The organism is Cupriavidus sp. 2TAF22 (assembly GCF_052115045.1).
Classification (GTDB): Bacteria; Pseudomonadota; Gammaproteobacteria; order Burkholderiales; family Burkholderiaceae; genus Cupriavidus.
The window spans coordinates 1-112,993 of record NZ_JBFRFX010000024.1; the positions used below are offsets into that span (position 1 = coordinate 1).

Below are 112,993 nucleotides of genomic sequence, written 5' to 3' on the forward strand. Positions count from 1 at the left end.
ACCAGGCCACCAGCCAGCGCCTGGACGACCTGAACGACCCGTACCGCCTGTTCCGTTGCCACAGCATCATGAACTGCGTCGACGTCTGCCCGAAGGGGCTGAATCCGACCAAGGCCATCGGCAAGATCAAGGAGCTGATGGTTCGCCGCTCGGTCTGACCGCGCGGTGGTTGTAAGCGGCGCGTCAGTCCGGGCTATCAATATGCAGTCCGGACCGGCGCGCCGGAAGTAGGGACCTATGACCGAAAGTGTTTCCCCCAGTTTCTCCCACCAGGCCGATCCGCACCGGCGTGCGCGACTGCGCTGGCGCGCGCGGCGCGGCCTCCTGGAGAACGACATCATCGTCGAACGTTTTTTCAACCGTTACGAAGAAAGCCTCTCCGACCAGGACGTGGCCGCGCTCTCTGAGCTGTTCGAGCTGAGCGACAACGAGTTGATGGACCTGCTGCTTGCCCGCAAGGAGCTGGACGGTGAGCTCGACACGCCCCCGATGCAGCGCGTCATCTCCATGCTGCGTTCGGTCTGAGTATCGTCAACATTATTAGTCAAGCATTTGAAGGAACCGACATGACACCGTCCGATGTGAAAGCCACGCTATCGTTTTCCGATGGTACCCCCAGCGTTGAGCTGCCGATTTACACCGGTACCGTAGGCCCGGACGTGATCGATATTCGCAAGCTGTACGGTCAAACCGGTAAGTTCACCTACGACCCCGGTTTCATGTCGACGGCTTCTTGCAATTCGAAGATCACCTATATCGACGGCGACAAGGGCGAGCTGCTGTACCGCGGCTACCCGATCGAGCAGCTGGCCACCAAGTGCGATCACCTGGAAACCTGCTACCTGCTGCTCAAGGGCGAACTGCCCAACGCCAAGCAGAAGGAAGAATTCGTCGGCGCCGTGATGAACCACACCATGGTTCACGAGCAGATGCAGTTCTTCCTGCGCGGCTTCCGCCGCGACGCGCACCCGATGGCCGTGCTGACCGGGCTGGTGGGCGCCATGAGCGCGTTCTACCACGACGCCATGGACATCGACGATCCGCACCAGCGCGAAATCTCGGCGATCCGCCTGATCGCCAAGATGCCGACCCTGGTCGCCATGGCCTACAAGTACAACATCGGCCAGCCGTACGTCTATCCGCAGAACGACCTGTCCTACTCGGGCAACTTCATGCGCATGATGTTCAGCACCCCGTGCGCACCGTACACCGTGAACCCGGTGCTCGAGCGCGCCCTGGACCGCATCTTCATCCTGCACGCGGACCACGAGCAGAACGCTTCGACCTCGACCGTGCGCCTGGCCGGCTCGTCGGGCACCAACCCGTTCGCCGCCATCGCCGCCGGCGTGGCCTGCCTGTGGGGCCCGGCTCACGGCGGYGCCAACGAGGCRGCGCTSAAGATGCTCGAGGAAATCGGCGGCGTCGAGAACATCACCGAGTTCATCAAGCAGGTCAAGGACAAGAACTCGGGCGTGCGCCTGATGGGCTTTGGCCACCGCGTGTACAAGAACTACGACCCGCGCGCCAAGCTGATGCGCGAAACCTGCCACGAAGTGCTGAACGAACTGGGCCTGCACAACGACCCGCTGTTCAAGCTGGCGATGGAGCTGGAAAAGATCGCGCTGGAAGACGAGTACTTCGTCAGCCGCAAGCTGTACCCGAACGTCGATTTCTACTCGGGTATCGTGCAGCGCGCGCTGGGCATCCCGACCTCGCTGTTCACCTGCATCTTCGCGCTGGCCCGCACCCCGGGCTGGATCTCGCAGTGGGAAGAGATGATCACCGATCCGGAGTACAAGATCGGCCGTCCGCGCCAGCTGTTCAACGGTGCGGCCAGCCGCGACGTGCCGGATATCGGCAAGCGCTGATCTTCGTCCCGGGCGGCCGTGCGGCCGCCTGTGGCAGCGCAGCAATACCAGACGCCCCGGCTTGCCGGGGCGTTTGTCATTCAAGGCCGAGGTCGGCTTGTGCGTTGCGGGAGGATTATTGCCGGAAAGGTGGCGAAGTCGGCAATTTCCGATGATTTGTGCTGTGGTTATGCCAATATGATCCGCATTAATTGTGCGAATTTGGCGTCAGGCAGGAGGTTTGACCCTGTAATGCGGGCTGCTTTGCCGACGGCAGCCGGGCCACCCTTCCGGACTGCGTCGCGGCGAGCGGGGCAGGCGAATCACCTGCGCAATAGAGAACGCATCAACGTTGTCTTCCGAACCAAGGCCCTCCGCCACTGCGGGGGGCTGACACATGCCGGGCCCCGCACACGCTTTCTCTTGTCTTCGTCGGCCCGTCTTCCGCGTCTCGGGCGTCTTCTCGGTAGTAGCTCGCGGGTGTTGTTCGATTGCGCAGGTCATGTCGCCTCAAGCCCATGACCAATAAATAATCGAGGAGCTCCTGATGACGCTGTCCCGTCTTACGTCCATCTCCCTGGCCACCGCACTGGTGGCCTTCGGCGCCGCCGCCAACGCGGAAACCATCAAGATCGCCATCGCCGGCCCCATGAGCGGCTCGGTTGCCCAGTACGGCGACATGGTCAAGGCTGGTGCGCTGACCGCCATCGAACAGATCAACGCGGCCGGCGGCGCCGGCGGCAACAAGTTCGAAGTGGTGCTGATGGACGACGCCTGCGAACCGAAGCAGGCCGTTGCCGTCGCCAACAAGATCGTGAGCCAGAAGATCAAGTACGTGATCGGCCACGTGTGCTCGGGCTCCACCATCCCGGCCTCGGACATCTACGAGAACGAAGGCATCGTGATGGTGACGCCGTCGGCGACCGCGCCGCAGCTCACCGAGAACAAGAAGCGCAAGTTCATCTTCCGCACCATCGGCCGCGACGATCAGCAAGGCCCGGCCGCCGCCCAGTACATCATCGGCAAGGTCAAGCCCAAGAAGGTCGCGATCCTGCACGACAAGCAGTCGTACGGCCAGGGCATCGCCTCGTCGGTGAAGAAGGACCTGGAAGCCGCCAAGATCCCGGTGGCCGTGTTCGAAGGCATCAACGCCGGCGACTCCGACTACTCCGCCGTGATCACCAAGCTGAAGTCGCAGGGCGTGGACTTCGTCTACTTCGGCGGCTACCACCCCGAAATGGGCTTGCTGCTGCGCCAGGCGCGCGAGCAGGGCGTCAAGGCGACGTTCATGGGTCCCGAAGGCGTGGGCAACAAGGACGTGACGGCCATCGCCGGCCCGTCGTCGGAAGGCATGCTGGTCACGCTGCCGGCCGATTTCTCCGCCGACCCGGCCAATGCCGCGCTGGTCAAGGCGTTCGCCGACAAGAAGCGCGACGCCAACGGCCCGTTCCAGATGCCGGCGTACGCCGCGGTCCAGATCATCGGCGACGCCATTGCCGGCGCCAAGAGCACGGACCCGACCAAGGTTGCCGCCTATATGCACAAGAACGCTTTCCAGACCCCGATCGGCAAGGTCGAGTACGACGCCCAGGGTGATCTGAAGTCGTTCAAGTTCGTCGTCTTCACCTGGCACAAGGACGCCACCAAGACTGCTGCCAACTAAGCCGCACTCCGGCTTCGCGCGCCCCGCCCGGAACACCGGCGGGGCGTTTTGGTATCGGGCTGCCGGCCCGGCCGGCCCGCGCTCCACGGCATGACCGCGGCGCGGCGGGGCATTTCCGGTTTCAAAGTTATGGGGCTTCCCGCATGAACGAGTTCCTTCCACAGTTCACCCAGCAGCTGGTCAACGGCCTGACGCTGGGTGCGATCTATGCGCTGATCGCCATCGGCTACACCATGGTCTACGGCATCATCGGCATGATCAATTTTGCCCACGGCGAGATCTACATGATCGGTGCCTATGTGGGCCTGGTGACGCTCACCGCGATCGGCGCGCAGGCGGGCTATCCGCTGCCGCTGGTGCTGGGCGCCGCCTTGCTGGTATCGGTGCTGGTCACCGGCCTGTACGGCTTCGCCGTCGAGCGGGTGGCCTACCGGCCCTTGCGTGGCGGGCCACGGCTGGTGCCGCTGATCTCCGCCATCGGCATGTCCATCTTCCTGCAGAACTACGTGCAGATCGGGCAGGGCGCGCGCGACGTCTCCGTGCCCGTGCTGATCTCCGGCGCCATCGAGTTCCAGATGGGCAGCGACTTCACCGTGACCGTGCCGTATTCGCGCCTGCTGATCGTGGGCGTGACGCTGGTGCTGATGATCGCGCTGACGCTGTTCATCGGCCACTCGCGCATGGGCCGCGCCTGCCGCGCCTGCGCCGAGGACATGCGCATGGCCAACCTGCTTGGCATCGACACCAACCGCGTGATCTCCTTCACCTTCGTGCTCGGCGCGATGCTGGCGGCGGTGGGCGGCGTGCTGATCGGCCTGAGCATTGGCAAGCTCAATCCCTTCATCGGCTTCGTGGCGGGCATCAAGGCCTTCACCGCGGCGGTGCTGGGCGGCATCGGCAGCATTCCCGGCGCCATGCTGGGCGGCGTGCTGCTGGGCCTGGCCGAGACCTTCGCCACGGGCTACATGCCGGCCGAGTACAAGGACGTCGTTGCCTTCGGCCTGCTGGTGCTGATCCTGCTGTTCCGCCCGACCGGCCTGCTAGGCAAGCCGGACGTGGAAAAAGTCTGAGGAGCGCGAGATGAGAAACGATGCATCCATGGGGCAATCCCTCAAGAACGCCATCACCGCGGCCGTCATGACCGCCATCCTCACGGTGCCGATACTCGGGCTGCAGCTCAAGCTCGAAGGCTACAAGGTGGTGTTCGAGCCGCACTGGCAGCCGGTCTGGCTGGCGGTCGGCGCGGTATTCCTGTTCCAGCTGTTCAAGCCGCTGTTCCAGCGCGCCGGCGCCGGCATCAAGCTGCCGAGTGTGCCAGCGCTGGGCGCCGGGCAGCAGCGCAAGGCGATCTGGCTGCTGCTGGCCGTCGGGCTGGTGTTTCCGTTCTTCGGCTCGCGCGGCGCGGTGGACGTGGCCACGCTGGCGCTGATCTACGTGATCCTCGGCCTCGGGCTGAATATCGTGGTGGGCTACGCCGGGCTGCTCGACCTGGGCTACGTGGGCTTCTACGCGGTGGGCGGCTACACCTATGCGCTGCTCAACCAGTATTTCGGCCTGACGTTCTGGGAGTGCCTGCCGATCGCGGCCGGCATGTCGGCGACCTTCGGTTTCCTGCTGGGCTTCCCGGTGCTGCGCCTGCGCGGCGACTACCTGGCCATCGTCACGCTGGGCTTCGGCGAGATCATCCGCCTGCTGCTCAACAACCTGACCAGCCTCACCGGCGGCCCGGACGGCGTCTCGGGCATTCCGAAGCCGAGCGTGTTCGGCATCGAGATGGCGCGCAGCGCCAGCGTGGAGGGCGTGAAGACGTTCCATGAGCTGCTCGGGTGGGAATACAGCGGCGAGCACATGGTGATCTTCCTCTACCTGCTCGCGCTGCTGCTGGTGGCGTTCACGCTGTTCGTGACGAGCCGGCTGATCCGCATGCCGATGGGGCGCGCGTGGGAAGCGCTGCGCGAGGACGAGATCGCCTGCCGCTCGCTGGGCCTGAACCCGACCCGCATCAAGCTGTCGGCGTTCACGCTGGGCGCGGCCTTCGCCGGGCTGGGCGGCGCCTTCTTCGCGGCGCGCCAGGGCCTGGTCAATCCCGAGTCGTTCACCTTCATCGAGTCCGCGCTGATCCTGGCGGTGGTGGTGCTGGGCGGCATGGGTTCGCAGCTGGGCGTGATCCTGGCCGCCATCCTGCTGACCGCGCTGCCCGAGGTGGCGCGCGGCTTCGCCGAATACCGCATGCTGATCTTCGGCCTGGTGATGGTGCTGATGATGATGTGGCGTCCGCAGGGCCTGCTGCCCGCGAGCCGCCCCCATGTGGAGTTGCCGCAATGAGCCAGGCACAGCAAGTACAACAGGCGCAACCGGAACTGCTGAAGGTCTCCGGCCTGCAGATGCGCTTCGGCGGCCTGCTCGCCGTCGACGGCATCGATTTCGACGTGCGCCGCGACGAGGTGTTCGCCATCATCGGACCGAACGGCGCCGGCAAGACCACGGTGTTCAACTGCGTGGGCGGCTTCTACAAGCCCACCGCGGGCGAGGTCACGCTGGACGGGCATTCAATCGCCCGCCTGCCGAGCCACCAGGTGGCGCGCCGCGGCCTGGTGCGCACCTTCCAGAACATCCGGCTGTTCAAGCAGCTCACGGTGGTCGAGAACCTGCTGGTGGCGCAGCACCTGCAGGTGCGCGCCGGGCTGCTGCGCGGCCTGTTCGCCACGCCGGCCTACCGCCGTGCCGAGCGCGAGGCGCTCGAGCGTGCCGCGGTGTGGCTCGAGCGCATGGGCCTGCGCCATGTCGCCAACCGCGAGGCGGGCACGCTGTCCTACGGCCACCAGCGGCGGCTCGAGATCGCGCGCTGCATGATCACCAACCCGCGCCTGCTGATGCTCGACGAGCCGGCCGCCGGCCTCAACCCGCAGGAGAAGGTCGAGCTGTCGCGGCTGATCGACCAGCTGCGCCGCGAGTTCAACATCTCGGTGCTGCTGATCGAGCACGACATGAGCCTGGTGATGGGCGTGTCCGACCGCATCCTGGTGATGGAGCACGGCCGCCCGATCGTGATCGGCAAGCCGGCGGAAGTGCGCAACGACCCGCGCGTGATCAAGGCCTACCTGGGAGAGGACTAAATGCTGAAGCTGGAACAGGTCCATACCCACTACGGCGCCATCGAGGCGCTGTCCGGCGTATCGATCGAAGTGAACAAGGGCGAGATCGTCACGCTGATCGGCAGCAACGGCGCCGGCAAGACCACCCTGATGATGACGGTGTGCGGCTCGCCGCGCGCCTCGAGCGGGCGCGTGCTGTTCGAAGGGCAGGACATCACGCGCATGCCCACCCACGAGATCATGCGGCTCGGCATGGCGATCTCGCCGGAAGGGCGGCGCGTGTTTCCCAGCCTGACCGTGCTGGAGAACCTCAAGATGGGCGGCTTCTTCGGCAAGCGCGACGAGGTCGAGGCGGGCATCGAGCATGTCTACACGCTGTTCCCGCGCCTCAAGCAGCGCTCGGGCCAGCGCGCCGGCACCATGTCCGGCGGCGAGCAGCAGATGSTSGCGATYGGCCGSGCGCTGATGASSCGGCCGCGCCTGCTGCTGCTCGACGAGCCCACGCTCGGCCTGGCGCCGCTGGTGATCGCGCAGATCTTCGACATCATCCGCACCATCCGCGCGGAGGGCGTCACGGTGTTCCTGGTCGAGCAGAACGCCAACAAGGCGCTGGGCGTGGCCGACCGCGGCTATGTGCTGGAAACGGGGCGCGTGGTGCTGGCCGATACGGGCGCCAACCTGCTGGCCAACGACCGCATCAAGAGCGCCTACCTGGGCGGCTGACCTCTGGCGCTCTTCCCCACGGCGGGGGAGGGCGCCAGCCCCTTTTCGCCATCGGCGAAATCCCCCTTTCGCCAATCACATTACATCGACAGGCCCGATCCGCCCGGGCGGGGCCCGGCCGCGCGGTATCGCTGTGGCATAATCGATTGTGATGTCAAGCATCGCTGCAAGCTGCATTTCCTGCACGCATTTGCCGCGACAAAACCTCCCCGCAAACTACCGCGCGACGCCGCCAACCGTGCAGTACCGAACGGTCCCGGCCCGCCCTCCTGCATCATGGCCAAGACGCTTTACGACAAACTTTGGGATGACCACACCGTGCACGTCGAGGACGACGGCACGACGATGCTGTATATCGATCGTCATCTGCTGCACGAAGTCACCAGCCCGCAGGCATTCGAAGGCCTGAAGATCGCGCAGCGTCCGGTCTGGCGCATCAGCGCCAACCTGGCCGTGTCGGACCACAATGTGCCGACCACCGACCGCACCCAGGGCATTGCCGACCCGGTCTCGAAGCTGCAGGTGGACACGCTGGACGCCAATTGCGATGCGTACGGCATCACCCAGTTCAAGATGAACGACCTGCGCCAGGGCATCGTGCACGTGATCGGGCCGGAGCAGGGCGCCACGCTGCCGGGCATGACGGTGGTGTGCGGCGACTCGCATACCAGCACGCATGGCGCGTTCGGCGCGCTGGCGCACGGCATCGGCACCTCCGAAGTGGAGCACGTGCTGGCCACGCAGACGCTGCTGGGCAAGAAGGCCAAGAACATGCTGGTGCGCGTGGAAGGCAAGCTGCCGCGCGGCTGCACCGCCAAGGACATCGTGCTGGCCATCATCGGCAAGATCGGCACCGCCGGCGGCACCGGCTACACCATCGAGTTCGCCGGTTCGGCCATCCGCGAGCTGACCATGGAAGGGCGCATGACGGTGTGCAACATGGCCATCGAAGCTGGTGCCCGCGCCGGCCTGGTGGCCGTGGACGACATCACGCTCGACTACGTCAAGGGCCGCCCCTTCTCGCCGCAGGGCGTGGAATGGGACCATGCAGTGGCCTACTGGCACACGCTGCATTCCGACGCAGGCGCGCATTTCGACCAGGTGGTGGAACTGCGCGCGGAAGACGTCCGCCCGCAAGTGACCTGGGGCACTTCGCCCGAGATGGTGGTCAGCATCGAAGACCGCGTGCCGGATCCCGAGAAGGAGAAGGACCCGAACAAGCGCAACGCCATGGAGCGCGCGCTCGAGTACATGGGGCTGCAGCCCAATGTGCCGGTCGACAGCATCAAGATCGACAAGGTCTTCATCGGTTCCTGCACCAACAGCCGCATCGAGGACATGCGCGCCGCGGCGTGGGTCGTGCAGAAGCTGGGCCGCCGCGTGGCCGGCAACGTCAAGCTGGCGATGGTGGTGCCGGGCTCCGGGCTGGTCAAGGAGCAGGCCGAGCGCGAAGGGCTGGACAAGGTCTTCAAGGCCGCCGGTTTCGAATGGCGCGAACCGGGCTGCTCCATGTGCCTGGCCATGAACGCCGACCGCCTCGATCCGGGCGAGCGCTGCGCATCGACCTCGAACCGCAACTTCGAAGGCCGGCAGGGCGCGGGCGGACGCACGCACCTGGTGAGCCCGGCGATGGCTGCCGCGGCCGCCATCGAGGGCCATTTCGTGGACATCCGCCAGCTCGGCTGAACCGCCGGCCCAAGGCAACAATACGCGCAGTCCCATCATGAAACACGCCCTGATCGTCCTCGCATGCTTCGGCATGCTGCAACTCGCCGGCTGCCACACCATGGCCGGCGTTGGCAAGGACACGCAGGCTGTGGGCCGTTCGCTCGAGAACGCGGCCCGCAAGTAAGGAACCGACCATGGACAAGTTCACTGTACACAGCGGGCTCACGGTGCCCCTGGACCGCGAGAACGTCGACACCGACGCCATCATCCCGAAGCAATTCCTCAAGTCGATCAAGCGCACCGGCTTCGGCCCGAACCTGTTCGACGAATGGCGCTACAAGGACGTGGGCGAGCCCGGCCAGGACAACAGCCGCCGTCCGCTCAACCCGGACTTCGTGCTGAACCAGCCGCGCTACCAGGGCGCGTCGATCCTGCTGGCGCGCCGCAACTTCGGCTGCGGCAGCTCGCGCGAGCACGCGCCGTGGGCACTCACGCAATACGGCTTCCGCGCCGTGATCGCGCCGAGCTTTGCCGACATCTTCTTCAACAACTGCTACAAGAACGGCCTGCTGCCGGTGGCGCTGACCGAGTTGCAGGTCGACCACCTGTTCAACGAGACCAACGCGTTCAACGGCTACAAGCTGACCATCGACCTGGACAAGCAGGTGGTGCTCACGCCGGGCGGCGATGCCTATGCGTTCGACATCGCGCCGTTCCGCAAGTACTGCATGCTCAACGGCTTCGACGACATCGGCCTGACGCTGCGCCATGCCGACAAGATCAAGGCATACGAGGCGGAGCGCGTGACGAAGATGCCGTGGCTGAACAACCGCGTGGTCGGCTGAGCCGCCGCAGATCGCCGAAGACAATACAAGGAAGACACAGCATGAAAATCGCAGTCCTGCCGGGTGACGGCATCGGTCCCGAGATCATCGCGGAGGCCGTCAAGGTCCTGAACGCGCTCGACGAGAAGTTCGAGCTGGAAACCGCCCCGGTGGGCGGCGCCGGCTACGAGGCCAGCGGCCATCCGCTGCCCGACGCCACGCTCAAGCTGGCCAAGGAAGCCGACGCCATCCTGTTCGGCGCCGTGGGCGACTGGAAATACGACAAGCTCGACCGCCCGCTGCGTCCCGAGCAGGCCATCCTCGGCCTGCGCAAGCACCTGCAGCTGTTCGCCAACTTCCGCCCGGCGATCTGCTATCCGGAGCTGACGGGCGCTTCGAGCCTGAAGCCCGAGCTGGTGGCCGGCCTGGACATCCTGATCGTGCGCGAGCTCAACGGCGACATCTACTTCGGTCAGCCGCGCGGCATGCGCGAAGCACCGGACGGTCCTTTCCAGGGCGCGCGCGAAGGCTTCGACACCATGCGCTACAGCGAGCCGGAAATCCGCCGCATCGCGCACGTGGCCTTCCAGGCCGCGGCCAAGCGCGGCAAGAAGCTGTGCAGCGTGGACAAGGCCAACGTGCTCGAGACCTTCCAGTTCTGGAAGGACATCGTGATCGAAGTGCACAAGGAATACCCCGAAGTCGAGCTGTCGCACATGTACGTGGACAACGCGGCCATGCAGCTGGTCAAGGCGCCCAAGAGCTTCGACGTGATCGTCACCGGCAATATGTTCGGCGACATCCTGTCGGACGAGGCAGCCATGCTGACCGGCTCGATCGGCATGCTGCCGTCGGCTTCGCTGGACGCCAACAACAAGGGCCTGTACGAGCCGTCGCACGGCTCGGCGCCGGACATCGCCGGCAAGGGCGTGGCCAACCCGCTGGCCACCATCCTGTCGGCGGCGATGATGCTGCGCTACTCGCTGGGCCGCGCCGGGCAGGCCGACCGCATCGAGAACGCGGTCAAGACGGTGCTGGCCCAGGGCTACCGCACCGGCGACATCCTGACGCCGGGCTGCAAGCAGGTCGGCACGCGCGAGATGGGCGACGCCGTCCTGGCGGCCCTGTAAGCGGCGTGCGCCAAGGATCAAGGCAGTAAGTTGAAAAGGCGTCCCATGTGGCGCCTTTTCTTCTGGTTTTCTTTAATTTGTCCCCGATTTCCCGCGTGTGGCACTGCCGCAAAATCGTGTAGACTTTGTCGATGGTCCGAATCTTCCAGTCCCCCTCGACTGCCAGCGCCCTCCTGACTGCTACCCGCAGCCCGGCCGGCCTGGGTTCGCACGGCCACCCGCTTACCGCAACGACGATTAAAACCATTACCAAAACGATCGGCTAGATCGTTCGTCGTGCCTGCTCGTCTTCCCCGCGCAGTCACGTCGGGCGAGGAAAGCGCGGGGAAGTTCAAATCACATCCGAGGTAAGTCATGATTGTAGGTCTCGTCGGTTGGCGAGGAATGGTCGGCAGCGTCCTGATGCAGCGCATGCAGGAAGAGCGTGATTTCGACCATATCGAGCCCGTATTCTTCAGCACGTCCAACGCCGGCGGCCAAGCCCCGGCCATGGCCAAGAACGAAACCACGCTGAAAGACGCCAACGATATCGATGCACTGCGCAAGTGCGATGTCGTCCTCACCGCCCAGGGCGGCGACTACACCAACGAAGTCTTCCCGCAGTTGCGGGCGGCTGGCTGGAAGGGCTACTGGATCGACGCGGCGTCTTCGCTGCGCATGAAGGACGATGCCATCATCGTGCTCGACCCGGTCAACCTCGGCGTGATCAAGGATGCGCTGTCCAAGGGCGTGAAGAACTTCGTCGGCGGCAACTGCACGGTCAGCTGCATGATGATGGGCCTGGGCGGCCTGTTCCAGCACGACCTGATCGAGTGGATGACCTCCATGACCTACCAGGCGGCCTCGGGCGGCGGCGCGCAGCACATGCGCGAACTGCTGACCCAGTTCGGCACGCTCAACGCCTCGGTCAAGCCGCTGCTGGACAATCCGGCCTCGGCGATCCTGGAGATCGACCGCACCATCCTGGCGACCCAGCATGGCCTGTCGGCAGACGAAACCAAGCAGTTCGGCGTCCCCCTGGCCGGCAACCTGATCCCCTGGATCGACAAGGACCTGGGCAACGGCGTGTCGAAGGAAGAGTGGAAGGGCGGCGCCGAGACCAACAAGATCCTGGGTCGCGGCGAAGGTTTCGTCGGTGCGACCGGCGCCTCGCCGATCGCCGTCGATGGCCTGTGCGTGCGTATCGGCGCCATGCGCTGCCACTCGCAGGCGCTGACCATCAAGCTGCGCCGCGACGTGCCGCTCGATGAGATCGAAGGCATGCTGGCCGACAACAACCAGTGGGCCAAGGTCGTGCCGAACACGCGCGAGGCCAGCGTGACCGACCTCACGCCGGCTGCCGTCACCGGCACGCTGACCATCCCGGTCGGCCGCCTGCGCAAGATGCAGATGGGTGGCGAGTACCTGTCGGCCTTCACCGTCGGCGACCAGCTGCTGTGGGGCGCCGCCGAGCCGCTGCGCCGCATGCTGCGCATCCTGATCGAAGCCTGACGGGGTTTGCCGCCCGGGCCGCCGGAGAAGCCATGTCTCGAAACATGGCGCCTTGCGGCGGACCCGGCACTCCGGGGTTTCGTTGCTGGCAGGCAACAGAAACCCCCGCTTTGAGGATAACGCCGCGCCTGTGCGCGGCGTTGTCGCGATCGGCTGCCTATTTTTCCGTGCGTTGGGCCACAATACAGCCGGCATATGTCGGGCTGTGGAGGCGGTTTGCCGCACGCCCGTACGAGTTGGCGCGGGGCTCAGTCGGGACGCTAACTTGCTGCGCTAAACCATTGATGTTAAGTTAATTTCACTACTAAAACACAACGGAGCACAAGGTGAGTGTGAGCCAACATCGCCGGAAAGATGCGCCTATCGCCCGTCAGCGCTGGTCAACGCTGGCCTTCACGGCACTGGGTCTGCTGCTCGCGCAGCCGGCTGCCTATGCCGCGGGATTCGGGCAATTACGGGTACAGTCGAATCTGGGTCAGCCGCTACAGGCGGAAATCGATATCAGTGGTGTCAGCGCCGAGGAAGCGGACGGTCTTTCCGTCAAGCTTGCCGCGCCGGACGCTTATGCCAGGGCCGGCCTGACCTACCTGCCAGCCGTCAGCAGCCTGCGCTTGCAGGTCGAGCGCCGTCCCAACGGCAGCTACGTGGCGCGGGTGCGTTCCAACCAGCCGATCAGCGAGCCCTTTGTCGATATCCTCGTCGACATGACCTGGGCGAGCGGCAAGGTCTCGCGCGCCTACACATTCCTGCTCGACCCGGCCGGCGCCAAGCCGACCAACCAGACATTCTCGCCCACCACGGTGGTGCAGGCAGGCACGCCTGACGAGTCGGGCGGTGCCAGCGTGCCGGCCCCGGCCGCCGCGCCTGTTCCCTTGACGGCGGCGCCGGCCGAGACGGCTCCGCCCGCCCGCCCGCAAGCCAGGGCACCCGCGCCGCGGCCGCGCCGCGAAGCGCCGGCGGTGGCCACGGCGGCCTCGGGTTCCTACACGGTGCAGCGTGGCGACAATCTCTCCTCGATTGCCGGCGATGCCATGCAGGGCCAGGACGGCGTCTCGCTCGACCAGATGCTGGTCGCGCTCTATCGCAACAACCCCAATGCCTTCGTCGGCGGCAATATGAATCGCCTCAAGGCGGGGGCGGTGCTCAAGGTGCCGAGCCAGCAGGAGGCGCAGTCGGTCGCGCCGCGCACGGCCCGCCGCGAGGTGGTGGCGCGCACGCAGGGCTTCGATGCCTACCGCAGCCGGCTGGCCACGGCCGCGGCCGCGCGCTCGGTGGAGGCCGGGAGCGGCCGCTCGCAATCGGGCAATGTCACCGCCCGCGTGCAGGAGCAAGCCGCGCCGGCTGCCGGCCCGCGCGACGAACTCAAGCTCAGCAAGCCGGAGCGGGGCAGCCAGGCTGCCGCCACCGCCGCGGCCGAAGCCGATATCGCCAAGGAACGCCAGCTCAAGGAAGCCGAGACACGCCTCGCGCAGCTCGAGAAGAACGTCACCGACATGCAGCGGCTGGTCGAGCTGAAGAACGCCGAGATCGCCAAGCTGGGCCAGGCCCAGGCCGCCAAGAGCGCGGACAAGGAAGCCCCGGCGCCGGCGGCCGCGCCGACGGTAGTGCCGGCCGATGCCGCCAAGGCCGACTCCGCAGCCGCTCCGGCAGCCAGCGCCGCCGCGGCGACAGCGGCAGCCGCGGCAGCGGCGGCAAGCGCGTCCGCACCGGCGACCCCGGCACCGCAAGCCACGGCCGCCGCGGCCGGTGCCAGCGGCGCCGGCGCCGAGGTGGCAGCCGCCGCCAAGCCTGCCGCCGCTTCCGCACCGGCGGCCACGCGTCCGCCCGTGGTGACGCAGCCTCAGCCGGTGGCGCAGCCGTCCTTCCTCGATGGCGTGCTGGCCAACCCGATGCTGCTGCCCGGTGGCGGCTTGCTGATCGCCTTGCTGGGCGGCTATGCGATCTATCGCCGCCGGCAGCAGCAGAAGGCCAGCGAGAACGCCGCCTTCCAGGACAGCATCCTGTCGCAGGAAAGCACCGTCATGGCCGGCGGCCACTCGCTGTTCGGCGCGGCCGGCGGGCAGAGCGTCGACACCTCGCAGCACAGTGTGTTCGGCGCGGATTTCCGCATCGGCAACAACACCGCGGAAGCCAACGAGGTCGATCCGATCGCCGAGGCGGATGTCTATATCGCCTATGGGCGCGATGTGCAGGCCGAAGAGATCCTGCGCGAAGCCCTGGAGCAAAATCCTGAGCGCCAGGCGATTCGCCTCAAGCTCTTGGAGATCTACAACAATCGTCAGGATGTGGAAGGTTTTCGCGTGATTGCAGAAGAAATGTTCGCCCAGACGGGCGGGCAGGGGGCGGAGTGGGCACAGGCGATCGAGATGGGACGCCGCCTGGACCCGGGCAATGCCTTGTACCTGAGCGTGGCGCCCGATATCGCGAGCGACACCACGACCCTGCCGGGCGATCAGTGGCGTACCCACGATCCCTCGCAGGATCCGGCCGCACCGCCGCGCGAGACGGCCATGTCTGACCTGGCCGACCTGGCCATGCCGCTGGACGGCTTTCCCGCGCCGGCGGCCGGCACGCCGATCACGGCGCCGGAGTCCGCCGCGCTGGCGTTCGGCCATGCCGAGGCGCCCTCGGCGCTGGCCACGCGCCTGGACGACGGTCTCGACCTCGACCTGCCCGCGCCGGCCGGCGCGCACAGCCTTGGCGGCAACGACGTACCGCCGCTCGACGCCCCCACGCGCAGCCGCCCGATGGACTTCGATATGTCCGGCATCTCACTGGACCTGAATGCGTCGGGCCCGGCCAGCGCCAACGCTGATCACCTGTCCGCCGCGTTCGACGAGCCTTTGCGGGATGCGGGCGTGTCGTTGCCGGCACCCACCATGCTGCGCGATGGCAAGCTGTCCGAGCCGATCGACCTGGCGCGGGTCAGTGCCGAAAGCGCGTTCGACACGGTGCACGGCATTTCGCCGAGCACCTTGTCGGCCGATCCCGCCGATGGCGGCCGCGACATGCAGATCAAGTTCGATCTGGCGCGCGCCTACATCGAGATCGGCGACAGGGAGGGCGCGCGGGAGCTGCTGCAGGAAGTGGTCGACCAGTCGCAGGAACCGCTGCAGACCGAGGCCCGTTCCCTGCTGCGCGAGGTGGCCTGACAGGCGAGCCTGTATGATGGCGGGCTGGGCGCGGATGCGCCGGCCCGCCGCGGATGCGCCGGGAGCGTGGCTTCCGGCGCATTTGTTTTTGGGGTTGCCGCGGCACGCGCCGGCCGCTTCCCGTTCGCTCCCTGTTCGCTCGCTGTTCGGTTTCCTGTTCCTCGTCCGCCACCCGCTTTTCGTTACATGACCCGCATCGCCCTAGGCCTCCACTACGACGGTGCCAGCTTCTCAGGCTGGCAGTCGCAACCGCACCGCAATACGGTGCAGGACCGGCTCGAGGATGCGATCGAGCGCTTTGCCGGCACGCGCATGCTCACCACGGTGGCCGGGCGCACCGATAGCGGCGTGCATGCGCTGGGCCAGGTCATTCATCTCGATACCGAGCTTTCGCGCGAACCGTTCTCGTGGGTACGCGGCATCAATGCCTTCCTGCCGCCATCGATCTCGCTGCAGTGGGCGCAGCCGGTCGACGAAGGCTTCCACGCCCGCTTCCTGGCCTTCGAACGCATGTACTACTACGCGCTCTACGTGGGGCCCCACCGGGTACCGCTGGTGCACGGCAGGGCGGGCTACCTGATGCTGCCGCCGGGGCAGGGGCTGAATGCGGATGCCATGCGCGAGGCCGCCGGCTGCCTGCTGGGCGAGCACGACTTCTCCGCCTTCCGCGCGGCCGAATGCCAGGCCAAGTCGCCCGTCAAGACCATGTACGACGTCAGCCTCAAGGCCGACGGCAACTGGCTCTTCGTGCGCTTTCGCGCCAGTGCCTTCCTGCACCATATGGTGCGCAACCTGATGGGATGCCTGGTGGCGGTCGGACGCGGGCGTTACCCGCCGTCATGGCTGGCGCAGATCCTGGCCGGGCGCGACCGTGCCAAGGCCGCGCCCACCTTTATGCCGGATGGCCTCTACCTGGCCGGCGTGAAGTATCCTGAGCCCTACCGCCTGCCCGCCGCCGACGCGACCGGCAGCCTGTTCCATGGAGTGTTTGCCGATGAACCCGTTGCCTGAACCGGCCGCCGCCGCGCCGCGCCGCACGCGCATCAAGATCTGCGGCCTCACGCGCGAAGAGGACGTGCGCGCCGCCGTCGATGCCGGCGCCGACGCGATCGGCCTGGTGTTCTATCCGGGCAGCCCCCGCTACGTCGAGGTGGCGCAGGCGGCCGCGCTGGCGGAGGCGGCCGGGCCGTTCGTCTCCGTGGTCGGCCTGTTCGTCAACGCGGATGCCGAGGAGATCGCGCATGTGGCTGAGCGGGTGCCGCTTACGCTACTGCAGCTCCATGGCGACGAGACGCCGGAGGACTGCGCACTGATCGCGCGGCGTTGCCAGTTGCCATTTCTGCGTGCGGCACGCGTCCAGCCGGCCCTCGATTTGGTAGAATTCGCGAATCTGCACCGCGATGCCGCTGCCTTGCTGCTCGATGCCTTCGTCGAAGGCTACGGCGGTGGCGGCCACGTCTTCGACTGGACCCTGATACCCCCCGCATGGCTTCCGCCTATCCACAACCCGCCCGCAAGCGCCGCTCCTCGGATCGTTTTGAGTGGTGGGTTGAACGCGCAAAACGTCGCTGGCGCGATTGAGCGCGTGCGGCCTTACGCTGTCGATGTAAGCAGCGGCGTGGAGGCTGCCAAGGGCGTGAAAGATCACGCCAGGATTGCCGCGTTCGTGCGCGCAGTGCGCAGCGCGGATGCCGGGTGAGGCGGGCGCTTCCCATCTGCCGCTTTCCGGTTTTCCGCATGCYCCGCGCCTGCCAGGCGCACGACCCCATTTCATCGGATTCCTGCCAGACCGGCCAGGGGTCCTGATCAGACGAGCTGACACATGTACGACCTGCCCGATTCCCGTGGCCATTTCGGCCCCTATGGTGGTTCCTTCGTTTCCGAGACGCTGGTGCATGCACTGGACGAACTGCGCGAAGCCTACGCTCACTACCAGAAGGACCCCGAGTTCGATGCGGAATACCGTCGCGAGCTCAAGCACTTCGTCGGCCGCCCCTCGCCGATCTATCATGCGCAGCGCTGGAGCGAGACGCTCGGCGGCGCGCAGATCTATTTCAAGCGCGAGGACCTGAACCACACCGGCGCCCACAAGATCAACAACGTGATCGGCCAGGCCCTGCTGGCCAAGCGCATGGGCAAGCCCCGCGTGATCGCCGAGACCGGCGCCGGACAGCACGGCGTGGCCACGGCCACCATCGCCGCGCGCTTCGGCATGGAGTGCGTGGTCTACATGGGTTCGGAAGACGTCAAGCGCCAGGCTGCCAACGTCTACCGCATGAAGCTGCTGGGCGCTACCGTGGTGCCGGTGGAAAGCGGCTCCAAGACCCTGAAGGACGCGCTCAACGAAGCCATGCGCGACTGGGTCACCAACGTCGAGAACACCTTCTACATCATCGGTACCGTGGCCGGGCCGCATCCCTACCCGATGATGGTGCGCGACTTCCAGTGCGTGATCGGCGAAGAATCCAAGGTGCAGATGCCCGAGCTGACCGGCCGCCAGCCTGATGCCGTGATCGCCTGCGTGGGCGGCGGCTCCAATGCCATGGGCATCTTCTACCCGTACATCGAGCACAAGGACGTGCGCCTGATCGGCGTCGAAGCCGCCGGCGACGGGCTCGACACCGGCCGTCACGCGGCCGCGCTGATCGGCGGCTCGCCGGGCGTGCTGCACGGCAATCGTACCTACCTGCTGCAGGACGCCAACGGCCAGATCATCGAGACCCATTCGATCTCGGCGGGCCTGGACTACCCGGGCGTCGGCCCCGAGCATGCCTGGCTCAAGGACATCGGCCGCGCCGAATACGTGCCCATCACCGACGAGGAAGCGCTCAAGGCCTTCCATGACTGTTGCCGCATCGAGGGCATCATTCCCGCGCTGGAATCGAGCCACGCCATCGCCTACGCCTGCAAGCTGGCGCCGACCTTGCCCAAGGACCAGCTGCTGCTGGTGAACCTGTCCGGGCGCGGCGACAAGGACATGCACACCGTGGCCGAGCGTTCGGGGCTGAAGCTCTGATGCGCGATCTGTTCACGCCAGGCGCCACCGAGGGTGGCACCGCAACCGCGCCGAGCGCGGCGCCGCAGCTGCTGCTGTACCAGGAAGACATGCTGGAGGGCATCAAGCGCCTTGCCGACGAGTCGATCGACCTGATCGTGGCCGATCCGCCCTACGGCCTGGGCAAGGACTACGGCAACGATTCCGACCGCCTCTCGGGGCCGGCCTACCTGGAGTGGTCGGCCGCGTGGATCGACGCCGTGGTGCCCAAGCTGGCGCCGCGCGGCTCGCTCTACCTGTTCTGCACCTGGCAGTACTCGCCCGAGCTGTTCGTGATGCTCAAGCAGCGCCTGACCATGATCAACGAGATCATCTGGGACCGGCGCGTGCCGAGCATGGGCGGCACCACGCGCAAGTTTTCCTCGGTGCACGACAACATCGGCTTTTTCGCGCGGGCGCGCGACTACTACTTCGACCTCGACCCGGTGCGCGTGCCGTACGACGCCGAGACCAAGAAGGCACGCAGCCGCCCGCGCTTCGAGGGCAAGAAGTGGCTGGAGGTGGGCTACAACCCGAAGGACCTGTGGAGCGTGCCGCGCATTCACCGCCAGGACCCGGAGCGCGCCGCCCACCCGACCCAGAAGCCGCTCGACATCGTGCAGCGCATGGTGCTGGCCAGCTGCCCGCCCGGCGGGCTGGTGCTCGATCCCTTCACCGGCAGCGGCACCACCGCGGTGGCCTGCGCGCAGCACGGACGGCGTTTCGTCGGGTTCGAGATGAATCCCGAGTACGCCAGCGTGGCGCGCGAGCGCGTCGCCAAGTGCATCATCGCGCCGCAGGCCGAGCCCGCCGCCCTGATCATCGCCGCAGCGAACGACGAGCCCATGCAGGCTGCCTCGTCCACGCCGCTGCCCAACTTTGCCAAATGACCATGTCCCGAATCCAATCGACTTTCGCGGCGCTGGCCGCGCAGAACAAGAAGGGCCTGATTCCGTTCATCACCGCCGGCGATCCCGAGCCCGGCCTGACCGTCGCGCTGATGCATGCGCTGGTGGCGGGCGGCGCCGACGTGATCGAGCTCGGCGTGCCGTTCTCCGATCCGATGGCCGACGGCCCGGTGATCCAGCGCGCCTCCGAGCGCGCGCTGGCGCAGGGCGTGTCGCTGACCCAGGTGCTGGCCTGGGTGGCCGAGTTCCGCCAGACCGACAACGCCACGCCGGTGGTGCTGATGGGCTACGCCAACCCGATCGAGCGCATGGGGGAGGAAACCTTCGCCCGCGCCGCGCGCGCGGCCGGCGTGGATGGCGTGCTGGTGGTGGACTATCCGCCCGAGGAGTGCGAGTCCTTCGCCGCGCTGATGCGCGCCAGCGACATGGATCCGATCTTCCTGCTGGCGCCGACCTCCACCGATGACCGCATCGAGGCGGTGGCCAAGGTCGCCAGCGGCTATCTTTACTATGTATCGCTCAAGGGCGTGACCGGCTCGGCTACGCTGGATCTCGACAGCGTGGCCGCGCGCATTCCGCTGATCAAGCGTCACGCCAACCTGCCGGTGGGCGTGGGCTTCGGCATCCGCGACGCGCAGACCGCCCGCGCGATCGGCAGCGTGGCCGACGCGGTGGTGATCGGCAGCCGCCTGGTGCAGTTGCTCGAAGATGCGCCGCGCGGCCAGGCAGTGGAATCGCTGCGGGCCTTTATCGCGGAGATCCGCCAGGCGCTCGACGCCTGAAGGTGATTCGGGCGGCACCGCCGCGCATGCCTTGTGCGGGCGGTGCGGCGGCGACAACATTGAATTTGGCGGTTAAGTGCCGCAACGTGCGCATTGACCCGGCGGAACGGGGACTGCGAACGGCAGGCGTGGTAAATTCGCGGCCTGACATGTTCCGCGCATGTGCCGAAAGGAGCCTTTCATGAGCTGGTTGGATAAACTCCTCCCTCCCAAGATTCAACAGACCGACCCCTCCACCCGCAAGGGCATTCCGGAAGGGCTGTGGGTCAAGTGCCCGTCGTGCGAGTCGGTTCTGTACCGCACCGACGTCGAGGCCAATCTGCACGTCTGCCCGAAGTGCGACCACCATATGCGCATCCGCGCGCGCGAGCGCCTGGACGGGCTGCTGGACGCCGAAGGCCGCTATGAGATCGGCCAGGAGATTGTCCCGGTCGACGCGCTCAAGTTCAAGGACACCAAGAAATATCCGGACCGCATCAAGGCCGCCATGGATGACACCGGCGAGACCGATGCCATGGTCGTCATCGGCGGCGCGATCCATACGATCCCGGTGGTGGTGAGCTGCTTCGAGTTCGAGTTCATGGGCGGCTCGATGGGCTCCGTGGTGGGCGAGCGCTTCGTGCGCGGGGCCCAGGCCGCGCTGGAACAGAAAGTGCCGTTCATCTGCATCACCGCCACCGGCGGCGCGCGCATGCAGGAAAGCCTGCTGTCGCTGCTGCAGATGGCCAAGACGACCTCGATGCTGAACCAGTTGTCGGCTGCCAAGCTGCCGTTCATCAGCGTGCTGACCGACCCCACCATGGGTGGCGTCTCCGCCAGCTTCGCCTTCCTCGGCGACGTGGTGATCGCCGAGCCCAAGGCGCTGATCGGTTTTGCCGGCCCGCGCGTGATCGAGCAGACCGTGCGCGAAAAACTGCCGGAAGGCTTCCAGCGAGCCGAATTCCTGCTGCAGAAGGGCGCGATCGACATGATCGTCGACCGCCGCAAGATGCGCGACGAGATCGCGCAGTTGCTGGCGCTGCTGCAGAAGCAGCCGGCGGATGCGGTAGCGTAAGGACGCCAGCCGGATCCGGTGAGAGGGAAAGCGCGGACGCTCGTTCGCGCTTTTTCGTTTGTGGGCGGCTTTCGGCAGGGGCGGCGCTCATGCCGGCCTGGTCGTTGAGTTTAGCCCAGGTGCCCCAATATCCCTTCCTCGCGCTGGCGTCCTCATTGCCGCAGCCGGCGTCTAAGCTATAGGCAGATCCAGCATCCCGGGCCGCGCTCGGCCCCCAACGCTCCACAGCAACATCCCGTACAAGACCACGCCCATCATGCCGATCTTCACTTCCCTCCCCGAATGGCTCAACCATCTCGAAACCGCCCATCCGGTCGGCATCGACATGGGCCTGGCGCGCATCACCCGCGTCAAGGAAGCCCTGGGGCTGCGCATCGATGCGGTGGTGTTCACGGTGGGCGGCACCAACGGCAAGGGCTCCACGTGCGCCATGCTGGAGCGCATCCTGCTCGAGGCGGGCTACAAGGTGGGCTGCCATACCTCGCCGCACCTGATCTCGTTCAATGAGCGCGCGCGCATCAATGGCGAGTTCGCCACCGATGCGCAGTTGCTGCCGCACTTCGAGGCGGTCGAGCGTGCGCGCACCAGCTTTGCCGATCCGGTCAGCCTGACCTATTTCGAGTTCACCACGCTGGCCATCATCCAAGCCTTCGCCGCGGCGGGGCTCGACGCCATGGTCCTGGAAGTGGGACTGGGCGGCCGGCTGGACGCGGTCAATGTGATCGACACCGATTGCGCCGTGCTGACCAGCGTGGATATCGACCACACGCACTACCTGGGCGATACGCGCGAGAAGATCGGCTACGAGAAGGCCGGCATCTTCCGCCCCGGTGTGCCCGCCATCGTGGGCGATCCGGTGCCGCCGCAGTCTGTCATCGACCATGCGCAGGCCATCGGCGCGGACCTGTGGCTGGTGGGCCGCGATTTTCGCAGCCAGGCCTCCAAGGGCCAGGAGCGCCAGCAGTGGGAGTGGAGCGGGCGCGAGCGCAAGCTCAACGGCCTGGGCTATCCGGCGCTGCGCGGTGCCAACCAGTTGCTCAACGCCTCGGCGGCACTGGCGGCGCTGCAGGCCATGCGGTCGCGCCTGCCGGTGAGCGCGCAGGAGGTGCGCAACGGGCTGGCCTTCGTGGAGCTGCCGGGCCGCTTCCAGGTCATGCCGGGGCGTCCCGCGGTGATTCTCGATGTGGCGCACAACCCGCATGCGGCGGCTACGCTGGGCCAGAATCTCGAGAATATGGGCTTCTTCCGTTACACCTATGCCGTGTTCGGCGCAATGGAAGACAAGGACATAGCGGGCGTGCTGCGTCAGTTGGCCGACAAGGTGGATCACTGGTGCCTGTGCGACCTGCCCACGCCTCGCGCGGCCAGCGCGGCGGATTTGCTCGCAAGGCTGGAAGAGGGCGGTTTCCAGCCCGGCCCGGATGCCACCGCGGCCTGTTTTCCCAGCCCCGAGGCGGCTTACCGGGATGCCCTCGGCAGGGCGACCGAGAATGATAGAATTCTGGTCTTCGGATCGTTCTACACCGTGGCGGGGGTGATGGCGTATCGCGCCACGCAGGCAAATTGAGGTGCGCGGCCGCCAGGCGTGCTTCCGGGGCTGACGCCGGAGCCAACCGCCGCGCAGACTGAGCGACATTTTCAACGGCCGGGTTTCCGGCCGGAGCACCGAACCAATCTATGGGCCTGCTTTCGCTGTTTTCTTCCCGCAAGGGCAATGCCCCGGCACCGGAGCGCGGGCGCCGCTCGCGTTCGGACCCGGGTGCGGGCATCGCCTCGTCGCGACGCCTGGCCGAGGAGTACGCGGACGACACGCTCGACCCGGAATTCCCGCAGAAGCAGCGGGCGCGCCGGCGCCTGATCGGGGCCGTGGTGCTGATGGTCGCGGCGGTCATCGTGCTGCCGATCGTCTTCGAGACCCAGCCGCGCCCGCTCGTCGAGAATATCTCCGTGCGGGTCGACGGCGGCCAGGGCGGGGCCAAGGCCAAGGCCGATACCCGCAAGGCGGATCCGCTGCCGCCGACGCCGCAATCCAAGGCGGATACCCAGGGGCTGGACGCCGGCGAGGAACTGGTGGCCGATACCGGCGACGGCAAGCCCGCCGCCGCGGCGCCTGTCGCCAGCGACAAGTCCGACAAGTCCGATAAGTCCGATAAGTCCGACAAGCCTGCCGACAAGCCCGCAGCGCGCGCCGAGGCCAAGACCGGCAGCGGCAAGTTCCTGGTGCTGGTCGGGGCCTTCTCCTCGGAAGACAAGGCCAAGGGATGGCTGGCCAAGCTCAAGGCCAGCAAGGTGCCGGCCTATATCGAGAAGAAGGTGCTGGCCGATGGCGAGCGCGTCCTGCTGCGGGCTGGCCCGTTTTCCGACCGCGAAGCGGCCGATGCGGCCGAAAAGCGGGTACGCGCCGCGGGCCTGACCGCCAAGGTGATCGAACAATGAAGCGGTGGCGGCCCCGGATCCGTCCGGCAGCCGCCTCGTGACACCGTATTTGCATGCATCCGACTTTCTTCGATTACAGCGTCGCCTTTATCCTGATTGCTTCCAGCCTGATCGGCGTGCTGCGCGGCCTGGTGCGCGAAGTGCTTGCGCTGATCGGCTGGGTGGTGGCGTTCCTGGTGGCCTATCACTTCGCCGGCACGGCGGCGCGCTGGATTCCGGAGTCGGTGCCGGGCGGCGAGCTGGCGCGTGGCGCGCTCGGGTTCGGCGTGCTGTTCATCGGCACGGTGATCGCCGCGGGGCTGGCCGGCGCCGTGCTGGGCCAGTTGCTGGAAAAAACCGGGCTCAAGCCCGCAGACCGCGGCCTGGGGCTGGTGTTCGGCCTGCTGCGCGGCGTGCTGGTGGTGATGTTCGTGGTGACCCTGGCCGGGCTCACCAAACTGCCTGAAGAGGCGTTCTGGCGCGATGCGCTGTCCCGGCCCTACGTGATGCAGGCGATGGAGTCGCTGCGGCCGTGGTTGCCGCCGGAAGTCGCCAAGTACGTCAAGACATGAGGCCGGGCAGATCCCCCGGCCGGTAGTACGCGGGCCCCGTCCTACAAGGGCAGGGCCGCGCCCCGATTCAAACGCTTTTCCTGGGAGCTTGGCATGTGCGGTATCGTCGGTGTGGTTTCCTCCACGCCCGTTAACCAATTGATTTACGACAGCCTGCTGCTGTTGCAACATCGTGGACAGGATGCGGCCGGCATCGCTACCGCGAATGGCAGCACCTTCCACATGCACAAGGCCAACGGCCTGGTGCGCGACGTGTTTCGCACGCGCAATATGCGCGGCCTGCCCGGTGCCGCCGGCATCGGCCAGGTGCGTTACCCCACCGCCGGTTCGGCTTCGAGCGAGGAAGAAGCCCAGCCGTTCTACGTCAATGCGCCCTACGGCGTGATCCTGGCCCACAACGGCAACCTGACCAACTGGAAGCAGTTGCACGAGGAGCTGTTCAGCCGCGACCGTCGCCACATCAACACGCACTCCGACACCGAAGTGCTGCTCAACGTGCTGGCCGACGAACTGCAGCGCGCCAGCAGCGGCCTCGCGCTGGACCCGGCCACCATCTTCAGGGCCGTGGCCGGCATGCACCGCCGCGTGCGCGGCTCGTACGCCATCGCCGCGCAGATCGCCGGCTACGGCATGCTGGCCGTGCGCGACCCGTTCGGCATCCGTCCGCTGTGCCTGGGCAGCGTCGAAACGCCGACCGGCAAGGAGTGGATGGTTGCTTCCGAATCGGTGGCGCTCGAAGGCATCGGCTACAAGCTCGAGCGCGACGTTGCGCCCGGCGAGGCCATCTTCATCGACCTCGACGGCAAGCTCTACACGCAGCAGTGCGCCGACAATCCGGTGCTCACGCCCTGCATCTTCGAGTACGTCTACCTGGCGCGCCCGGACTCGTGCATCGATGGCGTGCCCGTGTACGACGCGCGCCTGCGCATGGGCGACTACCTGGCCGAGAAGATCCGCAGCGAAATCTCCGCCGGCGACATCGACGTGGTGATGCCGATTCCCGATTCCAGCCGCCCCGCGGCCATGCAGGTGGCCAACAAGCTGGGCGTCGGCTATCGCGAAGGGTTCTTCAAGAACCGCTACGTGGGCCGTACCTTCATCATGCCGGGCCAGGCGGTGCGCAAGAAGTCCGTGCGCCAGAAGCTCAATGCCATGGGCGTGGAGTTCAAGGGCAAGAACGTGCTGATCGTGGACGACTCCATCGTGCGCGGCACCACCTCGTTCGAGATCGTGCAGATGGCGCGCGACGCCGGCGCCAACAAGGTCATCTTCGCTTCGGCCGCGCCGCCGGTGAAGTTCCCCAACGTCTACGGCATCGACATGCCGACCCGCAGCGAACTGGTCGCCCACGGCCGCAGCCATGAAGAGATCGCAAAGATCATCGGCGCGGACAAGCTGGTCTACCAGGATGTCGATGCGATGAAGCAGGCCGTGCGCGATATCAACCCCAAGCTGAACGACTTCGACGCCTCGTGCTTCGATGGCCGCTACGTCACCGGCGATATCGACGAGGCCTACCTCGAACGCCTGGAAACGGCGCGCAGCCAGGCCGACCGCGACGGCACCGGCGGCGATGCAGAGCGCTCGCAGCTGCACCTGCAGCGCTCGGGCAGCAACGAGTAAGTCCGGGCAGCCGCGCCGGCGCGCGCCGTGGAGTTGACGCAGACCGGGCCCGGCCGTAACATGGCCGGGCGTCGATTTGATTGTCAGCTTGCGGACGCGGGTCCTGCCGGAGCGTGATTGCCGGAACAGGAAATGACCCGTCACAGGGAAATGCCCGAAACAGCTAAAGCGGAAGGCCGGCTTCCCGGTCGTGCGCACCGAAGGCACGAAGGCAAGCCTGCATCCCGCCGCAGCGCGGAGCCTATCCTCCCAGACACAAGCAGCCCGTCGATTCGGCCAGCCAGGCCAATGGATCGCACGGGCTTTTTGTTGCCGGCCGCACCCGTACGACCCGGTGGCCGGCGCAACGTGTTCAGCGCATCCGACGTTTGCACCGCTTTTACCTATAACCGCGCGGGTATCACCGCCTGTCCATCATGAACGAACCGCTTCCCCTCGACTCCCTCGGCATCGATACGCTCGGCGTGCGCGCCGGCACCATGCGCAGCGAGTTCATGGAGCACTCGGAGGCGATGTACCTGACCTCCAGCTTCTGCTTCAACAGCGCCGCCGAAGCCGCGGAACGCTTTGCCAATTCGGAGACGGGCTTCACCTATTCGCGCTTCACCAACCCCACCGTGGCGATGTTCCAGACGCGCCTGGCCGCGCTGGAAGGCGCCGAGGCCTGCATGGCCACGGCATCGGGCATGAGCGCGATCATGTCGATCGTGATGTCATCGACGCAGGCGGGCGATCACCTGGTCAGCTCGCGGGCCATCTTCGGCTCGACCATGACGCTGTTCTCCAATATCTTCGCCAAGTTCGGCGTGGAGACCACCTTCGTCGACGGCACCGACCTCGGCGCCTGGCGCGCGGCGGTCAAGCCCAACACCAAGCTGTTCTTCCTGGAGACGCCGTCCAACCCGCTTACCGAAGTGGCCGACATCGCCGCGGTTGCGGACATCGCCCACAATGCCGGTGCGCTGCTGGTGGTGGATAACTGCTTCTGTTCGCCGGCGCTGCAGCAGCCGATGAAGTTCGGCGCCGACATCGTCGTGCACTCGGCCACCAAGCATATCGACGGCCAGGGCCGCGTGCTCGGCGGCGCCGTGGTCGGTTCGCACGACTTCATCATGGGCAAGGTATTCCCCTTCGTGCGCACGGCCGGTCCGACGCTGTCCGCCTTCAATGCGTGGGTGTTGCTCAAGGGGATGGAGACGCTGGCGATCCGCATGGAGCGCCACAGCGCGAGCGCGCTGGTGCTGGCGGAATTCCTGGAGTCGCATCCCGCGGTCGCGCGCGTCTACCACCCCGCACTGAAATCGCACCCGCAGTACGAAGTGGCCCGGCGCCAGCAGAGCGGGGGCGGCGCCATCGTGTCGTTCGAGCTCAAGGGCGATACGCCGGAGCAACAGCGTGCCAATGCCTGGCGCGTGATCGACAACACCCGCGTGTGCTCGATCACCGGCAACCTGGGCGACACACGCACCACCGTGACGCACCCGTACACCACCACGCATGCGCGTGTCAGCCCGGAAGCCAAGGCCGCGGCCGGCATCGGCGAGGGGCTGATCCGCATGGCGGTGGGCCTGGAGTCGGTGGAAGACCTGAAGGCCGACCTGCTGCGCGGACTGCAGGGCTGAGGCCGCTGGCAGTGGCCGGCAGCAGCCGCTAGTCGCTGCTGCCGGCCACTGCCTGCACGCCGGCCTTGGTGACGCCATACGTGGTTTCGACGGCGGTGGTGGTCACGCTGACGGCAGCGGAGCCCACGGTGGCCGCGGTGGACACCACGGCACTGCCCACGGCCACGGTGGCGCCGACCACGCTGCAGGCGCCCAGCAGCGTACATGTCGTGAGCGCCGCGAGCAGGGCGGCGTGGCTGGCGACGATGCTGGTGCTACGGCCGCTTCCTTGCATCTGGCGGCTCATCGCAACAGCCTGCGGCGCAGCAGCATCAGCGCCACTACCAGGGCCACCGCCGCATAGGCGCACAGCACCCCAAGATGCAGCGCCAGGTTGTCGATCGGGCGCCCCAGCATGATGGGGCGGATCAGCGCAACCGTGTGCGCCAGCGGCAGCAGCTGCGTGGCGGCCCGCGCTCCGGCGGGCAATTGCTCGAGCGGGAAGAATACGCCGGACAGCAGCAGCATCGGCGTCATCACCAGCGTCTGGTAGAACATGAAGAAGTCATAGCTCGGCGCCAGCGCCGTGACGATCATGGCCAGGCTGGCGAAGGCAATGCCGGCCAGCACGATCACCGGCAGCGCCAGCAGCGCGCCGGGCATCTGCGCATAACCCAGCGCGCCAGCCACCAGCATGATCGCCAGGCCCGACAGCACCGCCTTGCTGGCGGCCCACATGATCTCGCCCAGCACGACATCGCCCAGGGTCAGGGGCGCATGCATGATGGCCTCCCAGGTGCGCTGCACGTGCATGCGCGAGAAGGCCGAATACATCGACTCGAAGCTGGCCGACATCATCACGCTGGATGCGGTGGTGCCGGCGGCGAGGAAGGCGATATAGGACACGCCGTTGACCTGGCCGACCAGCAGGCCCAGCCCGAGGCCCAGGCCGAACAGGTAGATCATCGGATCGGCCAGGTTGCCGATCATGGAGGGGATCGCCAGCTTCTTCCACACCATGAAGTTGCGATACCAGACCATGGTCCAGTTGCGCGCGTTCAAGGGCAGCAGCGGCTGCGGGTAGTGCTGCGGCGGCGCGGGCATGCGCGGCGGCGCGGTGGCCGCTGGCGTACCGCTCGGGCGGGGGTCTTGTTCGCTCATGTTCAATCGTTCGATCCGTTTGGTCGGCCTCGCCTTGGCGAGGCGCGCTTCAGTCGCGCATCTCGCGCCCGGTCAGCTTGAGGAAGACGTCCTCCAGGTTGGCCGGCCGGTGCAGGTAGCGCACGCCGGCGCGGCCATGCAACGCCGCCAGCAGCGGGGCCGGCTCCTTCACATAGCAGAACAGCGTCTCGCCGCTCATCTCGGTGCGTATGGCCAGTGGCTGCAACTCGCCACGCAGCGGCGCCAGGTTGTCGCCGTAGACCTCCACCACATCGCAGCCGATCTGGCTGTCGATCAGTTCGTGCGGCTTGCCTTGCGCGATCTTGCTGCCACCGTCGATCACGCACAGGTAGTTGCACAGGCGCTCTGCCTCTTCCATGAAGTGCGTGGTCAGCAGGATGGTCTTGCCGCTGGCCAGCAGCGATTTCAGGCGCTCCCAGATCAGGTGGCGTGCCTGCGGGTCCAGGCCGGTGGTGGGTTCGTCCATGACCAGCAGGTCGGGGTCGTTGATCAGCGCGCGCGCGACCGTCAGGCGCCGGCGCATGCCGCCCGAAAGATCACGCACCTGCGCGCCGGCGCGGCTCTCGAGCCGGGCGAACTCCAGCAGTGCCGGTACGCGGCGCTCGATCTCGGCGCGCTCCAGGCCGAAGTAGCGGCCAAAGATGCGCAGGTTCTCGACCACCGTGAAATCCGGATCCAGGTTGTCGAACTGCGGCACCACGCCCACCCGCATGCGCGCCTGCGGCGCGCGCTGCGGGATCGGCTCGCCGCACAGTGTGAGCGTGCCGGAAGCCGGCGTGGTCAGGCCGAGCAGCAGCCGCAGCGTGGTGGTCTTGCCGGCGCCATTGGGCCCCAGCAGGCCGAAGCACTGGCCGCGCTGCACGCGCAGGCTCAGGTCGTTCACCACCATGGTGTCGCCGTATTGCTTGCTTACGTTGCGTAGTTCGAGAATGGCAGTCAAGGCAGGACCGGGAAAGAATGCGCGCCGCTGGCGCAATATCCACCATTATGCAGGCAGTGGGAGGGATGTTTTGTGGCGCGCCGCAGCAAGGAATGCCGGAAGCAGTTATCTTGCTGGCTGGCAGCCTGTGCCCTGCAGCCGGGCGCCGGACAGAATATTCAGGCCACAAGGACGAAAAGGAGACCGACCAATGAGTGCAGAGGACGTACTGGCCCAGTGGCAGGAGGATGAACGCCGGGCACGTGCAAGGCTGGGCGAGCCCGGCGTGGCGACGATGGCGCAGCTGGCCGAACGGACCGGCCTGCAGTTCTTCGAGGACATGATGGCGGGCAATGTGCCCGGCGCACCCATCGCGCAATTGATGGATTTCGTGCCGGTGGAATTCGGGTCCGGGCGCTTTGTCTTCCAGGGCACGCCCGGGCCGCAGCACTACAATCCCATCGGCACCGTGCACGGCGGCTATGCCGCAACGCTGCTCGATTCCTGCGTGGGCTGCGCCGTGCACACCATGCTGCCGGCGGGCAAGGGCTACACTACGCTGGAACTCAAGGTGAACTACGTGCGGCCGCTGACCACCCGCACGGGGCCGATCCGCGCGGAAGGCAAGGTGATCAACCTGAGCACGCAGATCGGCATCGCCGAGGGTCGTATCATCGATACGCAAGGCAAGCTGTACGCCTACGCGACCACGACCTGCCTTGTCTTCCCGATGCCGGCCGCCTGAACGGCGCGCCGGATATTCCAGTATCCCCAGAGGAGCCGCAATGTCTTTCGAACACTGGCTGGCATTCGTGCTGACAAGCATCGTGGTGCTGATCATCCCGGGGCCGACCATCCTGCTCGTGATTGGCGATGCACTTGCCCATCGCGGCCGCTCGGCCTACGCGACGGTGGCCGGCGTGGCAGCCGGCGACCTGACCGCCTTCACCTTGTCGATGGCCGGGCTCGGCGCGGTGCTCGCCACCTCGGCGGCGCTCTTCACGGCACTGAAGTGGGCCGGTGCCGCCTACCTGGTCTACCTGGGCATCCAGGCCCTGCGCGGCGCATCGCGCGCGAGCGCAATGGCGGTCAAGTCGCAGTCCGGCAGCAGCAGGCAGCGCTTTGGCAAAGCCTGGCTGGTGACGGCGCTCAACCCCAAGAGCATCGTTTTCTTCGTGGCCTTCGTGCCGCAGTTCCTCGATGCCCGCCAGGCATTCTGGCCGCAGGCAGTGGTGCTGATTCCCACCTTCGTCGTGATGGCCACGGCCAACGCCGCGATCTACGCCATGCTGGCGCGTGCGCTGGCGACCCGCCTGACCACGCGGCGCGCGCAGGCCAACGTGCAGCGGGCAGGCGGCATCACGCTGATCGGCGCCGGCGCGCTGATCGCCGCGCGCAGCTGACGCGGCAGCCGGCGGTGCAGGCGGGCCGCCGGGGCGGTCTGCCTTGCGCGAGCGACAGGCGGCACAATACCCTGGCGTGGCGGTTGCCGGGGCGAATCAAAGCGGGGAAACAGGCGGGGAAGCAGGGGGGAATGCGCGGGGCGGGGAGAATGTGCGGCACGCCGGACAGGCGAGCGCATACAACACACCAGCCGCATTCGGTTCCGCTGGAACGACGGGCAGGGTGAAGCGCAGGAAGAGTCGGGCGGGTGGCGGAAGCCTGGCCCCGAAGGGCCGGACTACCGGCCGCGCCGCGCCAATACGAAAATCCGCCAGGTGACGATTGGCGGATTCATACGGCCCACGCGGCCTGCGGCAAATCGCGCTGAAGCACGCTCGCCGCTTGCAATGCCAGAATCAGTACATCTTCTTCGGCAGCATTTGCATGCGCAGACGTTTGCGAAGGCGCGATTCCGCTGCCTTCTTCTTGCGCTTGCGCTCGGTCGTGGGCTTCTCGTAAGCGGTACGGCTCTTGAGTTCAACGATCAGGCCGGTCTGGAGGATGGCCCTACGGAAACGCCGCATTGCAACTTCAACGGGCTCACCGGGTTTCAAGACGATCTTAGTCAATTCTGTCCTTTAGCATTGCCGCAAAGCGGCGGGTTCAAACGGGGGAAACATTGGCCGCTTCAGGGCCTTTCTTGCCCTGTTGCGACTGGTATTGCACTCGCTGGTTGTCTTGCAGCGGAGCACCCCCGCGAACCTGAGAGATGTGGACGAACAAGTCCTTGCCACCGGCGTCGGGGGTAATGAAGCCAAAACCCTTCTGGGCGTTGAAGAACTTGACGGTACCAGTTTCCATGAAGATTCCTCTTTTGAGCGCAAAAAATGCGCCCACTTGCTTTTACAGGTTTACGTAAACACTGTCAAGGAAAGATGCCGAAAACGCTTCACATATCCGCTTCAGTGGCGTATAGTACGCCCCTCTGACGCGGGGTGGAGCAGTTGGCAGCTCGTCGGGCTCATAACCCGAAGGTCGCAGGTTCGAGTCCTGCTCCCGCAACCAGACCGTATTCTACTAAAAAGCCCGCCCCTTATCGGTGGGCTTTTCTGTTTTTTGCGACCGCCGCGCGCTGCTTTTGCGCGGGCTTGCGGCGGGCCGTGCGACCCGCGTCGCGAATGTGATGGAAAAATTGCCCGGCGCCGGCATCACGGCGCGAAGCGGCATGTCCGTGCTGCCCGCCAGGCCCCGTCCCGCGGGCCGTTCAGTACGCCGCCCGCGAAAGTGATACTCTTTTGAGCGATACCTACCAGGAGATCGCCGTGAGCCGCAAAACCCCCATCGAGCGCTACCGGAACATCGGTATCAGCGCGCACATCGACGCCGGCAAGACCACCACCACCGAGCGCATCCTGTTCTACACCGGGGTCAATCACAAGATCGGCGAGGTGCATGACGGCGCGGCCACCATGGACTGGATGGAGCAGGAGCAGGAGCGTGGCATCACCATCACCTCGGCTGCGACCACCGCCTTCTGGAAGGGCATGGCCGGCAACTATCCCGAGCACCGCATCAACATCATCGACACCCCGGGCCACGTGGACTTCACCATCGAGGTGGAACGCTCCATGCGCGTGCTCGACGGCGCGTGCATGGTCTACGACGCGGTAGGCGGCGTGCAGCCGCAGTCGGAGACCGTCTGGCGCCAGGCCAACAAATACAAGGTGCCGCGCATCGCCTTCGTCAACAAGATGGACCGCGTCGGTGCGGATTTCTTCCGCGTGCGCGCGCAGATCGGCGAGCGCCTCAAGGGCAACCCGGTGCCGGTGCAGATTCCGATCGGCGCCGAGGACGGTTTCCAGGGCGTGATCGACCTGGTCAAGATGAAGGCCACGGTATGGGACGACACCAGCCAGGGCCTGCACTTCGAGTATCGCGACGTCCCCCCCGAGCTGCTGGCGCTGGCGACCGAATGGCGCGAGAAAATGGTGGAGGCCGCAGCCGAAGCCAGTGACGAACTGCTTCACAAGTACCTGGGCGGCGAGGCGCTGAGCGAGGAAGAGATCAAGGCGGCCCTGCGCAAGCGCACCGTCGCCAACGAGATCGTGCCGATGCTATGCGGCAGCGCGTTCAAGAACAAGGGCGTGCAGACGCTGCTCGATGCCGTCATCGACTACCTGCCGTCGCCGGTGGATGTGCCCGCCATCCTGGGCCATACCGTGGACGACAAGGAGGCGGAGCGCCATCCCAGCGACGACGAGCCGTTCTCCGCGCTGGCCTTCAAGATCATGACCGATCCCTTCGTCGGGCAGCTGATCTTCTTCCGCGTCTATTCCGGCGTGGTGAATTCCGGCGACACCGTGTACAACCCGGTCAAGGACAAGAAGGAGCGGCTCGGGCGCATCCTGCAGATGCACGCCAATGTGCGCAGCGAGATCAAGGAGGTGCGCGCCGGCGACATCGCCGCCGCGGTCGGCCTCAAGGAGGCGACCACCGGGGACACGCTGTGCGATCCGACCAACGTGATCATCCTCGAGCGCATGAGTTTCCCGGAGCCGGTGATCTCGCAGGCCGTCGAGCCCAAGACCAAGGCCGACCAGGAAAAGATGGGCCTGGCCCTGAACCGCCTGGCGCAGGAAGATCCGTCGTTCCGCGTGCATACGGACGAGGAATCGGGCCAGACCATCATCTCCGGCATGGGCGAGCTGCACCTGGAAATCCTGGTCGACCGCATGCGGCGCGAGTTCAATGTGGAGGCCTCCGTCGGCAAGCCGCAGGTGGCGTACCGCGAGACCATCAAGCAGGGCGCGAAGGATGTCGAGGGCAAGTTCGTCAAGCAGTCCGGCGGGCGCGGCCAGTATGGCCATGTGGTGATCGACCTGGATCCGCAGCCGGCCGGCAAGGGCTATGAATTCGTCGATGCGATCAAGGGTGGCGTGGTGCCGCGCGAATTCATTCCTGCCGTGGACAAGGGCATCCGCGAGACACTGGAAACCGGCGTGCTGGCCGGCTACCCGGTGGTGGACGTCAAGGCCACGCTGGTGTTCGGCTCCTACCACGATGTCGACTCGAACGAAAACGCGTTCCGCATGGCCGGCTCGATGGCGTTCAAGGAGGGGATGCGCCGTGCCAAGCCGATCCTGCTCGAGCCGATGATGGCGGTGGAAGTGGAGACGCCCGAGGAATTCACCGGCAACGTGATGGGTGACCTGTCATCGCGCCGCGGCATCGTGCACGGCATGGAGGACATCGCGGGCGGCGGTGGCAAGCTGGTGCGCGCCGAAGTGCCACTGGCCACGATGTTCGGCTACTCGACCTCGCTGCGCTCGCTGACCCAGGGGCGTGCCACCTACACGATGGAATTCAAGCATTACACGGAAGCACCGGCAAATGTGGCGGAGGCCGTCATCAATAGCCGGCAGACGCGCTAGCGTGCCCTGAGCGGCAGGGCGAGGGCATCGCGCGGCTTGCGTGCCGCGCGGCGCCGCATTGACTCGAAAGGAGAGTGCGATGGCCGAGCAGCTATATCCCCACTTGCCCGCCGATGAACAGCACGAGGTCCAGGTCTTGTGCGAGCGGCTGGGCTTCGTGCCCAACGATTTCGAGATCCAGCAGGAACCGGTCGTCGCCGGCGATCCGCGCCGGCTCAGCGTGAGGCGGCTCTCCAACAGTGCGCAAAGCGCCTATGAGGCAGCCCCCGGGCTGGAGTGGATAGAGGAACTGGAGAGCGATCTGGAATGTGGGCTGTATGGGCAGCCCGCGCGGAGTGCTTCGGCGTAGCAATGCGCCAGGAGAGCTTGGAAAGCGAAGCGCCATGTGAAAAAGGCCCGCAATTTCTTGCGGGCCTTTCACGTTCTTTGGCTCCCCGAGCTGGGCTCGAACCAGCGACCTGCGGATTAACAGTCCGTCGCTCTACCAACTGAGCTATCAGGGAACAGCTGAGAAAAGGATTATAACCAGTTTCTCTTTTATTCGTCAACACCCTGGCGACAACTTTTTGCTGCTTTTGCTGCCGGTGCTGCGAAACTTCTGGTTCCGCCTGAACGACCCACGCGCCTGGCCGATGATCTGGCCTGCGCTGCCGGTGTCCGGTGGCGAGGGCCAGATTATAGGAGAGCTTTTTATTTTTTGCCATAAAAAAACCGCCCCGGAGGACGGTTTTTTTATGTTGCGCCCGATTGCCGGACGGGGCCGGCGAGCAGGGCGCCCCTGGCTCAGTCGAACACCGGCGAATCGACGCCGAGGATCTTGTGCAGCTTCGGCGAGGTCGTGGTGTACTGCATGTGGATCTTCTTCGCGGGGAAGATATACGGCGCGGCACCGAAGGCGGCCAGCGCGGCTTCGTGGAAGCCCGAGAGGATCAGCTTCTTCTTGCCGGGGTAGGTGTTGATATCGCCCACCGCGAAGATGCCGGGGATATTGGTCTCGAACTTCTCCGTGTCCACCTTGATCTGCTTGCGCTCCAGGTCCAGGCCCCACTCTGCGATGGGACCGAGCTTGGGCGAGAGGCCGAAGAACACCAGCAGGTCATCGAGCGGCAGGCGGCGGGTCACGCCATCGGCACCGGTCACCTTGATTCCCGTGAGCAGGCCGTCCTTTTCTTCGTAGCCGCCGATCTGGCCGACCAGGAACTGCATCTCCATCTGCTCGCACAGTTCCTTCATCTTGGCGACCGATGCCGGCGCGGCGCGGAAGCCGTCGCGGCGATGGATCATCACCACCGACTCGGCCTTGCCGACCAGGTCCAGCGCCCAGTCAAGGGCGGAGTCGCCGCCGCCGACGATGACGAGGTTGCGGCCGTGGAAGCGGCTCGGATCCTTGACACGGTAGAACAGCTGCTTGCCGTCGAACTTGTCGATGCCTTCGACCTTTACCGTGCGCGGCTGGAACGAGCCCACGCCGGCGGCGATAAAGATCGTCTTGGTGATGAGGCGCGTTCCGAGCGAGGTCTCGACGAAGAAGCGGCCGTCTTCACGGCGCTCCACCACGGCAACTTCCTGCCCCAGGTGGAAGGTCGGCTCGAACGGCTCGATCTGCTTGAGCAGGTTGTCGGTCAGCTCCTGGCCGGTGCAGATGGGCACCGCCGGGATGTCGTAGATCGGCTTGTCCGGATAGAGTTCGACGCACTGGCCGCCCACGACTTTCAGCGAGTCGATCACGTGCGCCTTGATTTCAAGCAGGCCCAGTTCGAAGACCTGGAAGAGTCCGACCGGTCCCGCGCCGACGATCAGCGCGTCGATTTCCAGCGGCTGGCCGCCAGCGGCGTTGCCGGCGGCGACGTTGTGGCCGGCGTCGGCGACGGGGTTAGGGATGCTCAAGTCCATATTCGTCCTGATACGTTGTGGGCACGGGCGTGCCCGGCATTACGGGAAAGCTCGCGTGTGGGGACGGCTTTCTGGCCTGCTTTTGGTCTTGTGCCCTGGCCGGCGTGTCGATCAGCGCTCGAGGTATTGCAGCTTCTCGCTCACGTCCTTCCATTGGTCCGCGTCCGCCAGCGGCGACTTGGTCTTGGTGATGGACGGCCAGTTGCGCGCGAGTTCGGCGTTCAGGTCGATGTACGGCTGCTGGTCGCCAGGCACGTCTTCTTCTGCATAGATCGCATTCACCGGGCATTCCGCCACGCACACCGCGCAATCGATGCACTCGTCCGGGTCAATGGTGAGAAAGTTCGGACCTTCGCGGAAGCAATCAACCGGACACACATCGACGCAGTCGGTGTATTTGCAGCGGATGCAGGATTCGGTGACAACGTGAGTCATTTCGGTTCCAGAAAAACGGGATCGGCTTCGATGGGGGAACAGGCTTGTTGTGCGTTGCGGGTCACGCCGCCATGCGGGCGGGATGGGAATTCCCTTGGGGTCACCATCCATTCACCGTACGCGACGCGAGCGCAGGCCGTGGCCTTTCAAAGACCGATATTGTAGCCGAGCCACAAACCTAGGGTAATCCTCCTATATAGCCGGATCAGATAGTTTTCTTATTTCTTTATGCGCATTTGATCCAACGCAGTGCCGCGGCCTGGCGCGAATGTGCTTCGCTGGCCCATGGCGCGGCGCCGTTGTATGCTGCCTGAGCCTGCCCGCGCGGTGCTGCCGCGCGTCCACCCGAGGAGAGCGCCATGCCTGTACCCGTCTGCAAGCCGCCAGCCAGCGGCGCCCGGCGTTTCCCTGCGGCTGGTCTGCTTGCCCGGCTGGCGCTGCTGCTTGCGGTGGCCGCGCCCCTTGCCCATGCGCAGACGCTCGCGCAGGCCGGGCTGCCGCCCGAGAGCGTGGTGGCGCGCCTGATGGCATGGCGCATGGAGACCGACCGGCCGGTACCCCTGGAGGCACTGACGCGCTTCGAGTGGGACGACTTCGGCGTGGTGGTCGAGCCGGCCGGCGAGGCCATGGCCAACTGCGGCCAGGCCGGCTTCATGCCCTGCGACGCAGGCCTGCAACCGGCGCGCGGCGCGCCGGTGCAGGTGCTGGTGTTCCGCCGCGCGGCTACGCGGGTCTACTGGGAGCGCATCACGGTCCGCTCCGCCGCCTTCGCCGAACCGCTGCCGGACGCCGTGCCGCGCGCGCAGGCCATGCTGGTGGTCTGCCCCGGCTACAAGGGCGAGCAGCTATGGTGCTTGCGTGGCAGCGCCCGCGGCCGCCAGCCCGACCGCTTCCTCGATGGTGCGTGAGACAGGCGCCACGGACGGTCGCCGGCCGGGTCGCAATCCCGGATCGCAATCCCGGGCCGCCAGCCGCACTTTCGGTTAGCATGTCGCACTGACTCGGCTTTGCCGTCTGGCCCGACATGATCATTGCCTCCCTGCTCGACACCGACCTGTACAAGTTCACCATGATGCAGGTCGTGCTGCATCATTTCCCGGCGGCGCAGGTCGAGTACCGCTTCAAGTGCCGCAACGCGGGCGTCGACCTGACGCCCTATGTCGACGAGATCCGCGACGAGATCACCCAGCTCTGCCAGGTGCGCTTCACGCAGGAGGAGCTGGACTACCTGCGCGGCCTGCGCTTCATCAAGAGCGACTTCGTCGATTTCCTCGGCCTGTTCCACCTCAACGAGAAATACGTCACGGTCGCGCCTGTCGCGCCGGGCAGCGGCGAGATCGAGATCACCATCCGCGGGCCGTGGCTGCACACCATCCTGTTCGAAGTGCCGCTGCTGGCCATCGTCAACGAAGTCTACTTCCGCAATACCCAGCCGAAGCCGGACTGGAGCGAAGGGCGCCGCCGCCTCGAGGACAAGCTGGCCCTGCTGAAGATGCCCGGCCACGCCGATTGCGTGATCGCCGACTACGGCTCGCGGCGCCGCTTCTCGCGCGACTGGCAGGAAGAAGTGTTGCAGACCATGCGCCGCGTGCTTGGGCCCCAGCTGGCCGGCACCAGCAACGTGCATTTCGCGCGGCTGCATAACCTGATCCCGCTCGGCACCATGGCGCACGAATACCTGCAGGCCTGCCAGGCGCTGGGCCCGCGGCTGCGCGATTCGCAGGTGTTCGCGCTCGAGGTATGGGCCAAGGAATACCGCGGGGATCTCGGCATCGCCCTGTCCGACACCTACGGATTCGATGCCTTCCTGCGCGATTTCGACCTTTATTTCTGCAAGCTGTTCGACGGCGTGCGCCACGATTCGGGCGATCCCTTCGCCTGGGGCGAGCGCATGCTGGCCCACTACGCGGCGGGCCGCGTCGACCCGCAGGGCAAGACGCTGATCTTCAGCGACAGCCTCGACATCCCGCGTGTGATCGAGCTGTACGAGCGCTTCGGCGGACGCTGCCGCCTGGCGTTCGGCGTGGGCACCAACCTGACCAACGACCTCGGCTACACGCCGCTGCAGATCGTCATCAAGATGACCCGCTGCAACGGGCAGCCGGTGGCCAAGCTGTCGGACACGCCCGAGAAGACCATGTGCGACGACCCGGCATACATGACGTACCTGCGGCAGGTGTTCGGCATCCAGGCACCGGCCTGAAGCGACGCGCACCAAGATCCCGCCAGCTATCCCAGTACCCTTTTTCGGAACCCATGCCATGAACACCACTTCCGCCCGCGACCGCATCTTTGCCCGCATCCGCGGGGCCCAGGGCCGCGCCGCCGGCGTCAGCAACGGCGAACGCGCCGCTGTGGCCGACTACCTTGCGCGCCATCCCGCCGGCCCGCGCCCGCCGGCACCGGCGGACCGGGTCGCCACCTTCCAGGAGCAGGCAGTGAAGCTGGCTTCCACGGTGGAGCGCGTGGCGACCATGGCAGACGTGCCGGCCGCCGCCGCGCGTTACCTGGACAGCCTGGGCCTGGTGCGCAGGGCCGTTGCCTGGGACAGCTTCGGCGTGCTCGACTGGCAGGCGCAGGGCCTGACGGTGGAGTGCCGGCCACCGGTGCGCGACGCGCAGGCCGACCACGACCATGGCGACATGGTCGGCATCACGGGCTGCTTCTGCGCCATTGCCGAGACCGGTTCGCTGATGCTGCTGTCCGGCCCGCAGACCTTCGCCTCGGCCGCGCTGCTGCCGGAGACGCATATCGCGGTGGTGCCGGTTTCGCGCATCGTCGACGGGATGGAAGATGCTTTCGCGCTGATGCGCAGGGAGCGCGGCGAGCTGCCGCGCGCGACCAATATCATCAGCGGTCCCTCGCGCACCGGCGACATCGAGCAGACCATCGTGCTCGGCGCGCACGGACCGTATCGCGTGCACGTGATCCTGGTCGAGCGGGACTGAATCCCGCGCATCGACATGCTTCGCCGCGTGGCCGGAATGCCCGCGCGATTGCTTTACACTTGAGGGCTTGGCAGCACGCCGGTGGCCCGTCGCGCCTGTCCTGTCCTGTCCTGAGCTGACCTGCGCTGAGCAGACCGGCGCGCGCGCGGTCTCCGCCTGCCGCCGCCCGGCGCGGGTGCCGCAATCCAGAACAAGGAGATCCCGGCCGATGCGTCGTGCCCTCGCATTGCTTTTACCGTTGCTTGCATCGACGCCCGGACTGGCCCGTGCCGCGGAGCTCGACGGCGCCACGCTGTCGCCGCTGTGGGCCTTGCCGTTTGCCGGCACGCTGCTCTCGATCGCGCTGTTGCCGCTGATCGCGCCACGTTTCTGGCATCACCACTACGGCAAGATCGTCGCGGCCTGGGCGCTGGTGTTCCTGGTCCCGTTCGCGCAGGCCTTTGGCGGGCATGCCGCGGCCGCAGGCGCCGTGCATGCGCTGCTCTCCGAGTACATCCCGTTCATCGCGCTGATCGCCGCGCTGTACGTCGTGGCCGGCGGCATCTGCGTGCGTGGCAATCTGCACGGCACGCCGCGGCTGAATACCGGGCTGCTCGCGCTCGGCACGGTGCTGGCCAGCCTGATGGGCACCACGGGCGCGGCCATGCTGCTGATCCGGCCGCTGCTGCGCGCCAACGATAACCGGCGCCATGTGGCGCATGTGGTGGTGTTCTTCATCTTCCTGGCTGCCAATGCCGGTGGCGCGCTGACGCCGCTGGGCGATCCGCCGCTGTTCCTCGGTTTCCTCAAGGGCGTGGATTTCTTCTGGACGCTGCGCAATATCCTGCCCGAGACCTTGTTCATCTGCAGCGCGCTGCTGGTGATCTTCTATTTCGTCGACCGGCACTACTATCTGCGCCGTGAGGAAGAGCTGCCGGCGGCCGCCGATCCCACGCCCGATTCGGCAGGCATCCGCATCGAAGGCAAGCGCAATTTCATCCTGCTGCTGGCGGTGGTTGCCCTGGTGCTGATGAGCGGGCTGTGGAAGCCCGGCATCGAGTTCGACGTGATGGGCACGGTGGTCGGCCTGCAGATGGCCACGCGCGATGTCCTGCTGGTGGCGGTAGCGCTGCTGTCGTTGTGGATCACGCCGGCCACGGCGCGCAGCGGCAACGAGTTCACCTGGGAGCCGATCCTGGAAGTGGGCAAGCTGTTCGCCGGCATCTTCCTCACCATCATCCCGGTGATCGCCATGCTCAAGGCCGGCACCGATGGCGCCTTTGCCGGCGTGATCCGCCTGGTCAGCGATGCGGGCGGCCGGCCCGTCGACAGCATGTACTTCTGGGCCACCGGCATCCTGTCCTCGTTCCTCGACAACGCGCCGACCTACCTGGTGTTCTTCAACACCGCCGGCGGCGACCCCGTGACGCTGATGACGCGGGATGCGTCGACGCTGGCGGCGATCTCGGCCGGCGCCGTGTTCATGGGCGCCAATACCTATATCGGCAACGCGCCCAACCTGATGGTCAAGGCGATTGCCGAGAGCCGCGGCGTGCGCATGCCCAGCTTCTTCGGCTATATGTTGTGGTCGGCGTGCGTGCTGGTGCCGCTGTTCCTGATGATGACTTTTATCTTTTTCCACGTGTGAGCACGCAACCATGAGCAAGCCCTCCGTCCTCGTGACCCGCGCCATCTTTCCCGAAGTGATCGACCGGCTCGCGCAATATTTCGATGTCGACAGCAACCAGCAGGACGAGGCGCTCGACGCCGCCGCGCTGAAGGCGCGCCTGGCGGGCAAGGCCGGCGTGCTGGCCAATGCCGCGGATCGCATCGACGGCGAGCTGCTGACAGGCCTGCCGGCCTTGCGCGCGGTCTGCAACATGGCGGTGGGCTACAACAACCTCGACGTGCCCGCGCTGAGCGCGGCCGGCATCGTGGCGACCAACACGCCCGACGTGCTGACGGAAACCACGGCCGACTTCGGCTGGGCCCTGCTGATGGCCACCGCGCGCCGCGTGACCGAGTCCGAGCACTGGCTGCGCGCGGGCAATTGGCAGCGCTGGAGCTTCGACATGTTCCTCGGCGTGGACCTGCACGGCAGCACGCTCGGCATCCTCGGCATGGGCCGCATCGGGCAGGCGCTGGCGCGGCGCGGGGCAGGCTTCGGCATGCCCGTGATCTATCACAACCGCAGCCGCCTGCCCGAGGAAACCGAGCGCGCGCTCAATGCGCGCTATGTCAGCAAGGCCGAACTGCTGGCGCAATCCGATCACCTGCTGCTGGTGCTGCCCTATGGCGCGCAGAGCCATCACAGCATCGGCGCCGCCGAGCTGGCGCAGATGAAGCCGTCGGCCACGCTGGTCAACCTTGCGCGCGGCGGTGTCGTGGACGACGCCGCGCTGGCCGAGGCGCTGCGCGAGCGCCGTATCTTCGCCGCCGGGCTCGATGTGTTCGAGGGCGAGCCGAGCGTCCATCCCGGCTTGCTGGCGGTGCCCAATGTCGTGCTGACCCCGCACATCGCCAGCGCCTCCGAAAAGACCCGGCGCGCCATGGCCGATCTAGCCGCCGACAACCTGATCGCCGCGCTGGACGCAGGCCCGCAGGCGGGCCATCCGCCTTCGGTGATCAATCCCGAAGTGATGGCACGCCGCCGCTGATGCATCCTGGTTGCCACGGCGCCTTCGATCACTCCCGACATACATGAACCTGATTTCTCTTTTGACGCTCGCGCTGGCCGCCGCCGCGGTGCTGTTGCTGGTGGTCTTGCTGCTGCGCCAGCGCGGCGCGCCGGCTGACGCCAGCCCGGAACTGCTGCGCCTGCTCGCCGAGCTGCGTGCCGAAGGCGCGCGTGGCACCGAGCGGCTGGAGCGCGAGTTGCGCACCGAGATTGCGCAGAGCGCGAGCGTCGGCCGGGGAGAAGCCGGCCAGCAGATGATGCGCTTCCAGCAGACGCTGTCGTCGCAGCTGACCAGCATCGCCACGCTGCAGAACAACCAGATCGACATGTTCGCGCAGCAGCTTGCCAAGCTGACCGAGTCCAATGCCCAGCAGCTCGACCAGGTCAGGCAAAACCTGCTGCAGCAGGGCCAGCACGCGCGCGAGGAGCAAGGCCTGGCGCTGCGCCGTTTCGGCGACGTGCTGCAGCAGCAGCTCGGGCAGATCTCCGAAGGCAACGAGCGCCGCCTGGGCGAGGTGCGTGCCACGCTCGAGCAGAAGCTCAAGGAGATCGAGGCCAACAACGCCACCAAGCTCGAGGAGATGCGCCGCACCGTCGACGAGAAGCTGCACGCCACGCTGGAGCAGCGTCTCGGCGAATCGTTCAAGCTGGTGTCGGAGCGGCTCGAGCAGGTGCACCGCGGGCTGGGCGAGATGCAGGCGCTGGCGCAGGGCGTGGGCGACCTCAAGCGGGTGCTGACCAATGTGAAGTCGCGCGGCACATGGGGCGAGGTGCAACTGGAAATGCTGCTCGAACAGGTGCTGACCACCGAGCAATACGCCAAGAACGTCGAGACCGTGCGCAATTCTGGCGCGCGGGTGGAGTTCGCCATCCGCCTGCCGGGCAAGGATCCGTCGGGCGGGGAAGTCTGGCTGCCGATCGATGCCAAGTTCCCGAAGGAGCAGTACGAGCGGCTGCTCGATGCGCAGGAGCGGGGCGATGTGGATGGCGTGGCCACCTTCGGGCGCGAACTGGAAGTGGCGATCCGGCGCGAGGCGCAGACCATCTCGGAAAAATACGTCTCGCCGCCGGCCACCACCGATTTCGCCATCCTGTTCCTGCCGACCGAAGGCCTGTACGCCGAGGTGTTGCGCCGGCCCGGCCTGGTCGACCTGCTGCAGCGGGACCATCGCATCACCGTGGCCGGGCCGACCACGCTGATGGCCTTGCTCAACAGCCTGCAGATGGGATTCCGCACGCTGGCGCTGGAGCGGCGCTCGAGCGAGGTATGGAGCGTGCTGGGCGCGGTCAAGACCGAGTTCGGCAAGTTCGGCGTGGTGCTGTCCAAGACCCGCGACACGCTGGAACGGGCGGCGCGCAATATCGAGCTGGCCGAAGTACGCACGCGGCAGATGGAGCGCAAGCTGCGCGCGGTGGAGGCGATGCCCGGCGAGGCTGCGCAGGAACTGCTGGGCCTGGGTGCCGTGGAGCAGGCGCAGGGCGAGGAAGGCGAAGGCGAGGGCGGCTGAAGCAAGCCCCTGGCGAGGGAGCCCCGGGGCGAGGGTGTCCATGACGAAAAAAGCGCATCGAACCGATGCGCTTTTCTTTTTTGAGGCTGGCCGGGCGGCCGGGGCTTCAGGGCAGGTCGCGGATCGTGACCTCGATGCCACCGAAGCGCGCCGCGACCCAGTTGTAGGCCTTGCAGGCCAGCCACAACAGGCCGAAGCCGATCAGCGCATTGAGGATCAGTGCCGTGAACACCGTGATGCCCGGGAGGTCACCGTAGCGGATAAAGGCCACGAACAGTCCCAGCGAGACGATCGGTACCGAAAAGCACAGGTACACGAGCACCAGCGCGCGGGCGGTTTTGACCGGGTGGAGGTACGCAATCTCCTGATTCATGACAGCTTGGGGCATAGGCAGAGTAATGTTGCGCAAGTGTATCGAATGGGTGCAGCGGCGCATAGTCCGCCACCCGCAGGGTACGGAAAACGGCCGATCTGGCGGCTAAACGTCGGCTAAAGGTCAAAAAACTGCGGCACAAAAACGACACCGTGGCGCAGCCTACATCAGCCCGTCGAACAGCATCACCTCGACTTCGTCGCCGGCCTCCACCCGCCCTTGATCGTGCCCGAGGACGATAAAGCAGTTGGCCTCGCTCATCGAGCGCAACACGCCCGATCCCTGCTGGCCGGTCACGCCTACCTGCCAGCGTCCGTCCTCCGCCTGCGTCAGGATGCCGCGCTGGTATTCGGTGCGGCCCGGCTTCTTGCGGATCGGCTGCACGCTGCGCACGCGCATCAGCGGCAGCGGCGGCACATTGGCACCCATCTGCCGGTGCAAGGCGGCCCGCACGAAGTGATAGAAGGTCACCATCACCGCCACCGGGTTGCCCGGCAGCCCGAACAGCAGCGCTTCGCGGCCATGGGAGACGATGCGGCCGAAGGCCATGGGCCGCCCCGGGCGCATGGCGATCTTCCAGAACGTGACGTCACCCAGCTGCGCCATGATCTGCTTGGTGTAGTCGGCTTCCCCGACCGACACGCCGCCCGAGGTGATGACGGCATCGGCATTCTCGCAGGCGCTGCGGAACGCGGCTTCGAGCGCCTCGGGGTCGTCGCGCACCACGCCCATGTCGACCAGGTCCACGTCCAGCCGGCGCAGCATGCCGTGCAGCGTATAGCGGTTGGAGTCGTAGACGCAGCCCGGATCGAGCGGCTCGCCGATCGAGCGCAGTTCGTCGCCGGTGGAGAAGAAGGCGACGCGCAGGCGGCGCCGGACCTTGATCTCGGCCACGCCGAGCGATGCGAGCAGGCCCAGGTCGGCCGGGCGCAGGATGCGGCCCGCGGCGAGCGCCGCCTGGCCTAGCGCGAGATCCTCGCCGCGCAGGCGGCGGTTGTCCCCGGCGCGCACCGAAGCGGCGTCGAAGCGGATCTGCTCTCCGTGTACCTCCACGAACTCCTGTGGGATCACGGTGTCGCAGCCGGCCGGCATGATCGCGCCCGTCATGATGCGCACCGCCTGGCCACGCCCTGCGCGCTGGCTACCCGCACCGCCGGCGAAGGCGCTGCCGGCGACCACCAGGGTGACTTCGCCGCCGCCGGCCAGTTCGTCGCCGGCGAAGGCGTAGCCGTCCATGGCGGCGTTGTCGTGCGCCGGCACGTCCAGCGTGGAGATGACGTCCTCGGCCAGCACGCGGCCCAGCGCGGTGCGGATGGCGAGCTGTTCGGTGCCGCGGACCGGTTCGATCACTTCGCGGATGATCTGGCTGGCCTGCGCCACCGGCAAGGCGCCGGGATCGTAGTCGGACAGGCAGGAAATGACGGATTGCAGAGAAGGCATGGAGCGGTCCCGGAGAGGCAGTGGCCTGGTTTGTCAGCGCGCTTCCAGCGAGCGCAACTCGTCCAGCGTATTGATATTGGCAAAGGCGCCGGCGTCGTCGAACGGCACTTCGGCAAGGCGGTGGGACGCGGCCCAGGTCTCGATCTTGCGGCCGCCGGCATCGAGGAATGCCACCAGGCTGTCGCGTGCCGTCACCGGCATCAGGCAGAACACGGGCTGGGTTTGCCGTCGGCCCTGGGCATCGACGGTGACGGGGATGGCCATCTCGGCGCCTTCCGCCTCGATCGCGGCCGCCAGGCGCGAGGCCAGGTCGGGCGGCAGGAACGGCGAGTCGCAGGGCGCGGTGAGCAGCCAGGCGGTCTGGCACTGTTCGAGCCCGGCGAGCATGCCGGCCAGCGGCCCGGCGAAATCGGGCACCGAGTCGGTCGCCACGGGTACCCCGAACGACTCATAGGCCGCCAGGTTGCGGTTGGCATTGATCAGCAAGCCGCCGGTCTGGGGCGCCAGGCGCATCAGCGTATGCATGGCCATGGGGGCGCCCCGGAATGGCTGCAGGCCCTTGTCGGTCCCGCCCATGCGGCTGCCCCTGCCGCCGGCGAGGATCAGGCCGGTAATGTCGTCGCGTGAAATCATCGGGTGGAAGTTGGGTTGCGGCGCGGGCGGCACGTTGACGGAAGGTCCGGGAAGGTGCGGAAAGGTGCGGAAAGGTTGCGGAACGCAGTGCGAAGGTGCGCCCTCAGCCGCCGATGTAGGACATCTCTATCTTGCTTTCGGCGCGCGCCTGCCGCACCGCCGGATCACTGCGCTGTTCGGAGTAACGATCGGTGCGGGCCTGCCAGACCTGCGCGATGGCGTTGGCGATTTCCAGGTCGCTGTGCGGGCCGCGCAGCAGCGCGCGCAGGTCGTAGCCCTCGGTGGCGAACAGGCAGAGGTAGAGGCGGCCTTCGGTCGAGAGGCGGATGCGGCTGCAGTCGCCGCAGAAGGCGTGGGTCACGCTGGAGATCACGCCGATCTCGCCGGCACCGTCGCGGTAGCGCCAGCGTTCGGCGGTCTCGCCGCTGTAGTTGGCGGCGATGGCTTCGAGCGCAAACACTTCGTGGATGCGTTGCACCACATCGGCGGAGGGCAGCACCTCGTCCATTTGCCAGTGGTTGCTGGCGCCCACGTCCATGAACTCGATGAAGCGCACGATGATGCCGCTGCCGCGAAAATGCGTCGCCATCGGCACGATCTCGGCATCGTTGGTGCCGCGCTTGACCACCATATTGACCTTGATCGGCGCCAGGCCCACCGCCTGGGCGGTCTCGATGCCGTCCAGCACGTCGGCCACCGCGAAATCGACATCGTTCATGCGGCGGAAGGTGTCGTCGTCGATGGCATCCAGGCTCACGCTCACGCGCGTCAGGCCCGCATCGCGCAGGGAGCGCGCCTTGCGCGCCAGCAGCGAAGCATTGGTGGTGAGCGTCAGGTCGAGCGGCTTGCCCGCGGGCGTCTCGATGCGGGCCAGCATTTCCACCAGCTTCTCGATGTTCTTGCGCAGCAGCGGCTCGCCGCCGGTCAGGCGGATCTTCTCCACGCCGTGCGCGACGAAGAGGCGGGCGGCGCGCTCGATTTCCTCGAAGCTGAGCAATTCGGAATGGGGCAGGAAGGTGTAGTCCTTGTCGAACACCTCCTTGGGCATGCAATACACGCAGCGGAAGTTGCAGCGGTCCGTGACCGAGATGCGCAGGTCATGCAGCGGCCTGCCGCGCCTGTCGGCAACCAGTCCCGACGGCGGGGCGAGCAAGTCCGGGATGACGGGCGTCATCGAGCGGTAGCGGTGGTCGCGCAGGTCGAAGATGGGAATGACGGATTCGGTCATGGCCTGGGGTTGGGGGGCGAATCTGTGACGGGCAGGCAGGGCCCGTTCCGGGGGCTGTCCTCGGGCACCTTATCGGGGCGCCATCATGCTGTCATTCTAGCCGAGCCTGTGCCTGTACCGTCGCTGCCAGGCCGCACGGGTGCGAACGCGGCGTGCAGATATGAAAAAAGGGACGGCATCGCCGTCCCTTTCCTTGCTTCCTTGCTTCCTGGCCGAGGCCGCTTATTCCTGCGGCGTCGTTTCCTTGACGGCGGGCGCCGTCTCGACCAGCACCATCGGGCCTTCCGGCAGCGGGGCCAGCGGCTTGCGCTCGCGAACCACGCGCGGCGCCGCCGGAATGCTGGCGGCAGCTTCCTGGGCTGCGCGCAGCTTGCTGCTGTCGGTGCTCACCCACTCGAGACCGGCCGAGGCCAGCATCGGTTGCAGGCCTTCGATGGCCACCGGCGCAGGAGCCGCCGGGGTCACGGTCGCAGGTGCTGCCACGGGCGCTTCCACCGGCGCGGGAGCCTGCACAGCGGCTTCCACGACGGGGGCGGGCGCCGGCGCATAGGCGGCGGGGCTGGCGATGACGGCTTGCGTCACCGGGGCTTGTGCTACCGGGGCCTCTGCCACCGGGGCTTGCGCTGCCGKGACTGCCTCGACGGGCTCGGCTGCCGGTGCGGCCAGCGTTTCGGCTGGCAGTACCGTCGGCGCGGGCGCTGCCACGGCGGCTTCGGCCGGCTGATAGGCCGGGACGCTGGCCGCGGGCTCGGCGATCACGGCGGCGACCGACTCGGTCACCACGGCTTCGACGGTCTCGACAGCCTCGACGGTCTGGACTGCGGCAACGGGCGCGGCGGCATCGGCTGCCACTTCACGCGCTTCCACTGCCTGCTCGCCGTCCGCGCCCTCGGCGCCTTCGGTGCCTTCGCCGGCCTGCACGCCATCGTCGCGTTCGCGGCGATAGCGGTTGCGGCCGCGGCGGTTGCGGCGACGGCGTTCTTCGCCTTCGCCGTTCTCGGCACCTTCCGGCGCTTCCGGCAGATCCGTGCGTGCGTTGTCAGCTTCGTCGCGCTGGGCTACCGGCGCGGCTGCGGCAGGTGCAGCCACGGAAACCGCGCTTGCGGCCACGATGGCGACGCCAGCGGCTTCAGCAGCCAGGCCTTCGCCGGCTTCGTCTTCACGCGGCGCGTCGCCGCGCTGGCGTTCGCGCTGGCGCTCGCGGCGCTCCTGGTTGCGGTCGCGGCGGCCTTCCCCGCGGCCCTCGGTGCGCTCGGCTGCCGCACCTTCCGGCTGGCGGGCCGGCTGGGCTTCCAGCGCGGCCTGGCGCGGGGCGCGGCCATTGCGCTCACCGCGCTCGCCGCGTTCCGTGCGTTCGCCACGCTCGGTGCGCTCGCCACGTTCGCCACGGGCCTCGACGCGTTCACCGCGCTCGGCACGTTCAGCACGTTCGCCACGCTCCTGCGGCGCGCGCTCGCCGCGCTGGCCGCGGCCCTGGCGGTCGCCACGTTCACCGCGTTCGCCACGCTCGGTACGCTGGCCACGGCCTTCGCCGCGTTCGCCGCGCTGGCCGCGTTCCCGGCGGTTTTCGCCGTTGCGCTGTTCCGCCTCAGCCGGCTTGGCCGGCTCGATGGCAGGTGCCGCCGGCTTGGCGCCGAACAGGCTCTTGAGCCAGCCGATGAAGCCACCGCTGGCGACCGGCTGGGTGGCCGGCACCGGGCGGGCAACCGGCGCTTCGGGGCGCGGGGTGCGTTCGGCGCGCGGCACCGACACGGGCGCCGGCTGTTCCGGCGTGATGCCCTTGACGGCGGCTTCCTGGCGCGGCTTGGCGTCTTCCTTCTTGCGGCTGCTGTAGCTGGTGTCGGCTTCCAGTTCCTTGGCGGCAGCCTCGGCCATCTTGTAGCTGGCGGTGCTGTCTTCCAGGCGCGGATCGTCGTGGCGCAGGCGCTCGAGCTTGTAGTGCGGGGTCTCGAGGTGCTTGTTCGGGATCAGCAGGACGTTGACCTTGAAGCGCATCTCGATCAGGTTGATGTCCTGGCGCTTCTCGTTGAGCAGGAACGCGGCCACTTCCACCGGCACCTGGCAGTGGATGGCGGCCGTGTTTTCCTTCATCCCTTCTTCCTGGATGATGCGCAGGACCTGCAGGGCGGAGGATTCGGTATCGCGGATATGGCCGGTGCCGTTGCAGCGCGGGCAGGTGATGTGCGAGCCTTCCGACAGCGACGGGCGCAGGCGCTGGCGCGACAGCTCCATCAGGCCGAAGCGGCTGATCTTGCCCATCTGCACGCGGGCGCGGTCATGGCGCAGGGCGTCCTTCAGGCGCGTTTCCACGTCCTTCTGGGCCTTGCTGGCTTCCATGTCGATGAAGTCGATCACGATCAGGCCGCCCAGGTCGCGCAGGCGCAGCTGGCGGGCGATCTCGTCGGCGGCTTCGAGGTTGGTGCGCAGCGCCGTTTCCTCGATGTCGGCGCCCTTGGTGGCGCGGGCCGAGTTCACGTCCACCGAGACCAGGGCCTCGGTGTGGTCGATCACGATGGCGCCGCCCGAGGGCAACATCACCATGCGCGAGTAGGCCGATTCGATCTGGTGTTCGATCTGGAAACGCGAGAAGAGGGGGACGTCGTCCCGGTACTTCTTCACGCGGTTCATGTTGTCGGGCATGACCACGCTCATGAAGGCGCGCGCCTGCTCGTAGATTTCGTCGGTGTCGATCAGGATCTCGCCGATGTCCGGCTGGAAGTAATCGCGGATGGCGCGGATCACCAGGCTGGATTCGAGATAGATCAGCAGCGGGGCCTTGTTGTCGCCGGCGGCGCCGTCGATGGCCTTCCACAGTTGCAGCAGGTAGTTCAGGTCCCACTGCAGTTCTTCCGCCGAGCGGCCGATGCCGGCGGTGCGGGCGATGATGCTCATGCCATCGGGCACGGTCAGCTGGCCCATGGTTTCGCGCAGTTCCTGGCGGTCCTCGCCCTCGATGCGGCGCGACACGCCGCCGCCGCGCGGGTTGTTGGGCATCAGCACCAGGTAGCGGCCGGCCAGCGAGATAAAGGTGGTCAGCGCGGCGCCCTTGTTGCCGCGCTCTTCCTTTTCGACCTGGACGATCAGTTCCTGGCCTTCGTGCAGCGCGTCCTGGATGCGCGCGTTGCGCACGTCCACGCCTTCCTTGAAGAAGGCGCGCGCCACTTCCTTGAACGGCAGGAAGCCGTGGCGCTCTTCGCCGTAGTTGACGAAGCAGGCCTCCAGCGACGGCTCGATGCGGGTGATGACGCCCTTGTAGATATTGCCCTTGCGCTGTTCGCGACCGGCAGCTTCGATGTCGATGTCGATCAGTTTCTGACCGTCGACAATGGCGACGCGCAATTCTTCCTGCTGCGTCGCGTTGAACAACATGCGTTTCATCGCATTACCTCACTCCAATGCCGTGGATTGCACCGGCATGCGGTGCCCGCGGCGTTCCGTGGAGCACGCGAGGGAGCGAGTGAGGGCGCGAGAATTGCCGAAAGCGCCGGCGCGCCGGCAGGCGCGGCCCGGCTGGGCGCGGGTGAAAGAGAGGTAACGACGTCGAAGCGCCGTCCGCATGGTCAGAGAGAACGCCGGTGTGCTGCTCTGCGCAGCGTTTCCGGCGGGTTTCCGACTGGCATTGGCGGCGATGCGGGCGCAAAAGGCGCCGGTCGCATCGCGGCCGGCCGCGGAAGGCCTAGACGCGTCAAAGAGCAAGTTTGTCGTCACGGCAATGCTGCTTCGCTACCTGACATCTCCTGGCGGGCGCACCTACTACTTCTTGGAGTTCTGCGACCGGGCGCCGGTATAAACCAGTCAGGTGGCGTCTGAAGCATGCCGGCGGCACCGTTTCCCGGTGCGGGCGGGACTTCTCTCACCAGAGCGGATGCCAACAGGGCATCCGCGATCAAATTCTGTTCTACCTGAACACTCTTCCCACGTGACCGCCGTCAGCGCCGAAGTTGCCTTTGGGCGACTTCCTGCGCGGGCGATACCGTGCGTGCTGCGTTTTTGCTGCCATTCACCAGCCGCGGGCTCGCGGGGTACGCAAAGAAGCGGGAGGCTGGCAGGGCTGGCGGCAACCCAAAGTGTAAAATACGACGAATCGCCTACACCTGACTTGCGCTGCCGGTCTTTGGCCGGGACAGCGAGGAAATTATATTGAAAATGAATGAGTTACGCCATCAAATTGAAAAAGAGGTGCGGCCCGCCGCGGCCACGCCCCAGGTGGCGTACGTAACAATTGGCGAAGAGGCCGAAGGGCAGCGCATCGACAACTTCCTGCTGAAGCTGTCGAAAGGGGTGCCCAAGAGCCATGTGTACCGCATCCTGCGGTCGGGGGAAGTGCGCGTCAACAAGGGCAGGATCGACGCCACCTACCGCCTGAAGGTGGGCGACGTGGTACGCATTCCGCCCATGCGCGTGGCGGAGAAAGCGTCCGATAACGCCCGTTTCGTGCCGGCGGCGAGTTTTCCCGTGGTGTTCGAAGACGATCACCTGCTGGTGATCGACAAGCCTGCCGGCGTGGCCGTGCATGGCGGCTCGGGCGTGGCCTTCGGCGTCATCGAGCAGTTGCGCCGCGCGCGGCCGCAGGCCAGGTTCCTCGAGCTGGTGCACCGGCTGGACCGCGAAACCTCGGGGCTGCTGATGCTGGCGAAGAAGCGCACTGCCTTGGTCAACCTGCATGAGCAGATCCGCGGCAACGCACTGGACAAGCGATACTTTGCCTGCGTGGCCGGCCAGTTCGAGAATGCCCGCCAGCACGTCAAGCTGCCTCTATATAAGTACACCACGGCGGACGGCGAGCGCCGGGTGCGGGTCCAGGAAGACGGCTTGCCCTCGCACACCGTCTTCAACCGGCTGGAAGTGCTGCATGGATTTACCTTGCTCGAGGCCGAACTGAAGACCGGCCGCACCCACCAGATCCGCGTCCACCTGGCGCATTCGGGCTTCCCGATCCTCGGCGACGAGAAATATGGCGACTACGGCCTGAACAAGGCGCTGGCCCGCAGCGGCGCCAACCCTGGCCTCAAGCGCATGTTCTTGCATGCGCACAGCCTGACCTTCACGCATCCGGCCAGTGGCGAAAGCGTCACGGTCGCTGCTCCCATGCCGCCGGAATGCGAAGCCTTCCTGCAGCAAGCCCGTAACCAGCGCGCCCACGACTGAGGCGCCGACAAGGATATCAATGGCCAGGCAACGTTTCGACCTGATCGTGTTCGACTGGGATGGCACCTTGATGGATTCCACCCCGACCATTGCCAAGTGCATACAACTGGCGAGCCGCGATCTCGGCCTGCCGGTGCCGGATGACAGTGCGGCCAGCCACGTGATCGGGCTAGGCCTCAAGGATGCGCTGTCCTATGCCGTGCCAACGCTGGACCCGGCCGACTATCCCAAGCTGGCAGAGCGCTACCGCTTCCATTTCCTCACCCGCGACGCGGAACTGGTGCTGTTCGACGGCGCGCGTGAGATGCTGGAGGCACTGCATGCCCAGCATTACTTCCTCGGCGTGGCGACCGGGAAGACGCGCGCAGGGCTGCAGCGGGCGCTGGAAGCGACGGGGCTCGGACCCCTGTTCGACGGCACCCGCTGCGCCGACGAAACCTTCTCCAAGCCGCACCCGGCCATGCTGCATGAACTGACGCGGGAGCTGGGCCAGGAAATGGAGCGTACGGTGATGATCGGCGATACCACCCATGACCTGCAGATGGCTGCCAACGCGGGCGCCGCCGGCATTGGCGTGGGCTACGGCGCCCATCCCGCCGATGCCTTGCGCGCGATGGCGCCGGTGCACTGCGCGGCGTCGATCGCCGACCTGAAAGACTGGTTGCTGACGCATGCCTGAGACGAGCGAGAGTGCGGTCTCCGGCCCGCCGGACGGCCGGCGCCTGTGCGCCGCCGATGACCTGGCGGAGGGCGGCGCTGGTGTGCGTTTCGTGGTCGAGATCGGCGGGCGTCAGGTGGGTGCGTTCGTGGTGCGCTTCGAGGGGGCGGTGCACGGCTACCTGAACCAGTGCGCCCATGTGCCGATGGAGCTCGACTGGCAAGAAGGCCAGTTTTTCGAGTCCTCGGGCCTATACTTGATGTGCGCGACACATGGCGCGATTTATGCGCCAGATAGCGGGTTGTGCGTGGGCGGTCCGTGTCGGGGCGCTTCGCTGTCCAGGCTGCGCGTGGAAGAGCGCGGCGGCAGCGTGTACTGGATGCCGGAAAGCCCGTACGAGGCGCCCGCGGCCCAGCCGGCCTAGCCCCGGCCCCGCATTCCCGTCGAGCGCGCCCGTCGATAACCAAGAGCGAACCAAGAGCCAACTGCATGACTGAAGAGCAAAAACCGCCCCAGGACGAAACTGGCAAGCCGAAGGATCCGGCCACTCCTGCCAGCACCGGGGTGTCCGCCGCATCGGACGACCGGTTGGAAACCGCCGCCGCCGCCGATTTTCCGCTGGAGCAGGACCTGCGGGCGGGCGACGCCGCCGCGCAGCGCGAAGCCAGCGAGCGCAAGGCGCGCCTGGCCGGCAGCGGTGCCGGGCCGGTGCCAACCGGAGCTGGCTGGGAGCGCGATGTGCTGGAAAAAGTGCTGATGGCGACCCTGCGCGAGCAGCGCGCCGCGCGCCGCTGGCGCATCTTCTTCCGTTTCGCCGGGCTGGCCCTGCTTGCCTTGATCTTCTTCGCCATCTTCGATTTCAAGGGCGACGGCGGCATCACGACGTCCGGCCGGCACACGGCAATGGTGTCGCTCGACGGCGAGATTGCGGCCGGTACGCCGGCCAGCGCCGAATCGATCAACGCGGCACTGCAGGCCGCGTTCGCCGATTCCAGCGCCGCCGGCATCATCCTCAAGATCAATTCGCCCGGCGGTTCGCCCGTCCAGGCCGGCATGATCAACGATGAGATCCACCGCCTGCGCACGCTGTACCCGAACAAGCCGTTCTACGTGGTGGTGGAGGAGATCTGCGCCTCGGGTGGGTACTATGTGGCGGCGGCCGCCGACAAGATCTACGTCGACAAGGCCAGCATCGTCGGCTCCATCGGCGTGCTGATGGATGGTTTCGGCTTCACCGGGCTGATGGACAAGCTCGGCGTGGAGCGCCGGCTCTATACCTCGGGCGCCAACAAGGGCATGCTCGATCCGTTCTCGCCGCAGGTACCGCGGCAGAAGCAGTACGCGGAAACCATGCTCAAGCAGATCCACCAGCAGTTCATCGACGYGGTCAAGGAAGGCCGTGGCGACCGCCTCAAGGACGATCCGGACCTGTTCTCCGGCCTGTTCTGGTCCGGCCAGCGCAGCGTGGAGCTGGGCCTGGCCGACGGGCTGGGCAATGCGGACTATGTCGCGCGCGACCTGTTCAAGGCCGAGGACATCGTCGACTACACGGTGAAGGAAAACATCGCGGAGCGGGTTGCCAAGCGCTTCGGCGCGGCGATGGGTACAGCGGCGATGAAGACCATGTTGTTCGGTACGCGGCTGCAGGCAATCCACTGAGCCGGGCGCTGACGCGCGGAAATGCAGAACGGGGCGCAAGCGCCCCGTTTTTTCGTTTTCGCTCCCGGGCTATGCGGGAGCCGGTTCAGGTGGCCAGCAGTGAAAAGATGGCCGGGCGTTTATGCAGCGCAAGCCGCTCGGGACGCCACTCGGAAACGGGCAGCGTCACGATGGTCTCGCTCGGCAAGGTCAGGTCCACCGCGATGGACAGCATGGTATTGCCTGCGCAGTGCTGGCGCAGGGCATCGAGCAGTTGGCCATTGCGATAGGGCGTCTCGATCCAGACCTGGGTCTGGTGCGCCTTGCGCGACAATTGCTCCAGCTCTCGCAGGCGCTGGGCGCGCTCGCCCGCATCGACCGGCAGATAGCCGTTGAAGGCAAAGCTCTGGCCATTCAGGCCGGACCCCATGACCGCCAGCAGGATGGAGCTGGGCCCGACCAGCGGGCGCACCCGCACGCCCCTGGCATGTGCCAGGCGCACCAGGTTGGCGCCGGGGTCGGCCACGGCCGGCACGCCGGCTTCGGACAGCAGGCCGCCGTCGCGGCCTTCGCGGATCGGGGCGAGCAGGGCGGCGAGGGCATCGTCGCGCGTGTTGACGTTGAGTTCGCGGATTTCGATCTGCTGGACCGGCCTGGCCAGTGGGCAGGTCTCGCCGAGCTTCTTCAGGAAGGCCCGTGCGGTCTTGGCATTCTCCGCCACCAGGTAATCCAGCCCGGCGGCGATCTGCTGCACGCCAGCCGGGATGACGTCCGGCAGCGGGTCGGTCTCGTCGCGCTTGCCCAGGGTGTTGGGGATCAGGTAAAGGATGCCGCTCATGCTTGTTTCCTGTCAGTGTTATCGGTGCTGTCCTTGCCGGCGCGCTCAGGCCTGGAAGAGCGGGTAGCCGGCGTGGCGCAGCATGGTGGTCAGCGCGATCAGCGGCAGGCCCACCAGGGCGGTGGGGTCGTCGGACTCCATGTGCGACAGCAGGGCGATGCCGAGGCCTTCCGATTTGGCGCTGCCCGCCACGTCGTAGGGGCGTTCGATGCGCAGGTAGGCTTCCAGCTCCTGATCGGACAGTTCGCGGAAGGTCGCGCGTGTCTGTACATCGGCCAGTTGCGCCGCGCCGGTGCGGCCGTCGAACAGGCACAGGGCAGAGTGGAAAGTGACGGTACGCCCACGCATCCATTGCAGTTGCGCGAGGGCCTTTTCATGGGTGCCCGGCTTGCCGATCTGCCTGCCGTCCAGCGTGGCGACCTGGTCCGAGCCGATCACCAGGGTGCCCGGGTGGCGGTCTGCAATCGCCTGCGCCTTGGCGCGGGACAGCCGCAGCGCGGTGGCTTCCGGGCTTTCGCCCGCCAGCGGGGTTTCGTCGATATCCGGCACTGCCACCTCGAACGGGATGCGCAGGCGCTCCAGCAATTCGCGGCGGTAGGGCGAGCTGGAGCCGAGGATCAGCACGGGACGGGATGATTGCGACATAAGTAATTGAGTGGAAAGGGAAAGCGACCTATGGTCGTCATCCAAAATTTTGACCGCAGTAGAAAAATAGACGTATAATCGTCTGTTTAGCCAAGCAAGTCCGGCGCATTGCTGTGTGTATACCGGCGTTTGCGGCTCCCGGGCCACGTTTCGGGTCGCCCTGGCGATGAAACCGGCCAGCGGGGTGCTTCCGGCAAGGCACGACAGACGGCACGAGAAGACATGACCCAGCCGATTCAGCCGATTGATCTGCGCGCGCTCGATCTCTTCGCATTTTGCCGCGCCGGTGGCCATGCTGCCGGCGAAGTTCCGGTGCGCGATTTGCCGCGCATCATAGCCGAGACCGCCGCGCAAGCGCCAGCATCGGCGCCCGACGAAGTGTTCGCCTATGTGCTTTCCGGCTTTGTCGAGGAAGAAGAGGGCGAACCCGGCGCGCCGGCGACGCAGCGCCAGTTCGTCGATCTGACCGTGAACGGGCGAGTGTGGCTGGACTGCCAGCGCTGCCTGCGCGTTTTTGCCGAGACCATTGCCACGGACATGTGCTTCGAGGTGATGGCCAGCGAGGAAGAGGCCGATGCGGCGGCCATGGACGACGATGAGGTCGACGTGATCGTCGGCTCCAAGCGCTTCGACCTGCTGTCGCTGATTGAAGATGAAGTGCTGCTGGCCTTGCCGGTGGCGCCCAAGCATGACGTTTGCCCGGAGGTGCACGAAAGCCTCGTGACCGGGGCCGACGGGCTGGTGGAACCCGAAGCAGAGGAACCGCCGGAAGAAGAAAAACGGCCTTCGCCCTTTGCGGCGCTGGCCGGCCTGAAGACGAAGCACTGAGGCCGGTTCACCGGTTTCAGGCAACGTCCGCAAGGCACCAGGATCAGCATCCGGCCGGGCCCGGCTACGCCTCGTGCGGGATGCGTGTGTTACCATTGAAAAATTCTCGAAGGAGTCATCATGGCAGTTCAACAGAACAAGAAGTCGCCGTCCAAGCGCGGCATGCACCGTTCGCACGATCACCTGTCGGCAGCGCCGCTGGCAGTCGAACCGACCACGGGCGAGACCCACCTGCGTCACCACGTGAGCCCGAACGGCTACTATCGTGGCCGCAAGGTCATCAAGACCAAGAACGACTGACAGATCGTTCGGCGTGACTTTGCGTCTCGTACGCGCACGTTGGTAGGTCAAAAACAAGAAAGCGGCAAAATCGTTGCCGCTTTTTTGTTGCGCGCTCGCCGCGCAACCGTAGTGCAGGCTTCCGGCCATAAGTCATGCCGACATGCGCTTCTGCACCAGGAAACAATGACGATCAAACTAGCTATCGACTGCATGGGTGGCGATCACGGTGTCTCCGTGACAATCCCTGCGGCGATCAGTTTTCTCTCCAGCCATAACGACGCCGAAGTGGTGCTGGTCGGCTTGCGCGACAGCATCGAGGCGCAGCTGAGGAAGCTGCACGCGCTCGATCATCCGCGCGTGCGCGTCGTGGCCGCGACCGAAGTCATTACCATGGACGATCCGGTCGAGGTGGCGCTGCGCAGGAAGAAGGATTCTTCGATGCGCGTGGCGGTGACCCAGGTGAAAGAGGGGCTGGCCGATGCCTGTATCTCGGCGGGCAACACCGGCGCGCTGATGGCAGTGTCGCGCTACGTGCTCAAGACGCTCGACGGGATCGAGCGCCCGGCGATCGCCACTTCCATCCCCAACGAACAGGGCTGGGGCACCACCGTGCTCGACCTCGGCGCCAATGCTGATTGCGAGCCCGAACATCTGCTGCAATTCGCGCGCATGGCCGAAGCCATGGTCGCCGTGGTGGACCACAAGGACCGCCCCAGCGTCGGCCTGCTGAATATCGGCGAGGAAGTGATCAAGGGCAACGACGTGGTCAAGCGGGCCGGCGAGCTCCTGCGCGCATCCGAGCTCAACTTCTACGGCAACGTGGAAGGCAACGATATCTTCAAGGGCACCACCGACATCGTCGTTTGCGACGGTTTCGTCGGCAACGTCGCGCTCAAGAGCAGCGAAGGCCTGGCCAAGATGATCGGCAACATGATCAAGGAAGAGTTTACGCGCTCGTGGTTCACCAAGCTCCTGGCGGGGCTGGCCATGCCTGTGCTCAAGCGCCTGTCCCGTCGCCTCGACCCCGCGCGCTACAACGGCGCATCGCTGCTGGGCCTGCGCGGGCTCGTGATCAAGAGTCACGGTTCGGCCGACGCGCACGCTTTTGAGTGGGCTATCAAACGCGGGTATGATGCGGCCAGTAATGGTGTGATCGCTCGCACCATTCAGGCTTTCGCCAACAAGTCAGGTACCGGCACCCCGGCTTCCGGCCCGCAGTCAGGCGCCCAGGATCCCAGTCCAAGCCCGCACGCCGCCTGAGGTTCTGATGCAGATGCCGCGGGCGACGACCCGTGGCCACACGATCGATCCGACATTACATGACCAGCTACGCAAAAATCATCGGGACCGGGAGCTATCTGCCTCCCCGGCGTGTCACCAATCAGGAGCTTGCGGCGCAACTGGCTGAGAAGGGCATCGAGACCAGCGACGAGTGGATCTTCTCGCGCAGCGGCATCTCGGCGCGCCACTGGGCCGAGCCGGATGTCACCTGCAGCGACCTGGCGGTGAAGGCCGCGGAGCGCGCGCTGGAAGCGGCCGGCATCGACCGCCAGAGCATCGACCTGATCATCGTCGCCACGTCGACTCCCGATTTCGTCTTTCCGAGCGCCGCCTGCCTGGTGCAGCAGAAACTCGGCATTACCAATCACTGTGCCGCATTCGACATGCAGGCCGTGTGTTCCGGTTTCGTCTACGCGCTGGCCACGGCCGAGAAGTTCATCCGTAGCGGCTCGCATCGCAATGTGCTGGTGATTGGCTCGGAAGTGTTCTCGCGTATCCTCGATTTCAATGACCGCACTACCTGCGTGCTGTTCGGCGACGGCGCCGGCGCGGTGGTGCTGTCGGCGTCCGAGGAACCCGGCATCCTGTCTTCGGCGATGCACTCGGACGGCAGCCACGTCGAGATCCTGTGCGTGCCGGGCAATGTCGCCGGCGGCAATATCACCGGCAACGCGTTCCTGCACATGGACGGCCAGGCCGTTTTCAAGCTGGCGGTGACCGTGCTGGACAGGGTTGCGCGCGAGGCACTTGCCGGCGCGCAGTTCCCGGCCGAGAAGGTCGACTGGCTGGTGCCGCACCAGGCCAATATCCGCATCATGCAGAGCACGGCGAAGAAACTCGGCCTGACTGCCGAGCGCATGGTGGCGACCGTACACGAGCACGGCAACACGTCGGCTGCCTCGATCCCGCTGGCCCTGGACGTCGCGGTGCGCGACGGCCGTATCCGCGCCGGTCACCACGTGCTGATGGAAGGCGTGGGCGGTGGCTTCACCTGGGGTGCGGTGCTGGCGCGCATGTGACATCCGGGCGTGCGGGGCGGCATGCCGTCCCGCACGCCGCGTCGGTTTTGCGTATTCATCTTCTAGATTCGATTGCGATGAAATTTTCCTTTGTATTCCCGGGCCAGGGCTCGCAGGCCGTCGGCATGCTCAACGCCTTCGCCGACAACGCCGTGGTCCGTGCCACGCTGGACGAAGCTTCCGCCGCGCTCGGGCAAGACCTGGGCCGCCTGATCGCCGAAGGCCCGGCCGAGGAACTGAACCTCACCACCAATACCCAGCCGGTGATGCTGACCGCCGCGGTAGCGGTCTACCGCGCCTGGATCGATGCCGGCGGCGCGGCGCCTGCCATGGTCGCGGGCCACAGCCTCGGCGAGTATTCCGCCCTGGTGGCGGCCGGGGTGATTCCGTTCGCCGAAGCGGTGCCGCTGGTGCGCTTCCGTGCGCAAGCCATGCAGGAAGCCGTTCCGGTGGGCGAGGGCGGCATGGCGGCGATCCTCGGGCTGTCCGACGACGATGTGCGCGCCGCGTGCGCCGAGGCTGTGGCCGCGGGCGCCGGCGTGGTGGAAGCCGTGAACTTCAATGCGCCGTCGCAGGTGGTGATCGCCGGCCACAAGGCGGCGGTCGAGAAGGCCTGCGAAATGGCCAAGGCGCGCGGCGCCAAGCGCGCGCTGCCGCTGCCGGTGTCGGCCCCGTTCCATTCCTCGCTGCTCAAGCCGGCGTCGGACCGCCTGCGCGAGCGCATGGCGGGCATGACCTTCGCCGCGCCGGCCATTCCGCTGGTCAACAATGTGGACGTGGCCATCGTCAGCGATCCGCAGTCGATCAAGGATGCGCTGGTACGCCAGGCGGCGGCGCCCGTGCGCTGGGTGGAGTGCGTGCAGAAGATGGCTGCCGAGGGCGTCACCCATGTGATCGAATGCGGCCCCGGCAAGGTGCTGGCGGGCATGACCAAGCGCATCGACGGCAACCTGACCGGCGCCGCGATCTTCGATCCGGCCTCGCTGCAGGACACGCTGGCGCTGCTGAAGTAAGACTAGGACCCACGCAATGACGAAATTTCTGGAAAACCAGGTCGCACTGGTAACCGGCGCATCGCGCGGCATCGGCCGGGCCATCGCCCTCGAGCTGGCCGCGCAGGGCGCCACGGTAGTCGGCACCGCCACCAGCGAAGCGGGTGCGGCTGCCATCAGCGAATACCTGGCGGCGGCCGGCGGCAAGGGCCGCGGCGCCGTGCTCAACGTCAACGATGCCGCGGCATCCGAGGCGCTCATCGACGAGCTGGTCAAGGCCCATGGCGGCCTCGGCATCCTGGTCAACAACGCCGGCATCACGCAGGACCAGCTTGCCATGCGCATGAAGGACGAGGACTGGGGCGCGGTGGTCGAGACCAATATGACCGCGGTGTTCCGCCTGTCGCGCGCGGTGCTGCGCCCGATGATGAAAGCGCGCGGTGGCCGTATCATCAATATCACGTCGGTGGTCGGCTCCACCGGCAATCCCGGCCAGATGAACTACGCCGCCGCCAAGGCCGGCGTGGAAGGCATGAGCCGGGCGCTGGCCCGCGAGATCGGCAGCCGCAACGTGACCGTGAATTGCGTGGCGCCCGGTTTCATCGACACCGACATGACCAAGGTCCTGTCGGATGAGCAGCACGCAGCACTGAAGACCCAGATTCCGCTGGGTCGGCTGGGCCAGCCGGAGGACATCGCACACGCGGTGGCTTTTCTGGCCGGTCCCCAGGCGGCCTACATCACCGGTACGACGCTCCATGTAAATGGTGGCATGTACATGAATTGATCACCTTTCGCGGCGGCCGGTTTCGAGGGAGAAGCCGGCAGAAGCCGCGTGAAGTGGTTGTTTTTTGAACTAAACGGGCGCCGTTCTTGCAATAGAAGGCGGGTGGGATTTTTATGGCCCAAACCTGCTAAAATGCGCCCACTTTTTGTCGAACTTCCCTGGAGGGTTACATGGACAATATCGAACAACGCGTCAAGAAAATCGTGGCAGAGCAACTCGGCGTGGCCGAGGCAGACATCAAGAACGAATCCTCGTTCGTGAACGACCTTGGTGCGGATTCGCTCGACACGGTTGAGCTGGTGATGGCGTTGGAAGATGAATTCGGCATGGAAATTCCCGATGAGGAAGCCGAAAAGATCACGACCGTGCAACAGGCTATCGATTACGCCACCGCACACGTCAAGGCCTAAGCCTGTCGTATCTGGATTCCGAGCCACAGAAGGCAGGCGGACGGGCCGTTGGGTCGTCCGCGCTGTTTTCTGTGGCTTTCGTCTGTTCGAAGAAGCACAATCGGATAGTCCGCGCCGCGATCGGCGTGGCCCGGCGCCGGCCCATGGCCAGCCCCGGCAATCGTTCCGGTTCTGCTTCACGTACCCGTAGGAAATCATAGTGAGCCGTCGTCGCGTCGTCGTCACTGGGCTTGGCCTTGTGTCTCCGGTCGGAAACACGGTTGCCRAAGGCTGGGCCAACCTGGTTGCAGGTCAGTCTGGCATCGCCACCATCACCAAATTCGATCATTCCGCGCTTGCCGTGCATTTCGCCGGCGAGGTGAAGGGTTTCAAGGCAGAGGACTACATCCCTGCCAAGGAAGCCCGCCACATGGATACGTTCATCCACTATGGCATCGCGGCGGGTTCGCAGGCGCTGAAGGACAGCGGCTACGAAGTGACCGAGGACAATGCCGAGCGCATCGGTGTGCTGGTCGGTTCGGGCATCGGCGGGTTGCCGATGATCGAGGATACCCACGCCGAGCTGACCAATCGGGGTCCTCGCCGGATCTCGCCGTTCTTCGTGCCGGGCTCGATCATCAATATGATCGCGGGTCACCTGTCCATCTACCATGGACTCAAGGGCCCGAACCTGGCCGCCGTGACGGCCTGCACCACCGGCCTGCACAGCATCGGCCTGGCCGCCCGCCTGATCCAGGCCGGCGACGCGGACGCCATGCTGGCCGGCGGTGCGGAATCTACGGTTTCGCCGCTCGGCATTGGCGGTTTCGCCGCCGCGCGCGCGCTGTCGACCCGCAACGACGATCCCGCTGCCGCGTCCCGTCCGTGGGACAAGGATCGCGACGGCTTCGTGCTGGGCGAGGGCGCCGGCGTGATGATGCTCGAGGAATATGAGTCGGCCAAGGCGCGTGGCGCCAAGATCTATGCCGAACTGATCGGTTTCGGCATGAGCGGCGACGCGTTCCATATGACCGCCCCGAATATGGATGGTCCGCGCCGCTGCATGGTCAGCGCGCTGAAGAACGCCGGCGTCAACGCCGACGAAGTCGGCTACCTGAACGCGCACGGCACCTCGACGCCGCTGGGCGACAAGAACGAAAGCGAAGCCATCAAGCTGGCTTTTGGCGACCATGCCTACAAGCTGGCCGTCAATTCCACCAAGTCGATGACCGGCCACTTGCTGGGCGGCGCCGGCGGCCTCGAATCCGTGTTCACGGTGCTGGCTCTACACCATCAGGTCTCGCCTCCGACCATCAATATCTTCAACCAGGATCCCGAGTGCGACCTGGACTACGTGGCCAACACGGCACGCGACCTGAAGATCGATGTGGCGGTGAAGAACAATTTCGGTTTCGGCGGCACTAACGGCACGCTTGTCTTCCGTCGCGCCTGAATCCGGCGGCTGCCGGTTATCGCTCCTCCGGACTTCGCTCAGGACCCATCGCTTGCGGTGGGTCTTGGCGCTGTTCCTGTCTTGCGAGATGGCGGCCCTTGCGCTGCTTGCGCGCGAGGCGATATGGGGCTTTGGCCGCTCGGCACATGGCTGGAATCTGGCGCAATGGCTGTCGGTGTCCACACTGGCGGCGTCCTGCGCGTGGATGCTGAGCCACTGGCCCGCGCTGTGGCGCGGCGCGGCTTGTACCTATGCGGGACTGGTGCAAGGCCGCGACGCCACCGGCCGCGCGGCCATTCTGGTTCGCCTGCCGGATGGCGCCCACGCGGTGGCGCGCGTGCGCTCCAGCTGGGAGCTGGGCAGACTGGCTCTTTTGCTGGCCATGGAGCCTGTCAGCGGCAAGCCGCCCGGGATCCTCGTCATCAGCCGGGGTTCGGCGGCACCCTCCTCATTGAGAGCGCTGAAACGTGCCCTGGGCGTCGCCCGGCGCGAGCAGGCCGCGGCCGGTGGCGTCGCCTGATGGGCAATGGCCGCGGGCATTCTTCACAAAATGCGTTGCACCGCACTGACTGTGCAGTGGGCAACGTAGGTAAAATACAACGTTTGTCGTGAAGACGATACCAAGAGATACACTGCAGGTGACCCATTCGTGAGCGAACGCGAAGCCGATCAGCTCCTCGTTGAACGCGTCCAGAAGGGCGACAAGCGAGCCTTTGAATTGTTGGTGGCCAAATACCACCGCAAGATCATCAGGCTCATTTCGCGTTTGGTCCGGGATTCGGCGGAAGTGGAGGATGTGGCACAAGACGCTTTCATCAAGGCGTATCGTGCCTTGCCGCAGTTCCGTGGCGAGTCGGCGTTCTACACCTGGTTGTACCGGATTGCGGTGAACACGGCGAAGAACTACCTGGCCACCCAGGGACGCCGGCCCGAAGCCTCCAGCGATATCGATGCCGAAGAGGCTGAAACTTTTGCGGACGGCGAGCAACTAAGAGATATCAATACGCCGGAGTCGATGCTCCATACCCGCCAGGTCGCCGAAACGGTCAACCGGGCCATGGAGGCACTACCGGAGGAATTGCGCACTGCCATCACTCTTCGTGAAATCGAGGGCCTCAGTTACGAGGAGATCTCCGAAGCCATGGGATGCCCGATCGGAACCGTCCGCTCGCGCATCTTCCGGGCACGTGAGGCGATTGCCGAGAAATTGCGTCCGCTGCTGGGAACGGCAGAGGGCAAGCGGTGGTAAGTGGTAAGTAGCAAGAAAAAGTAGCAAGAAATGTCGTGCGGCCAGCGTTGCAGCCTATTCCTGCATCGATAAACGACAAAGCAGTAGACGGGATTGTCGGTGTTCAATGGTTTTTCTAGGGGCGGGAAATGGGTCAGGCTCATAAGCAGTCGGTTCATGTAGTGGAAGCAGCGGAGCAGATCTCCGTGCTGATGGATGGCGAGCTGGCGCCGCACGAAATCAATGCCGTACTGGATCTCGCCAAGAGCGAGCCGGGCATGGCGAGCTGGACGACATATCAGCTGATCGGCGACGCGCTGCGTTCGGAAGAACTGACGCATGCCGGCTCCACCGAAGATTTTCTCGCCCGTTTTTCCGCGCGCCTCGATAGCGAACCGCATGTGCTGGTGCCGGCGGTGGCGCAGGCGTCGGCGCACCGCATGCTGTTCAAGCCGTCCTGGGTTCGCAGGGTGATGCCGGGTACGGCCATCGCCGCCGCGGTGGCTGCCGTGAGCTGGGTGGTGGTGCCGCAGATGCGCGGTGTCACCGATCTCGGCACGCCGGACGCCGTGGTCGCGCGCGTCGAGCAGCCTGCAGTGCCCAAGACTGGCGGTATCGTGACGGTTGCCGCCGACAGTGCGCAGATGATCCGCGATCCGCGCCTCGACGAGTACCTGCGTGCCCATCGGGTATCGGTCGCCACCGACGCAGTCGTGCCGACCATGCGCACTGTTGCCAACAGCGCAAACTTTTCTCAGGACAACTCGCAGGAATAATGCCGGACATGCATAAAGGATGGTCGCCCGCCAATGTAGCGGGCGCACACAGAATAAGGGCCCTTCGCAGGTCCTTTTTTCTGGCCTTGTGTCTGACTGCGGCCGCGGCAAGCGCGCAGCCGCCGGACAATACGCTGGCCCGCCGCGATGCGACGGCCTGGCTCAACAAGATCCACCGCGCCGCCCAGCGCGAGAACTATGTCGGTACGCTGATCTATCAGCGCGGCAGCGTGATGCATGCCTCGCGCATCCAGCACTACAGCGATCTCGTGAACAACGAGTACGAACGGCTGGAAACGCTCGATGGCAAGCCGCGCGAAGTGCTGCGCCAGAACGATGTCGTCCACAGCCTGATCCCCGAAGCCAAGCTGGTGGTGGTGGAGAAGCAGGAGGCGAAGGATCGCTTCCCGGCCTTGCTCGCCACCAATAAAAGCGACGTTCTCGATATCTACGAGATGCGCAAGCTTCCCGGCGAGCGCGTGGCTGGCGTCGAGTGCGAAGTGTTCTCGCTCGATCCGCACGATTCCGCGCGCTACGGCGTACGCTTGTGGGCGGAGAAAAACTCCGGCCTGCTGATGCGCGCCCAGACCGTGGGAGAGGGCGGCAAGGTGCTGGAGCAGGTTGCGTTCTCGCAGGTCGAGATCGGCGTGCCCTCCGAGAAGCAGCGCATCCTCACCGCCATCAAGAATTCCGGGGCCTGGAATCATTACGAAGTCACCAACCAGCCGGCCAATATTGCCGACGAAGGCTGGACCATTGGGATTCCGGTCAAGGGCTTCCTGAAGATCCGCGAGGTCCGTCGCCCGCTCGGCGAGCTGCGCTCGCCGCAGGCGAACCCGCGCGGCCAGGTTTTCGAGGTGCTCCAGATCGTCTACAGCGACGGGCTGACCGGTTTGTCGGTCTTCATCGAGCCCGTTTCCGAGCAGCGCGTACGCCGCGAAGGCGTCGCCTCGCTCGGCGCCACCCAGGTGGTGGTGCGCCGGGTTGCCGATTTCTGGATTACCGTGGTGGGCGAGGTCCCCCCCGCCACAGTCCGCCAGTTTGCCTCGGCAGTAGAATATAAACCGCCGAAGGCGCACTGAGCCGGTTTGCGAACAAGGCACCAGCGGCGTTTGCTCGTCGCTGGCGCGCCGCGATCTGGCCCCTCCAATGCCTTGCTTCCTTCCTTTTCGCTGATTTCCGGGAGTCGATGATGTCACCAAGATCTCCAGCCTTGGCTCGGACCGTGCTCATGGCTGCCATTCTCGCCTTTGTGCCGCTGGTCGCAGAACTGAGCCACGCCCAGGCCGCCGCGCCATCCTATGGCCTGCCCGATTTCACCGACCTGGTCGAAAAGGCGGGTCCGGCCGTCGTCAATATCCGCACCACGGAGCGGGTGCGCGCGCGTGGCAACAACTCCAGCCCCGAGGACGACGAGATGGCGGAGTTCTTCCGCCGCTTCTTCGGCGTGCCGATGCCCGGCACGCCCACGCCGCCGGGCACGCCGCGCCGCAGCCAGCCGCCCCAGGGCGAGGAGCAGAGCCGCGGGGTGGGGTCCGGCTTCGTCATCAGCCAGGACGGCTATGTGATGACCAACGCCCACGTGGTGGCGGATGCGGAAACCATCTACGTCACCCTGCCCGACAAGCGCGAGTTCAAGGCCAAGCTGATCGGCTCGGACAAGCGCACCGATGTGGCGTTGCTGAAGGTGGATGCCACCGGCCTGCCCAAGCTGATGCTGGGCGATTCCGACAAGGTGCGCGCGGGTGAATGGGTGCTGGCGATCGGTTCGCCGTTCGGCCTGGACAACAGCGTGACCGCCGGCATCGTCTCCGCCAAGGGCCGCGATACGGGGGATTACCTGCCGTTCATCCAGACGGATGTCGCGGTCAATCCGGGCAATTCTGGCGGCCCGCTGATCAACCTGCGTGGTGAAGTGATCGGCATCAATTCGCAGATCTACAGCCGCAGCGGTGGCTACATGGGCATTTCCTTCGCGATTCCCATCGACGAAGCGATGCGCGTGACCGAGCAGCTCAAGGCGAACGGCAAAGTCACGCGCGGGCGCATCGCGGTGGCGATCGGGGGCGTGACCAAGGAAGTCGCCGACTCGCTCGGCCTGGGCCGTGCCCGGGGCGCGCTGGTGGGCAGCGTGGAGCCCGGCGGCCCGGCCGAGAAGGCGGGGATCGAAGCCGGCGACATCATCCTGAAGTTCAACGGCCGCGATATCGAGAAGGCTTCGGACCTGCCGCGCATGGTCGGCGATATCAAGCCGGGCACGCGCGTGCCGCTGCAGTTGTGGCGCAAGGGCGCGACGCGCGAGGTCAGCATCACCGTGGCCGAGCTGGACGCCGACAACAAGGTCAAGACGCGCGGCGGCAATGCGCCGCGCGACGAGAGCAATGCGCCGGTGGCCAAGCCCAATGCGCTGGGCCTGATCGTCAACGAGATTCCCGACACCAAGCTCAAGGAGCTCAAGATCAAGTCCGGGGTGGAAGTCGAGCAGGCCGATGGCCCGGCCCAGCGCGCCGGCATCCGCCCGGGCGACATCATCCTGCGGCTGGGCGACAGCGACGTGACCAGCCCGCGCCAGTTCAACGAACTGGTCAAGGCCCTGGACAAGGGCAAGATCGCCGCGGTGTTCGTCAGGCGCGGCGACGCCACCCAGGTGCTCACGCTGCGCCCGAGCACGGTGTCTTCGCGCTAGGCATCGCCCCGATGGCGGATCTCACGCTGTATGGCAGGACCTACTGCCATCTGTGCGAGGACATGAAGGTCGCGCTGGAGCCGCTCCGGCGCGATTTTTCCTTTGTCCTGCATGAGGTGGACGTGGATGGCGACGCCGCCACCGAGGCACGGTTCGGCGAACTGGTGCCGGTGTTGATGACCGGCGTGCCCGCCGGTGCCGGCGAGGAGTTGTGCCACTATTTCCTCGATGCGCCACGCGTGCGGGCATGGCTCGCGGGGCAGGCGGACTGACAGGCCGCCGCCCGGGGCGCGGCGCGCCATTTCGCAATACGGAAGTCCTTGAAAGTACGGTAAAATCGCACTTTGGCGCAAACTCAGCGTCACCAACCTGCGGCCCCGAGCTGCGTGCCCCTGCGGGGTGCCTGTCCCGGGCCGACCATAATTGCTGCGCTACCCGAAGTGCTCAAGCGGGCACATCGCGGCCAGACATGGCGCACCCCTGAACATCAGATGGACCATATCCGCAACTTCTCGATCATCGCTCACATCGACCACGGCAAATCGACCCTGGCCGACCGCATCATCCAACTCTGCGGGGGCCTGTCCGATCGCGAGATGGAAGCGCAAGTGCTCGACTCGATGGACATCGAGAAGGAGCGCGGCATTACCATCAAGGCCCAGACCGCGGCGCTGAGCTACAAGGCGCGCGACGGCAAGGTCTACAACCTGAACCTGATCGACACGCCGGGACACGTCGACTTCAGCTATGAAGTCAGCCGCTCGCTGTCCGCCTGCGAAGGCGCGCTGCTGGTGGTGGACGCCTCGCAGGGCGTGGAAGCGCAGACTGTCGCCAACTGCTACACGGCGATCGAACTCGGCGTGGAAGTGGTGCCGGTGCTCAACAAGATCGACCTGCCGCAGGCCGATCCGGAAAACGCCATCCGCGAGATCGAGGAAGTGATCGGGATCGATGCGCAGGATGCCACGCCGTGCTCGGCCAAGACCGGGGTCGGGGTGGAGGACGTGATCGAGGCCATGATCGCGCGCGTGCCCGCCCCCAAGGGCGACGTGGACGCGCCGCTGCAGGCGCTGATCATCGACTCGTGGTTTGACAACTACGTCGGCGTGGTGATGCTGGTGCGCGTGGTCAACGGCGTCCTCAAGCCCAAGGACAAGGTGCTGCTGATGGCCACTGGCTCGCAGCACCTGGTCGAGCAGGTCGGCGTGTTCTCGCCCAAGTCGCTGCAGCGCGAGTCGCTGACGGCGGGGCAGGTGGGTTTCGTCATCGCCGGCATCAAGGAACTGAAGGCCGCCAAGGTGGGCGATACCATCACCACCATGGCGCGCAAGGCCACCGCGCCGCTGCCGGGCTTCAAGGAAGTCAAGCCGCAGGTGTTCGCCGGCCTGTACCCGGTCGAATCCAACCAGTACGAAGCGCTGCGCGAATCGCTGGAGAAGCTCAAGCTCAACGACGCGTCGCTGCAGTACGAGCCCGAAGTGTCGCAGGCGCTGGGCTTCGGCTTCCGCTGCGGCTTCCTCGGCCTGCTGCACATGGAGATCGTGCAGGAGCGCCTGGAGCGCGAATTCGACATGGACCTGATCACCACCGCGCCGACGGTGGTGTACCAGGTCCAGATGCGCGACGGCACCATGCTGACGGTGGAAAACCCGGCCAAGATGCCGGACCCGAGCCGCATCGAGAACATCCTCGAGCCGATCGTCACGGTCAATCTGTACATGCCGCAGGATTACGTGGGCTCGGTGATCACGCTGTGCACGCAGAAGCGCGGCACGCAGATCAACATGAGCTACCACGGCAAGCAGGTGCAGCTCACGTACGAGATCCCCATGGCGGAAATCGTCATGGACTTCTTCGACCGGCTCAAGTCGGTGTCGCGCGGCTACGCCTCGATGGACTACGAGTTCAAGGAGTACCGTGCCGCCGACGTGGTCAAGGTCGACATCCTGATCAATGGCGACAAGGTCGATGCGCTGTCGGTGATCGTGCACCGGAGCAACTCGCAGTACCGCGGCCGCGAGGTCGTCTCTAAGATGCGCGAGATCATCCCGCGCCAGATGTACGACGTGGCCATCCAGGCCACCATCGGCGCGAACATCATCGCGCGCGAGAACGTCAAGGCGCTGCGCAAGAACGTGCTGGCCAAGTGCTACGGCGGCGATATCTCGCGCAAGAAGAAGCTGCTCGAGAAGCAGAAGGCGGGCAAGAAGCGCATGAAGCAGGTGGGCACGGTGGAGATTCCCCAGGAAGCATTCCTGGCGATCCTGCAGGTGAGCGACAAATAAAAGAAAGCGGCGGGGCCGGTCGGCCCGGCCGTTGGCGAAGCAGACTCTAACAAAACATCACCAAGATCTAGCCGTCATGAATTTTGCACTGATTCTTTTTGTGCTGGTGGTCATCACGGGCGTTGCCTGGATGGCCGACAAGCTGGTGTTCGAGAAGCAGCGGCGGGTGTCCGCCCAGGCCGCGCTGGCCGAGTTCGATGCGCGCAGGACTGACCTGCAGGGCCGCTACGGCGTCGGCGAGATCGATACATCGCGCAGCCGCCTGGCGGAGGAAAAGCTGCGCCAGCCCTGGTGGCTGGAGTATTCGGCGAGCTTCTTCCCGGTGATCCTGGCCGTGTTCGTGCTGCGATCGTTCGTGGTCGAGCCCTTCAAGATCCCGTCCGGCTCGATGATCCCGACCTTGCTGATCGGCGACTTCATCCTGGTCAACAAGTACGACTACGGCATCCGTCTGCCGGTGGTGAACAAGAAGATCATGGCGGTGGGTGAGCCCCAGCGCGGCGACGTGATGGTATTCCGCTACCCGAAGGACCAGTCGCTCGACTACATCAAGCGTGTGATCGGCGTGCCGGGCGACGTGGTGAGCTACCAGAACAAGCGCCTGACCATCAACGGCAAGCCGGCCGAATACAGCGCGCTGCCGGACTACCTCGACGAGGAGCGCTTGTCGTACTCCAAGCACTTCCAGGAGAAACTGCCGGACGGCCCCGTGCACGGTATCCTGAACGACACGGATCGTCCCGCCTTCGTCTCCGGCGCCGATCCGGATTTTCCGTTCCACGAGAACTGCACTTACAATCAGCAGGGGCTGACCTGCAAGGTACCGCAGGGTCACTATTTCGTGATGGGCGACAATCGCGACAACAGCCTGGATTCACGTTACTGGGGCTTCGTGCCCGATCAGAATATCGTCGGCAAGGCGTTCCTGATCTGGATGAACCTCGGCAATATCGGACGCGTGGGATCGTTCAAGTAGCATCCCCGCGGCGCGAATAACCACTCCAGTCAAGCGAGGGAAAGCGCATTATGGGTCGATCGGGTCAGGTAGTTGGTGCAGTCGGGGGGCGGGCGCGCCTGGCGGGGAATGACAGGCGGCGCGGCTTCTCGATGGGCAGCTTGCTCGTCGTTATCCTGGTCGTTGGGGGCGTGGTGATCCCGGCGGTCAGGGCGATACCGAGCCTGCTGGAGTATTTCTCGGTCAAACGCGCGGTCAGTTATGCCAAGCAGCAGGCATCCAACAAGCGCGAAATTGCCGACTATTTCAGTAAGCAGGCGCAGATCGACCGTATTACCGCCGTGCGCAGCGACGATCTGGATATCCACGAGGATGACAACGGCACGATCCGCTCGGTGGGATTTTCCTACCGCAACGAGGTGCCGCTATACGGCCCGCTGAGCCTTTTGATTACCTACTCGGGAACGCAGTACTGACATGAACCTCGACGCCTTACAGCAACGCCTCGGCTACCGCTTCAGCAAGCCAGAATTGCTGCAGCAGGCGCTGACGCACCGCAGCCACAGTGCCTTGCACAACGAACGCCTTGAGTTCCTGGGCGATTCGGTGCTCAACTGCGCCGTGGCCGATATGCTGTACGGCATGTTCAGCAAGCTCGACGAGGGCGATCTGTCCCGCGTGCGGGCCAACCTGGTCAAGCAGCAGGCGCTGTACGAGATCGCGCAGATGCTCCAGCTGTCCGAGGCGCTGCGCCTGGGCGAGGGCGAACTCAAGAGCGGCGGCTTCCGCCGTCCCTCGATCCTTGCCGATGCACTGGAAGCGATCGTCGGTGCCGTGTTCCTCGATGCCGGTTTCGAGGGCGCACGCACCCTGATCCGCAAGTTGTATATCCCGATTCTCGAGCAGGTCGATCCGCGCACGCTGGGCAAGGATGCCAAGACGCTGTTGCAGGAGTACCTGCAAGGCCACAAGATCGCCCTGCCGCAATATAACGTGATCGCCACCCACGGCGCCGCGCATAACCAGCAGTTTGAAGTCGAGTGCACCGTGCCTAAACTGGAAGTGCGGGTGTTCGGTACCGGCGCGTCGCGCCGCGCGGCCGAACAGGCTGCCGCCAAGCTGGCGCTCGACGAGGTGCAGAAGCTCGTGCCCCAGCTGCTCAAGCGCAGCCGGGCCGAGCGCACCGGCAAGACGCGCAAGCAGCCGGTGCCACCCGATCCCCAGTTGTCTCTCAGGTTGAAGGAATGACCGAATCTACCGATCCGCGGCCAGACGCCGCGGGTACCCCAACCGCTGCGTTCCGCTGCGGCACCGTGGCCATTGTCGGGCGTCCCAACGTCGGCAAGTCCACACTGATGAATGCGCTGGTCGGACAGAAGGTCAGCATCACTTCGCGCAAGGCGCAGACCACGCGCCACCGCATCGTCGGCATCCAGACCACGGATGACGCGCAGTACGTCTTCGTCGACACGCCGGGTTTCCAGACGCGGCACGCCAGCGCGCTGAACCGTTCGCTGAACCGTGCGGTGACGTCCACGCTGTCGAGCGTGGACCTGGTGCTGTTCGTGGTCGAGGCTGGCCACTACGGCCCCGATGACGAGAAGGTGCTGTCCCTGCTGCCCAAGAAGGTGCCGGTGCTGCTCATCACCAACAAGCTGGACCGCCTCGGCGCGGACCGGGCTGAGGTGATGATGCCCTTCCTCGAGAAGATGGGGCATCAGTTCCAGTTCACGGAAGTGGTGCCGATGTCGGCCAAGACGCAAGACCACATCGACCGCCTGCTCGCCATCATCCGGCCCTACCTGCCGGAGGGCGAGCCGATGTACGACGCCGATTCCATGACCGATCGCAGCGAGCGCTTCATGGCCTCGGAAATCATCCGCGAGAAGGTGTTCCGCTGGACCGGCGACGAACTGCCGTACACCAGCACGGTCGTCATCGAGAAGTTCGAGACCGAAGGCAGGCTGCGGCGCATCTTCGCCACCATCCTGGTCGAGCGCGATGGCCACAAGGCCATGATCATCGGCAACAAGGGCGCCAAGCTCAAGACCATTTCCACCGAAGCCCGCATCGACATGGAAAAGCTGTTCGACGGCAAGGTCTACCTGGAAATGTTCATCAAGGTGAAGAGCGGCTGGGCCGACAACGAAGCTGGATTGCGCGCCTACGGCTATGAATGACAGAGCGGGCGGGCCTGCACTGAAGGCCCGCCGCGTCGATCCGGTGGCGGAAGAAGCCGCCGAGCTGCTGGGCAGCCAGGCCGTGCCCGGCATGGCGGTGGCCGAGCAGCGCGCCATGATGGACCGCGCGCTGCGCATCGTCCCGGCGCGCACCGAGTTGCGCGTAGCCAACCAGCCGGGCTTCGTACTGCACGCCTGGCCTTACCGCGAAACCAGCCTGATCCTCGACGTGTTCACGCGTGACCACGGGCGCATGGCCATGGTCGCCAAGGGCGCCAAGCGCCCGCATTCGGCGCTGCGCCCGGTGCTCCAGCATTTCCAGCCGATCTCGCTGTCATGGAGCGGGCGCGGCGAGGTCAAGACGCTGACACGCGCTGAGTGGGTCGGCGGCATGCTGCCGCTGGCCAGCGACGCCTTGCTCTCGGGTTTCTATCTCAACGAACTGCTGCTGCGTTTCTGCCCGCGCGAAGACGCCCACGTGGCGCTGTTCCGCCAGTACATGGCCACGCTCACGCGGCTCGCGCACGGCGAGCAGGCCGGCCTGGTGCTGCGCGGCTTCGAGCGCGTGCTGCTGCAGGAGACCGGCTTTGCCGTGGCCTTCGACCAATGCGCGAATTCTGGCGAGGCGGTGGAGCCCGGGCTGGACTACGTGTACCAGCCGGAGCGCGGCGTGCGCCGCGCACAGCCCAGCGATCCGTCGTCCTGGCCGGTGGTTTCCGGGCAGACGCTGCTCGATATGTCGCAGGACGACTACCGCCGGGCGCAGACGGTGACGCAAAGCCGTGCGCTGATGCGCTTCCTGCTGCATTATTATCTGCAAGGCGCGCCGCTGAAGACGCGCCAGATCCTGATCGACCTGCACTATCTCTGAGTCCGTCCGCATGATTTTCCACGCGCATCCCGGCGTCATCGACCTTGGCGTCAACATCGACCACGTGGCCACGCTGCGCAACGCGCGCGGCACGGTCTATCCCGATCCCATCCAGGCCGCGCTGCAGGCCGAGCAGGCCGGCGCCGACCTGATCACGCTGCACCTGCGCGAAGACCGTCGCCATATCCGCGATGCCGACGTGCACGCGCTGCGCCCGCTACTGGCCACGCGCATGAACCTGGAGTGCGCGATCACCCAGGAGATGCTCGACATCGCCTGCGCGATCCGGCCGCAGGATGTCTGCCTCGTGCCCGAGCGGCGCGAGGAGGTCACCACCGAGGGCGGGCTCGATGTGGCGGGGCGCTTCGAGCAGGTCAAGGCAGCCTGCCGCCAACTGGCCGACGCGGGCATCCGCGTGTCGCTGTTCATCGATGCGCAGGCCGAGCAGATCGAAGCGGCCGCCGCTTGCGGCGCGCCGGTGGTGGAGTTGCACACCGGGCGCTATGCCGATGCGCACACGCCGGCCGAGCAGGCCACGGAACTGCAGCGTGTGGCCGAAGGCGTCGATACCGGCGTGCGGCTTGGCCTGGTGGTCAATGCCGGCCACGGCCTGCACTACACCAACGTGCAGCCGGTCGCCGCCATGCACGGCATCAAGGAACTCAATATCGGCCACGCCATCGTCGCGCATGCGGTCTTCGTCGGCTGGCAGAACGCCGTGCGCGAGATGAAGGCCATCATGGTCGCTGCGCGCCTCGGCACCACCTATCCGCGCCCGGACGCAGCAGCGTGATCTACGGCATCGGCACCGACATCATCCAGATCAACCGCGTGCAAGGCGTGATGGAGCGCACGCGCGGGCGCTTTGCCGAGAAGGTGCTCGGGCCGCAGGAACTGCAGAAATACCATGCGCGCCGCGCGCGTTCGGAGAAGCGCGGCCTCGCCTTCCTGTCCACGCGCTTTGCCGCCAAGGAGGCCTTTTCCAAGGCCATCGGGCTGGGCATGCGCTGGCCGATGACGTGGCGCGCGATGGAGCTGCTGAACCTGCCGTCCGGCGAGCCGTATCCGCACTGCCATGGCGAACTGGATGCCTGGCTGCGGGAACGCGGCGTGACGGTGCGGGTCAGTGTCAGCGACGAACACGAATACGCGGTCGCCTTTGCGATCGCAGAGCTTGGTGGCGCCGGCGCTCCCGGCGCGCTGCCGCTCGCTTCCCAGCCTAGCGAATAATCCCAATGATCAAGAAGATTTCCGGCAAGCGGCCGGGCCCCGTCGTACTCGATGTCAAGGGCAAGCACCTCGATGCCGAAGACACCCGCCGCATCTCCCATCCGCTCACCGGCGGCGTGATCCTGTTCGCGCGCAACTTCGAGTCGCGTGCGCAGCTGCAGGCGCTGACGCATGAGATCCGTGCCGTGCGCGAGGACGTGCTGATCTGCATCGATCACGAAGGCGGCCGCGTGCAGCGCGCCAGGACCGACGGCTTCACGCACCTGCCGGCCATGGGTCGCCTGGGCGAGCTGTGGGACCGCGACGTGCTTGCCGCGACCAAGGCTGCCGTGCATTGCGGCTACGTGCTGGCGGCCGAGTTGCGCGCTTGCGATATCGACCTGAGCTTCACGCCGGTGCTGGACCTGGACTATGGCCGCAGCGCCGTGATCGGCGACCGGGCCTTCCACGCCGATCCGCGCGTGGTGACCATGCTGGCCAACCACCTGACCCACGGCCTGCTGCTCGCCGGCATGGCGAACTGTGGCAAGCATTTCCCCGGCCACGGCTTTGTCGCCGCGGACTCGCACGTGGCGGTGCCGGTGGACGAGCGCAGCCTCGACGAGATCCTCGCGCAGGATGCGCGTCCCTACGAGTGGATGGGCATGACGCTGTCGTCGGTGATGCCGGCGCACGTCATCTATCCGAAGGTCGATCCGAACCCGGCGGGCTTCTCGCGCTACTGGCTGCAGGACGTGCTGCGGACCCAGCTTGGTTTCGAGGGCGTCATCTTCAGCGATGACCTGAGCATGGAGGGCGCCAGCGTTGCGGGCACGGTTACCGAGGCCGCGCGCGCGGCACTCGCTGCCGGTTGCGATATGGTGCTGATCTGCAATCATCCGGAGCGCGCCGACCAGTTGCTCAACGAACTCGACGTCGATGCCGGCAAGGCGTCGCAGCGCCGTATCCGCAAGCTGTTTGGCCGCCGCAAGCCACTGCCGTGGAACAAGCTGATGCAGGATCCCGACTACGCCGTCGCCGTGCGCGAGCTGAAAGGGCACGGCCTGATCGCGTGACGACCCGCAAGCCGCGGGCGGGTAGCCGCGCTGCGGTGCGGGGAAACAAAAAGGGCAGCCGAGGCTGCCCTTTTTTGCCGTTGCGCTGCCCGCGAGGGCAGCGGCGAACCAGCTGCGCTTAGTTTGCGCGGCTGCGGTATTCGCCGGTACGGGTGTCGATTTCGATCTTGTCGCCGATGTTGCAGAACAGCGGCACTTGCAGCTCGAAGCCGGTGTTGATCTTGGCGCCCTTGAGCACCTTGCCCGACGAGGTGTCGCCCTTGACGGCCGGTTCCGTGTAGATGATCTCGCGCACCAGCGTGGTGGGCATTTCCACCGAGATGGCCTTGTCGTTGTAGAACACCACTTCGACGTTCATGCCGTCTTCGAGGTAGTTCAGCGAGTCGCCCATGCTGTCCTGCTCGACTTCGTACTGGTTGAATTCGGTGTCCATGAACACGTACATCGGGTCGGCGAAGTACGAGTAGGTGCATTCGCGGCGATCCAGCATCACGACTTCGAACTTGTCGTCGGCCTTGAAGACGGACTCGCCCGGGGCTTCGGTCAGCAGATTCTTGTACTTCATCTTGACCACGGCGGAGTTGCGGCCCGACTTGTTGTACTCGGCCTTCTGCACGACCATCGGGTCGGTGCCGATCATGAATACGTTGCCGACGCGGAGTTCTTGTGCGGTTTTCATCTGAACTGTTTTCCTGAAAAAATTGTCTCGGAATTCGGTGTGGCGAAGGCGCGCTGCCAGCGCACGGCGGTGGCCGTGCGCACGCGGCCCGTCCAGTACGCCCAGGTTCCGCTGCCGATGCGGTGGCGGGTGCCACTGTCATCTTCTGCGCGTTCCCCCGTTTTCCGGCCGGTCGCCATCAAATCAACCGATTATTTTACCTGATTTTCGCAGAAGCCCACGAGATTTGCCGCCAGATCGCCGAGGTGCTGCAGGCTGCGCTGCCATTGCTCGGTCGCCTCGCGCAGCACCGGCAAATGCAGGCGAAATGCTGGCCAGTCGAGTGAATCGCCAGGCGCATTCCATGCGCGCCAGAACGCCGCGAACGCCGCTGCCGCCGCCCCGTTGCCGGCACGCTCGAGCCGTTGCGTGAAGAGGTCGAGAAAGGCATTCAGCTTGACCAGGTGCGCCGCGTCTTCCTGCGGGTAGATATGCCAGACCAGCGGTTGGCCCGCCCATTGCGCGCGGACAAAGGAATCCTCGCCGCGCACGAAGTTGACATCGCACAGCCACAGGAGCTCGTCGTAGTGCTCCTGGCGCACAAACGGCACCACGTGGGCCGTCAGGTTGCCGGTGGAAAAGGTGTCGCCCGGCCTGGCACCGGGCGTGCCGAACCAGGCGCTCGCCTGCTCGGCGGCGAGGCCGGCCGGCACCAGGCACTGCACCGGCTCCGCGCCGTCGCGCCACTGCGCCAGCAACGACGGCAGGGCCGCGTTGGGGTAGGCGAACAGGCTGACCTTGAGCGCGCCGTCGATGGGGCGCGTGCCAAGCCGGTGCCACAGCGCGGCCTGGGCGGCAGGCGCGGCGCGCAGATGCTCGCGCTGCGTGCCAAGCATGGACTCGCGCAACAGCCCGCCGGTGCCGGGCTCGAAGCCCGGGAAGAAAAAATACTTCACCAGCGGCAGGCGCGGATGGGGCGAGCTCATGCGATGGTGCTCCCGCACCCATGTCTCGGCGCTCAGGTATTCGAGGTTGATCCAGGCCGGCCTGGGCATGCGCGCAGCCATGGCGCCAAGAAATGTCGCCGGCAGGTCGCATGCGAACGATTCGATCACCGCGTCGTGCGGCACGACGCCGGCGAAGCGCGCGGCGCTGTCCTGCCCGCTCTCCTGGTCGGGCCGCCGCCATGGGCGGATCGTCACGCCGGCCAGTTCCTGCTGTCCGGCGTTCACGTCGAGGCCCGGCGCCAGCCGCGCGAAGCTATGCAGGTCGTCCACCCACAGCCGCACGGCGTGGCCGTGCTCCTGCGCAAGCTGGCGCGCCAGCCGCCAGCAGACACCGATATCGCCGAAGTTGTCGATGACGGTGCAGAAGATGTCCCATGAGCGGACGGTGCGGTCGGGGCGGGTGGTCATGGCGGCGTGAGGCGACAAGGAATTGCTCTAAACTTGCGATTTTAGAGCCTGTCGCGCCGTCGCCTGCCGGCCGTGCGCTGACCGGCCGCTTCCACACGGTCGATTCCCACCCGATGTCCCTGCCGGAACCCGAAATCCAGAATCCAGGCACGCCCGCCCCGGCGGCTGCCGAGCCCGGCCACGCGGCCGCGCCCGAGCCACAGTTCGATCCCAAGGCGGCGATCGCGCAGCTGCCCGGCCTGCCGGGGGTCTATCGCTACTTCGATGCGCAGGGCAATGTGCTCTACGTCGGCAAGGCGCGCGACCTGAAGAAGCGTGTCTCGAGCTACTTCAACAAGAACCTGCCGTCGCCGCGCATCGCCCTGATGGTGGCCAAGATCGTGCGCATCGAGACCACCGTGGTGCGCACCGAGGCCGAGGCGCTGCTGCTGGAAAACAATCTGATCAAGGCACTGGCGCCGCGCTACAACATCCTGTTCCGCGACGACAAATCCTATCCCTTCGTCAAGCTGACCAGCCACCGCTTTCCGCGCATGGCCTACTACCGCGGCGCGACGGATCGCAAGCACCAGTACTTCGGGCCGTTCCCGAGCGCGCATGCGGTGCGCGAGAGCATGCAGATCCTGCAGCGCGTGTTCCAGTTGCGCACCTGCGAGGACACTGTCTTCACCAACCGCACGCGGCCCTGCCTGCTGCACCAGATCCACCGCTGCACCGCGCCCTGCGTCAACGCCATCAGCGAGCAAGACTATGCGCGTGACGTCAGCAATGCGGCGCGCTTCCTGCAGGGCCGCCAGAGCGAGGTGCTGGAAGGCCTGCAGGCCAAGATGGAAGAGCATGCCGGGCGGCTCGAGTTCGAGCAGGCGGCGGCGGTGCGCGACCAGATCGGTGCGCTGTCCACGGTGCTCAAGCGCCAGGCGGTGGAGGAAGTCGGCCAGGCCAGCGATATCGATGTGCTGGCGGTAGCCGTGGAAGGCGGCCGTGCCTGCGTCAACCTGGCGATGGTGCGCGGTGGCCGGCATCTCGGCGACAAGGCCTATTTCCCTGCGCACGTGGAAGAAGGCGCGATGATCGTCGAGGATGAGGACGCCGAGGCCGGTGCCGGCAGCGAGGCAGGCGCCGAGGCCCCCGCAGGCATCGCGGCGGAGCGCATCGCCGCCGAAGTGTTGTCTGCCTTCATGGCCCAGCATTACCTCGACCAGGCCGTGCCGCCGATCCTGGTAGTGAGCCACCTGCCGCCGGACAGGGCGCTGCTGCAGGCCCTGTCGATGCAGGCCGGGCGCAAGGTCACGCTGGTGCGCCAGCCGCAGGGGCAGCGCCGCGCCTGGCTCGAGATGGCGCAGCAGGGCGCCGCCCTGGCGCTGTCGCGCCGGCTTGCCGAGCAGGGCAGCCAGCAAGCCCGCACGCGCGCGCTGGCCGAGACCATCGCTCTCGACATGGAAGACCTGGCGCTGCTGCGCGTGGAGTGCTTCGACATCAGCCATACCGCCGGCGAAGCCACGCAGGCATCCTGCGTGGTGTTCCATCATCACGAGATGCAGAACGCGGAATATCGCCGCTACAACATCCAGGACATCACGCCGGGCGACGACTATGCCGCCATGCGCCAGGTGCTTACGCGCCGCTACCAGAAACTGGTGGAGATGCTGGAGCAGGCGCGCGAGGCCGGTGTCGATGGCGGCCAGGGCGATGCCGCCGGTGCGCTGGTGCCCAGCGTGGTGCTGATCGACGGCGGCAAGGGCCAGGTCGAAGTGGCGCGCCAGGTGTTCGAGGAGCTTGGTCTCGATATCGGCCTGCTGGTCGGCGTTGCCAAGGGCGAGGGCCGCAAGGTCGGGCTGGAGACGCTGGTGTTCGCCGACGGACGGCCGTCGCTGGAACTGGGGCAGGGCAGCGCGGCGCTGATGCTGGTCGCGCAGATACGCGACGAGGCGCACCGCTTCGCCATTACCGGCATGCGCGCGCGCCGCGCCAAGGCGCGCACCACCTCGCGGCTGGAGGAGATCGAAGGCGTCGGGGCGCGTCGCAGGCAGAAGCTGCTGACCCGCTTCGGCGGCTTGCGCGGGGTCATGGCAGCCAGCATCGACGAGATCGCGAGTGTCGACGGCATCTCGCATGCGCTGGCCGAGGAAATCTACCGCCAGCTGCATTGATTCGGACCCGCGCGCGCCGCGCGCGGCGCGAAATGCTCGGCTGGCGTTGAAATAGGCGACAATCGCGGAGTTACCCATCGCCGTTGTCTCGTTTCGAGCCCCCAATGCCGCTGAATATTCCGATCTTGCTGACCTGGCTCCGCGTTGCCATGATTCCTCTCGTGGTGGGGGTGTACTACCTGCCCGAGGCGTGGCTCCCGATGCACGCCAAGAACATGACGGCCGCCGGTTTCTTCATCGTGGCGGCGGTCACCGACTGGCTGGACGGCTTCCTTGCCCGGCGCTGGAACCAGACTTCGTCATTCGGCGCCTTCCTCGACCCGGTGGCCGACAAGCTGATGGTGGCGGCGGCACTGCTCTCGCTGCTGGCGCTGGGCCGCGTCGCCGACCTGATCGCACTGGTGATCATCGGCCGCGAGATCACCATTTCGGCCCTGCGCGAATGGATGGCGCAGATCGGCGCTTCCAAGAGCGTGGCCGTCAATTTCCTCGGCAAGCTCAAGACGACTTTCCAGATGATCGCCATCCCCTTGCTGTTGTTCAATGACAGCCTGCTCGGCATCGTCGACGCCTCGGTGCTCGGTACGTGGATGATCTATGTGGCCGCCGTGCTGACGCTGTGGTCGATGTTCTATTACATGAAGCTCGCCTGGCCGCAGATCCGGGAGCGTAGCCGGCTGGGCGGAGAAGCCACCGCACAAAAATAATGGCTCGGTGAAAAATATGCTTGACGAGGGTGTTCCGGTTTGCAATAATCCTGTTCTCGCTTCTGACGAAACAAACCGAACGAAGCGAAATGCAGCAAGAACGCATCGAGATGGCAGCAATATCGGGTCAGAAGTTGCGTTTTAGCTCAGAAGTCAGCAGGAACATGCGGGAGTAGCTCAGTTGGTAGAGCGCAACCTTGCCAAGGTTGAGGTCGCGAGTTCGAGACTCGTCTCCCGCTCCAGTTTTTGCCAGATTCGATGGTGACGGCCGATGCCGTGTATTATCCGGGTCGACTTTTAGTAGTTATGCGGTATGTAATGCGGGAGTAGCTCAGTTGGTAGAGCGCAACCTTGCCAAGGTTGAGGTCGCGAGTTCGAGACTCGTCTCCCGCTCCAAATCCCAAAGGGAAGCGCCGCTTCCCTTTTTGTTTGTGATGATGGTGCGCAAGGCGCGGCCCCGGCAGGGTCGGGCGATTGCGGCTACAATCCAGCAGCAAGTCACCCGGCGGGGTGGCAGAGTGGTCATGCAGCGGCCTGCAAAGCCGTGTACGCCGGTTCGATTCCGACCCCCGCCTCCAGGATTCAAGCAAAAAGCGCCACCCTAGCCGGTGGCGCTTTTTGCTTTCCGGCGCCGGTGTTGTGCGCAATGCCGGCCATCCTTGCTTGCCATGTCCGCCATGTCCTCCACATCCCCGATATGCATCAGGGCAGGACGCGATTACCAGCGCAAGCCTGTCCCCATGGACCCGGTCTCCACGATCACGTATTGCATGCGTTCCTTGTAAGTGGCCTCCACGCGGTAGTCTGCGGGCGGCAGCTTGAATAGGCAGCGCGGGCCTGTCGCCGGGATGGATGCCAGCACCCTGCCATGCCGGCGCAGTCGTACATCCACGTCCGTCGCGGATACGCCATTCGGGCCCTCGGTAAAGACCACGCCGAGGTTGTACTGCTCCTCCAGGCGCGTCAACTGCTCGTTCTCCTCGCTATCCGAGCCACCGCAGATATAGGTGACACCGCCCACCGTTCGCGGTGTCATCGGTTGCGATCTCGTCGCCATCAATGGCGGGCGTGGCATCGTCGGGGCAGGCGTATCCGCAACGGCGGCCGCAGGCGGTGATTGCGGGGCCTCGGCCTGTGCCTGGGCTGGTTCCGCCGGCGGAAGTGCAGCCCGGGGGATGGCCAGTGGCGGAGCAAACACCTCGGCCGGAGCAGTAATCGATTGCGGCCGCGACGGCGAGGTCTCGGACTGCACGGCTACGGGAGCCACCTCCACCTGTGTTCCCGGTTTGATCGAGGCATCCGCTTGCGCGGTAGCCACGGCTGGCATCTCGGCCGGGGCTTGAGCTTGGGTCTGAGCTTGGGTCTGGGCTTGGGCGCCGAGCGCAAGTCCAAGTGCCAACGCAGTAAGGCTGAAGCGCGCGACGGACACTGGGCGGAGGGTGAGTGAGATCGACATGGCGTTCCTCAGTGGTCGGGTCCAGTAAGACTAAGCAAGCGCCGACGGGCAGGCTATCCACCAGAAGTTTCACGGATTTGTGGCGTGGCGCACCGTACCGGACCTTCGACATGCATGCAGTCAGCCTCATGACTGATGGTGGTGGGCGTATCCGGGTGGATGAAGTCAGGGCGCGGACGCGCCCGATCGTGGTCGCGCCCTCCCGCAAGCGCGGGCGCGGTCCTTGCCGCCGCGGGTGGGGGCAGTCTCGGCCATTCCTGAATCGACCCCTGCCCGGGGCGTCGGGGTCCTGCTGCCGCGGGGTGATCTGTTTTCTATCTTCGTCAAAAAATCGGATTACTCCTATCTTTGTCGTTCAATTTCACTATTTATCCATAAAACCCTTCAGTGCTTTTCTCTCCTTGCCGTAAAGGCAGGAGGAGCCATTCAAAAGACGGCTCACCAAATCCGGAGATGTCGGAAGCGCGCTTTGCAAGCAGAAGTCCTGGGCCTGCGGGAACGGGTGGGGCGGCACGCGCCGCGCCTGCGCACGCTCGCGGGTGTTCCCTTTCATTGTCCATCTGGAGGATCGGCGTTCGCGCCTGCGGCGCCGGAATATGCGCCATGAATATCACTCAACGCCTGCTCGCCACCTTGTCGCTGCTCCTGTTCGCCATGCTCGCCGTAGGGCTCGACGGCATCTGGCAATTGCGCTCGGCGCAGGAGCGGTTTTCCTATTTCAATGACAACACCCTGGCCAGCGTGCGCACGCTGAGCGACCTTCGGGACACCGTCAGCAGCATGCGGCTCGCTACCTATCTCTATCCCTTGTCGCCAACCGACGCGGGCCGCGCAGAGGCGCTCGCGGCGCTGGCGGCGGCCGACAAGAGCTTCGATGAGAAGCTCGCCTACTATCAGCGCAGCATCCTGTCCGGTGACGCCGATCGCAAACTGCTCGAGGCGGACCGTGCCGCGGCCAAACGCTACCGCGCCGAGCGCGAGCGCTTCCTGGAGCGGTTCGCTGCCGGCGATAGCGCGACTGCGCTAGGCATGCTGATGGGCGGCTCGCTGTACGACGCGGCGGTGGAGCTGCGCGCCGCCATCAACGAACACGTTGCCTACAACGCCGGCCTGGGCGAGGAGGTGGTCGCGCGCAATGGCGCTGCCTACGAGGCGGCGCTGAAGATGTTCTCGGTCATCATCGCCCTTGCCTTCGCGACCTGCGTGGCGATGGGTTATTCGCTCTATCGGCGCATCCATGGCAGCCTGGCCGAGATCGAAGAAACCCTGCGCTATGTCAGCGATTCGCTTGATCTCGACCGCCGGGCCCTGGTGCGGCACAAGGATGAGATCGGGCGTACCGCGGTGGCTTTCAACCATCTGATCGAGCGGGTCGCATCGGCGCTGCGCGCGGTGCGCATGTCGACCGACTCGGTCAGCACGGCCGCACAGCAGATTGCGGCCGGCAACGCGGATTTGTCCTCGCGCACCGAGCAACAGGCCGCTTCGCTGGAGCAGTCCGCAGCCAGCATGGAGCAGCTGACCGCGACCGTGCGACAGAACGCCGACAACGCGCGCCAGGCCAGCGGGCTGGCGGATAACGCCGCAGACGTCGCGGAGCATGGCGCCACGGCGGTGCAGCAGATGGTGGACACCATGGGTGCCATCAGCACCAGTTCCGCCCGCATTGCCGAGATCACGAACTTGATCGAAGGCATTGCCTTCCAGACCAATATCCTGGCGCTCAATGCCGCGGTGGAGGCGGCGCGTGCCGGCGAACAGGGGCGGGGCTTCGCGGTGGTGGCCGGCGAGGTGCGTAGCCTGGCCCAGCGTTCTTCGAGCGCCGCGAGGGAAATCAAGGATCTCATCGATACCTCGGTGGACACCGTGCGCAAGGGCTCGTCGCAGGCCGAGGACGCCGGCAGGACCATGACGGATCTGCGCCAGGCCGTGCGGCGCGTATCGGACATCATCAGCGAAATCGCCGCCGCTTCGCGGGAGCAGAGCACGGGTATCGAGCAGGTCAACCAGGCGGTCGGGCAGATGGACGAGGTGACGCAACAGAACGCGGCACTGGTGGAAGAGGCCGCAGCGGCCGCGCAATCGCTTGAAGAGCAGTCGCACAGGCTGCGCGATACGGTGGCGACTTTCCGGCTGTCGCCAGCGGCTGCCTAGCCGCGGCCGGCCCGTCCCGTGCATGGCCGCTGCGCGCGGCCAGATCCGCATCACAGTGCCAGCCTCGGCGCTTATAGGGGCACATTGCCTGGCGATTCCGCGCTTTGACGCGCGGATGATCGTGTTACATTGCATGTCGTAGTCTTCACAGGGCGTTCAGGGGCTATCCGACCTGGAGCGCGCGCCCATGTCGTCCGCATGGACCGCGCCGCGTTGCGCCCGAGGGCTGCTGCAAGACTTCCGTTCCCGTTCTCCCCGATCAGCGTGGTATCTCCCTGGCCCTCCCGGCGTCGCACGCCGCGGTGCGCGGGGATGCCTTGTGGTCCCCGGCATTTGCACCGTGCGGGGGCGGGCGGGCCGTCCAGTCAATGCCTTCCCGGCACCCCACGAGGAATCCACAACGCATGCATCACGCTACCCCGCTTATCAGCACGATCGTCGGCGGCCTTGTCCTGGCATTCATCCTGGGTGCGCTGGCCAACCGGCTCAGGCTGCCCCCGCTGATCGGCTACCTGTGCGCGGGCATCGTGGTAGGGCCGCATACGCCGGGCTACACCGCGGACCAGGCGCTGGCGCCGGAGTTGGCGGAACTGGGCGTGATCCTGCTGATGTTCGGCGTTGGCCTGCATTTCTCGCTCAAGGACCTGATGGCGGTGAAGAAGATCGCCATCCCGGGCGCGGTGGTGCAGATCGCCATTGCCACGGTGCTCGGCATGTGCGTGGCGTGGGGCTTCGGCTGGGAGTGGGGGCCGGGCCTGGTGTTCGGCCTCGCGCTGTCGGTGGCCAGCACGGTGGTGCTGCTCAAGGCCTTGCAGGAGCGCGACCTGGTCGAGTCGCCGCAGGGGCGCATCGCCGTTGGCTGGCTGATCGTGGAAGACCTCGCGATGGTGCTGACGCTGGTGCTGCTGCCGGCGGTCGCCGGCTTGCTCGCGCCGGCGGGGGAGGGCGCGGATGCGGCGGCCGCGCCGGGATCCGGCGAGATCCTGTTCACGGTGTTCTCCACGCTGGGCAAGGTCGCGGCCTTCGTCGCGGTGATGCTGGTGGTCGGCCGCCGCTTTATTCCGTGGATGCTGGAGCGCATCGTCTGGACCGGCAGCCGCGAATTGTTCCGGCTCGCGGTGCTGGCCACGGCGCTGGGCGTGGCGTTCGGCGCCTACTCACTGTTCGGCGTGTCGTTCGCGCTGGGCGCGTTCTTTGCCGGCATGGTGCTGGCCGAATCGGAGTTCAGCCATCGCGCGGCGGAGGAGTCCCTGCCGCTGCGCGATGCATTCGCGGTACTGTTCTTCGTGTCGGTGGGCATGCTGTTCAATCCCATGGTACTGATCACGGATCCGTGGGGCGTGCTGGCCACGCTGTTTATCATCGTGGTGGGCAAGTCGGTGGCAGCGCTGTGCATCGTGCGCGTGTTCGGGCATTCCACGCGCACCGGCATGACCATTGCGGTCAGCCTGGCCCAGATCGGCGAGTTCTCCTTCATTCTCGCCGGCCTCGGCGTCTACCTGAAGATCTTGCCGGAGCGCGGCCAGGCGCTGATCCTGGCCGGCGCGCTGCTGTCCATCGTGCTCAATCCGCTGCTGTTCCACCTGCTCGACCGCTACAACGCGAAACAGCAGAGCGAAGCCGATCCGCAGCCGGCCTGAGCACGTCTATGCTGCGCCGTCCTGTTCCGCGCGGGCCTGTTCCGCGGCCGCGTCGCGGCGCAGATACTCGGTGAAGGCAAGCAGGCCCTGCGTAGGGTACTTGTCCTGGTGGACCACGAGCTGCAGCGGCCTCACCACATCGGGCAGGCCTTCGCGCAGCGCTACCAGCGTGCCGCGCCGCAGTTCGTCTTCCACCACCTGCAGCGACAGGCAGCTCACGCCGTAGCCGCTCATCACGGCGCGCTTGATGGCTTCGGTATTGCCGAGTTCCAGCGCAAAGCGCAATTCGCCAAGCAGTGGCGCCAGCCGCTGCTCGATGACCTCGCGCGTGCCCGAGCCGGGTTCGCGGACTACCCAGTCGGCGTCGCGCAAGGCGGCCAGGTCGCCGGGCCTGCCGGCCAGCGGATGCGCAGGGCCTACCACCACCACCATGACATCGTCGCGCCAGTGCGCGCTGCGCAGGTCGCGTTCGTGGCAGGTGCCTTCGATCAGGCCGATATCCGCTTCGAAGTGCAGTAGCGCTTGCAGCACGTCGCGCGTATTGCCGATGCGCATGTCCAGCGTGCACGGGCCGCTCTGCGCGTGGCGAAAGCCAGCCAGCAGGGCGGGCAGGATATAGCTGCCGATGGTGTTGCTGGCGGCGATGCGCAGCTGCACGCCGGGCTGGACGGTGAAGCGCTCCAGCTCATGCGCCTGGTCGAGCAACGACAGTGCGCGCGGGAAGAACATCCGGCCGGTTTCATTGATGCTGAGCCGGCGCGCGACGCGATCGAAGAGCGCGCCGCCCAGCGCGGTTTCCAGGTCCGCCAGCGCGGCGCTCACGGCCGACTGGGACATGGCCAGTGCTTCCGCCGCCGCCACCGTGCTGCCGTGCTGCGCTACGGCGACAAAGACGGAAAGCTGGCGCAGGGTGAGGCGGAGCGGGCGCTGGTTCATATCTGAAATTCAGGTAAGGTAAAACGATATTACCTGTTTTACAGGTTTAGGGCGGCTCAGTACTCTGAGGTCATCTTCCAATACGTCCCGAAGCCGCCTTGCTGCAGGGATAAATAGCGAGCCTGCCATGTCTTCCGCACCCTCGACCGTAGCTGCCAATCTCGGCGCCGAGCCGCCTTCATGGGCTGCCAGGTTACTGACACTGCTCCCGCTAGGCTTCATTGCCTGGCTGGCGATGGTCTTCTCGGCGCATCCCGCGGTCTCGCACCTGGGCATGAGCGCGCTGACGCTGGCGATGTTTGCCGGCATGATCGCGGGCAATACCTTGCCGCAGCGCTGGCTGACGCCGCTGGCGCCCGGCATGCAGCTGGCCCGCCAGCAGTTGCTGCGCCTCGGCGTGGCGCTGTACGGGCTGCGGCTGACTTTCGGCGCCATCGTCGATCTGGGCGCGGCCGGCGTGCTGGTGCCGCTGGCCATGCTCGTGGCGACGCTGCTGGTCGGCGTCTGGATCGGCACTTCCCTGCTGGGCCTGAGCCGGCGCGAGGCGATCCTGGTGAGCGCGGGCAGTGCGGTATGCGGCGCTGCCGCGGCCATCGCGGTGGCTTCCGTGGTGCGCACCGATGACCGGCAGACCGCGGTGGCAGTCGCCACCGTCGTACTGTTCGGCACGGCCGGCATGCTGCTCTATCCCTATCTGTTCGAACTGGCCACGCAGCACTGGCACTGGGCCATCAGCGAGCGCACGTTCGGCATCTACACGGGGGCAACGCTGCACGAGGTGGCGCAGGTCATCGCATCGGGCAAGATGGTCAGCGACGCCACCGCGGACGCCGCGGTGGTGGCGAAGATGGTGCGGGTGCTGGCGCTCGGGCCGTTGCTGCTGGTGCTGGCATTGTGGCCGAAGGCGCATGCCGAAGGCGCAGACGAGGCCGCGCACGGTGCACGCCCCTGGCGCGCGATCCTGAAGGCCGTGCCGTGGTTCGCAGTCGGGTTTGTGGCGGTCATGGCCGTGCATTCCGCCGGCATGGTGCCGCAGGACTGGAAGCCCGCGCTGCTGGCCTTCGACAACTGGCTGCTTGCCTGCGCGATGCTGGCGATCGGACTGCACACGCGCATCGGAACCTTGCTGCGCGCAGGACGCAAGCCGCTGGCGCTGGCTGGCGCACTGTTCGTGTTCCTGGTGTTGGGCGGTGCGCTACTTTGCGGCGCGGTGGCCTGAGCGGATGGAATGCTGCTGGTGCGGCCGACGGGGGTCGAACCCGTAAGCCCGGAAGGGCGGCAGATTTTAAGTCTGCTGAGTCTACCAATTTCTCCACGGCCGCACGGCAAGCCCGGTATTGTGTTCGGTTGGGCGCGGTGATGCAAGCTCCGCGCTACGCAACCGCAAGCCGGGGCGGCCATGTGTATATGTGGCGCTTGTTACGCCTCGTAACAATGTAGAACCCCCGGTTTCACCTGGAATTCGGGTAGCCCCTACAATACGGCTTATCGAATAACGACTTGCAAGAGGCAAGGATCATGAAACGTTGGCTGCTCGCAGGACTTGCATTGCTGGGGGTGATGGCATCGGGTGCGGCAATGGCGCATGTCAGCGTCGGCGTGGCGGTCGGTGTTCCCGGCGTGGTGGTTGGCGGCCCGGCGTACTATCCGCCGCCCGCGTACATTGCAGCACCTCCGGTGATGGTAGCTCCCGCGCCGGTCTACTATGGTCCGCCGCCGGTCGTGGTGCGTCCGGCCCCGGTCTACTACGGCCCCGGCTATTACGGCCCGCGCTACTATGGTCGCGGCTATTACGGTCGCGGCTACTACGGTCGCGGCGACTATGGCCCGCCGGGACACTGGCGCCACGAGCATCGCCACTGGCGATAAGCATGAACGATCTGTCTTGCGCGGATCGTAAAAAAGGGCCCCGCGGGGCCCTTTGATTTTTCCGGCGCATCCCGGAAAAGCACTGCCGACGCGGCAAAACGCTGGTGGTTCCCGCGCTGGTAGTGGGGTCAAATTATTTGAATAGTTTCATCAAACGGTTGGCTGGATCTTTATTAGGGTTTTCACCTACACTGCCTGTGTTGCACTGCGATGAAATGATTCCGCAAAGTTGTTCTCGTCCAGTGCCGCTCCAGCACACTACTACCCAAAAGGATCCGACCATGAAGATCAAGAACAGCCTGGTGGCGATCGTAGCACTGACCGCGCTTTCCGCACTCTCCGCTTCCGCATTCGCCGCTGGCATCGCCAAGGCCGACCCCTACACCGACGGCGCCAAGATGGGCAAGGTTGACCCGTTCACCGATGGCGCCAAGATGGGCAAGGTTGACCCGTTCACCGATGGCGCCAAGATGGGCAAGGTTGACCCGTACACCGACGGCGCCAAGGTTGGCGATCGCCGCGACCAGTTCACCGACGGAGCCTGACAAGCTCTGGCAGCGTTGCGCACGGCAGCGCTGCAGTCAGCAAAAGGCCCGCCTCGCGCGGGCTTTTTGCTTTCCTGGGTTCATGGCGGCCACAGGCAGTGTGCCGTGGTCATGCCAATGTCCGGGGCGCTATACTTCCGGCTCATTGAACTGAATTACCGAACCGATTTCGAGGAGAGTGGTATGCAGCAAAAAACCGTGCTGACGGCAGACGATGTGAAAAAGGTGCTGGCCGCAGCAGAGGTCGAGGCCAAGAATCACCACTGGGCGGTGTCGATCGCCATCGTGGATGATGGTGGCCACCTGCTGGCCCTGCTGCGCCTGGACGGCGCCGCGCCGATCTCGAGCTACCTCGCCACCGAGAAGGCGCGCACGGCGTCGCTGGGCCGCCGCGAGTCGAAGGTCTACGAAGACATGATCAACAACGGCCGTCACTCGTTCATGACCGCGCCGATGCTGCAAGGCATGCTCGAAGGTGGCGTGCCCATCATCGTCAATGAGCAGGTGGTGGGCGCCGTCGGCGTGTCGGGCGTGAAGTCGACCGAAGACGCGCAGATCGCGCGCACCGGCATCGCCGCCCTGGTGGGCGTCTGAGGCTTGCCCCCAAGGCTGTAGAAGCACCTGCCGGCGGGGAGCCCCGCTCACTGCCGGCGGCACTGGCGCCAACCGCGCCGGATCGCTGTCTTGCCTGCCGTGCCGCGGCCGTTGCCGGCCGTGCGCACTGCCTGCGGGTTCCCGCGGGCGTTTCTCCCGACGCAGTCCCTTCCTTCCCTTCCTTGTGGCATGCGCTGCCGCGGCGACCGCGCGGCAGGGGGACTTACTTCGTCAGGATCAGCTTGCCGTAGCGCGTGATGCGCAGCGTGTAGACCTCGCCGTTGTGCAGGATCGGCAGCAGGTTATTGCCGCGCATCAGCGTTTCCAGCGGCACCGCATCGCTCGCCGGCGCGGCGGGCAGGCTGTCGCGCACAAGGGCTTCGAGGCGCGCGGGCAGGGCGGCCACGGCGGACTTCATCGATTCGATTGCCGCGCTGGCCGTGGTCTCGCGCCGCGCTTGCGCGGGCTTGCCAGGGGCGACCTCGATCCGGCGCAGGGACAGGCGGCGACGGGTGACTGCGGGTTGCGACAGCGGCAGGGTCAGAGTGCTCATCGGTAGGCTCCGGTCCGGTGGTCTGTGGTGGCGAAGCGGGCTGCGCGCCATCACGACCGGGTTCAAGTTGGTCTAATCTTAAATGAGAACCGTTATCATTACAATAGCGTTTTTCAATGGCCCGATGCAAAAACCTGGCGCTGTCTGCGGCGTGCGACAAGGCCCTGCAAGAGAGCAGGGGAGAGGGCGACGAAAGGCATCACGCCAAATAAAAAAGGGCACTCCGTGGAGTGCCCTTTTCGCTGCTTGCTTCAACCGGCTCAGTGCTTGGGCTCGGTGATGAAGCCAATCTTGCCCAGCCCGCCGTGCTGCGCGGCAGCCATGACTTCGGCCACGCGTTCGTAGCGGACGTCGCGGTCGGCGCGCAGGTGCAGTTCAGGCTGCGGCTGCTGCTGGGCCGCCTCCGAGATGTTGGCGTCGAGCGCTGCCTCGTCCACCTCGACCTGGTTCCAGAACACCTTGCCGGCCGCATCGATCGACAGGTTGATGCTCTGCGGCTTGGGATCGTTGGGCGTGTTGGTTGCGCGCGGCAGGTCGATCTTGACCGCGTGGTTGATCACGGGAATGGTGATGATGAAGATGATCAGCAACACCAGCATGACGTCGACCAGCGGCGTCATGTTGATCTCGCTCATCACCTCGTCATCGTCTCCGTCGAGGGTACCGAATGCCATGATGACTTCCTTCTTGCCTTGCTGCGGCCTTACTGGTTCTTGACGGCGAGGCGCATGCCGGCATCGTCGGTGGCGCCACGGGAATTGCTCGGGCGCACGCGGGCGCCGGTCACGAAGTATGCGTGCAGGTCGTGGGCAAAGCGATTCAGCTTGGAGATCACGCCCTTGTTGCCGCGGCTCAGCGCGTTATAGCCCAGCACTGCCGGGATCGCCACGGCCAGGCCGAACGCGGTCATGATCAGCGATTCGCCCACCGGGCCGGCCACCTTGTCGATGGTCGGCACGCCGGAGGCGCCGATATTGATCAGTGCATGGTAGATGCCCCAGACGGTGCCGAACAGGCCGACGAACGGCGCGGTCGAGCCGACCGATGCCAGCACTGCCAGGCCGGACTGCATGCGCGCGACGGCGTCGTCGATGGCGCTCTTGAGCGAGCGGGTCAGCCAGTCGGAAATGTCCATCACGTCATGCAGCTGGGGCTGGCTGGCGCGGTGGTGCTGGGTGGCTTCCTTGCCGGTCACGGCGAGCGTGCGGAACGGGTTGGCATCGTTGCCGCCGAGCGTCTCGAGGGCATGGTCGAAATCGTCGGAATGCCAGAAGCGCTTCTCCGCGCCGTGGGCCATCTTCTTCAGGCGGACAAGATCCCATGCCTTGGTGAGGATGACGATCCACGAAGCCAGCGACATGATGAGCAGAATGATGGCGGTGGCGCGCATGACGAAATCGCCTTGCGTCCAGAGATGCGAAAGTCCTAGGTCCTGCATGATGGTTCCTGGTGAGGTCGGTATTGAAATCAGTTGAGTTCGAAGCCGATCGGCTGCTGGGCGGTGACCGCCACGGCGCGACCGTTATCCATGTATGGCTTGCAGCGCATGCGCTGGACCGCATCCACGGCGGCCTGGTCCAGGCGTGAGGACCCGCTCGAGCTGACGATCGCGGTCTTTACCACCTTGCCGCTCTCATCCGTGGTCAGGCGGACAACGGCCTTGCCGGTTTCGCCCATGCGACGCGATTGCGACGGATAAGCCGGTTGCGGCGGCGTGCACTGGATTTCACCGATGCCGACGGCGCGCGGCGCGGACGACACGGGAGCGGCCGGCTCAGGCGCAGGTGCCGGCGGCGCAGGCGGCGCGGGCGGTGCCGGCGGCGCTTCCACGGCGTTTGGCGTGGGCGGCAGCGACGGTACCGGCAGCGGCGTGGGCCTGGGCTGCGGCGGCGTGGGCTTGGGCGTAGTGACCTTGACCTGCTTGGGCGGGGTTTCCGGCTTTGGCTTGGGCGTCTCGACCGCAGGCTTCTGCGGTGGTTCGAGCGGGATGATGCGGGCGACGATTTCGGGGGAGATCACGGCTTCCGTGATCTTGCGCCCCAGCCCGCTCTGGATCAGGTAAAGCAGGCCGACGTGGAACAACAGGACGGCTAGCGTGATCTTGAGAAAACGTTGATCGAACATGTGAAAACAGCAGATGTCGGCGGTCTGGCGCGGCGCCGGCTTTATTAGCGATAGGGCCTATTTGCGATAGAACAGGATCAGCGAGATGCCACAACCGACCAGCAAGCTAAGCAGCAATTCCATGATAAACGCTCCTTCAACAGGGTATGCCGGTGGGAGCGCCGCTCTAGGGGCAGCGTGTCAGGCCATCAGTATAAACGATAATGATTCTTATTTGTTGGCATTCTGCGCAATGCGGCCTTTCGTGGAGGCGAGATCATTTCGTGCTCGCCCTCCGCGGTCTTGCGGCGGCCGGCTTCTTTCGTTCGCGCAGCCGTCTTTATACGCCGATTTTGCTTTTGCTTTCCACTCCCGCAACCGATGGCCAGGCAAAATTCGCGGCCCTTACGGCACAGGGTTGCCGGCAATGCCCGATCTGCCACAAAGCGCGCTAGCATAGGAAAAAAGAAGAGCAATTCGTCGCGCCCCGACGGCGCTCCCCGTGCGAGAGGATCAGGCCATGGACTTCACCCGTTTCGCCGATGATGACCGCTCGACGCTCCTGCGTGCCGCTGCCGGCTCGCCGTGCACTTCCGCGCTCGACTGGATGTGCGCCCAGTTCGCCCTGCGCGTGGTGTGCGCGCTGGGGCCGCGTTTCAACCTGCGCAGCAATATCAACGACATCCTGACCGTCAGCGCACAGGACATGGTGTGGCCCTACGGCGTGGTGTTGCGCGTGCAGCGCTTCCTGGCCGCGCGCTGCGCCGACATGCCCGCCTGGAAGGGCGCCGCGCGCCTGACGCCGGAGGAATTCCTGGAGCGGCACGGCCAATGGAACAGCGCCTTCGACGAGAGCGCGCTGTTCTACTACCTCGACGAATACGTCAAGCACCACGCCAAGGACATGTTCGCCGTGTTCGACGTCTCCGCGGCCGCGCTGGCTACGCGCCTGGACGGCGAGCGTGTGCTGCTGGTGCGCAATATCGACATGCTCAGCCACGTGCTGGACTTGCCGGAGCATGAGCGCAAGCTGCTCTTGTACGCCGCGCTGGCCAAGTACAAGCGCGACCTGCGCGCCGTGATGGTGGACTGCAAGGTGGCGCATAGCCAGGAGGCCTTCCAGATCCTGGCCGGGCTGACCGGCGCCAGCCCGGCAGCGGTGGCCGCCTCGCTGCGGCCCGGCTCGCGCCTGGAGACGCTCAACCTGATCGAGCAGCCGCTGCCCGAGAACAGCGTGACCGACCTCGGCGACCTGATGCGCCTGTCCGACCGCCTGCTGCACGTGCTGCTGGGCAACTACGCCAACGAGGCGGAGATGATGGCTGTGTTCACGCGGCCTGCCGCGGCGCCCACGCTGGGCACCGGCGACTATCCGCACGTCGAGACCGATGCGCGCTATCTCTCGGCGCTGCTGTCCAACGCCACCAGCCAGCACGCCTGCGGGGTCAACGTGCTGATCTACGGCCCGCCCGGCACCGGCAAGACCGAGTTCGCCAGGCTATTGGCGCGCGAAGCAGGCTGCGAGCTGTACGAAGTGGATTGCCTCGACCGCGACGGCAACAGCCTCTCGGGCAAGGACCGCTATCGCTCGCTGCAGGTGTCGCAGGCCTTCCTGCGCGGCCGCCCGCGCACGGCGCTGCTGTTCGACGAGGTGGAGGACGTGTTTCCCGGCAGCGCGCGCGAGCTGACCAGCCTGTTCGGGCAGGAAGATCCACGCGGCTCGGTGAACGGCAAGGCGTGGGTCAACCAGACGCTGGAGCAGAATCCGGTGCCGGTGATCTGGATATCCAACTCGATACGGCAGATCGACCCGGCCTACCTGCGCCGCTTCCAGTTCCACCTGGAGCTGAAGATCCCGCCGCCACTGGTGCGCGAGAACATCATCCGCAAGCACCTCGGCGCGCTCGACGTGAGCGATGCCTTTATCGCCTCTCTGGCCGCGCGCAAGACGCTGACCCCGGCACAGGTGCAATCGGCTGCGCGCTTCGTGCAGCTTGCCCGGCCGGGCGTGGCCGAGCCGGTGGAGGCGCTCATCCTGCGCCAGCTCGACCATGCCGACCGTGCCATGGGCCTGCGCCCGGAGGCGGAGGTGCGTCCGGTGGTCACGCACTATCGCCTCGACTATCTCAACCTCGAGACGCGCTACGAGGTGGGGAAGATCGTGCAGGCGCTCAAGGCGCGCCAGCGCGGCACGTTGTGCTTCTACGGGCCGCCCGGCACCGGCAAGACGGCGCTGGCGGAGCATATCGCTACGGCGCTGGAGCAGCCGCTGATGATCCGCCGCGCCTCTGACCTGATGAGCAAATACGTGGGCGAGACCGAGCAGCAGATCGCCGCCATGTTCGCGCGTGCCGAGGAAGACGGCGCGGTGCTGCTGCTCGACGAAGCCGACAGCTTCATGCAGAGCCGCCAGAACGCCGTGCGCAACTACGAGGTCTCCGAAGTCAATGAGATGCTGCAGGGCATGGAGCGCTTCAACGGCATCTTCGTCTGCACCACCAACCTGTTCGAGCGCATCGACGAAGCCGCGCTGCGGCGTTTCTCGTTCAAGATCCGCTTCCTGCCACTCAAGCCGGATCAGCGCGCGGCGATGTTCGTGGAGGAAGCGCTGGACGGCGATGCCGAACGGCTTGACAGCACCATGCGCGAGGAACTGGCCCGCATGGATTGCCTGACGCCGGGCGACTTCGCCACCGTCAAGCGGCAATGCGGCTTGCTGGGCGAGTCGCTGACGCCAGACGAATTCCTGGCGCAACTGCGCCAGGAACATGCGGTCAAGCCCGACGTGCGGCAGCGGCGGCCGCTGGGCTTTCTCCAGTAGCGGGGCGGGCAGGAGGACGGCGAGTCGGCTCAGCCGAGCGCGGGCGCGGGCTCGATCGCCACCATCTCGGTGCGTGCCTCCACATGCAGCAGCGCGGCGGCCATGTCGCGCAGATGCGCCGCGTCCCTGGTCGTGACGTAACGGTCGCGGGGCGCCGCCCCGGGCCCGGCGGCCAGGCCGTGCTCGGCCAGCTTGCGCTGCAGCTGCCGCGCAATGGCGCTGCCGGTATCGACCAGCGCCAGCCGTTCGCCGACCATGCCGCGCACGGTGTCGGAAAGGAAGGGGTAGTGCGTGCAGCCGAGCACCAGCGTGTCGGCGCCGGCGTCCAGCATCGGCGCCAGATACGCGTCGAGCTTTTCGCGCACGGCCGGTCCGGAGATATCGCCTTGCTCGATCAACGACACCAGTCCGGCACCGGCCTGGCAGACGAAGCGGCTCTCGCCTTCGAGCGAGGCCAGCAGCCGCGCGAACTTCGCGCTCTTCAGGGTGTTGCCGGTGGCCAGCACGCCAACCACCTTGCTGCGGCTCGCGGCGGCTGCCGGCTTGAGGCCGGGCTCGACGCCGATGATGGGCAGCGCCAGCCGTTCGCGCAGCGTGTGCACCGCATGCATGGTCGCTGTGTTGCAGGCGATCACGAGCGCCTTGCAGCCCTGCGCCACCAGCCACTCGCAGGCCTGCAGCGTGCGCTCCTCGACAAAGCGCTCGGGCTTCTCGCCATAGGGGTTGTACCTTGAGTCGGCCAGGTATAGCAGCGACTCGTGCGGCAGCAGGGCGCGGACCTCGCGCAAGACCGACAGGCCGCCAAGCCCGGAATCGAAGATGCCGATGGGTGCGTTGTTCACGAGTGCGTGGGGCATAGTGGAAAACAGGGGAGGCCGGCAAGCAAAAAGCCGGGTCGAGCGACCCGGCTTTGCGTCGACAGCGAGGCTGTCATCGAGCAGCCGACTTACAGCGCGGCGACCGGGATCTTGGCAATCTTGGCCTGCCATTCGGCGGGGCCGGTCTTGTGCACCGAGGTGCCTTCGCTGTCCACGGCCACCGTCACGGGCATGTCCTTGACGTCGAACTCGTAGATCGCTTCCATGCCGAGGTCCTCGAAGCCGACAACCTTCGCATGGCGGATTGCCTTGGCCACCAGGTAAGCCGCGCCGCCGACCGCCATCAGGTAGGCCGACTTGTGCTTCTTGATCGCCTCGATCGCCACCGGGCCGCGCTCGGCCTTGCCGATCATCGAGATCAGGCCGGTCTCGGCCAGCATCATCTCGGTGAACTTGTCCATGCGCGTGGCGGTGGTCGGGCCGGCCGGCCCCACGGCTTCATCGCGCACCGGATCCACCGGGCCGACGTAGTAGATCACGCGGTTGGTGAAATCGACCGGCAGCTTCTCGCCCTTGGCCAGCATGTCGGCGATGCGCTTGTGCGCGGCGTCGCGGCCGGTCAGCATCTTGCCGTTGAGCAGCAGGGTCTGGCCCGGCTTCCACGAAGCGACTTCCTCGGGCGTGAGAGTGTTCAGGTCGACGCGCTTGGAGGTCTCGGTGTTCGGTGCCCACTCCACCTTCGGCCAGGCCGACAGGTCAGGCGCCTCGAGCTTGGCCGGGCCGCTGCCGTCCAGCGTGAAGTGCACGTGGCGGGTGGCCGCGCAGTTCGGGATCATCGCCACCGGCTTGGAAGCCGCGTGGGTCGGGTAGCCCATGATCTTGACGTCCAGCACGGTCGCCAGGCCGCCCAGGCCCTGCGCGCCGATGCCCAGCGCGTTGACCTTCTCGTACAGTTCGACGCGCATTTCCTCGATCCAGTCCTGCGGGCCGCGGGCGATGATGTCCTGGATGTCGATCGGATCCATCAGCGATTCCTTGGCCATGACCATGGCCTTCTCGGCGGTGCCGCCGATGCCGATGCCCAGCATGCCGGGCGGGCACCAGCCGGCGCCCATGGTCGGCACGGTCTTGAGCACCCAGTCGACGATCGAGTCGGACGGGTTGAGCATGACGAACTTCGACTTGTTCTCCGAGCCGCCGCCCTTGGCCGCGACCTGGATGTCCACCGTGTTGCCCGGCACCACTTCATAGTGGATCACGGCCGGTGTGTTGTCCTTGGTGTTCTTGCGGCCACCTTCGGGCGGGCTGACGATGGAGGCGCGCAGCACGTTGTCCGGATGGGTGTAGCCGCGGCGCACGCCCTCGTTGATCATGTCCGACAGCCCCATGGTGGCGCCATCCCAGCGCACGTCCATGCCCACCTTGACGAAGATCGTGACGATGCCGGTGTCCTGGCAGATCGGGCGCTTGCCCTCCGCGCACATGCGGCTGTTGGTCAGGATCTGCGCGATCGCATCCTTGGCGGCCGGACTTTGTTCCAGCTCGTAGGCTCGGCCCAGGCTGGTGATGTAGTCCATCGGATGGTAGTAGCTGATGTACTGCAGGGAGTCGGCGACGCTCTGGATGAGGTCTTCTTGCTTGATGACAGTCATTTTTATGGGGGGACAGTCGAGGGGAAATTCAACCCGGGATGATACACCGCGGCGGGGGCGGGCGCCGGCCTGCATGCGCGTGTCGACATTGCGGAAAGTGACTCGGGGGGCGTGGCGTGCGGCGTACCCGACACCCGTGCCGCGGGCAAAAAAAACCGCAGCCGGGGCTGCGGTTTCATGGCCGGCAGTGCGCGGCACGCCAGGCTCAGTGTGCCTTCTCGTGCCCGCCCGCGGGCGGGGCATGCGACACCAGCTTGTCCACGAAAGCCATTGCCACTGCCGACAGCAGGAAAGAGAGGTGGATGATCACCTGCCACATGATGGTGTTCGGGGCACGCTGGTCGGCGTCGATGAAGGTCTTGAGCAGGTGGATCGAGGAGATGCTGATCAGCGCCATCGACAGCTTGACCTTGAGCACGCCGGCGTTGACATGGTCGAGCCATTCCGGCTCGTCCGGGTGGTTGTCCAGCCCCAGGCGGGAGACGAACGTCTCGTAGCCTCCGACGATCACCATGATCAGCAGGTTGGAGATCATGACTACGTCGATCAGGCCCAGCACGACCAGCATGAACTTGGTCTCGTCATACTCGGTCGCGTGCGCCACCAGGTGCCAGACCTCGACGCCGAAGTGATAGACGTAGACCGCCTGCGCGACGATCAGGCCGAGATAGAGCGGCAGTTGCAGCCAGCGCGAAGAGAAGATCAGGCTGGCAAGCGGGTTGAGCCGCCTGGGCTGGTTCGACATGGGATTCGATGCCATGGGTATTGAAAGCTGGTCGTAAGGGAGAGGCCGCGATTGTACATTGCGCAGATTTCGCAAATCCCGCAAATACCGCGAATCGCGCAAATCCCGTACATCCAGCACATCCGGCATTTCGACCCGCTCAGCCTGCCCGATCCCGGCCAGTGCCGCCCGCTGCGTTCCTGTCGTCCCGCCACGCCCGGCTGGCGAGCGGCCCCGGCCAGCTTGCCAGCGCGATGCCGGCCAGCACGCAGGCCAGCGCCACGCCATGCGCCCAGCCCGGCTGCTCGCCCAGGAAGACGATCCCGTAGGTGGCCGCCGCAACCGGCAGCACTGCGGTGAACACACCGGCCAGTTGCGCCGGCACATGGCGCACGCCCTTCATCCACAGCCAGAACGAGAAGATGCTGGCCGACAGCGCGTACCACAGCAGCATCAGCCAGATGCCGGCGGGGACGGAGGTCATGTCGAACGTCAGCAGCGGCACGAGGCCCAGCGGCAACATCAACAGCCCGCCGATCAGGTGCGTGTACGCGCAGATCTCGATGGCGGCAAGCGTTTGCGCCAGGCGCCGCGACAGGATCACGTAGATCGACTCGCAGATCACCGCGCCCATGATCATCAGGTTGCCGAGCAGCGCATGCCCGCCGCTGTTCACGCCGCCGCCACCGCCATGTTCCGGTCCGCGCGCCACGTTCAGCACCACGATGCCGGCCACCGCCAGCAAGACCGAGAAGACCGTGCGGCGCGACAGGCGTTCACGCAAGATCAGCCAGGACAACAGGGCGACCGTGGCCGGGATGGTGCTGGTGATCACGCCCGCGGCCATGGCGCTGGTCAGGCGCACGCCGCCCAGCATCAGCAGCGTGAACAGGAAGGTGCCGAAGAACGCCTGCAGGAACAGGTTGGTCCACTCGCCGCGCGACACGGCTCGCATGCGCGCGGGCCGGTACCAGGGCGCCAGGCATGCGATGGCGATGGCAAAGCGCAGCAGCGCGAACAGCAGGATCGGCACATAGGCCACGATGGCCTTGCCCAGTCCGACATTGCTGCCGACGAGGGCCATCGCGGCGATCAGGAGGAGGGAGTGGATAGGCAAGGCGGCGTGGCGTGCGCGTGCTGCGTGCGGCGCACGGAAACCCGGCGAATGCCGCAGCGCCATGTTGGGAATAGGGCTCGCGGCATTATAGCTGTGCTAGCCTAATGGAGAAGGCTGCACATCGCCACGCGGACGGCTTCGTGGAGGGCGTGCCTGGCTGGCGGCGCCCGTGTGCATGCTGCGTTGCAGCAGGGCAGGGCCGATTTCGGGCGGGTTTGCCGCTGCCAGGCACCACGTCAGGATTCAGTAAGCCGTCGGGCGTAAGTTTGCAGCCAAGCAGCCACGCCAAATCAGGAGACAAATAAATGTCCGCCATCGAATCGGTGATGCAGGAGCATCGCGTTTTCAATCCCCCGGAGTCATTCGCAAAGCAGGCCGCAATCCCCAGCATGGAGGCCTACCAGGCACTATGCGACGAGGCCGGGCGCGACTACGAAGGCTTCTGGGCACGCCATGCGCGCGAGCAGCTGCACTGGAGCAAGCCTTTCACCAAGGTGCTCGACGAAAGCAATGCACCGTTCTACAAGTGGTTCGAGGACGGTGAGATCAATGCCTCCTACAACTGCCTGGACCGCAACCTGGACAACGGCAACGCCGACAAGGTGGCGATCGTCTTCGAGGCCGACGACGGTGGCGTCACCAGGGTCACCTACCGGCAGCTGCACGCCAAGGTCTGCCAGTTCGCCAACGGCCTCAAGGGGCTCGGCATCAAGAAGGGCGACCGCGTCGTCATCTACATGCCGATGTCGGTCGAAGGCGTGGTGGCCATGCAGGCCTGCGCGCGCATCGGCGCTACGCACTCGGTGGTGTTCGGCGGCTTTTCCGCCAAGTCGCTCCAGGAGCGCCTGGTCGACGTGGGCGCGGTCGCGCTGATCACCGCCGACGAGCAGATGCGCGGCGGCAAGGCGCTGCCGCTCAAGGCCATTGCCGACGAAGCGCTGGCGCTCGGTGGCTGCGAGGCAGTGAAGAACGTGGTGGTGTATCGCCGCACCGGCGGCAAGGTCGCCTGGACCGAAGGCCGCGACCGCTCGATGGAAGACGTCGCCAAGGGCCAGCCGGAAACCTGCGAGGCGGAGCCGGTCAGCGCCGAGCACCCGCTCTTCGTGCTCTACACCTCCGGCTCCACCGGCAAGCCCAAGGGCGTGCAGCACAGCACCGGCGGCTACCTGCTGTGGGCGCTGATGACGATGAAGTGGAGCTTCGACGTCAAGCCCGACGATCTCTTCTGGTGCACCGCCGACATCGGCTGGGTCACCGGCCACACGTATATCGCCTATGGCCCGCTGGCCGCCGGCGCTACCCAGGTAGTGTTCGAAGGCGTGCCCACGTATCCCGACGCCGGCCGCTTCTGGGACATGATCGCGCGCCACAAGGTCAGCATCTTCTACACCGCGCCGACCGCGATCCGCTCGCTGATCAAGGCCGCCGACGCCGACGAGAAGATCCATCCCAAGCAATACGATCTGTCCAGCCTGCGCCTGCTGGGCACGGTGGGCGAGCCCATCAATCCCGAAGCCTGGATGTGGTACTACCGCAATATCGGCGGCGAGCGCTGCCCGGTCGTGGATACCTTCTGGCAGACCGAGACCGGCGGCCACATGATCACGCCGCTGCCGGGTGCGACGCCGCTGGTGCCGGGTTCCTGCACCTTGCCGCTGCCGGGCATCATGGCTGCCGTCGTCGATGAAACCGGGCAGGACGTGCCCAACGGCAGCGGCGGCATCCTGGTGGTCAAGCGCCCGTGGCCGTCGATGATCCGCACCATCTGGGGCGATCCGGAACGCTTCAAGAAAAGCTACTTCCCCGAAGAACTCGGCGGCAAGCTCTACCTGGCCGGCGACGGCGCGATCCGCGACAAGGAGACCGGCTATTTCACCATCATGGGCCGCATCGACGACGTGCTCAACGTCTCGGGCCATCGCATGGGCACCATGGAAATCGAGTCGGCGCTGGTGGCCAACCCGATCGTGGCCGAAGCCGCCGTGGTGGGCCGCCCGGACGACATGACCGGCGAGGCCATCTGCGCGTTCGTGGTGCTCAAGCGCTCGCGCCCCAACGAGGAAGAGGCCAAGCAGATCGCTGCCGAGCTGCGCAACTGGGTGGGCAAGGAAATCGGCCCGATCGCCAAGCCCAAGGACATCCGCTTCGGCGACAACCTGCCCAAGACCCGCTCCGGCAAGATCATGCGGCGCCTGCTGCGCTCGCTGGCCAAGAACGAGGAAATCACGCAGGATACCTCCACGCTGGAAAATCCCGCGATCCTGGACCAGCTCAAGCAGGGCCAGTAGCAATAGCAATAGCAATAGCGGAATTACGCGCCGGCCCGCCGGCACGCCCCGTGCGTGCCGGCGGGTCTTTTCTGCTTCGGCAGCGCAGGTCCAACCACGCTCCCCATGCCCGACGAACAGTCGCGTTTTCGCCGTCGGCTGCTGCTGTACTACGCCTTGTTCACCATCGGCCTGTTTGCCTTCATCGGCATGATGGGCCTGCTGGAGCGCTCCAGTGGCGATGCGCTCTGGCTCGGCTACGTCTTTCTCTTCGTCACGATCGCCATCTATGCATGCATCGGGCTGATCTGCCGCACCTCGGACCTCAATGAATACTATGTAGCCGGCCGCCGGGTACCCGCCATGTTCAACGGCATGGCGATCGCCGCCGACTGGATGAGCGCCGCGTCGTTCATCGGCCTGGCCGGCATCCTGTTCGCGTCGGGCTACGACGGGCTGGCCTATGTGATGGGCTGGACCGGCGGCTATTGCCTGGTGGCCTTCCTGCTCGCGCCGTATCTGCGCAAGTACGGCGGCTACACCATCCCGGATTTCCTCGCGGCGCGCTATGGCAACGGCAAGCCAGGCGGCAACATGCCGGTGCGCGCCATCGCCGTGCTGGCCGCGTCGCTCTGCTCCTTCGTCTACCTGGTGGCGCAGATCCAGGGGGTAGGGCTGATCGTCACGCGCTTTATCGGCGTGGAGTTCGCCGTCGGCGTGTTCTTCGGCCTGGCCGGCATCCTGGTCTGCTCCTTCCTCGGCGGCATGCGCGCGGTGACGTGGACCCAGGTGGCGCAGTACATCATGCTGATCGTGGCCTTCCTGGTCACGGTATCGATGATCGCGTGGAAACATCATCACGATGCGCTGCCGCAGCTCAGCTACGGCACGCTGTTGTCGCAGCTCGATGCGCGCGAGCGCAGCCTCGAACGCGATCCTGCCGAGCGGGCCGTGCGTGAGTTCTACCGCCAGCAGGCGATCCGGCTGCAGGAACGCATTGCCAGGCTGCCGCGGTCATTCGCCGAGGAGCGCGATGCGCTGTCCGCGCGCATGCAGGATCTGCGCTTGCGCAATGCGCCGCTGCGCGAGATCAAGGCCGTCGAGCGCGAGCGGGTGGAGTTTCCGCGCGACGCGGCGGCGGCCCAGCGGCAATGGAGCCAGCAGCGCGAAGAAGCGCTCGCGCGCAGCCAGCCTTCCACGCCTTCCACCGAGCCCTATCCCTCCGCCTCGGAAGCGGAGCGCAAGACCAAGCGCCTGAACTTCGTGCTGCTGGTGTTCTGCCTGATGCTCGGCACCGCCAGCCTGCCACACATCCTCACGCGGCTCTACACCACGCCGTCGGTCAAGGAAACGCGCAACTCGGTAGCCTGGGCCGTGTTCTGCATCGCATTGCTCTACGTCTCGGCGCCCACGCTGGCCGCACTTGTGAAGTACGAATTCTTCCAGCACCTGGTCGGCACGCCCTACGCCGAACTGCCCCAGTGGGTAGTGCAGTGGCGCAAGGTCGATCCGCCCGTGTTCGGCATCAGTGACGTCAACGGCGACGGCATCGTGCAATGGGCCGAGATCCTGATCCAGCCCGACATGATCGTGCTTGCGGCCCCCGAGATCGCCGGCTTGCCCTACGTGATCTCCGGGCTGGTCGCGGCCGGCGCGCTGGCGGCCGCGCTGTCCACCGCCGACGGCCTGCTGCTCACCATTGCCAACGCGCTGTCGCACGACGTCTTCTATCACATGGTCGACCGCGGCGCGAGCCACCAGCGGCGCGTCACCACCGCCAAGATCGTCCTGCTCGGCGTAGCGCTGTTTGCCTCCTACGTCACGTCGCTGCGTCCGGGCAATATCCTCTTCCTGGTCGGCGCGGCGTTTTCGCTGGCTGCCTCCAGCTTCTTCCCGGTCCTGGTGCTGGCCATCTTCTGGCGCCGTACCACCGCCGCCGGCGCCGTCGCCGGCATGGTCGCGGGGCTGAGCGTGGCGGTCTACTACATCTTCGTCAACTATCCGTTCTTCACGCGCATGACCGGCATCTTCGGCAACCGCTGGTTCGGGGTCGACCCGATCGCCTCGGGTGCCTTCGGCGTTCCCGCAGGGTTCGCGGTGGCGATCATCGTCAGCCTGCTGACGCCACGCAACGCGCCAGTGATCGACCGGCTCGTGACCTACTTGCGACGCGGCTAGCGGTCGCATCACGAAACACTGGATTTGCTGGACAAGTCTGCTATAATCGCCGACTTCCCGGAGAGATGGATGAGTGGTTGAAGTCGCACGCCTGGAAAGCGTGTATAGGTTAATAGCCTATCAGGGGTTCGAATCCCCTTCTCTCCGCCAGATTTTAGAGTTAAGCCGTTGAATCTAAAGGGATTCAACGGCTTTCTTGTTTTATGGCCCAGCAGTCGGCCCAGCAGCGCGCGGAATGATGCGCCTTCGTCACTACAGCACCGGCTTGCGTGGAGGGGTGGCGGGTTGAACCTAGTTCGCAGAAACTTCACCGGTTTCCGCAATACGACTGAGAACCGCCTTCTGAGCAACGTACCAGCGCACGAGGCAATCTTTGTCATGACAGTTGCGCTCGCGATCGTTCCAAGCTTGGCGCGTGCGTTCTTTGAACGCACTTGGATTTGTGGCCGCCGTCTTCGCCTTTCGGAATAAGCCAGCCAATTCAACATCTTCCCGAGCAAGTTCGGCGTCTGTGCAGATAAGATGCTCGGCTTCTGAACGTGCCCGCAAACAATCGAAACTGGTGGTTTGCATAACCGGTGCGACTGCTGCCGCAGTGTCGTTCTGCGGGGGCATACTCGAACCATTCGCGGGAGTTGCGGCAGACGGCGACTCTGACGGTTGATCTGGCGAACGTTCGGAGTGTTGCGGGCGCGGGGGCACGTTATCTCTGGTGCAATCAAGGACAGGGGAGCCGACCAACATTCCCCTCCCCAAGCACATGACGGAAACCCGATTGCCTTTATGTAATTGCGCTAACACTGAGGTGGCGGATTTCCCGAGCATTGCCCGAACGTTGTCAAATTGGAACTGTCCGGCAAGTAGGCGCAAGTAAGGCGCATCGGTAAAGTCCTTCCCGATTTCAGCAACGACACCGCTCACATACAGCCAATTGCCTTTGTACTTTGTGTCCGCCAGCACTTCGTTGGCCTTGTATTCCTGGTACAGCTGCGCAGCTGATATTTCGATGACGGGGGGCGCGAGATTGGTCGGCTGCTCTTGTGTGTGCTGGGTGGTTTCTGCGGCTTGAGAAGCAACCCCATCCGGCGACGCGGGGGCTGAACCGGAAGCAACTGCGTTTTCAGGTTGAGACGTCCCCGGATGCCTCCCCTTCAACACGACAAGGGCAAAAATCGTAACGCAGATCAATGTCACAATGCTCAGAAGCCTGCGCGCGAACAACCGCCGTGGTTTCGTCGCTGATAGGCTCGTTGCTTCGCTCGGCCGCGCCAATGGCGCTGGTGAGGCTGTCGGGTTGATTGGATTACCGCATTTCGGGCAGGCCGCGGCCTTGCTACTGACCTCTGCACCGCACTCGTCGCACGTAACTAGCGCCATTGTTTTCCCCGAATACATTTCGTTTAACTTTCTGGAACGAGATATTACAGCGCCAAGCGAAAGTATGTTTTGCCAACCTGTTCTTGCCAGAGCGGTCCTCTGTTCTCTTCGCTGCAGTGCCAGGCGCTCGCGATTACTACTTTGGCGCCTGGTCGACCTTCGACGGGCGCATCGTCGAGAACGGCACGCTCACCTCGCCAAAACTGTCTCGCGGAAAGCGCACGACATATGCGCGCGGCTGTTCGCGCACACCGCAAGTTTGCAATGGTGTCGTGCCGCGCCTAGGTACAGTCACTAGTGTGCCGCCGAAGCATACTGCTGCATGCCGCTTGAATGACACGGGGATATCGCTGCCCATTTGACTCTTAAAACTACCCTCGAACTCGTCGCCCACAGGCGGCGCGGCGGGAGTGGTGGCCGCTGCCTCGCGCTCAGACGGCAAGACCGCAATAGTCTTTACATGATTGTCGGCCGTGTTTCCCGGCGAAGGACGATCGGGGTCATTGGGCAAGTAACCCCTCATGTTGAGCCTCACCTCGTCGAGGCAATGCTCGCGCGACTGCTCCGTGACGTCAGTGATCCACGGCGGGGTGGTGAGCGACACGCCGAGACCGGGCATGATCAGATACGCCTGGGGGTCACGGATCACAGTCTGGCGAAATCGGGCGATCGCTGCCGGGTCGCCGCTGCGGTCGACAGTCAGCGCCTGCTGCATGATCAGGGCATACCGATCGCAGAACGCTTTGTCAGTAGCAGTTGGCTCTCTCGCATGCGCCATACTCGCCGATAGGGCTAAAGCGACGACGAACCACGTCTCTGGCGTCAGCACAGCCGCAAGCGCGACGCTAGCGACCCTGCCGAGCCGTGTGGGCGGATACGTGCGCTGCGGGCGTGGTGAGGCCGCCGTGGGCCGCTTAGTGAGCCTGAAGGGCATGCCCTCGGCAAACAGGTGTTTCCGGTTTCTTTTCATTTTGTTTCCCCCCTTAGCGAACCGCCGATGTGTAATTCTGAATGTTACTGACGCGCGCGAGGCTCCCGGCAAGTTCTTGCGGATTATTCGCCTGCACGGTCACGTCCCCGTTGATGTTGATGGATGGGCCGCCACTGGCTCCGGCGTTGCCGTTGTAGCTATTGGCGTATTGCTGTGCTTGCGTGGCACGGCGTGCGTCCTCGGCCTTATTACCGTGCGCTTCGTAGATGCGCGACACGCGTCCACCCAGATCGGCGGCGCCATTGGCGCCGGACAGCGCCTTATTCAGAAGGGCGCGCTCCGCGGGATTTTGGGCGATCCAATCGAGCTGTGTTTGCCACGAGGTCTTATCCGGTGTCACCCCGTGGGCCGCTACGAACGGGGCCATGCGGTCGGGGTGCAACAACTGGACGAGGCCTTTGGCGCGCCCGTAGCGCGTTTCAACCTTGCCGCTGGCGGCGGGGTTGAAACCGCTCTCGCCTTGAATGTTGGACGCAATAGCAGCCGCCTGCGCCACGTTGAATCCGTGGCGGGTGACGAGATAGCCCATCACATCCTGCATGTTCGTGAGGCCGCCAGCGGCCCGCGCGCCACCGCCGCCTAGCTCGCCGGCCGCAATCCGCGCCGCCGCGCTAGGCGTGAGCCTAGCTGCGCCGCCGTGATCGCCCAGCATGCCGCCTACGGGGTTTGCGCCCTGCCTTCGCGCTTCGGGGACTGCTTCCTTCCACGCCCACTGGACAGCGTCGCCCACCACGCCCACGGCCTGGCCGATGGCCCCACCTGCCTCCTTGAGTCCGGCCTGCAGCCCCGCCGGGAGCTTGGAGTAGATCCACCCAACGAGAAAATCAAACCCCTTCGCCATGAGCTGGACGCCATAGGCGGCAAGGTCCACAGCTTCGCCTAGGACGCGCAGACCGTCACCCAGGGCGCGCAGCACGGTCGAGAGTTCGGGTGACTCTTGGTCCAGCACCCGCATGAATCCGTCAATGCCGCCGCCCGCCGCTATGACGCGATCGTTGAAGGCCGAGAGCGAGCTACTTGCCTTGTTCGTCCATTCCCCGAAAGATTTTACGTAGGGCTCGACAACAGTCGCGAGCGTGTTTGCCACATTGGTTACTGCACTCCGCACGGACGCCATAGCGTCAGACACGGCAGCCATCGCACTCTTGTTCTCGGACGCAGCCGCGCTAAGTGAGCGCGTATATTCCTCGCGTACGTCCTTCTCACTTTTGAGCATGACGATAATGTCATTCGACACGCCCTGCGCGGATAGGCCAGCTTCAATCTGTTGCTGCTGTGCCGGCGCGGATTGGCGGTAGACTTTCTGCGCGTTCGCCAGCACGTCCACGGGCGCCATGTCAGGCCCGACACGCACGCCCATTCGGGCGAACGCCTGAAGCGTCGGGGCACTCCCGGTGATGTTGAACTGCTTCGACTCCCTGGCCAAATCCGCAATGGCCTGCTTGCCTGCCTCGGCGTCCGCGCCCAGGCGCCGGGCCGTCGCGGACCACGCATCGAGTTCTCGGTTCGACATTCCCGTAGCAACCGCCGTCCTGCGCAAGTTGGTCTCCATCGCCGTCAGCGCGAGCACGCCCCCGACGCCGGCAGTCACCACGGCGCCGAGTATGCTTGCCAGCGTGCCCATGGCGCCGCTAAACGCCCTTGCCGCAGCGGTGGAATCCCTCAGCCGCTTAGCCCGGTCTTTCTCGCGCCTAGCCGCCTCGGCGTCCGTTTTCTTCGCCTTGCGCTCGGTCTTCGTGACAAGTCGATCCACTTCCGCGTCGGCTTTCTTGTAAGCCTCCGCGTCCATCCGGAGCACCACTATGAGCTCGTCTACGATATTAGCAGCCATGATTAGGGCACTCGTTGTTAGTTCGGGTTTGCCTGGTAGCGGGGCGCGATACGTACCCCACTGATCGCCGCGTTAAAGATGCTCCAAGTCGGCGGCATCCTGTCTTTGATAAAGCCCTCGTGAGCCGCCCACAGTTCCAAAATCACATCGGGCGGGATGATGGCCAGCAGCATGTCGCGAGCGATAGGGGCCATCCGGGAAAGTTCGTAGGCGTCCACACCCTGCGCCGCATCATCTACCTCGAATGCGGACACCCACCACCACTCCATGTACAACTGGCAGAGTTTCCCGGTCGTGGAATTCTCGTAGGGCACCATAGCGGCGGCGCGGGCTGCCATCTGCTCTGGGGTACTCACTGTGCGTTGCATTTCTGTCGCTCCGTAGTGTTGGCGAAAGGGGTTTGCTGGGTCGGGGCAACTGGCTTAACGCTTCGCAGCGGGCTACCCCAGCGAGTGGCTAGGTGCGCGATTGCTTGCGCGTATCGGTCGGATCGGTTGCTGTCGGCGCGGGACTCGACGTGCGACAGTGCCCGCCGCGCGAAAGCGAGACTGACGAGGGGGGTTTGCGCCGACAGCGCGCGGGCGGGCCGGAGGGGCCAGGCCCATTGCCATTCAAAGGCATTCGGATCGCTATCGGGGTCCACCCACATCAGTTCGTGAAACTCGCCGTCATCAAACCCCGCGCGGCGTGAGCGACTCCACGCGGTGATGACGGCGCGCCGTACCCGCTGCGCGGCGTCTACGTGTATCTCAATGTCCCAGCGCGGAATCCGCGCGATTTTCTCTAGCGCGACTTGCTCATACAGCGTCATGGTCCAATTGCTCCAAGAAAGAAGAAACACCGGCTAAAAATTCACTGCGTTTGGCTTGCTCCTGGCGGGCATAGATCATCGCCAGTCGGGAGTGTTCGACGGCGAGCCGTGCAAATGTCTGCGCCTCTAGCAAATCCTGCGGCGCGACCATCGGGTGCCATTTGCATTGGGACTCAAGATATTGCGTGCCTACAAGCGCCATCCACTGGCGCGCCGTCGAGTCGTAGCGCACGCGGGCAATTCGAAGGCGCACGGTGTTCTTCGCGGGCATTTGCCGATATGCGCTAAAAACCGTCGCGCCGTCAGCGGCGCGCTCTACAGCCCAATTGAAATATCCGGCCAGTGCGCGCCGCAGGGTTTGCGGATCGCTACTGCGCTCGCCGGGAGAAGACAGGGGTTGCATCTGAGGCTATCCTCGTCGTGATTTTGATAGCTCCAGTCTATACGCTTCTGCGCCGTGTGAATGGAAAAAGCTTTTACCTATTAATGAGAAAGGCACGCTTGTTACAATTTAAATTGCGGGGCGCCGAACTGGGATTTAAATGCCAATGACATTTACGCTATAAAGCGAAAGGCCGCGCGTTAGCGGGCCGTTGCATTTAAACCGGATGGCGCGCTTGTGAATAACGCGCGGGGTGTGGCTAGCTGCTACTGGACGAGGGCGAGCGCAGGGCGGTTGCCGTCCGCATCAAACGGCGCGGCAGCTTCGCCCCCCGCGTCCGCCGTTAGGTAAGCGTCAGGAACGCGGTAGTACGTCACGCCGCAGCTCGTGCCGGCTTCCCAGCCGTTTGTACGCATCCATGCGCTCAACTGGCGAGGACCCACGCCCTTTCCCGCCGGATTGCTGGCTAGCTGGGTCAGAAGATCGCGGACGAAGACACGCCGGTCAGAGCGCTGCAAGGCGAGCCGACGCACAATCTCCGGCGCCAGTTCGGATACCGTCGTCTGTGGCGTACCTACGCCATTACGCATTTGGTCATCAGTGAACGCCCGTACGGCCCGCTGCGTGGCATCCACTAGGCTCCTGTATCCGCTTCCGCCGTCGCAAAAGCGCTCCTTTGCCTCGGCAAATAGCTGCGGCGCTTCGACGGTCCAAGCGGGATCGATAGGCCGGTCTACTTGAATGGGCATGAAGCGCCGGTTGCCGGTTTCATCGCGGTTTAGCTCGTGCTTGTTCGCGGTGCCTACCAGCACGAAGCGGCGCGGGTGCGCCTCGGCCTGGCGGGCATACGGCGCCCGAAACACGTCCTCGCATTCCGTAATCCATTGCTTGATGTCTTCCACGTCTCTTCGGCCCATGCCGGACATTTCGCCAATTTCTGCGATGGGCGAGACGGCGGCTGCCATGCTCATTGTGCGCGGCTCCGTGAAGGCGAGGGACGAGGGGGGTGGCACGACGAGCGCGTTCGCCAACTCGTGCACGAAACGGGACTTGCCCGTGCCCTGCGTACCGATCAGCACCGGCACGACAGGGCATTGCGCGCCTGGGCTCAACTGGCGCGCGACGATGCCCGCGAATAGGAGCTGTCCGGTCAGCGTGAGTGCATCGCTTGGCAACGCCCCGCACAGGTCGGGAAAGAACGAATCGAGCCGCGCTACCTTGTCCCACTGCGGCAGGGCCAGTACGGTGTCTTTCCACGGGTCGTAGCGGTTCTCCTCGGCCAGCGCCTCAAGCGCGCTCTCTACCGTGCCGGGCGTCACGTTGGCGCAGCCGATGCGCGAAAGCGCATCGCACAGCCGCCCAGACGCCGGAGTGTCATCCCGCTCAATCCGTCCCGTGCAGGCGTTCAGGCGCGGCAGGGTGTCCAACTCGCGCAGCAGCAGCGCGATACCGTGCTTGACGTTGACGAAGGGCGCCGCCTTCCGTCCGGCCGGCTCCGGGTAATCGACCAGCCCGCACAGTTTCTCCGCGGCTTGATCGAGCGGCGAGGCGATATCCGCTGCGTCATCGTCGGTGAAGGCAAAGAACTCTTGCAGCTTGTGTGACCAAACGCCGGGTTTGTCGCCCATACGAACGACCTCGGCCTTAGTAAAGTGCTTGGCGTCCAGGTCGGGGCGCCAGGTGTCGAAGGGATCGGCGCACTGCTGGCCGATATACGCGGCGAGGTTAGCGAGCACGTCGGCCACCTTCACGCGCTCGCCGCCCTTTATGGCAAGTTGCCAGGACAGCGGAAGCGCCTTGTCACCGAGTGCGCGCGTAGCTAGCAGTCCGTAGCGCTCGCCTTCCTTCGGGTCAAGCCCTTGGGCGATGGCGTTCGCGCGCTGGTAGTCGATGGCGACGCGCTTGGCTTCCCGGCGGCGCGCATTCTTGGCAGTGCGTACGGCGGTCTCGAAGCGGCGCGCCTCGATCTCACGCTGCGGTGTCATGGCCTGCACATCGAGCCAACCCTCGGGCGTGCGATAGCGCGCTGGCGCGCCAATGATCTGCGGCGGGCGCTCAACGAATGCCTGATCGTGCGGCACGGTCCGCGTGATGCCGCCCTGCAACACGGGTTCGGCTTCGAACATCAGGCGGGACGGCTGATACACCAGCGCATCGGCCAACTGCCGCGTAAGCAGCGCTCCGGACTTGCTGATCTTGATCGAACCGCAGCCGGCCGCCCACTGCTCGATCTGCATGCGCTTGGCGAGCGCAGGGATATCCGTGCCGCGCGAGACGACTAGATAGACATGCACGCCGCGCAAACCCCGAGAACCGACATAGGACGACGAGGATGGCCTTGCCACGCGCGAAACGTGCCGCAGCCAGGGGGAGCATGCCTCCAGCGCGTCGAGGACCGCATCGACCGAT

General features: G+C 65.7%; 107 protein-coding genes, 7 tRNA genes and 1 pseudogene (1 of these 115 cut by a window edge). 79 read left to right on the forward strand and 36 right to left on the reverse strand.

The window, feature by feature from the left end; genetic code table 11:
- The 25 genes and pseudogenes from sdhB to AB4Z48_RS26095 all read left to right on the forward strand — a co-directional run.
- Positions 1-158, forward strand: a pseudogene (gene sdhB / locus AB4Z48_RS25975) (succinate dehydrogenase iron-sulfur subunit); the annotation flags it as partial.
- A 79-nt stretch (positions 159-237) separates the two neighbouring features.
- Positions 238-525: an FAD assembly factor SdhE gene (locus AB4Z48_RS25980; RefSeq protein WP_441619291.1), complete on the forward strand. Its 288-nt coding sequence runs from the start codon at positions 238-240 to the stop codon at positions 523-525.
- Positions 526-566: 41 nt separating this feature from the next.
- Positions 567-1,868, forward strand: a complete 1,302-nt coding sequence (gltA, locus tag AB4Z48_RS25985; protein ID WP_441619293.1) for a citrate synthase — start codon at positions 567-569, stop codon at positions 1,866-1,868.
- Positions 1,869-2,394: 526 nt separating this feature from the next.
- On the forward strand, positions 2,395-3,510 hold the full coding sequence (locus tag AB4Z48_RS25990; RefSeq protein WP_441619295.1) for a branched-chain amino acid ABC transporter substrate-binding protein: 1,116 nt from the start codon (positions 2,395-2,397) through the stop codon (positions 3,508-3,510).
- A gap of 143 nt (positions 3,511-3,653) precedes the next feature.
- Positions 3,654-4,580, forward strand: coding sequence for a high-affinity branched-chain amino acid ABC transporter permease LivH (gene livH, locus AB4Z48_RS25995; RefSeq protein WP_441619297.1), 927 nt, complete (start codon positions 3,654-3,656; stop codon positions 4,578-4,580).
- A 10-nt stretch (positions 4,581-4,590) separates the two neighbouring features.
- Entirely contained in the window at positions 4,591-5,835 is a 1,245-nt protein-coding gene (locus AB4Z48_RS26000) for a high-affinity branched-chain amino acid ABC transporter permease LivM (RefSeq protein ID WP_441619299.1), read from the forward strand.
- A complete protein-coding gene (gene livG / locus AB4Z48_RS26005) occupies positions 5,832-6,626 on the forward strand; it encodes a high-affinity branched-chain amino acid ABC transporter ATP-binding protein LivG (RefSeq protein ID WP_441619301.1) in 795 nt (264 codons plus the stop codon). The genes AB4Z48_RS26000 and livG overlap by 4 nt, the downstream gene beginning before the upstream one ends.
- Entirely contained in the window at positions 6,627-7,328 is a 702-nt protein-coding gene (locus AB4Z48_RS26010) for an ABC transporter ATP-binding protein (RefSeq protein WP_441619303.1), read from the forward strand.
- Between the two features lie 276 nt (positions 7,329-7,604).
- The gene (gene leuC, locus AB4Z48_RS26015; RefSeq protein ID WP_441619305.1) at positions 7,605-9,014 is read left to right on the forward strand and encodes a 3-isopropylmalate dehydratase large subunit; all 1,410 of its coding nucleotides are present in this window, start codon (positions 7,605-7,607) and stop codon (positions 9,012-9,014) included.
- 37 nt (positions 9,015-9,051) lie between these two features.
- Positions 9,052-9,180: an entericidin A/B family lipoprotein gene (locus AB4Z48_RS26020; protein WP_441619307.1), complete on the forward strand. Its 129-nt coding sequence runs from the start codon at positions 9,052-9,054 to the stop codon at positions 9,178-9,180.
- A 10-nt stretch (positions 9,181-9,190) separates the two neighbouring features.
- The gene (leuD, locus tag AB4Z48_RS26025; protein WP_441619308.1) at positions 9,191-9,841 is read left to right on the forward strand and encodes a 3-isopropylmalate dehydratase small subunit; all 651 of its coding nucleotides are present in this window, start codon (positions 9,191-9,193) and stop codon (positions 9,839-9,841) included.
- A gap of 41 nt (positions 9,842-9,882) precedes the next feature.
- Positions 9,883-10,950 carry a 3-isopropylmalate dehydrogenase gene (gene leuB / locus AB4Z48_RS26030; RefSeq protein ID WP_441619310.1) on the forward strand — a complete coding sequence of 356 codons (1,068 nt, stop codon included), beginning with the start codon at positions 9,883-9,885 and terminating at the stop codon, positions 10,948-10,950.
- Positions 10,951-11,304: 354 nt separating this feature from the next.
- The gene (gene asd / locus AB4Z48_RS26035; protein ID WP_441619312.1) at positions 11,305-12,441 is read left to right on the forward strand and encodes an aspartate-semialdehyde dehydrogenase; all 1,137 of its coding nucleotides are present in this window, start codon (positions 11,305-11,307) and stop codon (positions 12,439-12,441) included.
- A 326-nt stretch (positions 12,442-12,767) separates the two neighbouring features.
- The gene (locus AB4Z48_RS26040) at positions 12,768-15,593 is read left to right on the forward strand and encodes a FimV/HubP family polar landmark protein (RefSeq protein WP_441619314.1); all 2,826 of its coding nucleotides are present in this window, start codon (positions 12,768-12,770) and stop codon (positions 15,591-15,593) included.
- A 186-nt stretch (positions 15,594-15,779) separates the two neighbouring features.
- On the forward strand, positions 15,780-16,604 hold the full coding sequence (gene truA / locus AB4Z48_RS26045) for a tRNA pseudouridine(38-40) synthase TruA (protein ID WP_441619316.1): 825 nt from the start codon (positions 15,780-15,782) through the stop codon (positions 16,602-16,604).
- Positions 16,588-17,292, forward strand: a complete 705-nt coding sequence (locus AB4Z48_RS26050; protein WP_441619318.1) for a phosphoribosylanthranilate isomerase — start codon at positions 16,588-16,590, stop codon at positions 17,290-17,292. Before truA ends, AB4Z48_RS26050 begins: the two co-directional genes overlap by 17 nt.
- Before the next feature lie 123 nt (positions 17,293-17,415).
- On the forward strand, positions 17,416-18,609 hold the full coding sequence (gene trpB / locus AB4Z48_RS26055; RefSeq protein ID WP_441619320.1) for a tryptophan synthase subunit beta: 1,194 nt from the start codon (positions 17,416-17,418) through the stop codon (positions 18,607-18,609).
- Entirely contained in the window at positions 18,609-19,517 is a 909-nt protein-coding gene (locus tag AB4Z48_RS26060; protein WP_441619322.1) for a DNA-methyltransferase, read from the forward strand. Before trpB ends, AB4Z48_RS26060 begins: the two co-directional genes overlap by 1 nt.
- A 2-nt stretch (positions 19,518-19,519) precedes the next feature.
- Positions 19,520-20,317 (forward strand): tryptophan synthase subunit alpha, encoded by a 798-nt coding sequence (gene trpA, locus AB4Z48_RS26065; protein ID WP_441619324.1) that lies wholly within the window; start codon positions 19,520-19,522, stop codon positions 20,315-20,317.
- Positions 20,318-20,498: 181 nt separating this feature from the next.
- Positions 20,499-21,371 (forward strand): acetyl-CoA carboxylase, carboxyltransferase subunit beta, encoded by an 873-nt coding sequence (gene accD / locus AB4Z48_RS26070; RefSeq protein WP_441619326.1) that lies wholly within the window; start codon positions 20,499-20,501, stop codon positions 21,369-21,371.
- Between the two features lie 256 nt (positions 21,372-21,627).
- Positions 21,628-22,938: a bifunctional tetrahydrofolate synthase/dihydrofolate synthase gene (gene folC / locus AB4Z48_RS26075; RefSeq protein WP_441619328.1), complete on the forward strand. Its 1,311-nt coding sequence runs from the start codon at positions 21,628-21,630 to the stop codon at positions 22,936-22,938.
- Positions 22,939-23,048: 110 nt separating this feature from the next.
- Positions 23,049-23,807: an SPOR domain-containing protein gene (locus AB4Z48_RS26080; RefSeq protein ID WP_441619330.1), complete on the forward strand. Its 759-nt coding sequence runs from the start codon at positions 23,049-23,051 to the stop codon at positions 23,805-23,807.
- A gap of 53 nt (positions 23,808-23,860) precedes the next feature.
- On the forward strand, positions 23,861-24,358 hold the full coding sequence (locus AB4Z48_RS26085; RefSeq protein WP_441619332.1) for a CvpA family protein: 498 nt from the start codon (positions 23,861-23,863) through the stop codon (positions 24,356-24,358).
- Between the two features lie 93 nt (positions 24,359-24,451).
- Positions 24,452-25,981, forward strand: a complete 1,530-nt coding sequence (gene purF / locus AB4Z48_RS26090) for an amidophosphoribosyltransferase (protein ID WP_441619334.1) — start codon at positions 24,452-24,454, stop codon at positions 25,979-25,981.
- A gap of 416 nt (positions 25,982-26,397) precedes the next feature.
- Complete coding sequence (locus tag AB4Z48_RS26095; RefSeq protein ID WP_441619335.1) at positions 26,398-27,603, forward strand: O-succinylhomoserine sulfhydrylase; 1,206 nt, start codon at positions 26,398-26,400, stop codon at positions 27,601-27,603.
- 28 nt (positions 27,604-27,631) lie between these two features.
- Here AB4Z48_RS26095 and AB4Z48_RS26100 read toward each other — a convergent pair whose 3' ends face one another.
- From AB4Z48_RS26100 to nodI, 3 genes are read right to left on the reverse strand one after another with little or no spacing between them, the layout of a single operon-like run.
- The gene (locus tag AB4Z48_RS26100) at positions 27,632-27,877 is read right to left on the reverse strand and encodes a hypothetical protein (RefSeq protein ID WP_441619337.1); all 246 of its coding nucleotides are present in this window, start codon (positions 27,875-27,877) and stop codon (positions 27,632-27,634) included.
- An 8-nt stretch (positions 27,878-27,885) separates the two neighbouring features.
- Complete coding sequence (locus tag AB4Z48_RS26105; protein WP_441619339.1) at positions 27,886-28,743, reverse strand: ABC transporter permease; 858 nt, start codon at positions 28,741-28,743, stop codon at positions 27,886-27,888.
- A gap of 49 nt (positions 28,744-28,792) precedes the next feature.
- Positions 28,793-29,704, reverse strand: coding sequence for a nodulation factor ABC transporter ATP-binding protein NodI (nodI, locus tag AB4Z48_RS26110; RefSeq protein WP_441619341.1), 912 nt, complete (start codon positions 29,702-29,704; stop codon positions 28,793-28,795).
- 190 nt (positions 29,705-29,894) lie between these two features.
- On the opposite strand from nodI, the gene AB4Z48_RS26115 reads away from it, so the two are divergent.
- On the forward strand, positions 29,895-30,428 hold the full coding sequence (locus tag AB4Z48_RS26115) for a PaaI family thioesterase (RefSeq protein WP_441619343.1): 534 nt from the start codon (positions 29,895-29,897) through the stop codon (positions 30,426-30,428).
- A gap of 40 nt (positions 30,429-30,468) precedes the next feature.
- Positions 30,469-31,086: a LysE family translocator gene (locus tag AB4Z48_RS26120; RefSeq protein ID WP_441619345.1), complete on the forward strand. Its 618-nt coding sequence runs from the start codon at positions 30,469-30,471 to the stop codon at positions 31,084-31,086.
- A gap of 396 nt (positions 31,087-31,482) precedes the next feature.
- Here the strand turns inward: AB4Z48_RS26120 and rpsU are convergent, their stop codons facing one another.
- On the reverse strand, positions 31,483-31,695 hold the full coding sequence (gene rpsU, locus AB4Z48_RS26125; RefSeq protein ID WP_006158571.1) for a 30S ribosomal protein S21: 213 nt from the start codon (positions 31,693-31,695) through the stop codon (positions 31,483-31,485).
- Positions 31,696-31,729: 34 nt separating this feature from the next.
- A complete protein-coding gene (locus tag AB4Z48_RS26130; protein WP_006158572.1) occupies positions 31,730-31,927 on the reverse strand; it encodes a cold-shock protein in 198 nt (65 codons plus the stop codon).
- A gap of 128 nt (positions 31,928-32,055) precedes the next feature.
- On the opposite strand from AB4Z48_RS26130, the gene AB4Z48_RS26135 reads away from it, so the two are divergent.
- The 3 genes from AB4Z48_RS26135 to AB4Z48_RS26145 all read left to right on the forward strand — a co-directional run bounded on the left by AB4Z48_RS26135 (position 32,056) and on the right by AB4Z48_RS26145 (position 34,846).
- Positions 32,056-32,131 (forward strand) — tRNA-Met (locus AB4Z48_RS26135).
- A 257-nt stretch (positions 32,132-32,388) separates the two neighbouring features.
- Positions 32,389-34,497, forward strand: coding sequence for an elongation factor G (gene fusA / locus AB4Z48_RS26140; protein ID WP_441619348.1), 2,109 nt, complete (start codon positions 32,389-32,391; stop codon positions 34,495-34,497).
- A gap of 79 nt (positions 34,498-34,576) precedes the next feature.
- Positions 34,577-34,846 (forward strand): hypothetical protein, encoded by a 270-nt coding sequence (locus AB4Z48_RS26145; protein ID WP_441619350.1) that lies wholly within the window; start codon positions 34,577-34,579, stop codon positions 34,844-34,846.
- A 78-nt stretch (positions 34,847-34,924) separates the two neighbouring features.
- On the opposite strand, the gene AB4Z48_RS26150 is transcribed toward AB4Z48_RS26145, so the two are convergent.
- The 3 genes from AB4Z48_RS26150 to fdxA form a co-directional block, all read right to left on the reverse strand.
- A tRNA-Asn gene (locus AB4Z48_RS26150) sits at positions 34,925-35,000 on the reverse strand.
- A 280-nt stretch (positions 35,001-35,280) separates the two neighbouring features.
- Positions 35,281-36,390 carry an NAD(P)/FAD-dependent oxidoreductase gene (locus AB4Z48_RS26155; RefSeq protein WP_441619352.1) on the reverse strand — a complete coding sequence of 370 codons (1,110 nt, stop codon included), beginning with the start codon at positions 36,388-36,390 and terminating at the stop codon, positions 35,281-35,283.
- Between the two features lie 111 nt (positions 36,391-36,501).
- Entirely contained in the window at positions 36,502-36,825 is a 324-nt protein-coding gene (fdxA, locus tag AB4Z48_RS26160; protein WP_441619354.1) for a ferredoxin FdxA, read from the reverse strand.
- Positions 36,826-37,184: 359 nt separating this feature from the next.
- On the opposite strand from fdxA, the gene AB4Z48_RS26165 reads away from it, so the two are divergent.
- The 6 genes from AB4Z48_RS26165 to rmuC all read left to right on the forward strand — a co-directional run bounded on the left by AB4Z48_RS26165 (position 37,185) and on the right by rmuC (position 43,937).
- Complete coding sequence (locus AB4Z48_RS26165; RefSeq protein ID WP_441619356.1) at positions 37,185-37,733, forward strand: hypothetical protein; 549 nt, start codon at positions 37,185-37,187, stop codon at positions 37,731-37,733.
- Positions 37,734-37,849: 116 nt separating this feature from the next.
- The gene (gene pncB / locus AB4Z48_RS26170; RefSeq protein ID WP_441619358.1) at positions 37,850-39,028 is read left to right on the forward strand and encodes a nicotinate phosphoribosyltransferase; all 1,179 of its coding nucleotides are present in this window, start codon (positions 37,850-37,852) and stop codon (positions 39,026-39,028) included.
- 58 nt (positions 39,029-39,086) lie between these two features.
- Complete coding sequence (locus AB4Z48_RS26175; RefSeq protein WP_441619360.1) at positions 39,087-39,773, forward strand: LutC/YkgG family protein; 687 nt, start codon at positions 39,087-39,089, stop codon at positions 39,771-39,773.
- A gap of 208 nt (positions 39,774-39,981) precedes the next feature.
- Entirely contained in the window at positions 39,982-41,400 is a 1,419-nt protein-coding gene (locus AB4Z48_RS26180; RefSeq protein ID WP_441619362.1) for a sodium:proton antiporter, read from the forward strand.
- 10 nt (positions 41,401-41,410) lie between these two features.
- Positions 41,411-42,409, forward strand: a complete 999-nt coding sequence (locus AB4Z48_RS26185; protein ID WP_441619364.1) for a 2-hydroxyacid dehydrogenase — start codon at positions 41,411-41,413, stop codon at positions 42,407-42,409.
- 43 nt (positions 42,410-42,452) lie between these two features.
- On the forward strand, positions 42,453-43,937 hold the full coding sequence (gene rmuC / locus AB4Z48_RS26190; protein ID WP_441619366.1) for a DNA recombination protein RmuC: 1,485 nt from the start codon (positions 42,453-42,455) through the stop codon (positions 43,935-43,937).
- Positions 43,938-44,043: 106 nt separating this feature from the next.
- Here the strand turns inward: rmuC and AB4Z48_RS26195 are convergent, their stop codons facing one another.
- The 5 genes from AB4Z48_RS26195 to AB4Z48_RS26215 form a co-directional block, all read right to left on the reverse strand.
- On the reverse strand, positions 44,044-44,310 hold the full coding sequence (locus AB4Z48_RS26195) for a hypothetical protein (RefSeq protein ID WP_043347933.1): 267 nt from the start codon (positions 44,308-44,310) through the stop codon (positions 44,044-44,046).
- 162 nt (positions 44,311-44,472) lie between these two features.
- The gene (gene moeA / locus AB4Z48_RS26200) at positions 44,473-45,750 is read right to left on the reverse strand and encodes a molybdopterin molybdotransferase MoeA (RefSeq protein ID WP_441619368.1); all 1,278 of its coding nucleotides are present in this window, start codon (positions 45,748-45,750) and stop codon (positions 44,473-44,475) included.
- 33 nt (positions 45,751-45,783) lie between these two features.
- Complete coding sequence (gene mobA, locus AB4Z48_RS26205) at positions 45,784-46,383, reverse strand: molybdenum cofactor guanylyltransferase MobA (protein WP_441619370.1); 600 nt, start codon at positions 46,381-46,383, stop codon at positions 45,784-45,786.
- Between the two features lie 103 nt (positions 46,384-46,486).
- Positions 46,487-47,611, reverse strand: coding sequence for a GTP 3',8-cyclase MoaA (gene moaA, locus AB4Z48_RS26210; protein ID WP_441619372.1), 1,125 nt, complete (start codon positions 47,609-47,611; stop codon positions 46,487-46,489).
- A 222-nt stretch (positions 47,612-47,833) separates the two neighbouring features.
- On the reverse strand, positions 47,834-50,989 hold the full coding sequence (locus AB4Z48_RS26215) for an Rne/Rng family ribonuclease (protein ID WP_441619374.1): 3,156 nt from the start codon (positions 50,987-50,989) through the stop codon (positions 47,834-47,836).
- A gap of 178 nt (positions 50,990-51,167) precedes the next feature.
- Here AB4Z48_RS26215 and AB4Z48_RS26220 point away from each other — a divergent pair, with 178 nt between their 5' ends.
- The 5 genes from AB4Z48_RS26220 to AB4Z48_RS26240 all read left to right on the forward strand — a co-directional run bounded on the left by AB4Z48_RS26220 (position 51,168) and on the right by AB4Z48_RS26240 (position 55,076).
- Positions 51,168-51,401 (forward strand): hypothetical protein, encoded by a 234-nt coding sequence (locus tag AB4Z48_RS26220; protein WP_441619376.1) that lies wholly within the window; start codon positions 51,168-51,170, stop codon positions 51,399-51,401.
- Between the two features lie 356 nt (positions 51,402-51,757).
- A complete protein-coding gene (locus tag AB4Z48_RS26225; RefSeq protein ID WP_441619378.1) occupies positions 51,758-52,759 on the forward strand; it encodes an RluA family pseudouridine synthase in 1,002 nt (333 codons plus the stop codon).
- Positions 52,760-52,778: 19 nt separating this feature from the next.
- Entirely contained in the window at positions 52,779-53,438 is a 660-nt protein-coding gene (locus tag AB4Z48_RS26230) for an HAD-IA family hydrolase (protein ID WP_441619380.1), read from the forward strand.
- Positions 53,431-53,841, forward strand: coding sequence for a Rieske (2Fe-2S) protein (locus tag AB4Z48_RS26235; protein WP_441619382.1), 411 nt, complete (start codon positions 53,431-53,433; stop codon positions 53,839-53,841). Before AB4Z48_RS26230 ends, AB4Z48_RS26235 begins: the two co-directional genes overlap by 8 nt.
- A gap of 65 nt (positions 53,842-53,906) precedes the next feature.
- A complete protein-coding gene (locus AB4Z48_RS26240) occupies positions 53,907-55,076 on the forward strand; it encodes a S49 family peptidase (RefSeq protein ID WP_441619384.1) in 1,170 nt (389 codons plus the stop codon).
- An 85-nt stretch (positions 55,077-55,161) separates the two neighbouring features.
- On the opposite strand, the gene AB4Z48_RS26245 is transcribed toward AB4Z48_RS26240, so the two are convergent.
- Both AB4Z48_RS26245 and AB4Z48_RS26250 read right to left on the reverse strand, forming a co-directional pair.
- Positions 55,162-55,893 (reverse strand): SAM-dependent methyltransferase, encoded by a 732-nt coding sequence (locus AB4Z48_RS26245; RefSeq protein ID WP_441619386.1) that lies wholly within the window; start codon positions 55,891-55,893, stop codon positions 55,162-55,164.
- Positions 55,894-55,938: 45 nt separating this feature from the next.
- Positions 55,939-56,538, reverse strand: coding sequence for a Maf-like protein (locus tag AB4Z48_RS26250; RefSeq protein ID WP_441619388.1), 600 nt, complete (start codon positions 56,536-56,538; stop codon positions 55,939-55,941).
- A gap of 222 nt (positions 56,539-56,760) precedes the next feature.
- On the opposite strand from AB4Z48_RS26250, the gene AB4Z48_RS26255 reads away from it, so the two are divergent.
- From AB4Z48_RS26255 to nagZ, 23 genes are all read left to right on the forward strand, one after another.
- Positions 56,761-57,366, forward strand: a complete 606-nt coding sequence (locus AB4Z48_RS26255; RefSeq protein ID WP_441619390.1) for a YceD family protein — start codon at positions 56,761-56,763, stop codon at positions 57,364-57,366.
- Between the two features lie 120 nt (positions 57,367-57,486).
- Positions 57,487-57,666, forward strand: a complete 180-nt coding sequence (rpmF, locus tag AB4Z48_RS26260; protein ID WP_010814675.1) for a 50S ribosomal protein L32 — start codon at positions 57,487-57,489, stop codon at positions 57,664-57,666.
- A gap of 165 nt (positions 57,667-57,831) precedes the next feature.
- Positions 57,832-58,908, forward strand: coding sequence for a phosphate acyltransferase PlsX (plsX, locus tag AB4Z48_RS26265; protein WP_441619479.1), 1,077 nt, complete (start codon positions 57,832-57,834; stop codon positions 58,906-58,908).
- A gap of 59 nt (positions 58,909-58,967) precedes the next feature.
- The gene (locus AB4Z48_RS26270; protein WP_441619392.1) at positions 58,968-59,948 is read left to right on the forward strand and encodes a beta-ketoacyl-ACP synthase III; all 981 of its coding nucleotides are present in this window, start codon (positions 58,968-58,970) and stop codon (positions 59,946-59,948) included.
- A gap of 77 nt (positions 59,949-60,025) precedes the next feature.
- Positions 60,026-60,961 carry an ACP S-malonyltransferase gene (gene fabD, locus AB4Z48_RS26275; protein ID WP_441619393.1) on the forward strand — a complete coding sequence of 312 codons (936 nt, stop codon included), beginning with the start codon at positions 60,026-60,028 and terminating at the stop codon, positions 60,959-60,961.
- A 16-nt stretch (positions 60,962-60,977) separates the two neighbouring features.
- Positions 60,978-61,727 (forward strand): 3-oxoacyl-ACP reductase FabG, encoded by a 750-nt coding sequence (gene fabG / locus AB4Z48_RS26280; RefSeq protein ID WP_441619394.1) that lies wholly within the window; start codon positions 60,978-60,980, stop codon positions 61,725-61,727.
- Between the two features lie 170 nt (positions 61,728-61,897).
- Positions 61,898-62,137: an acyl carrier protein gene (acpP, locus tag AB4Z48_RS26285; RefSeq protein WP_008644813.1), complete on the forward strand. Its 240-nt coding sequence runs from the start codon at positions 61,898-61,900 to the stop codon at positions 62,135-62,137.
- Between the two features lie 199 nt (positions 62,138-62,336).
- Positions 62,337-63,569, forward strand: a complete 1,233-nt coding sequence (gene fabF / locus AB4Z48_RS26290; RefSeq protein WP_441619395.1) for a beta-ketoacyl-ACP synthase II — start codon at positions 62,337-62,339, stop codon at positions 63,567-63,569.
- A gap of 64 nt (positions 63,570-63,633) precedes the next feature.
- Positions 63,634-64,089: a hypothetical protein gene (locus AB4Z48_RS26295; protein WP_441619397.1), complete on the forward strand. Its 456-nt coding sequence runs from the start codon at positions 63,634-63,636 to the stop codon at positions 64,087-64,089.
- 129 nt (positions 64,090-64,218) lie between these two features.
- Entirely contained in the window at positions 64,219-64,818 is a 600-nt protein-coding gene (gene rpoE / locus AB4Z48_RS26300; protein WP_441619399.1) for an RNA polymerase sigma factor RpoE, read from the forward strand.
- A gap of 128 nt (positions 64,819-64,946) precedes the next feature.
- A complete protein-coding gene (locus AB4Z48_RS26305; protein ID WP_441619401.1) occupies positions 64,947-65,573 on the forward strand; it encodes a sigma-E factor negative regulatory protein in 627 nt (208 codons plus the stop codon).
- An 8-nt stretch (positions 65,574-65,581) separates the two neighbouring features.
- Positions 65,582-66,655 carry a MucB/RseB C-terminal domain-containing protein gene (locus AB4Z48_RS26310; protein ID WP_441619403.1) on the forward strand — a complete coding sequence of 358 codons (1,074 nt, stop codon included), beginning with the start codon at positions 65,582-65,584 and terminating at the stop codon, positions 66,653-66,655.
- A 149-nt stretch (positions 66,656-66,804) separates the two neighbouring features.
- On the forward strand, positions 66,805-68,259 hold the full coding sequence (locus AB4Z48_RS26315) for a DegQ family serine endoprotease (protein WP_441619405.1): 1,455 nt from the start codon (positions 66,805-66,807) through the stop codon (positions 68,257-68,259).
- Between the two features lie 11 nt (positions 68,260-68,270).
- The gene (locus tag AB4Z48_RS26320) at positions 68,271-68,531 is read left to right on the forward strand and encodes a glutaredoxin family protein (RefSeq protein ID WP_441619407.1); all 261 of its coding nucleotides are present in this window, start codon (positions 68,271-68,273) and stop codon (positions 68,529-68,531) included.
- 219 nt (positions 68,532-68,750) lie between these two features.
- A complete protein-coding gene (gene lepA / locus AB4Z48_RS26325) occupies positions 68,751-70,544 on the forward strand; it encodes a translation elongation factor 4 (protein WP_441619409.1) in 1,794 nt (597 codons plus the stop codon).
- Positions 70,545-70,620: 76 nt separating this feature from the next.
- Positions 70,621-71,520 carry a signal peptidase I gene (gene lepB / locus AB4Z48_RS26330; protein WP_441619411.1) on the forward strand — a complete coding sequence of 300 codons (900 nt, stop codon included), beginning with the start codon at positions 70,621-70,623 and terminating at the stop codon, positions 71,518-71,520.
- A gap of 131 nt (positions 71,521-71,651) precedes the next feature.
- Positions 71,652-71,975 (forward strand): DUF4845 domain-containing protein, encoded by a 324-nt coding sequence (locus AB4Z48_RS26335; protein ID WP_441619413.1) that lies wholly within the window; start codon positions 71,652-71,654, stop codon positions 71,973-71,975.
- A gap of 1 nt (position 71,976) precedes the next feature.
- The gene (gene rnc, locus AB4Z48_RS26340) at positions 71,977-72,747 is read left to right on the forward strand and encodes a ribonuclease III (RefSeq protein WP_020205117.1); all 771 of its coding nucleotides are present in this window, start codon (positions 71,977-71,979) and stop codon (positions 72,745-72,747) included.
- A complete protein-coding gene (gene era / locus AB4Z48_RS26345; protein ID WP_441619415.1) occupies positions 72,744-73,679 on the forward strand; it encodes a GTPase Era in 936 nt (311 codons plus the stop codon). Before rnc ends, era begins: the two co-directional genes overlap by 4 nt.
- The gene (gene recO / locus AB4Z48_RS26350; RefSeq protein ID WP_441619417.1) at positions 73,672-74,550 is read left to right on the forward strand and encodes a DNA repair protein RecO; all 879 of its coding nucleotides are present in this window, start codon (positions 73,672-73,674) and stop codon (positions 74,548-74,550) included. Before era ends, recO begins: the two co-directional genes overlap by 8 nt.
- Positions 74,551-74,560: 10 nt before the next feature.
- A complete protein-coding gene (gene pdxJ, locus AB4Z48_RS26355) occupies positions 74,561-75,343 on the forward strand; it encodes a pyridoxine 5'-phosphate synthase (RefSeq protein WP_441619419.1) in 783 nt (260 codons plus the stop codon).
- Entirely contained in the window at positions 75,340-75,780 is a 441-nt protein-coding gene (acpS, locus tag AB4Z48_RS26360; protein WP_441619421.1) for a holo-ACP synthase, read from the forward strand. Before pdxJ ends, acpS begins: the two co-directional genes overlap by 4 nt.
- Before the next feature lie 5 nt (positions 75,781-75,785).
- The gene (nagZ, locus tag AB4Z48_RS26365) at positions 75,786-76,835 is read left to right on the forward strand and encodes a beta-N-acetylhexosaminidase (RefSeq protein WP_441619423.1); all 1,050 of its coding nucleotides are present in this window, start codon (positions 75,786-75,788) and stop codon (positions 76,833-76,835) included.
- A gap of 118 nt (positions 76,836-76,953) precedes the next feature.
- Here nagZ and efp read toward each other — a convergent pair whose 3' ends face one another.
- Together efp and earP are read right to left on the reverse strand one after the other, a co-directional pair.
- A complete protein-coding gene (gene efp, locus AB4Z48_RS26370) occupies positions 76,954-77,514 on the reverse strand; it encodes an elongation factor P (RefSeq protein WP_441619425.1) in 561 nt (186 codons plus the stop codon).
- 191 nt (positions 77,515-77,705) lie between these two features.
- Positions 77,706-78,908 carry an elongation factor P maturation arginine rhamnosyltransferase EarP gene (gene earP, locus AB4Z48_RS26375; protein ID WP_441619427.1) on the reverse strand — a complete coding sequence of 401 codons (1,203 nt, stop codon included), beginning with the start codon at positions 78,906-78,908 and terminating at the stop codon, positions 77,706-77,708.
- Positions 78,909-79,021: 113 nt separating this feature from the next.
- Here earP and uvrC point away from each other — a divergent pair, with 113 nt between their 5' ends.
- The 5 genes from uvrC to AB4Z48_RS26400 all read left to right on the forward strand — a co-directional run bounded on the left by uvrC (position 79,022) and on the right by AB4Z48_RS26400 (position 82,343).
- Positions 79,022-81,058: an excinuclease ABC subunit UvrC gene (uvrC, locus tag AB4Z48_RS26380; RefSeq protein ID WP_441619429.1), complete on the forward strand. Its 2,037-nt coding sequence runs from the start codon at positions 79,022-79,024 to the stop codon at positions 81,056-81,058.
- 104 nt (positions 81,059-81,162) lie between these two features.
- Complete coding sequence (pgsA, locus tag AB4Z48_RS26385; RefSeq protein WP_441619431.1) at positions 81,163-81,765, forward strand: CDP-diacylglycerol--glycerol-3-phosphate 3-phosphatidyltransferase; 603 nt, start codon at positions 81,163-81,165, stop codon at positions 81,763-81,765.
- A gap of 166 nt (positions 81,766-81,931) precedes the next feature.
- Positions 81,932-82,007, forward strand: a tRNA-Gly gene (locus tag AB4Z48_RS26390).
- 78 nt (positions 82,008-82,085) lie between these two features.
- Positions 82,086-82,161 (forward strand) — tRNA-Gly (locus AB4Z48_RS26395).
- A 108-nt stretch (positions 82,162-82,269) separates the two neighbouring features.
- Positions 82,270-82,343: transfer RNA gene (locus AB4Z48_RS26400), tRNA-Cys, on the forward strand.
- A gap of 140 nt (positions 82,344-82,483) precedes the next feature.
- On the opposite strand, the gene AB4Z48_RS26405 is transcribed toward AB4Z48_RS26400, so the two are convergent.
- Together AB4Z48_RS26405 and AB4Z48_RS26410 are read right to left on the reverse strand one after the other, a co-directional pair.
- Complete coding sequence (locus tag AB4Z48_RS26405) at positions 82,484-82,801, reverse strand: hypothetical protein (protein WP_441619433.1); 318 nt, start codon at positions 82,799-82,801, stop codon at positions 82,484-82,486.
- 784 nt (positions 82,802-83,585) lie between these two features.
- Positions 83,586-83,774 carry a hypothetical protein gene (locus AB4Z48_RS26410; protein ID WP_441619435.1) on the reverse strand — a complete coding sequence of 63 codons (189 nt, stop codon included), beginning with the start codon at positions 83,772-83,774 and terminating at the stop codon, positions 83,586-83,588.
- Positions 83,775-83,824: 50 nt separating this feature from the next.
- Here AB4Z48_RS26410 and AB4Z48_RS26415 point away from each other — a divergent pair, with 50 nt between their 5' ends.
- Together AB4Z48_RS26415 and ybaL are read left to right on the forward strand one after the other, a co-directional pair.
- Positions 83,825-85,375 (forward strand): methyl-accepting chemotaxis protein, encoded by a 1,551-nt coding sequence (locus AB4Z48_RS26415; RefSeq protein ID WP_441619437.1) that lies wholly within the window; start codon positions 83,825-83,827, stop codon positions 85,373-85,375.
- Between the two features lie 404 nt (positions 85,376-85,779).
- Positions 85,780-87,015, forward strand: a complete 1,236-nt coding sequence (gene ybaL / locus AB4Z48_RS26420; protein WP_441619439.1) for a YbaL family putative K(+) efflux transporter — start codon at positions 85,780-85,782, stop codon at positions 87,013-87,015.
- Between the two features lie 6 nt (positions 87,016-87,021).
- On the opposite strand, the gene AB4Z48_RS26425 is transcribed toward ybaL, so the two are convergent.
- The gene (locus AB4Z48_RS26425; protein WP_441619441.1) at positions 87,022-87,951 is read right to left on the reverse strand and encodes a LysR family transcriptional regulator; all 930 of its coding nucleotides are present in this window, start codon (positions 87,949-87,951) and stop codon (positions 87,022-87,024) included.
- A gap of 127 nt (positions 87,952-88,078) precedes the next feature.
- On the opposite strand from AB4Z48_RS26425, the gene AB4Z48_RS26430 reads away from it, so the two are divergent.
- Positions 88,079-89,170 (forward strand): YeiH family protein, encoded by a 1,092-nt coding sequence (locus AB4Z48_RS26430; protein ID WP_441619442.1) that lies wholly within the window; start codon positions 88,079-88,081, stop codon positions 89,168-89,170.
- Positions 89,171-89,186: 16 nt separating this feature from the next.
- On the opposite strand, the gene AB4Z48_RS26435 is transcribed toward AB4Z48_RS26430, so the two are convergent.
- A tRNA-Leu gene (locus AB4Z48_RS26435) sits at positions 89,187-89,273 on the reverse strand.
- A 196-nt stretch (positions 89,274-89,469) separates the two neighbouring features.
- Between AB4Z48_RS26435 and AB4Z48_RS26440 the strand changes: the two genes are divergently transcribed.
- From AB4Z48_RS26440 to AB4Z48_RS26450, 3 genes are all read left to right on the forward strand, one after another.
- The gene (locus AB4Z48_RS26440) at positions 89,470-89,820 is read left to right on the forward strand and encodes a hypothetical protein (RefSeq protein WP_441619444.1); all 351 of its coding nucleotides are present in this window, start codon (positions 89,470-89,472) and stop codon (positions 89,818-89,820) included.
- Between the two features lie 281 nt (positions 89,821-90,101).
- Positions 90,102-90,365 carry a hypothetical protein gene (locus AB4Z48_RS26445; protein WP_441619445.1) on the forward strand — a complete coding sequence of 88 codons (264 nt, stop codon included), beginning with the start codon at positions 90,102-90,104 and terminating at the stop codon, positions 90,363-90,365.
- A 183-nt stretch (positions 90,366-90,548) separates the two neighbouring features.
- Positions 90,549-90,959, forward strand: a complete 411-nt coding sequence (locus AB4Z48_RS26450; protein ID WP_441619447.1) for a heme-binding protein — start codon at positions 90,549-90,551, stop codon at positions 90,957-90,959.
- A 223-nt stretch (positions 90,960-91,182) separates the two neighbouring features.
- On the opposite strand, the gene AB4Z48_RS26455 is transcribed toward AB4Z48_RS26450, so the two are convergent.
- The 4 genes from AB4Z48_RS26455 to AB4Z48_RS26470 all read right to left on the reverse strand — a co-directional run bounded on the left by AB4Z48_RS26455 (position 91,183) and on the right by AB4Z48_RS26470 (position 93,636).
- Positions 91,183-91,512 carry a hemin uptake protein HemP gene (locus AB4Z48_RS26455; protein ID WP_441619448.1) on the reverse strand — a complete coding sequence of 110 codons (330 nt, stop codon included), beginning with the start codon at positions 91,510-91,512 and terminating at the stop codon, positions 91,183-91,185.
- 260 nt (positions 91,513-91,772) lie between these two features.
- On the reverse strand, positions 91,773-92,186 hold the full coding sequence (locus AB4Z48_RS26460) for an ExbD/TolR family protein (RefSeq protein ID WP_441619450.1): 414 nt from the start codon (positions 92,184-92,186) through the stop codon (positions 91,773-91,775).
- A gap of 29 nt (positions 92,187-92,215) precedes the next feature.
- The gene (locus AB4Z48_RS26465) at positions 92,216-92,950 is read right to left on the reverse strand and encodes a MotA/TolQ/ExbB proton channel family protein (RefSeq protein ID WP_441619451.1); all 735 of its coding nucleotides are present in this window, start codon (positions 92,948-92,950) and stop codon (positions 92,216-92,218) included.
- 29 nt (positions 92,951-92,979) lie between these two features.
- Positions 92,980-93,636 carry an energy transducer TonB gene (locus AB4Z48_RS26470; protein WP_441619453.1) on the reverse strand — a complete coding sequence of 219 codons (657 nt, stop codon included), beginning with the start codon at positions 93,634-93,636 and terminating at the stop codon, positions 92,980-92,982.
- A 499-nt stretch (positions 93,637-94,135) separates the two neighbouring features.
- On the opposite strand from AB4Z48_RS26470, the gene AB4Z48_RS26475 reads away from it, so the two are divergent.
- Positions 94,136-96,436 carry an AAA family ATPase gene (locus AB4Z48_RS26475; protein WP_441619454.1) on the forward strand — a complete coding sequence of 767 codons (2,301 nt, stop codon included), beginning with the start codon at positions 94,136-94,138 and terminating at the stop codon, positions 96,434-96,436.
- A 29-nt stretch (positions 96,437-96,465) separates the two neighbouring features.
- On the opposite strand, the gene murI is transcribed toward AB4Z48_RS26475, so the two are convergent.
- From murI to AB4Z48_RS26495, 4 genes are all read right to left on the reverse strand, one after another.
- Positions 96,466-97,278, reverse strand: a complete 813-nt coding sequence (gene murI / locus AB4Z48_RS26480; RefSeq protein WP_441619456.1) for a glutamate racemase — start codon at positions 97,276-97,278, stop codon at positions 96,466-96,468.
- Between the two features lie 104 nt (positions 97,279-97,382).
- Positions 97,383-98,906 carry a fumarate hydratase gene (locus AB4Z48_RS26485; protein WP_441619458.1) on the reverse strand — a complete coding sequence of 508 codons (1,524 nt, stop codon included), beginning with the start codon at positions 98,904-98,906 and terminating at the stop codon, positions 97,383-97,385.
- 205 nt (positions 98,907-99,111) lie between these two features.
- On the reverse strand, positions 99,112-99,666 hold the full coding sequence (locus AB4Z48_RS26490; RefSeq protein WP_441619459.1) for a TIGR00645 family protein: 555 nt from the start codon (positions 99,664-99,666) through the stop codon (positions 99,112-99,114).
- A 124-nt stretch (positions 99,667-99,790) separates the two neighbouring features.
- Positions 99,791-100,747 carry a DMT family transporter gene (locus AB4Z48_RS26495; RefSeq protein WP_441619460.1) on the reverse strand — a complete coding sequence of 319 codons (957 nt, stop codon included), beginning with the start codon at positions 100,745-100,747 and terminating at the stop codon, positions 99,791-99,793.
- 305 nt (positions 100,748-101,052) lie between these two features.
- Here AB4Z48_RS26495 and acs point away from each other — a divergent pair, with 305 nt between their 5' ends.
- From acs to AB4Z48_RS26510, 3 genes are all read left to right on the forward strand, one after another.
- On the forward strand, positions 101,053-103,035 hold the full coding sequence (gene acs / locus AB4Z48_RS26500) for an acetate--CoA ligase (protein ID WP_441619462.1): 1,983 nt from the start codon (positions 101,053-101,055) through the stop codon (positions 103,033-103,035).
- Between the two features lie 105 nt (positions 103,036-103,140).
- The gene (locus AB4Z48_RS26505; protein ID WP_441619464.1) at positions 103,141-105,192 is read left to right on the forward strand and encodes a VC_2705 family sodium/solute symporter; all 2,052 of its coding nucleotides are present in this window, start codon (positions 103,141-103,143) and stop codon (positions 105,190-105,192) included.
- 59 nt (positions 105,193-105,251) lie between these two features.
- Positions 105,252-105,342: transfer RNA gene (locus AB4Z48_RS26510), tRNA-Ser, on the forward strand.
- Between the two features lie 141 nt (positions 105,343-105,483).
- Here the strand turns inward: AB4Z48_RS26510 and AB4Z48_RS26515 are convergent.
- The 7 genes from AB4Z48_RS26515 to AB4Z48_RS26545 form a co-directional block, all read right to left on the reverse strand.
- Positions 105,484-106,413 (reverse strand): OB-fold protein, encoded by a 930-nt coding sequence (locus tag AB4Z48_RS26515; RefSeq protein WP_441619466.1) that lies wholly within the window; start codon positions 106,411-106,413, stop codon positions 105,484-105,486.
- Positions 106,414-106,705: 292 nt separating this feature from the next.
- The gene (locus AB4Z48_RS26520) at positions 106,706-107,539 is read right to left on the reverse strand and encodes a hypothetical protein (RefSeq protein ID WP_441619468.1); all 834 of its coding nucleotides are present in this window, start codon (positions 107,537-107,539) and stop codon (positions 106,706-106,708) included.
- Between the two features lie 13 nt (positions 107,540-107,552).
- Positions 107,553-109,391 carry a phage tail tip lysozyme gene (locus AB4Z48_RS26525; protein ID WP_441619470.1) on the reverse strand — a complete coding sequence of 613 codons (1,839 nt, stop codon included), beginning with the start codon at positions 109,389-109,391 and terminating at the stop codon, positions 107,553-107,555.
- 17 nt (positions 109,392-109,408) lie between these two features.
- Positions 109,409-109,759 (reverse strand): hypothetical protein, encoded by a 351-nt coding sequence (locus AB4Z48_RS26530; RefSeq protein ID WP_441619472.1) that lies wholly within the window; start codon positions 109,757-109,759, stop codon positions 109,409-109,411.
- A complete protein-coding gene (locus AB4Z48_RS26535) occupies positions 109,744-110,202 on the reverse strand; it encodes a hypothetical protein (protein WP_441619474.1) in 459 nt (152 codons plus the stop codon). The genes AB4Z48_RS26530 and AB4Z48_RS26535 overlap by 16 nt, the downstream gene beginning before the upstream one ends.
- Positions 110,189-110,605, reverse strand: coding sequence for a hypothetical protein (locus tag AB4Z48_RS26540; RefSeq protein ID WP_441619476.1), 417 nt, complete (start codon positions 110,603-110,605; stop codon positions 110,189-110,191). The genes AB4Z48_RS26535 and AB4Z48_RS26540 overlap by 14 nt, the downstream gene beginning before the upstream one ends.
- A gap of 245 nt (positions 110,606-110,850) precedes the next feature.
- Positions 110,851-112,993, reverse strand: partial view of a VapE domain-containing protein gene (locus AB4Z48_RS26545; protein ID WP_441619477.1) — the 3' portion only. The gene runs 248 nt beyond the window's last position; 2,143 of the gene's 2,391 nt are visible here — the last part of the coding sequence; its start codon lies beyond the right edge, outside the window; its stop codon occupies positions 110,851-110,853.

Coding starts and splice junctions, on each gene's coding strand:
- uvrC (WP_441619429.1), top strand. CDS start 79,022: ATGTCCCTGCCGGAACCCGAAATCCAGAATCCAGGCACGCCCGCCCCG.
- AB4Z48_RS26530 (WP_441619472.1), bottom strand. CDS start 109,759: ATGCAACGCACAGTGAGTACCCCAGAGCAGATGGCAGCCCGCGCCGCC.
- fabD (WP_441619393.1), top strand. CDS start 60,026: ATGAAATTTTCCTTTGTATTCCCGGGCCAGGGCTCGCAGGCCGTCGGC.
- AB4Z48_RS26080 (WP_441619330.1), top strand. CDS start 23,049: ATGGGCCTGCTTTCGCTGTTTTCTTCCCGCAAGGGCAATGCCCCGGCA.
- AB4Z48_RS26155 (WP_441619352.1), bottom strand. CDS start 36,390: ATGGACTTGAGCATCCCTAACCCCGTCGCCGACGCCGGCCACAACGTC.
- AB4Z48_RS26415 (WP_441619437.1), top strand. CDS start 83,825: ATGAATATCACTCAACGCCTGCTCGCCACCTTGTCGCTGCTCCTGTTC.
- AB4Z48_RS26130 (WP_006158572.1), bottom strand. CDS start 31,927: ATGGAAACTGGTACCGTCAAGTTCTTCAACGCCCAGAAGGGTTTTGGC.
- leuB (WP_441619310.1), top strand. CDS start 9,883: ATGAAAATCGCAGTCCTGCCGGGTGACGGCATCGGTCCCGAGATCATC.
- moaA (WP_441619372.1), bottom strand. CDS start 47,611: ATGACCGAATCCGTCATTCCCATCTTCGACCTGCGCGACCACCGCTAC.
- trpB (WP_441619320.1), top strand. CDS start 17,416: ATGTACGACCTGCCCGATTCCCGTGGCCATTTCGGCCCCTATGGTGGT.
- AB4Z48_RS26165 (WP_441619356.1), top strand. CDS start 37,185: ATGCCTGTACCCGTCTGCAAGCCGCCAGCCAGCGGCGCCCGGCGTTTC.
- AB4Z48_RS26425 (WP_441619441.1), bottom strand. CDS start 87,951: ATGAACCAGCGCCCGCTCCGCCTCACCCTGCGCCAGCTTTCCGTCTTT.
- folC (WP_441619328.1), top strand. CDS start 21,628: ATGCCGATCTTCACTTCCCTCCCCGAATGGCTCAACCATCTCGAAACC.
- AB4Z48_RS26085 (WP_441619332.1), top strand. CDS start 23,861: ATGCATCCGACTTTCTTCGATTACAGCGTCGCCTTTATCCTGATTGCT.
- purF (WP_441619334.1), top strand. CDS start 24,452: ATGTGCGGTATCGTCGGTGTGGTTTCCTCCACGCCCGTTAACCAATTG.
- AB4Z48_RS26120 (WP_441619345.1), top strand. CDS start 30,469: ATGTCTTTCGAACACTGGCTGGCATTCGTGCTGACAAGCATCGTGGTG.
- AB4Z48_RS25980 (WP_441619291.1), top strand. CDS start 238: ATGACCGAAAGTGTTTCCCCCAGTTTCTCCCACCAGGCCGATCCGCAC.
- pdxJ (WP_441619419.1), top strand. CDS start 74,561: ATGATTTTCCACGCGCATCCCGGCGTCATCGACCTTGGCGTCAACATC.
- AB4Z48_RS26460 (WP_441619450.1), bottom strand. CDS start 92,186: ATGGCATTCGGTACCCTCGACGGAGACGATGACGAGGTGATGAGCGAG.
- pgsA (WP_441619431.1), top strand. CDS start 81,163: ATGCCGCTGAATATTCCGATCTTGCTGACCTGGCTCCGCGTTGCCATG.
- AB4Z48_RS26520 (WP_441619468.1), bottom strand. CDS start 107,539: ATGAAAAGAAACCGGAAACACCTGTTTGCCGAGGGCATGCCCTTCAGG.
- truA (WP_441619316.1), top strand. CDS start 15,780: ATGACCCGCATCGCCCTAGGCCTCCACTACGACGGTGCCAGCTTCTCA.
- AB4Z48_RS26105 (WP_441619339.1), bottom strand. CDS start 28,743: ATGAGCGAACAAGACCCCCGCCCGAGCGGTACGCCAGCGGCCACCGCG.
- lepA (WP_441619409.1), top strand. CDS start 68,751: ATGGACCATATCCGCAACTTCTCGATCATCGCTCACATCGACCACGGC.
- AB4Z48_RS26455 (WP_441619448.1), bottom strand. CDS start 91,512: ATGAGCACTCTGACCCTGCCGCTGTCGCAACCCGCAGTCACCCGTCGC.
- AB4Z48_RS26245 (WP_441619386.1), bottom strand. CDS start 55,893: ATGAGCGGCATCCTTTACCTGATCCCCAACACCCTGGGCAAGCGCGAC.
- AB4Z48_RS26060 (WP_441619322.1), top strand. CDS start 18,609: ATGCGCGATCTGTTCACGCCAGGCGCCACCGAGGGTGGCACCGCAACC.
- livG (WP_441619301.1), top strand. CDS start 5,832: ATGAGCCAGGCACAGCAAGTACAACAGGCGCAACCGGAACTGCTGAAG.
- AB4Z48_RS26050 (WP_441619318.1), top strand. CDS start 16,588: ATGAACCCGTTGCCTGAACCGGCCGCCGCCGCGCCGCGCCGCACGCGC.
- AB4Z48_RS26195 (WP_043347933.1), bottom strand. CDS start 44,310: ATGAATCAGGAGATTGCGTACCTCCACCCGGTCAAAACCGCCCGCGCG.
- AB4Z48_RS26115 (WP_441619343.1), top strand. CDS start 29,895: ATGAGTGCAGAGGACGTACTGGCCCAGTGGCAGGAGGATGAACGCCGG.
- AB4Z48_RS26505 (WP_441619464.1), top strand. CDS start 103,141: ATGCCCGACGAACAGTCGCGTTTTCGCCGTCGGCTGCTGCTGTACTAC.
- AB4Z48_RS26470 (WP_441619453.1), bottom strand. CDS start 93,636: ATGTTCGATCAACGTTTTCTCAAGATCACGCTAGCCGTCCTGTTGTTC.
- leuC (WP_441619305.1), top strand. CDS start 7,605: ATGGCCAAGACGCTTTACGACAAACTTTGGGATGACCACACCGTGCAC.
- mobA (WP_441619370.1), bottom strand. CDS start 46,383: ATGATTTCACGCGACGACATTACCGGCCTGATCCTCGCCGGCGGCAGG.
- fdxA (WP_441619354.1), bottom strand. CDS start 36,825: ATGACTCACGTTGTCACCGAATCCTGCATCCGCTGCAAATACACCGAC.
- rmuC (WP_441619366.1), top strand. CDS start 42,453: ATGAACCTGATTTCTCTTTTGACGCTCGCGCTGGCCGCCGCCGCGGTG.
- AB4Z48_RS26485 (WP_441619458.1), bottom strand. CDS start 98,906: ATGACTGTCATCAAGCAAGAAGACCTCATCCAGAGCGTCGCCGACTCC.
- AB4Z48_RS26250 (WP_441619388.1), bottom strand. CDS start 56,538: ATGTCGCAATCATCCCGTCCCGTGCTGATCCTCGGCTCCAGCTCGCCC.
- AB4Z48_RS26220 (WP_441619376.1), top strand. CDS start 51,168: ATGGTCAGAGAGAACGCCGGTGTGCTGCTCTGCGCAGCGTTTCCGGCG.
- asd (WP_441619312.1), top strand. CDS start 11,305: ATGATTGTAGGTCTCGTCGGTTGGCGAGGAATGGTCGGCAGCGTCCTG.
- moeA (WP_441619368.1), bottom strand. CDS start 45,750: ATGCCTTCTCTGCAATCCGTCATTTCCTGCCTGTCCGACTACGATCCC.
- AB4Z48_RS26310 (WP_441619403.1), top strand. CDS start 65,582: ATGCATAAAGGATGGTCGCCCGCCAATGTAGCGGGCGCACACAGAATA.
- acpP (WP_008644813.1), top strand. CDS start 61,898: ATGGACAATATCGAACAACGCGTCAAGAAAATCGTGGCAGAGCAACTC.
- recO (WP_441619417.1), top strand. CDS start 73,672: ATGAATGACAGAGCGGGCGGGCCTGCACTGAAGGCCCGCCGCGTCGAT.
- earP (WP_441619427.1), bottom strand. CDS start 78,908: ATGACCACCCGCCCCGACCGCACCGTCCGCTCATGGGACATCTTCTGC.
- AB4Z48_RS26405 (WP_441619433.1), bottom strand. CDS start 82,801: ATGACACCGCGAACGGTGGGCGGTGTCACCTATATCTGCGGTGGCTCG.
- era (WP_441619415.1), top strand. CDS start 72,744: ATGACCGAATCTACCGATCCGCGGCCAGACGCCGCGGGTACCCCAACC.
- AB4Z48_RS26315 (WP_441619405.1), top strand. CDS start 66,805: ATGGCTGCCATTCTCGCCTTTGTGCCGCTGGTCGCAGAACTGAGCCAC.
- AB4Z48_RS26095 (WP_441619335.1), top strand. CDS start 26,398: ATGAACGAACCGCTTCCCCTCGACTCCCTCGGCATCGATACGCTCGGC.
- plsX (WP_441619479.1), top strand. CDS start 57,832: ATGACGATCAAACTAGCTATCGACTGCATGGGTGGCGATCACGGTGTC.
- AB4Z48_RS26235 (WP_441619382.1), top strand. CDS start 53,431: ATGCCTGAGACGAGCGAGAGTGCGGTCTCCGGCCCGCCGGACGGCCGG.
- AB4Z48_RS26320 (WP_441619407.1), top strand. CDS start 68,271: ATGGCGGATCTCACGCTGTATGGCAGGACCTACTGCCATCTGTGCGAG.
- AB4Z48_RS26145 (WP_441619350.1), top strand. CDS start 34,577: ATGGCCGAGCAGCTATATCCCCACTTGCCCGCCGATGAACAGCACGAG.
- AB4Z48_RS26000 (WP_441619299.1), top strand. CDS start 4,591: ATGAGAAACGATGCATCCATGGGGCAATCCCTCAAGAACGCCATCACC.
- AB4Z48_RS26440 (WP_441619444.1), top strand. CDS start 89,470: ATGAAACGTTGGCTGCTCGCAGGACTTGCATTGCTGGGGGTGATGGCA.
- AB4Z48_RS26540 (WP_441619476.1), bottom strand. CDS start 110,605: ATGCAACCCCTGTCTTCTCCCGGCGAGCGCAGTAGCGATCCGCAAACC.
- fabG (WP_441619394.1), top strand. CDS start 60,978: ATGACGAAATTTCTGGAAAACCAGGTCGCACTGGTAACCGGCGCATCG.
- AB4Z48_RS26230 (WP_441619380.1), top strand. CDS start 52,779: ATGGCCAGGCAACGTTTCGACCTGATCGTGTTCGACTGGGATGGCACC.
- ybaL (WP_441619439.1), top strand. CDS start 85,780: ATGCATCACGCTACCCCGCTTATCAGCACGATCGTCGGCGGCCTTGTC.
- AB4Z48_RS26450 (WP_441619447.1), top strand. CDS start 90,549: ATGCAGCAAAAAACCGTGCTGACGGCAGACGATGTGAAAAAGGTGCTG.
- pncB (WP_441619358.1), top strand. CDS start 37,850: ATGATCATTGCCTCCCTGCTCGACACCGACCTGTACAAGTTCACCATG.
- nagZ (WP_441619423.1), top strand. CDS start 75,786: ATGATCAAGAAGATTTCCGGCAAGCGGCCGGGCCCCGTCGTACTCGAT.
- AB4Z48_RS26100 (WP_441619337.1), bottom strand. CDS start 27,877: ATGCAAGGAAGCGGCCGTAGCACCAGCATCGTCGCCAGCCACGCCGCC.
- AB4Z48_RS26475 (WP_441619454.1), top strand. CDS start 94,136: ATGGACTTCACCCGTTTCGCCGATGATGACCGCTCGACGCTCCTGCGT.
- accD (WP_441619326.1), top strand. CDS start 20,499: ATGAGCTGGTTGGATAAACTCCTCCCTCCCAAGATTCAACAGACCGAC.
- AB4Z48_RS26185 (WP_441619364.1), top strand. CDS start 41,411: ATGAGCAAGCCCTCCGTCCTCGTGACCCGCGCCATCTTTCCCGAAGTG.
- AB4Z48_RS26525 (WP_441619470.1), bottom strand. CDS start 109,391: ATGGCTGCTAATATCGTAGACGAGCTCATAGTGGTGCTCCGGATGGAC.
- AB4Z48_RS26430 (WP_441619442.1), top strand. CDS start 88,079: ATGTCTTCCGCACCCTCGACCGTAGCTGCCAATCTCGGCGCCGAGCCG.
- AB4Z48_RS26465 (WP_441619451.1), bottom strand. CDS start 92,950: ATGCAGGACCTAGGACTTTCGCATCTCTGGACGCAAGGCGATTTCGTC.
- AB4Z48_RS26255 (WP_441619390.1), top strand. CDS start 56,761: ATGACCCAGCCGATTCAGCCGATTGATCTGCGCGCGCTCGATCTCTTC.
- AB4Z48_RS26225 (WP_441619378.1), top strand. CDS start 51,758: ATGAATGAGTTACGCCATCAAATTGAAAAAGAGGTGCGGCCCGCCGCG.
- AB4Z48_RS26020 (WP_441619307.1), top strand. CDS start 9,052: ATGAAACACGCCCTGATCGTCCTCGCATGCTTCGGCATGCTGCAACTC.
- AB4Z48_RS26490 (WP_441619459.1), bottom strand. CDS start 99,666: ATGGCATCGAATCCCATGTCGAACCAGCCCAGGCGGCTCAACCCGCTT.
- AB4Z48_RS26305 (WP_441619401.1), top strand. CDS start 64,947: ATGGGTCAGGCTCATAAGCAGTCGGTTCATGTAGTGGAAGCAGCGGAG.
- rpmF (WP_010814675.1), top strand. CDS start 57,487: ATGGCAGTTCAACAGAACAAGAAGTCGCCGTCCAAGCGCGGCATGCAC.
- efp (WP_441619425.1), bottom strand. CDS start 77,514: ATGAAAACCGCACAAGAACTCCGCGTCGGCAACGTATTCATGATCGGC.
- AB4Z48_RS26335 (WP_441619413.1), top strand. CDS start 71,652: ATGGGCAGCTTGCTCGTCGTTATCCTGGTCGTTGGGGGCGTGGTGATC.
- AB4Z48_RS26270 (WP_441619392.1), top strand. CDS start 58,968: ATGACCAGCTACGCAAAAATCATCGGGACCGGGAGCTATCTGCCTCCC.
- AB4Z48_RS25990 (WP_441619295.1), top strand. CDS start 2,395: ATGACGCTGTCCCGTCTTACGTCCATCTCCCTGGCCACCGCACTGGTG.
- acs (WP_441619462.1), top strand. CDS start 101,053: ATGTCCGCCATCGAATCGGTGATGCAGGAGCATCGCGTTTTCAATCCC.
- AB4Z48_RS26445 (WP_441619445.1), top strand. CDS start 90,102: ATGAAGATCAAGAACAGCCTGGTGGCGATCGTAGCACTGACCGCGCTT.
- livH (WP_441619297.1), top strand. CDS start 3,654: ATGAACGAGTTCCTTCCACAGTTCACCCAGCAGCTGGTCAACGGCCTG.
- AB4Z48_RS26180 (WP_441619362.1), top strand. CDS start 39,982: ATGCGTCGTGCCCTCGCATTGCTTTTACCGTTGCTTGCATCGACGCCC.
- AB4Z48_RS26410 (WP_441619435.1), bottom strand. CDS start 83,774: ATGAAAGGGAACACCCGCGAGCGTGCGCAGGCGCGGCGCGTGCCGCCC.
- leuD (WP_441619308.1), top strand. CDS start 9,191: ATGGACAAGTTCACTGTACACAGCGGGCTCACGGTGCCCCTGGACCGC.
- trpA (WP_441619324.1), top strand. CDS start 19,520: ATGTCCCGAATCCAATCGACTTTCGCGGCGCTGGCCGCGCAGAACAAG.
- lepB (WP_441619411.1), top strand. CDS start 70,621: ATGAATTTTGCACTGATTCTTTTTGTGCTGGTGGTCATCACGGGCGTT.
- rnc (WP_020205117.1), top strand. CDS start 71,977: ATGAACCTCGACGCCTTACAGCAACGCCTCGGCTACCGCTTCAGCAAG.
- AB4Z48_RS26535 (WP_441619474.1), bottom strand. CDS start 110,202: ATGACGCTGTATGAGCAAGTCGCGCTAGAGAAAATCGCGCGGATTCCG.
- AB4Z48_RS26175 (WP_441619360.1), top strand. CDS start 39,087: ATGAACACCACTTCCGCCCGCGACCGCATCTTTGCCCGCATCCGCGGG.